The sequence below is a fragment of the Arthrobacter sp. 24S4-2 genome, from assembly GCF_005280255.1.
Taxonomy (GTDB): domain Bacteria; phylum Actinomycetota; class Actinomycetes; order Actinomycetales; family Micrococcaceae; genus Arthrobacter.
On the sequence record NZ_CP040018.1, the window covers coordinates 626,993 to 738,518 of the forward strand.

A 111,526-nucleotide genomic window follows, 5' to 3' on the forward strand; every position below is an offset into this window, starting at 1 on the left:
GGGAGGTCCCCAACGGACATTCCGGGCATCCATGGAACCGCAGGATGCCCGCAAGCACCTGAAAGGGACAGCCATGAGCAACAACTACGGTGCACCGCCACCGCCGCCCAGGGATAACCCGCCCACACAGGGCTACCCGCCCATACCCCGGCAGCCCTACGGTGCACCGCCACCGCCGTACCAGCCGCAGCCGCCGTACCAGCCGCAGCCGCCTCAGCAGCCGCCCAACAACAAGAACCTGATCATTGTGCTGGGCGCCGTCGCCGCTGCCGTGATCATTGCGTTGATCGCCGTGTTCGTTTGGGTCATTCCGGCGTTCAGCAAACCGCAGGCGCAGGACCACCCCGTGCCTGCGGCGCCCTCCTCGGGAGCCGCGTCGTCGGACGCCGCAGAGGAGAGCCCTGCCCCCGAGGCATCCGCTGAGCCCTCGGACGATCCCGCCGCGGACGACATGCCGGCCGGGGCCTTCCCGCTTCCCCAGGGGTGGGACGCACTGCAGGGTCCCGCCAACGTGCCGGGCGCTGACGATCCGCTGTTCACCCGGTTTGTCACCGGGGAATCCTCCTTCGCGTACCTGGCTTCCTGGAGCAGCGACACCACGTTCGGGATCACCAAAGACCCTGCCACCGGCGCCACCATGCAGCAAAAGGCGCAGGGCACTGAAGCGCGCGACGGGGACGGCATCTCCACGGCCTTCGCCTTCTTCGCCGAAGCAGAAGAGGGCAAGTACGGCAAGGAGCCGGCAAAAGTCCAGGCAGCCATCAAGGACATTGAGGCAAAGCTCAAGGCGATCCCCGCCGCTGAACTGCCGCAGCACCTCGTGGGCCACAAGTGCGTCACCAATTTTGAGTCGTCGACGCCGGAAATCCGCGAGTTCCGCCGCGCTGCGGCCGTCGTGGTCGGGTTCACGTGCACCAACGCCGGCGGTGACGCCATCCGGGCCGTCAACCTGTTTACGGTGACTCCGTGGGGCACGCCTCAGATGATGGGCGTCAGCGGACACGAGAGCTTCTGGAGCGCCAACCCGGAGGCACTGGAGAAGATCGCCAACTCCTACCGGGCCAACCGCTGGAAGCTGGACGGCTAGCCCGTCCGGTGCCGAACGGGTCCATCCCGGCAGGGACACCGTGCCGGATGGCCGGGACGGGTGCGGCTAGAGTTGAGGGGTGACTGACCACCCCCAGACCCCAGCCCTGCCCGTTCCCCCGCACGAGGAGGAACCGGAGCCCAAGGCGGAGGTCGGTGTCGGGCCCTGGGAAGGTGAGCTTCCCCAAGGTGAGCACTGGGACCCCGACCTCCTGGCCGACGGAGACCGCCGCAACGTGGTGGACAAGTACCGCTACTGGAAGCACGAGGCCATCGTGGCGGACCTGGATTCGAAGCGGCACGAGTTCCACATCGCGATCGAAAACTGGCAGCACGACATGAACATCGGCACTGTAGTGCGCTCCGCCAACGCGTTCCTCGCCAAGGAAGTGCACATCATCGGACGACGCCGGTGGAACCGCCGCGGGGCCATGGTCACCGACCGCTACCAGCACGTCCGCCACCACCCCACCGTGGAGGATTTTGTGGCGTGGGCGCAGGGGGAGGGGCTGGCGATCATCGGCATCGACATCTTCCCCGATTCCGTGCCGCTGGAAACCTACGACCTCCCGAAGAACTGCGTGCTGGTGTTCGGCCAGGAAGGCCCGGGCCTGACCCCGGAAGTGCACGCCGCCGCCGTGGACACCCTGTCGATTGAACAGTTCGGCTCCACCCGGTCCATTAACGCGGCCTCTGCGGCGGCCATCGCCATGCACGCCTGGATCCGGCGCCACGTTTTCAGCCAGCACGTCTAGCAGCTTGCCCGCACAGTTGCCTGCCCGCCCGCGCGAACTGCCATCCCGGCAGCCGTAGCGCAAAGTGTTACCCGGCCCCGTGACCCGAAACACTGCCCCCGCACAGAAATGGCTAGGATGGGTGCTAGCCGACGAGGTTCACTCCAGGGTCAACACAACCCGTAGACGAAATTCACTTTAGGAGTCAGCATGCCCATTGCAACCCCAGAGATCTACTCCGAGATGATCGACCGCGCAAAGGCGGGCGGCTTCGCATTCCCGGCCGTCAACGTCACGTCCTCACAGACGCTGAACGCTGCCCTGCGCGGCTTCGCCGAGGCAGAGTCCGACGGCATCGTCCAGGTTTCCACCGGCGGCGCTGCCTACTGGTCCGGCGCCTCCACGAAGGACATGGTTGCCGGCTCCCTGGGCTTCGCGGCCTTCGCCCGCGAAGTGGCCAAGAACTACGGCGTCAACATCGCGCTGCACACCGACCACTGCCCCAAGGACAAGCTGGACGGCTTTGTCCTGCCGCTGCTCGCAGCCTCCGAGGCCGAGGTCAAGGCCGGACGCAACCCGCTGTTCAACTCGCACATGTGGGACGGCTCCGCCGAGACGCTGCAGGAAAACCTGCGCATCGCCCGTGAACTCCTGGAGCGCACCGCTGCTGCCAAGATGATCCTCGAGGTCGAGATCGGCACCGTCGGCGGCGAGGAAGACGGCGTGGAGAACGCCATCAACGACAAGCTGTACACCACGGTGGAAGACGCCCTGGCAACCATTGAGGCACTTGGCGCCGGCGAGAACGGCCGCTACATCACCGCGCTGACCTTCGGCAACGTGCACGGCGTGTACAAGCCGGGCGGCGTGAAGCTGCGCCCGGAGATCCTGAAGGACATCCAGGCCCAGGTCGGTGCGAAGATCGGCAAGGATTCGCCGTTTGACCTCGTCTTCCACGGCGGCTCCGGCTCCTCGGACCAGGAAATTGCCGACGCCGTTTCCTACGGAACCATCAAGATGAACATCGACACTGACACCCAGTACGCCTACACGCGTCCCGTGGTGGACCACATGTTCAAGAACTACGACGGCGTGCTGAAGGTTGACGGCGAGGTCGGCAACAAGAAGCTGTACGACCCCCGCGTCTGGGGCGCTTCCGCCGAGGCCGGCCTCGCCGCCCGCGTGGTTGAAGCCACCAAGCAGCTCGGCTCGGCCGGAAAGACGTTCTAGTAATGTCCGACGAGTTCCGCAAGAATCTGATGGGCCCGGAACCCACGCTCCTGCCTGCCGAGACCGAGGTCTATGCGCAGCTGGACGCGGGCCAGGAAGCGCTGGATCTGGTGGAGAAGCACCCCACATCGTCACTGCTGTGGGCCGTGCTGGCAGAGGAAGCCTGGAAAGAAGGCCGCACCATCGATTCCTACGCCTACGCCCGGGTGGGCTACCACCGGGGCCTGGACTCGCTGCGGCGTAACGGCTGGCGGGGAGTGGGACCCATCCCGTGGGAACACGAACCCAACCAGGGCTTCCTGCGTGCGCTGTACTCCCTTGGCCGGGCATCGTCGGCCATCGGCGAGGCAGAGGAACCGGAACGCATTGAGAAGTTCCTCAATGACTCCGATCCCTCCGCCAAGGCGGCCATCGAAGGCAAGTAACTGAATTACGACGGCGGCCCCTCACCTTTCGGGTGAGGGGCCGCCGTCGTACGCGGTGCAGGCTGTTAGTTCGCCTTGGTGAGGCCTGTGCGGGCCATCGCGTCCAGGTACGCAACGTGCATTTCGTCGAGGTACTGCTGCTGGCGCGCTTCGGTTCCGGCGAAGGCACGGCCGCTGAGCGAGCGGACCTTGTAGGTCTTCAGGCCGCGGCGCCACAGCAGCGGGACTTCGGTCTTGAGGAGCAGCTGGGCCAGGCGGTTGGCTTCGGTGCCGTGTGCCACGATCACGGACGCGCGCGGCACCAGGGCGAGGAACTTCAGGAGCGGCTTGAGGCCTGCGGAGATCTGGTCCGGGGTGAACTTGCCGTTCGGCTCGCCCGGGGTGTGCCACGGGTGAACGTTCCAGGGCATCACATATTCCGGGCGGAGGCCAAGCTTCCACTGCACACCGAGCATGCGGGTGGCTGCTTCGCTGTCGCCGGCGGTGATGAATCCGGATTCATCGGCAGTGCCGATGTTGGAGTACAGGCTGATGATTCGGCACTCGTCGACGTCATGCATGGGGTCGACGTAGGGGACCACGGTGTCCGGCTTGACGCCCTGGAAGGTATCGCACAGCTCGTTGACAGCTGCGACGTTGGGTTCGTAACGGCGGCTCAGAAGCTGCTCGCGGAAAGATTCAGTAGCCAAGGCTGTCATGTATTGCTGTGTCTCCTGCGGGGATCGGTGACGCTGCCAGACCGGACGCGGGCATGCCAAATACCGGGCACGCCTAGGACGGTGTGGTTTGAAAATGTGGTGAATGGACCGATTCCTGATCGATCTACTCCAGTCTATCAAGCCCTGCGAAATGCCGGACCTGCCGGACCTTCGGAAGACCTTCGGCGCCCGTTCAAGGACTGGGTGGAGGTGCCCGTTGCCGCCGCTGACTGGCCCGGCTTGGCGGAAGCCGCGCTCGGGTTTGCCACCGCGCTGTAATTGGCCAAAGCGGTGCTTGTCACCCGGATCGGCTAAACTTGGGTGGTAAGAGCCCCGGAACTCTTGCGTTGTGACCGTCGGTCAACTGGCCGCACAGGCACGGCAGTGGAATTCGGGGCATTCTCATGAACGGCGCTGTCCCCTGGCGGGTCACCTTGGTGAACCGGCTGCGGTTCGGCCCGAACGAATGGGGGAGGATCCCATGCCAGCAATCGTGATCGTCGGAGCCCAATGGGGCGACGAAGGCAAAGGTAAAGCCACTGACCTGCTTGGTGGCCGCGTCGACTACGTGGTCAAGCCGAACGGTGGAAACAACGCCGGGCACACCGTCGTCGTGGGCGGTGAGAAGTATGAGCTCAAGCTCCTTCCTGCCGGCATCCTGAGCCCGAACGCGGTTCCGGTCATCGGCAACGGCTGCGTGGTGAACCTCGAAGCCCTGTTCCAGGAAATCGACGGCCTGGAAGCCCGCGGAGCGGACACCTCCAAGCTGCGCGTCTCCGCCAACGCCCACCTCGTGGCGCCGTATCACCAGGTGCTGGACAAGGTCACCGAGCGTTTCCTGGGCAGCCGCGCCATCGGCACCACCGGCCGCGGCATCGGCCCTGCGTACATGGACAAGGTGGCCCGCCTGGGCATCCGCGTCCAGGACGTCTTTGACGCGTCCATCCTGCGCCAGAAGGTTGAGGGGTCGCTCCGCCAGAAAAACGAGCTCCTGGTGAAGGTCTACAACCGCCGTGACATCGAGGTGGACGAGATCGTGGACTACTTCCTGTCTTTCGCCGAGCGACTGCGCCCGCTGGTCATTGACAGCACGCTGGTCCTGAACAAGGCCCTGGACGAGGGCAAGGTTGTTCTCATGGAAGGCGGCCAGGCCACGTTCCTGGACGTGGACCACGGCACCTACCCGTTCGTCACGTCCTCCAACCCGACGGCCGGCGGCGCGTCGGTGGGTTCGGGCATCGGCCCCACCCGCATCTCGCGCTCCATCGGCATCATCAAGGCGTACACCACCCGCGTGGGCGCCGGGCCGTTCCCCACGGAACTGTTCGACGAGATGGGCGTGTACCTGCAGAAGACCGGCGGCGAGTTCGGCGTCAACACCGGCCGTCCGCGCCGCTGCGGCTGGTACGACGCCGTGCTGGCACGCCACGCCTCCCGCGTGAACGGCTTCACGGACTACTTCGTCACCAAGCTGGACGTGCTCACCGGCATCGAGCAGATCCCGGTCTGCGTGGCCTATGACGTTGACGGCGTGCGGCACGACGAAATGCCCATGACCCAGACCGAGTTCCATCACGCCAAGCCGATCTTCGAGTACTTCGAGGGCTGGACCGAGGACATCACCGCAGCGCGGACCCTGGAAGACCTTCCGGAGAACGCCCGCAACTACGTGCTGGCCCTCGAGAAGCTGTCCGGCACGCGGTTCTCGGCCATCGGCGTCGGTCCGGACCGCGACCAGACCATCGTGGTCAACGACCTGATTCAGGACTGATCCTGGCGGACATCAACTGAAGTACGACGGCGGCGGGTCACCCGGAAAGGTGGCCCGCCGCCGTCGTCGTTAACCGTTTGTCAGGATTCGACCTGATCGCTATTCGCCTGGTTGCGCGCGCGTCTGGAGCAGGTGCTGCTGCAGTTTCGCTTCCGCCTCACGGCGGCGAATGGCCTGTTCCCGCATGGCGCGGGTCGCCGCGGACCCGGCACTGATTAGGCGTGTCACTTTTTTCGGCGCGGCTGCCGTACCAGCGGCAGGTGCGGCCATTACTTCCTCACTCATGCCCGTATCGTGACACTCCCGCCGCTGCGGGCGTAACCCCCGGCGCCGGAGCGTTACAGGATCGGAACCTCCCGGAGCGCCGGGCGCCGGCGGCCAGCCTATGGGGGCGGGGATGCGTAGCCGGAGTGCAATGCGGGTGGCCGCCTCTGCGATTACGGGTAACGGTCACTCGTGACCCGCGAGCCCGCTCTTCCTATGTTGGACTCACCGGCGCTTCGCGGGAAACGGGACCCCTCGAAGGACACTCACCGGACCGCCAGGAAAGGGGTGGACATCATGGGTCTCAGCTTGAAGTCAGACAAAGCGAAAACGGGGTCAGCACCAGAGTCTTCGGACCGGGACGCGGGCCCGCGGCGATACCGTACGCGCATCAACCGTGAACCGGTCCTTGACCGCCTGCGGGTGCAGGAGTTGGCCGGGGGAATCCATTCCCAGAGCCGGCTTCTCGAATTCCTGAACCTGTTCCTGGTCCTGCTCCCCTCCAGGGTCAACAACGTGGTCATCGCCCTGGACAGCGGAGACCATGAGGCGGCCAGCGCCGCAGCCCAAAGCCTCGCGTCGTCCGCCGCGATGGCGGGGGCCGCCCGGCTCGAACTGGTTGCCTTGCTCGTAGACGCCGATCTCCGCATCGGGCGGATGGACCGGGCACGCGAAACGGGACGACGCCTCGGCCCGGACGCTTCGGAACTGGCATCGGCGCTGTCCCGCCTACTGACGGGCCACTGACCCCAGGAAGCTGTCCCGCCCCGCTAACCGGCAGGAATCGAATGCCCCTGTCCAAGAAGCGTGTAGCAGGGCGGGCGATAATGGGACTCATGCAGCCGGAGTGGAGCCCCCGTATCAGTTGGGCAGATCTGCCCGGCCACGTGCAGGCAGGAGTCGAACAGATTCTGGGATCGCCTGTGGCCCACGCGACTGGCCAGCAGGGAGGTTTTTCCCCGGGCACGGCCGACAGGGTGCTCACTTCTTCGGGCGCGAGGGCCTTCGTCAAGGCGGTAAGTCCGCAGCTGAACGAGCACTCACCCGCCATCCACCGTAAAGAGGCAACGGTGACGGCGGCACTGCCCGACGGCGTTCCGGCGCCGTCGTTGATCGGCACCTTCGACGACGGGGAGTGGGTAGCCCTCATCCTGAGCGATGTGGAAGGCCGGAACCCGCACGTGCCCTGGCGTTCGGCGGAACTGACGGGTGTGCTCAACGCCCTGCTCAAACTTTCCCGCACGCCGGTCCCGCCTGCCCTGGCGCACCTGCCGGCGCTTGAGCACGAGCTTGCCGATGCATTCGGAGGCTGGACCCGTATCAGGGCCGATCCGCCCCAAGCCTGCGACCCCTGGATCATCAGGAATCTCGGGATCTTGGAGGACCTTGCAGAAACCGGGCTTGCGGATCTCAAGGGGCAGTCGCTTGTGCATACGGACGTGCGGGCGGACAACATTCTGATTACGCACGACAACGAGGCGGTCCTGGTGGACTGGCCCTGGGCATGTATCGGCTCGGCTTGGGTCGATGCACTCACAGTCCTGATCAACGTGCGCGTGTTCGATCCCGGGTTCGACGTTGAGTCCATCCTGCGGACCCATAAGGTCTTTGCCCCGGCCACGCCCGCGGGTGTCCACCGCGTTCTGTCGGGCCTGGGCGCCTACTTCACTGATGCCGCCAGGCAGCCGCCCCCACCGGGCCTGCCCACTGTCCGGGCGTTCCAACGGCATCAAGGTGAGGCAGTTGTCCACTGGCTCCGCCAGCGGATGGTGGGCCACTGACCAGGGTGCCGAAAACTTTTTGAGGTTTTTTTGGATTTCGCGTAACCCCCGGGCGTGCGGTGACGATTACCACTATGAAAGCGCCGGGTTCGAAGTTGTCCCCCATCAGGTTCGAACCTGGCGCTTGACTGCATAAAGAGAGCCGGGCTGGAACTGTCCCCCATCATGATTCCAGCCCGGCACCTCTATGTCCGAAGCCGGTTCAGCAGAAAGCCGGCGCAGGAGCGCGCGGTCTGCCGGCTCGGTTTCCTTGGTTACCCGGGGTAAAGTTGTGGCGCAGGAGACAAACCCGCCGCCATTTGATGGCCATACATTGATGTAGCCATCTCCCTTGAACGAAAGCCACACGTCCGTGACAGACGCACTGACCGACGATTCTCTGCGGGCCCTCAGGGGCCGCGACGGCGAGTTGTTCAGTCTGGTCTATCGGAGTTATGCGCCGCAGGTGCTGGGATACCTGACGGCCCGGGGTGTCGAGGATCCGGAGGCCACTATGCAGGACGTTTTTCTGGCGGTCCTCCCACGGATAGATGGCATCAGCGGCGGCGCGAGCGGGCTTCGGACCTTCCTGTTCTCCGTAGCCCATGCGCGGATGGTTGACGACCATCGCCGGCAAAGCCGTGCACCCGTGAAACAGCGCTTCGAACCTGAATTCGACCGGCGGGAATCCTCCTCCGCGGAAGCTGCGGCCATGCTGTTGGTTGCGCCCCGGGAAGTGCAGGAACTCCTTGAGGTGCTCGGCGAGGACCAAAAGGAAGTACTGACCCTGCGGATCATCGCAGACCTCACCGTGGAGCAAGCAGCCGAAATCATGGGGAAGAGCGCCGGAGCCGTCAAACAGCTTCAGCGGCGTGCGTTGGACAGACTTCGAGAACATTCGGCCGTAAAGGACTACGTGGCGCCATGACAACCAGGGAAGACATTTCTGCTGGGACCGTTGACCAGCTTTTGCTCGATGCTGGTCACTTGGACGTACCCGACCTCCGGGCCGCCCTCTTGTCCATAGCTTCCCTGGCGCAGATGGAGGCACCCGCGCCAGGGCCGGAGCTCGCCGCCATGCTGGCGGGACCGCGGGATGAACTGACCAGGCAACACTGGCTGCGCAAGAACCGTCCTGCCGTGGTGGGCCTTGCCGTCCTGGCCGGCATGGGCCTCGGAGTCAGCGGTGTCGCCGCCACCAGCCAGGTATCCGGCGGAAGCCTCGGGCCATGGTCCGTTCAGCAGCTGACGAGCGATTGGACGCCCGGCTGGACGCTTCCCCTGCCTCCGTCAGTTGCGGGCGACCGGCCGGCGGAATGGGCCTCACCGCTGTTCCTGCAGCTTGACCGGGCCGATCCTCCGTCTGCGAACGGAACCGGGAAACCGGCCACCCAAACTGCCGGGCCGGAGGACCCGGCCGTCGAGCCGGCGCCACCGGCGGCGTCCGATGACGATCAGGTCCAGTCGCCGGTCAACAAGGGCCGGGCTCATGGTGCCCCTTCCACGGGAAATCCCGGACATGGCAGCCCAGGGAAGGCCAACAGGGGCAAGGCCAACCGGGGCAAGGCCAGCCCGGGCAAGGCTGTGGCCGGTCAACCCTCGGCTTGGCGAGCCCCGGACCAAGCAGATGAGCAGGACGCCAACGTCACCCCGGATGCAGGGGAAACCAGCGCGGGGGAGACCGCCGTCGTAGTGCCGTCATCGGAGCGGAAGGGCGCCGGGAAGTCCGGTGTGAGGCTCGACTCCAGCGTGGAGTCAGCCGTCGACTCACTCCACGCTGGATCCCGCCCTTGACTCCGCCAGCAGCTGGCTGGGGAAGTTCCGGCGGTAGCCCTAACCCAACTAACTGGCAGTTAACGTGCCCAAAAGTAACGTGCCAAAAAGCGATTTTCGCGACGTTAACTTCGGGTTAGTTGGGCTCGCGCCATGCGTCCGCTGGTTTCATTCATTTATTCGAAGATCGCGCCCAAAGGCCGCAGGAGTAAGGTTGATGCATGGCCCACGTTAACGATCCGGCAGTCATTGAGCGCCTCATGCGAACCAAAGGCACGTGGGCGATCGTCGGCCTCACCACCAACGAATGGCGCTCGGCGTACGACGTCTCCCTGTTCATCCGGGACCGGATGGGCATGGAAATCATTCCGGTCAACCTCCCTGGCGACGACGTCCATGGGGAGAAGGGGTACCGTTCCCTGGCGGACATTCCCGCCGAAAAGCACCCGATCGCCGTCGTGGACTGCTTCGTCAACTCGCAGAAGGTGGGTGCCGTCATAGACCAGGCCATCGGTGTGGGCGCCAAGGCCGTCTGGCTGCAGCTTGGCGTCTTTGACGAGGCTGCCGTGCAGCGTGCTGAGGCCGCCGGACTGGACGTGGTGGTCAACTCTTGCCCCGCCCGCGAAGGGTGGCGGGTGGGCATTTAGCGGCGCAGTCAATGGCACCACCCCGGAAGGGCTGCGCAGCATCGGCGATGCCCGCACGATCGGGTAGGCCGCGGCGGGCGGGCGCGGCCTGCTGCCGGATAGGCTCGTGTCATGGACGTTGCCACCCTCCGCGAGATCTGCCTGAGCTTCCCCGGCGCCTTTGAGGATTTTCCCTTCGGCCCGGAGACATCCGTGTTCAAAGTGCGGGCTGCCGTGGCGGGCGGGGCGCGGCAGGACGCCAAGATGTTCGCGGCGTCCGCCATGGACCCGGGGGACTGGTCCGTGAGCCTCAAGTGCGAACCGGTGTTGGCCGAACAGCTTCGTGCCATCCATCCTGAGATCACCGGCGCCTGGCACATGAATAAGATGCACTGGAACGGCGTCCGGCTGGACGGAGCGCTGCCGGACGACATGATCCGCGACATGGTGGAGGATTCCTACGACCTCGTGGTGGCCTCGCTGAACCGGAAGCAGCGGGAACAGCTGGGTTGGGCCGGCCTCGCCCGGGGTGACGGCGCGTGAGACGGCGCAGTGGGGGCACGCGCCCTGGCGCCGGCAACACTGGCGCCGGACGCCTCGCCCCTGGCGGGCTGAACTATCCGGGGATCGGGTCCACCGAGCACGGGCCGCCTCCGGAAGGCTTCCCGTGCCTGGTGACGCAGGCTTACCTGGGCGAGGGCCTGGCACTCTACCGGCGGGTGGCCCAGGGGTCCTGACCTGGCAGCTGCAGAAACGGTCGGGCCTGCGTGTCCGCACCGACTCCGACGTCGTGGTGCCTGGGGCGCGCGTGGTGAGCGGATTCGGCGTCGGACCTTTCCGGATCAACGCACCCTGCGAGGTGGTTTGGGTGCGTGGGCCGGTCCCCGGCGACGGGCCGCAAAGCGCAGGTTTCGGCTATGGAAGCCTGCCGGGCCATCCCGTGCGGGGCGAGGAGGCCTTCGAAGTTGAAGTGGACGCCCAGGGACAGGTGTTCCTGAAGATCACTGCCTTCAGCAGGCCGTCCAACTGGTTCTACGCGGCCGGAAGCGCCCTCGCGGGACGCGCACAAAGGAACGTCACTTCCCGATACATTGGGAGTGCACACGAACTGGCCGCAGGTGAAAGCTGATCAGGAGCAGGTGGATGCTGGAACAGACAATCCTTGACCAATTGTGGAACTTCGATGATCCCGCCGGATCGGAAGCCCGTTTCCGGGCGGCTGTTGACGGCGGAAAATACGACGCCGACGAACAGGCCGAGCTCGCGACGCAGCTGGGGCGGGCCATCGGACTGCAGGGCCGCTACGAGGAAGCCGATGCGCTCCTGGATGCGGTCGATGCCGACGAGCCAACCGTGGCCGTCCGGGTACTGCTGGAACGCGGCCGCCTGCTGAACTCGAGCGGCCATGCTGCGATGGCCGTGCCGCTCTTTGAACAGGCAGCTGAGCTGGCCGACCACCTCAGCGAGGAATTCCTTGCTGTTGATGCGCTGCACATGCTGGCGATCGCGGACTCCGCACACGCCGAATCCTGGACCCGCAGCGCCCTCGAGTACGCCTCCACGGTGCACGATCCGCGGACAAAACGCTGGATGGTCTCGCTGCACAACAACCTAGGCTGGACGCTGCACCAGGCCGGACGTTTCACCGAGGCCCTGGTGGAGTTCCAGCTGGCCGAGCAGTGGGCGGAACGCGTCGGCACGCCCCAGCAGCAGGAATGGGCCCGGGAAGCAATCGACGAGTGCGAGCACTCGCTCGCTGCCGGGCTGACCGCACAAACACAACGAAAGGCATAGCCCCCGTGATTTTTATTGTCGTCAAATTCAAGGTCAAACCGGACTGGTCGGATAAGTGGCTGGGCCTGGTGGAGGACTTTACCCGGGCCACGCGGCAGGAACCCGGCAACCTGTGGTTCGACTGGTCCCGGAGCGTGGAGGACGCCAACGAGTTTGTGCTCGTCGAGGCCTTCAGGGACGACGCCGCCGGAGACCACGTCGACAGCGCCCACTTCCAGAAGGCCATGGCGGACATGCCGCAGGCGCTCGCCGAAACACCGCGCATCATCAGCCGACAGCTCGACGGTGACGGCTGGGACAGCATGGGCGAACTCACCATCTGAGCCCGTCGGTTACGGCGCAATCGATACCATTAATCCATGTGGATCGGATGGATTGAGTTCGACATCCTTCTGGGCGACGTTCATAGCCTCAAGGAGAAGCGTTCTGTGGTGCGGCCTCTGCTGGCGGAGCTGAAGCGGCGCTTCGAGGTGTCCGTGGCCGAAGTCGGTGACCACGAGCAGTATCGGCGGACGCAACTGGGCGCCGGCCTGGTGGCAGCCGACCGGGCCCACATCGTGGAGGTGCTCACCGCCGTCGAACGCTTCGTGGCCTACCGTCCCGAACTTGAGCTCCTCAGTGCCCGCCAACGGGAGCTCCGCAGCGACGACTGACCCCCCATCGACTGCTCCGTAACCGCCCTACTGAGTCCTCAAAACGGCAGTTACGGAGCAGTCGATGGGCCTTGTGGATAACTTCTGCGGGCTCAGGCGGCATTCTGCTCTCATGAACCCATGAAGACCGCACGTCCGCTGCCGGATGATTTACAGGATCGACCCTTCACCGTGGTGGACGCAGCGCGCGCCGGGGTGTCGCGCAAGCGGCTGCGGCACCGCAGCCTGCATCGCACGGGCAAGGGGATCCGATCGGCAAGCCCGACGGCGGAGCTCCCCTTGAGCATCAGGGTGCGGCCTTTCATTGAGGTCAACGAGCGATGCGCCGCATCGCACCTCACCGCGGCGGAACTCCTCGTGTTGCCGCGACGTCGGCAGAAGGGATCGCCGGATATGTTTCATGTCATCAGGCCTGAGGGCGAGGCCCACCTGAATCGGCCGCATGTCATCGTGCACCGGATGAAGCTGTTCAGCGACGAGGTCACCACAGTCAACGGGATCCCCGTAACCACTCCGGAGCGGACCTGGCTGGACATGGCGGAAATGCTGTCAGTCGACGAGCTTGTGGCCATCGGGGACAGCTGTGTTCGGATGCCGCGGGCGGCCTTCGAGGACAGGGGACATGCCGCTGTGCAGTCTGGATGATCTTCAGCGGATGATCGACAGGCATAAGGGGAAGCGCGGTCTGCGCAAGGCCAAGGCAGCGATCAAACTCATCCGGTTGGGCTCGGATTCGCCCCAGGAGACCCTCCTTCGCCTGGCGATGATCAGGGCCGGGCTGCCGGAACCGGAACTCAACGTCCCGATTATTTCAGAGGACGGTGCCAGGCATCACGAGCCGGACCTTTCCTACCGGAAGTACAAAGTCGGGATCGAGTACGAAGGTGAGCACCACGGGGATGAAGGCCAGGTTGTCCGGGACATCGCCCGTTCTGAGACGTACGGAGCCCTCGGCTGGACGGAAGTCCGCATCTCCAAACGCCACATGTTCAACGATGCGAAGCCCGCAGTGTCCAAAGTCCGTGCGGCCTTGGTCCAAGCCGGATGGCGGCCCCGACCTCAAAGAACGATTGCTCCGTAACTGCCGTTTTGAGGGTTCAAAAGGGCGATTACGGAGCAATCGATGGAGCAGGAGGCCTAGCCGAAGTACTTCGGCAGGGTGGCCTCGTGGGCTTCGCGGAGCGAATCAAGCGACAGGGTGTCCACGCCGTTGATCTCCAGCTGGCCGCTGGCCGCGTCCACCACACCGATCCGGACGTGTGCGAACCCGCGGGCGGTGCACATATCCGTAAAGCGGACTTCCTCGGAGCGCGGGACGCCCACGACGGCGCGGCCCTGCGACTCGGAGAACAGCGCCGTGAACAGGTCCACGCCGTCGCGGTCCATGACGTCCTGCAGGGCGATCCGGGCACCCACGCCGTAGCGCAGCGAGGACTCCACCAGGGCTGCCGCGAGGCCGCCTTCGGAGAGGTCGTGGGCCGAATCCACCATGCCGTCGCGGGAAGCGTTGATCAGGATTTCACCCAGGGCGCGTTCGGCGGCGAGGTCAACCTTAGGCGGAAGCCCGCCGAGGTGTCCGCGCATATTGGACCATTCCGAGCCGTCCAGTTCCGCGGCGGTGGTGCCCAGCAGGTAGATAGCCTGGCCGTCTTCGCGCCAGCCCGACGGCGTGCGGCGGGCGACGTCGTCGAGCTTGCCCAACACTGCCACCACGGGGGAGGGGTGGATGGGGGTGGTGCCGGTCTGGTTGTACAGCGAGACGTTGCCGCCGGTGACCGGGATGCCCAGTTCCATGCAGGCGTCCGACAGGCCGCGGATGGCTTCGGCGAGCTGCCACATGACATCCGGATCCTCGGGGGAACCGAAGTTCAGGCAGTCGCTGACGGCCATCGGCACGGCGCCGGAGGTGGCGACGTTGCGGTACGCCTCGGCCAGTGCCAGCTGTGCGCCGTGGTACGGGTCGAGGTACGTATAGCGGCCGTTGGCGTCGGTGGCCAGGGCAACACCCAGACCGGTTTCCTCGTCCACGCGGACCACGCCCGCATCGTCCGGGAACGCCAGTGCGGTGTTGCCGCCGACGTAGCGGTCGTACTGGTTGGTGATCCAGGACTTGCTGCACATGTTCGGCGAGGCAACGAGCTCGGTGACGGCAGCGGCCAGTTCCGCGGGGGCGGAGGGACGGCCGGCGTCCTGCACTGATCCAGTGAAGGAATCGGCCTGGAGGGCGTCCTGCCACTCGGGGCGGGCATACGGACGGTTGTAGACCGGACCGTCGTGGGCAACAGTGCGCGGGTCGACGTCGACGATGACTTCGCCTTCCCACGTGATGATCAGGCGGCCGGTGTCGGTCACCTCGCCCAGCCAGGAGTACTCCACGGCCCACTTGTCCATGACCGCTTCAAACGCGGCGATGTTCTCGGGGGTGACCACGGCCATCATCCGTTCCTGCGACTCGGACATCAGGATTTCGCCGGGGGTCAGGGTAGGGTCGCGGAGCAGGACGGAGGTCAGCTCGACCTCCATGCCGCCGTCGCCGTTGGAGGCGAGCTCGGACGTGGCGCAGGAAATGCCTGCCGCGCCCAGGTCCTGGATGCCTTCAACGAGGGAACCCTTGAACAGCTCCAGGCAGCACTCGATCAGGACCTTCTCGGCGAAGGGGTCGCCCACCTGGACGGCGGGGCGCTTGGACGGCTTGGTGTCGTCGAAGGACTCCGAGGCCAGCACGGAGGCGCCGCCGATGCCGTCGCCGCCGGTGCGTGCACCGAACAGCACCACCTTGTTGCCCTTGCCGGAGGCGTTGGCGAGGCGGATGTCCTCGTGGCGCATGACGCCGACAGCCAGCGCATTGACCAGCGGGTTGCCCTGGTACACGGAATCGAAGACCATTTCGCCGCCGATGTTGGGCAGGCCCAGGGAGTTTCCGTAGCCGCCAATGCCGGCAACGGCACCGTGCATGACGCGTGCGGTGTCCGGGTGGTCGATGGCGCCGAAGCGCAGCGGATCCATCACGGCTACCGGGCGGGCGCCCATGGAGATGATGTCGCGGACGATGCCGCCGATGCCGGTTGCGGCACCCTGGTAGGGCTCAACGAACGACGGCGAGTTGTGGGACTCGATCTTGAACGTCACGGCCCAGCCGTCGCCCAGGTTGGTGACGCCGGCGTTTTCGCCGATGCCCACCAGCATGTCCTTCTTCATCTCGTCGGTCACCTTTTCGCCGAACTGGCGCAGGTGGTTCTTCGAGGACTTGTAGGAGCAGTGCTCGCTCCACATCACGGAGTACATGGCGAGTTCGGCGCCGGTCGGGCGGCGGCCCAGGACCTTGACCACTTCATCAAACTCGTTCTGCTTCAGGCCCAGCTCGGCCCAGGGGAGTTCGGTGTCCGGGGTCTTGGCAGCGTTCTCGACCGTGTCGATGTTGAACTTCCGGCCGACGGTTTCAGCTGAGGTACTCACTTGGCGCCTCCCACAATCTTGTTCAGGACGGAGGTGAAGAATCCGAGGCCATCGGTGTCTGAGCCGCCGATTCCATCGAGGGATGCCGGGCCGAACCCGGGTTCCACAGCGTGCTCGGGGTGCGGCATGAGGCCTACGACGTTGCCCGCGGCGTTGGAGATGCCGGCGATGTCGCGGCGGGAGCCGTTCGGGTTGAAACCGACGTAGCGGAACACCACGCGGCCTTCCGCTTCGAGGGCGTCCAGGGTCTTTTCGTCGGCGATGTACTGGCCGTCCTGGTTCTTCAGCGGCACGGTGATTTCCTGGCCGGCAGCGTAGTCGCTGGTCCAGGCCGTGCTGTTGTTCTCCACGCGGAGGACCTGGTCGCGGCACATGAATTTCAGGTGGTCGTTCTTGATCATCGAGCCGGGCAGCAGGTGCGACTCGGTGAGGATCTGGAAGCCGTTGCAGATGCCCAGGACAGGCAGCCTGGCGTCCGAGTTGGCCGCATCGATGATTTTGGACATTAGCGGCGCGAAGCGCGCGATGGCGCCGGCGCGGAGGTAGTCCCCGTAGGAGAAACCGCCCGGGATCACGACGGCGTCGACGTCACTGAGGGTGGCGTCCGCGTGCCAGAGTGCCACGGGAGTGGCGCCTGCCAGGCGGACGGCGCGGGCGGCGTCGCGGTCGTCAAGGGTTCCTGGGAAGGTGACGACGCCGATGCGGGCGCCGGCTAAACGCGGGTTGGCCGCGACAGCGACCGCCTCGCCAATCAAGGGAAGTTCAGTCATCTCAGGCCTCGACGACCTCGACGTTGACGACGTCCTCGATCACGGGGTTGGACAGCAGGGTTTCGGCTGCTTCACGGGCCTGGGCCAGGATTGCATCGGTCACCTCGCCGTCAACGGTCAGTTCAAATCGCTTGCCCTGGCGGACAGAGCTGAAGCTGGTGAAACCCAAGCGGGGAAGTGCACCCACGATGGCCTTCCCCTGCGGGTCCAGAATCTCGGGCTTGGGCATGACGTCGACAACGATCCGGGGCATCCGGTAACTCCTGTGCGTGAGCGTTGGGTAAGGGCGCCGCGGAGTGGTGCCGTCTCACGCTTGTCTGCTGCTGCATTTACAGCCCTGCGGACTCCAAACATAAGACAGCGGAAAGAGCGCTCCGCGAGCTTGCATGCCCATTCTACCGGCCGCAGTGCGTCAAGCCGCATTCGCCGGTTGACTGTGAATTGGGGCACTCGCCGCGGAGGTGGAGCGCGACGCCGGCTCTGGTGGCATGCTGGTCCGCTGAGTAGGATTGCGGCATGGCTCAGAAACCGAAATCCGTGCTTCTACCGGTAATGGCCGCTGCAGTTTTTGCGGGCCTGGGCCGAATGGTGATGCAGAAGATCAAAGCCGACCGGGCGGCCCGGGCAACGAATGTGGCCGGCCCCATTGATGAGAAGACCCGCGCCTGGATCAGCGAAGTGGTCCGCACCCCGCGCCAGTAGCCGGCTCGGGTAACAACGCCGCACGTGCCCTAGCCGCACGTGCCGCCGGCGGGCAGGTCCCTTTATTCTGCGCCTAAGACCATGAGGGGCCCATGAGGTGACCCGGCGCAGGTGCTTAAGACCGGTCTAAAACCGAAATGGCGGGCTGGCGGGAAACCGCCTGCCCGCTCTTTTTGCGCCCGGCGGAGACAGGCCCAGGACAAAATCAATTCGATGTTTGTGTCCTATGTCATATTCACCTATCACTCTGTACTGTTTGACTCGGCTGGTCTCGCCGAATGACAGGATCTGTTACTTCGGCTGCCGTCTTCCCAGCTGACCGAGACCGGCCGCACACCGCCGGACCCGTACCTCATGAAAGGTTTCAGTCGCTCGTGAAATCAAAAGGAATAAGCCTTGTCCGGGCCGGGGGGCTCCGGAAGGCTGCAGCGTTGGCCGTGGGCCTCCCGCTGCTGCTCACCTCCGTTCCAGTAGGACCCGCTACCGCGGCGCCGGCTGGACCCAGCGCGGCAGTACAGGCCAAGAACGTCAACCCGTCCGACTACAAGGACGGCCGCTACATTGTGGTCCTGGCCGAGGAAGCGGCAGCCGCCTATGAAGGTGGAACCGGGGGCCTCGCGGCCACCAAACCGCAACAGGGGCGCAAACTTGACGCCGGTAGCCCGGAGTTCAAGGCCTACGACGCCCACCTGCGCCAGTCGCAGCGCGACGTCGCGGCCAAACATTCGGCAAAGCCCGCGAAGCAATACACCGCGGCACTCAACGGGTTCGTGGCCCAGCTCACCGCAAGCCAGGCCACCGAGCTGGCCAAGGACAGCAAAGTCCTGATGGTCGCACCGGACGTTGAAAACGCTCCGGACTACACCACCACCGACTTCCTTAAACTCACCGGGGCCAACGGTTCCTGGGCCACGCAGTTTGGCGGACAGGAAAATGCGGGCAAGGGCGCAGTGGTTGGGGTCATCGACTCCGGCTACGCCCCGGACAATCCCTTCCTGCAGGGCGATGCCGTGGCTCCGCTCAGCAACAACGGCAAGGGAAACGCCAAGGGCAAAGCCGAAATGGGCGTCCCGTACCGGACCAAGGACGGCAAGATCGCCATGCTCAAGTCGGACGGCACCACGTTCGAAGGCGAGTGCCAGCAGGGCATCGAATCCGGCGCGGCCTTTGACGGCAGCGCCTGCAACTCGAAGGTGATCAGCGCCAGGTACTTCGCCGACTCCTTCCTCCAGTACGTGGCCCCGGAGCACCGCGCCCCGGAGGAACTCATCTCCCCGGTGGACGTGGGAAGCCACGGCACCCACACCGCCACCACAGCCGCCGGCAACGCCAACGTGGAGCAGGTCATCGACGGCGCCAGCTTCGGCAAGAGCTCCGGCGTCGCCCCGGCCGCCAAGGTGGCCGTATACAAAGTGTGCTGGGAGGACGATGACCCCAACACCGGCGGCTGCTACTCCTCGGCTTCCGTGGAAGCGGTCGACGCCGCGATCAAAGACGGCGTGGACGTCCTGAACTACTCCATCTCGGGCAACACCAACAGCACCACCGACCCGGTTGCCCTGGCGTTCCTGAACGCCGCAGCGGCCGGCATTTTCGTCTCGGCGTCGGCCGGCAACTCCGGTCCCGCCGCCTCCACAGTGAACCACGCCTCGCCGTGGCTGACCACTGTGGCAGCCTCCACGTTCCCGAGCGATCTGCTGGGCACAGTGAAGGTCTCCGACGGCACTATGTTCCGCGGCGCCTCCATCATGAAAACCGAGGTCAAGGACGCTCCAGCGGTCATCGCAGCCGACGCTGCAGCGGCTGACGCTCCCACGGCTCCGAACCTCTGTGGCCCGGGAACCCTGGACGCCGCCAAGGTCAGCGGCAAGGTTGTTGTGTGCGACCGCGGCGTTGTGGACCGCACGGCGAAGAGCCTTGAAGTCCAGTCGAAGGGCGGACTGGGCATGATCCTGGTCAACCTGACGTCGAGTTCCGAAGACGCTGACAACCACGTGGTGCCCACCGTCCACGTCAATGCGCCCAAGAGCCTGGAGCTGAAGTCCAAGCTCGCAGCCAATCCTGCCCTCACTGTCAGCCTCGTCAAAGGCGACCTCACCGGTGGGCCTCTCGCGCCGGCACCCCAAGTGGCCGGTTTCTCCTCCCGCGGACCAAGCCTGGCCGCCGGGGGCGACCTCCTGAAGCCGGATATCTCCGCGCCCGGCGTCAACGTCCTGGCCGGTGTGTCCACGATCGGCAGCAACGGCGCGCAGTTCGGCTTTATGTCAGGCACGTCCATGGCTGCACCGCACATCGCAGGATTCGGTGCACTGGTGCTCAGCAAACAGCCCAAGTGGTCACCGGCCATGGTCAAGTCCGCCATGATGACCACCGCCTACCCGCTGGTCAACGTCGACGGAACGCCCAACCTGAACCCGTTCGAAGGAGGCGCCGGGCACATTGACTCCACCCGCGTGCTGGATCCGGGGCTGGTGTACAACTCGGACATCAAGCAATGGAATGCCTTCCTCAACGGGCAAGGCGTCGACACCGGAAACCGCAAGGCCGGCACCCTGGCGGCGCGCGACCTCAACGTCCCCTCCATTGCGCTTGGCAGCCTGGTTGGCGAGATCAAGGTCAAGCGGACGCTGACGGCCCTGGTTCCCGGGACGTACAAGGCCGAGGTCAACCTGCCTGGCTTTGACGTCCGCGTTGAACCGGCAGTCCTCGATTTCAAGAAGGCAGGCACGAGCCTCGACGTCACCATCACGGTCAAGAGCGTCGGCGCACCGACGGGCAAGTTCACCACCGGCACCCTGACATGGAAGGGCCCGCGCACTGTCAGCTCTCCGATGGCCGTGCGTCCGGTAGATGCCCAGATTGCGCCGTCCTTCTCCTTCAGCTCCGCCACCGGAACAGGCAGCGGGAGCCTGGACCTGGTCTCAGGCTCCGATTCGCCTCTCGCCGTGGGCATCGAGGGGCTCGCGCCCCTGTCCGAGACAGCCGTCACCAAGACGCCCGGCGCCTTTGCGGCCGCAAATGACGAGCACAACGCGGTGGTCAAGGTGACCGTGCCCTCGGGTGCCAAGTTTGCCCGGCTCGGAATCCAGGCGGCGTCCGAGGACGTCGACTGGGACATGGTGGTCTACGCGCCGGACGGCAGCGGGAATCTCGTGGCCACGCAGGTGGCGACGTCGTCGGCCAGCGAGTTCCTGGACCTGGAATCGCCGCGTGAGGGGACGTATTACCTCGTGGCCAATCTGTACTCCACCCCGGACAATGGGGCCGCCTCGGCGCGGATCCAGGCTGTTTCGTTCAACGGGGATGCAGGAAACCTGACCGTCAACCCGAATCCGATCGTCGCCCCGAACGGCACAGCCACCACGGCAACAGCCAACTGGCACGACCTGGACGAAGGTTCCTACCTGGGCCGGCTGAGCCTGGGCGGCAACGGCATCAAGACGTGGGCCAACGTCAAGGTGGGCACGGACGCGGCGGCTGCCCCGGCCGGAGCTCCCGCGGTCGCGCTTGTTGACGCGGTTCCGGGAAGTTAGCCGGCCCGCCGGCTGACGGGACCAGCAGCAAAGCTGGAACCGCAGTTAGCTGGAACTGCAGCCAGCCGGAAGCCGGTGCTCAGGTCTGGCCGCTGGAGCCGGGGGTGCCGCCGAAGAGCGGGGCCATTGCCCGCCACCGGGCAATCTCGCAGCCGTCGGTCAGGCTGAAACGGCTGTGGACCGCGCGGCCGTGGAACGTTCCCGTGACCACGGCTACCTGCGGACCCCCGTATTGCTGGGTGCACATCATGTCCGCCCGCCGCGGCGCGAAGAAGACTTCCTCGGCGAAGAGTTCGACGGCGGCCAGCGCCGCTGCGGGATCCGGCAGCGTGGACCCCTCCAGCGACGGCGATTTCGACAGGCCGCTGCTGCCGAGAACCAGGCGGAACTCGTATTCCGGGGCGCCCGGCGCCTCCGTCAGCCTGACGGTCAGATCCACGCCGGCTGCCTCGCCCGGCCGGCTGTCCCCGCCGGGCAAACTGTCCGCGGCCGTCATTCGCTGTCCCGGACCCCGTGGATCAGCGGGGCCAGTGCGTCGAGCAGGCGCCCGCGCAGCTCCTGGGCCTCGGCGGAGAAAGTGCGCTGATATTCGACGTACTGCGCCTTTCCGGCGGCGGTTTCGATGGGGATGGCCGGGTAGCCCCATTCCGCCAGGTCGTACGGGGAAGCCTGCATGTCCATGGCCCGCACGCGCCAGGACAATTCGAAGCAGTCCATGACCAGTTCGCTGGGCAGGGCGGGCGCGAGTTTGTACGCCCACTTATACAGGTCCATGTTGGCGTGCAGGCAGCCCGGCTGTTCCATGGCCCGCTGGTTGTCCCGGCTTGGCGTGAGTTCGTTCAGGGGAATCGCATCGGGCGTGTAGAAGCGGAAGGCATCGAAGTGCGAACACCGGATCCTGTTGTCCTCCACCACCCGGTCAGTGCCCGCGGCCCCGAGGCGCAGCTGCAGATACTCGTGGCGCAGCTCAAATTTGTCCTGGTGGTACACCATTGCCCACTCGTGCAGCCCGAAGCAGCCAAACTGGGCCGGGCGCATTGCTGTGCCGCGCAGGATCACCTCGGCAAACTGCAGGGCCTCCGTGCGCTCGGCCACGAAGGGGACGCGGTCAAAGGTGACGGCGGCGGTACCCGCCGGCAATCCGGCGGCGGCGAGGGCGCCGCCGTCGAGCATCCGGTAGTACTTCCAGCCGGCGCGCACTTTGGCCTCCGGCCCGGTGAGGACGACGCCGTTCCCAGGGTGCCAGCGCAGCAGCTGGCCCGGTTTCTGGGTGTAATAGGTGAACAGGAAATCCTCGACGGGATGTTTCTTGCCGGCCGAACGGCGGGCAAGATAGGGGTCGGCGTAGCGCCTGACCCTGGCCTGGTGCGCTGCCTCGTGTCGCAGCCAGACGTCGGCGGGCAGGACCGTTTCGTTCACGGTGTTCACGGCGTGCATGCTGGTCAGGACGCCCCGCCTGCGGATCCCAGGATGTCCTTGGCCGCATTCCAGAGGCTGATTTCGCAGCCGTCCCGGCGGGCAAAGGACGCATCCACCGGCGAATCATCCACAACTCCGGTGACGGTGGCCTGCTGCGGGCCGCCGTACTGCTGCGTGCACGCCTGGTCCGTGCTTCGGGGCGCGGGCGTGAGTGCGGCGGGGTTGTCCTTCAGGGCCTTGCATGCCGCGGCCGCCGAGGGATGGCTGCTTTCAGCAGCCGGTTCGCCGTCCTTGCAGACCAGCGTGTAATTTACGGCGGGCTCCGAGTCGGAGGGCTTGACCATGATGGCGAGCTCGGCGTTCCCCTTCCCGGGCCGGCCGTGGCGGCCGAGGACGGGGGAGGAGACGGGGCAGGGACAGTGGTTTCCGTGTCCGGTGACGGGGTGGCCGTTGCCGGCGCGCTGGTCGCAGCGGGGGCCGTGGGGGAGGGGGTTGCGGTGCCGCCTCCCGGGGAGCAGCCGGCGAGGCCGGCAGCGGAAAGCAGAACGAGTACGTGAATCCATACCCTGCGCATGACCGGTCCTCCTCATTTTGGTCCATTCTATCGCCGGAGCTTCGCGATGGACCCTGCCGTTCGGCCCCCAGCCCCGGCGGGCCCGGTCGCCGCAACGGACGGCGGTTAAAACTGTCCGGAACATCTCGATTCCGCGGCCGCACTCCGGTATGTTTCTCCCATCACTGGATGTTTGGCCTCACGCCCATGTTGCGCCGACATGGACGGAAACATCCGGTCCGTGGGACCGGCGACTCCAACCGGTCCGACAACCTAGGAGGCGTTCGTGATGACCTATCCGCATGTGGGCTCCCGCACTCAAAGCAGAAATCCGGCGAGACGCCTTGCCGCCGCCGTCGCTTTGGGTATCTCCCTGATGATCGGCCAGGGGCTTGCAGCGCCGGCATGGGCAGCGGCTGACCCGGTTGCCCCCGGTGCCCAGGCGGATTCACCCGGACAGGGAGACGGTGCGCCGGGCGGCAACGAACCGGAACTGGACTCGGGCCGCTACATTGTGATGCTGAAGGACCGGCCGCTGGCCGGCTACACGGGCGGGGTGGAAGGTATCCCGGCTACGGCCGTGTCCAACGGCAGGAAGCTCGACGCCGGCAGTGCGGACGCCCGGCGGTATGCGGCGCACCTGGAAACACAGCAGAACCGCCTGGCCACCGAGGAGGGCGTGGCCATCAGCGACAGCTATACCCTGGCCCTGAACGGCTTTAGTGCGGATCTGTCCGCGGCGCAGGCCAACGCGCTGGCGAAGGATGGAAGCGTCCTCGCTGTGGTGAAGGACAGCCTGTACAAGGTGGATTACTCCAGCACGGAGTTCCTGGGGCTGCCGGGTCCCAAGGGCGTGTGGGCCGAACAGTTCGGTGGCGCAGCCAACGCCGGCAAGGGGACCGTGGTGGGCGTCCTGGACACCGGTTACACACCGTCGAACCCGTTCTTTGCGGGTGAACAGGTGAAGCCGCTCTCCGGAGGCCCGCAGGTGGGCGAGCCATACCTGTCCGCAAGCAACCAGATCTCCATGCTGAAGTCGGACGGGAGCACCTTCGCCGGCGTCTGCCAGGCAGGCCTCCAGTTCACCGGAACGGAATGCAACAGCAAGGTAATCGGCGCCCGGTACTACGACGCAGCGTTCAAGGCAACCGTTCCGCCGGGCCTGCGGTCCCCAAAGGAATCGTATTCACCGCTCGACATCAATAACCACGGCTCGCACACCGCCAGCACCGCGGCGGGCAACAGCGACGTCAGCCAGACGGTTGGCGGCCGTGACTTCGGCAAGGGCTCGGGAGTTGCCCCTGCTGCCAAGCTCGCCATCTACAAGGTCTGCTGGGAGGGCGTCAGCCCGGCGACCACCGGCTGCTTCGGGTCCAGCAGCGTGGAAGCCATCGAAGACGCAATCCGCGACGGAGTCGACGTCCTGAGCTACTCCATCTCCGGCACCAACAACTCCACGGTGGACCCCGTTTCCATTGCTTTCCTGAATGCCGCGGCGGCAGGGGTGTTCGTGGCGGCCTCGGCCGGAAACTCGGGTCCGGTGGCCAGTACCGTCAACCATGCCGCCCCCTGGATGACCAGCGTCGCCGCCTCCACGCACAGCAGCAGCCTCCGCGGAACAGTTGAGCTGTCCAGCGGGGAGAAGTTTGCCGGGGCCAGCATCATGGCAACCGAGGTTACCGGCAAGCCCATAGCGCTCGCCGTCAACGTAAAAATCGCAGCTGTCCCTGATGCCAACGCGGCCCTTTGCGGGCCGGGAACCCTGGATCCGGCCAAGACCGCAGGCAAGATCGTGATCTGCGATCGTGGGGTGGTGGACCGGGTTGCGAAGAGCTCCGCCGTGGCGCAGGCAGGCGGCGTGGGCATGGTATTGGTCAATCTGACTCCGAACTCGCTGGACGTGGACCTGCACAGCGTTCCGACCGTGCACCTCGAGGATGCCGCCATCAAGGATGTGGTGGCGGCTGATGCAACGATGACGGCGAACCTGGTGTCCACCGACACGACAGGGACCGATCCGCCCCCGGTCCCGCAAATCGCCGGGTTCTCGTCACGGGGCCCCACGCTGGCAGCCAACGGCGACTTGCTGAAGCCGGACATCGCGGCCCCCGGCGTTGGCGTCCTGGCGGCGGTTTCGCCGGCCGGTTCCGATGGTGGGAACTTCGGGTTCCTGTCCGGTACGTCCATGGCCGCACCGCACATCGCGGGGGTTGGTGCGCTGGTGCTGGGCAAGAACCCGCTCTGGTCACCGGCCGCGGTGAAATCGGCCATGATGACCACGGCCTATGACCTGGTGGACGCCGACGGAACCCCCGTCCACGACGTCTTTGCCCAGGGTGCAGGGGAAATCGATCCGGCCAGGATCGCATCGCCCGGGCTGGTGTACGACGCCGGCCCCAGCGACTGGCTCGGTTTCCTGCAGGGCCTGGGCTATCAGCTGGGCGTTGCGCCGGTGGCCGCCAAGGACGTCAATCTGCCGTCCATTGCCATCGGCGGCCTCACGGGCACCCAAACTGTAACTCGCACGGTCACCGCCCTGACTGCGGGAAGCTACATTGCGGAAATCGATGTTCCGGGGATCGTAGCCGAAGTGAAGCCGGACGTGCTGACCCTGGCTGAAGGTGAGAAGGCCACCTTCACGGTGCAGTTCACCAACTCGGGTGCCGCCCTGGACGCTTTTGTTGGTGGTTCACTGACCTGGAGCTCGGATGCGGGCACTGTCCGCTCGCCGGTGGCCATCCGTTCGGTGACCGCCGTCGCGCCGGCCGCCGTGAACGCAACTTCTGCCGGCGGCAGCGGCAGCGTCAGCATTCCGGTGACATCCGGGAGTCCGGAACCGATTCAAATGACGGTGAACGGGCTCGCCAAAGCAAACCCGACGCCGATCAGCCTGGTTCCCGGGCCGTACACCGGAGTGAAGGACGCCGCCAATGATGTTCAGATCGTCAACGTCCCGGCTGGTTCTTCCCTGGCCAGGTTCGCGGTCTATTCCTCCAACCCGGCCGCCGACTTCGACCTGTATGTGGTCTCGCCCGCCGGTCTGCTGTATGCGGGGGCCACGCCTGCGGCCAGCGAAGCGGTCTCTATCCAGGATCCTGTGGCCGGTGACTGGAAAGTGACCACCAACCTGTTCGCCAGCCCGGGTAACGCGGCAATTGCGGCTACGGTCGAGGCCATGGTTCTTGCCGGCGACGCCGGGAACCTGACCCTCACTCCCAATCCGCTCGATATTGAAAACGGTGGCAGCGGGGAGCTTACGGCAAGCTGGACGGGCCTTCAGCCCGGCAACTGGGTGGGCCTCATCAAGTACGGAACGGGGCCCTCAACGCAGTTGAACGTCACGGTGACGGCACCTTGACGGCATAATGCGGAGGGCTCAGCCTGGGCCACGTACACCCCTGGGTCACCTGCACCTGGGAGCCCATGACCGCCGGGAGCTGATTACACCTAGGAAGCGGGAGCCGTCGGGTCGGCGGCGTCCCGCGTGGCTGCCGCCTTAGTGGCTGCGATGAGTTCCATCATGGCCTGGTGCAGCTGGCCAACCTGTTCCCGGGTCAGGCCCAGGCGCTCCATCATGGTCCCGGGAACCGCCGTCGCCTGTTGCCGGAGGGCTGCTCCGCTTGGAGTGAGCCTAACTGCCAGGGCACGTTCGTTTCCGGTCGCACGGCCCCGGGTGATGTAGCCGGCTGCTTCGAGCCGGCGCAACAGCGGCGAGATTGTGGCGGGTTCCTGGGCCAGGGCGTCGCTGATGTCGCGGACCGAGCGCGGGCTGGACTCCCACAGACAGAGCATCACGAGGTACTGCGGGTGGGTGAGTCCCAAGGTGTCCAGCACAGGTTTGTAGGCGCCCACGACGCTCCGGGATGCCACCGTGAGGGCGAAGCACAGCTGATGGTCGAGCAGGAGGTCTTCGTCAGCTCCCTCGATGGCTGCGGCCGAGCGCTGAGTCATCCGGGTTCTCCTCAATCGTTAGTGGGCTAATGATTAGCGTACACTGGTTTTACTCGAACATTCTGAAAGGGACCCCTGCTATGGCCAACAAGGAAAATCCGGCACAAAGGTTCATGCGCGCCACGGGCAGGCTCCGCGCCATCTTCGGCCCGGCCAACCGCAGTTCCCTGGGTCATGAGATGACTGATGAGAACAAGGCCCTCCTCATCCGCCGGCAGGCGGATGCGCAGCAATGGGAAACGGTCCGGCGGCCGGACGGCAGCACGTACGTGGTGCCCAGGAACCCTGACGACAAATCCCTTCGCTAGGCTGCTCCCGGACAGTCCCCGAGCAGCGGACCCGGGCCTTTCCCCCCGGGGCCTTTTTGCGTCCACGGGCGTAAAATATGGGCACATGGACCAACCGGCCAATGCATCGCTGCTTGACCCGACCAAGGGAAAGGGGGTGGGAATTGTGGCAAAGGCGATACAGCGCTTCATGAGCAAGACCGACAAGCTGCGGTTCTTCTTCGGACCCGCCACACGGGGTGATACTGCGGCGCCCGTTGTTCACAAGCACGACGACTTTGAGGCTGCTTCCGAAGAGGACCTGGCCCACTTCGAAGTGGAGACAGACTCGGAGGGACACCACTACGCGGTCCGCAAGGAAGACGTCACCTAGACCCTGTGCGGCAGCCCTTGTGCGGCAGCGGCCGCGGGCGGTTTGCCTTGGTACGAATTAACTGCACATGACAAAGAACGGCACAGCGGTCCTGCCGCCGTGCCGTTCCTTTTGTGCCTCGAGTGAGTGGTGCCTTAGCGGCCGGTGCCGCCGTAGACCGTTGCCTCGTCTTCGCTGTCCAGGTCGAACGCCTTGTGGATGGCCCGGACGGCGTCGTCCAGCAGGTCGGCGTGCGTCACCACGGAGATGCGGATTTCCGACGTCGAGATCATGTTGATGTTGATCCCGGCGTCGGACAGGGCCTTGAAGAACGTGGCCGAAACCCCCGGGTGGGAGCGCATTCCGGCGCCGATCAGCGAAAGCTTGCCGATCTGCTCGTTGTATTCGATGCTTTCGAAGCCGATCTCCGGCTGTGCCGCACGAAGGGCGGCCAGTGCGTCGGCACCTTCCACGATGGGCAGCGTGAAGGAAATGTCCGTCCGGCCCGTGCCGTGGGTGGACACGTTCTGGACGATCATGTCGATGTTGGAGTGCGCGTCCGCGATCACCTGGAAGATCGCGGCGGCCTTGCCCGGGATATCGGGAACTCCCACCACGGTGACCTTCGCTTCGGAGCGGTCGTGTGCAACGCCGGAGATGATTGGCTGCTCCAAGGCAACTCCCTTTTGAGTCGTGATCTTGTCGTCGGCTCCGGGCATGACCCAGGTGCCTTCGTTCTGGCTGAATGAAGAACGCACGTGCAGCGGCACGCCGAAGCGCCGCGCATATTCCACGCAGCGCAGGTGCAGGATCTTTGCGCCGGATGCGGCCAGTTCCAGCATTTCTTCGCTGGAGATGCGGTCGATCTTCTGGGCGGAGGGAACCACTCGCGGGTCCGCTGTGTAGATGCCGTCCACATCTGTGTAGATCTCGCATACATCGGCGTCCAGCGCTGCTGCCAGGGCCACGGCCGTGGTGTCGGAACCGCCGCGTCCCAGCGTGGTGATCTCGTTGGTGGTGCGGCTCATTCCCTGGAACCCGGCCACGATGGCTATATGCCCCTTGTCCAGGGCGGTACGGATCCGGTGGGGGTCGACGTCGATGATCCGCGCCTTGCCGTGGATGCCGTCGGTGATCATGCCGGCCTGCGATCCGGTGAAGGACTGGGCGGAGGCGCCGAGCTTGTTGATGGCCATCGCAACCAGCGCCATGGAGATGCGTTCGCCGGCGGACAGCAGCATGTCCATCTCACGCGCGGGGGCGGAATCGGTGACCTGCGCGGCAAGGTCCAGGAGCTCGTCAGTGGTGTCGCCCATCGCGGAAACCACCACAACAACTTCGTTGCCTGCAGTCTGGGCGTCCACCACGCGCTTGGCTACCCGCTTGATGCCGTCCGCGTCAGATACCGAGGAACCGCCGAACTTCTGCACAATGAGCTGTTTGGTGCGGGCAGTAGCGACAGGCAGCGCCTGCGGCTGATTTTCGGTCTTCACTTCGGTAGTGGGCATACTCATGCGCGCACCCTCACTGGATCAAATCGGGGTTCCGGGGCCAAGCAACCAAATGGCGCGACGGCGTAACTGATGTGCCCAGTTTATCGCCGGGAGCCGCCGGGCGTTGAATTGTGACCGTATGGTGGCCCCGCACTCCATGCTTTCTTGTCCAACCGGTAGCGCCACGACGGAAGGCCTTTGCCGTGGGTATCCTGGCCGGCCGTGTAGTAGCGGTCCCGGAGGAAGCCCAGGTTTTCGAGCAGCCGCTGAGAGGCGGCATTGGGTTCGTAGACGCCGGCATAGACAACGTCAGTGCCGCGCTCGGTGAAGAGCCAACGGACCAGCGCACCGGCGGCCTCGCGGCCGTAGCCATTCCCGTGATGGTCCGGGTGGAGCAGGTAGCCGAGGCTGGCAAAGCGGGCCGGGAGGCTGCCCGGCAGCGGCGGTTCAGCCGTATTCCAAGTGCGGCCGTCACCGATGACCGTCCCCGCCGACCGGAGCACGATGGCCCAGCCGAAGTGGAACCACTCAGCAGTGGACTGTTCCGCCCGGGCCTGGAGACCCGCGAGGAGCTGCCCGGTCTGCTCAGCGGTCAGGGCCCCATGAGACAAGTATCGGACGGCATCGGGGTGCCCCCGGAAAGTTTGGAGGGCCGCGGTGTCCAGGCTTGTGAGCGGGCGCAGCTCCAGGCGATCGGTGAGAATTGGCTGGATCGGTTCCATGGACTGCCGTCGCTAACCGGATCAGCTCAGGGCGTTGCGGCGGCCTTCAAAGGCCCGCCCCAGGGTGACTTCGTCCGCGTACTCCAGGTCGCCGCCCACGGGCAGGCCCGAGGCAAGCCTGGTGACGGTGATGCCGATCGATTTCAGCATCCTGGCGAGGTACGTGGCCGTGGCCTCACCCTCAAGGTTCGGGTCGGTGGCGATGATGACTTCCTGGATGGCGCCGTCGTTGAGCCGCGTGAGGAGCTCCCGGATGCGCAACTGTTCCGGGCCAATGCCCGCGATGGGATTAATGGCGCCGCCGAGTACGTGATAGCGGCCGCGGAAGGAGCGGGTGCGTTCAACCGCAAGGACGTCCTTGGATTCTTCCACCACGCAGATGACCGATGGGTCGCGCCGCGGGTCGCGGCAGATGTTGCACAGTTCCTGTTCCGTGACGTTGCCACAAACAGTGCAGAACTTCACGCGTTCCTTGACCGTGGTGATGGCTTCAACGAGGCGCTTCATGTCCTGCGGGTCCGCCTCGAGAATGTGGAAAGCCAGCCGCTGGGCGGACTTCGGCCCGACGCCGGGAAGGCGGCCAAGTTCGTCGATCAGCTCTTGAACTGCACCCTCGTACACAATGTCCTCGTTCGGTTGACTCGTCAGTTGGTCGGTTTTTGGCGCCGATGGTCCGGCTCTGATTCGGGATGTCGCCTAGAACCGGGGAGGCAACGGGCTGCCGTCCAGCGACCGTTCTTCCACCAGTTTTCCGCCCAGAATACGCTCGACGGCGGCGCGGCCAAAGACGCCGGATTCCTCAATGGTTTCGTCATCAGCGCTGGGGATGTCCTGGACGTACGTCTTGCTGGTTTCCGCCTGGCGCGCGGGCGCTTTTGCCCGGCCGGCTTCCGCTTCCGGGCTGTTGGACAGCCGCTGGTACAGGCTCTGCCGGACTGTTGCCCCGGGGGCAGCGGCGGGCGCGGCCGGGGCGGCCTGCGCCGGCTGGGACACCAGTGCCGCCGGTGCGAGGGCGGGGGCGACGCTGCGGAGATCTGCACCCCCCATGGCCGGTGCAGGGTCCGACTCAGGAGCAGAAGCGTACTGCGCGGACGGCGCCCAGCCCCCAGTGGAGGAGCTGCCCGCACCCGATAAGGCTCCGACGGGCTGCCGGCTTTCAACAGGGTGAGGGGCCCCGCCGTTTTCGATGGGGTGGCCATCCTGGGCGGGCTCTGCGGAACGGGGGACCTGGGCCGACGCAGGCTCGTAGTGGGGCGTCAGGGGCTCAGGCAAGTCAGGCTTGCCGGCGTCGTCCGGTGATCCCACCGACTTGCCTACGTTTGATTCGGCGCCCACGGTCCAGACGCCGGGCGCCTGTTCCATGGCGCGTGACCACGGATCGTTGTGCGTGCCGGCAGTTCCCGGGGAAGTGGAGCCGTCGCCGGAAGGCGTTGCGTCCTGGCCGCCCGGGACACGCGCCGGCGCAGGGCTGGGCTGGACAGCACTTGTCTGGACAGTACTTGTGCGGGCAGCGCCGGGCTGGCCCGTGCTGGCCTGGGCCGCAGTGGCCCCGACTTCATTGGCTTGGACTTCATTGGCTCGGGCGGGCCGGGACGGCACCGGTGCGGAGGGCGTCCAGTCCATGGGCGGTTCTTCGTCCAGCGGCGGCGCATCTTCGTCCAGGGGCGGGCCCCAGTCGTCGTCCGGGTAGCTGTACGATCCGGAGTTGTCCGCTGGAGGCTGTTGCGCAGGGGTGGGGGCCGGAGTCGGCGACGGTGCCTGTTGCGCGGGCACGGCCTGGACAGGGCCGGAATCAGCCGGTTTCGAAGCGGCGTCCATGCTGGCCGGAGTGGGCCTAACAGCCGCCTGCGGGTGGGCAGTGTTGGCCGATCCAGTCGATGGATCTGCGGCGTCTTCCGTGACCGGACGACCAGCGCTGTCTGCGGGCGCCACGGATGCGGCCGGAACGCCCGAGGCGGCAACCGTGCCGGAGGTATTAGGTGCCAGCCCCCAGGCAACATCCGCAGGCGTTGCCGGGGTTTCCGGGCTAGCGGGTACTTTTGGGTTTGGTTCAGAGCTCGCTGAGCTGCTGGCGCCGCCGGAGACTGCATTGATCTGGCAGTCGATGCCCACCGTCTTGTGGATTGCCTGGCGGAGATTCTCGGAGTGGTCTGCCCGTCCGAAGGCGCCGGCGAGTCCGGAGGTGGTGAAGGCCAAAGTGAGGACCTGGCCGTCGAACTGCCCCACCTGGGCATTGGGTTCCACCAAAGCCCAGGTGCTGCGCTTGATCTTGCTCAGCGTCTGCAGGATGTCAGGCCAGGCGCGGCGGAGGACCTCGACGTCGCCGCCGGAACCGCCGGCCGGAGCCGGCCCTGGCGAAGCCGGCGCAAGCGCGGCGGAGGGCGCAGGTGCCCGCTCGGCTGTAGCGGGTGCAGGCGGCTCGACGCGTGCGGGGGGCTGTGCGGGTGCGGACTGTGCGGGTGCGGACGGGGCAGGTGCAGACTGCGCCGGTGCTGGCTGGTTCTGCGGGGCCGCTGAACGGGAGGCAGGCTGGGCGGATGTACCCCTGCCTGGTGCCGCCTGCTCGTCCACCGGCCAGTCAGCAGTGGAGACCCGCGGCGGGGTCAGGGATTCGCGGATGGGCTCTTCGCTGCGGGGGACTCCGGGTGCCATGCCGTCGGTGGGCTCTTCGCTGCGGGGGACTGCAGGTGCGACGCCGTCAGTGGGGGAAGCCGCCGGAGCGGGCGCGGGCACAGCCGACCGTGTTGCAGCGGATGGTGCTCCAGCAACTGGAGCCGCGACCGGAGAAGAGGCCGGTGCAGCAGGCGCTGATGCTGCCTGGGCCGGTCTGGAAGGCACTGCCGCGGGTGCCGCGGATACCGCGGCGGCGGGAGCGCCGACGTCGTTCCCGCCGTAGTTAAGGCGGCGCTCCACGCGGTCGATCCGGGCGGCGATGCCGCGTTCGTTCTGCTCCGAGCTGGGGAGCAGGATGCGGGCACACAGCAGCTCAAGGTGCAGCCGGGGCGACGTGGCGCCGGTCATCTCCGTAAGCGCCGTGTTGGTGACGTCTGCAGCGCGGGACAGCTCGGCTGCGCCCAGGTTGTGGGCCTGGTTCTGCAGGCGGGCAATCTGGTCGGCGGGCATGCCGCGCAGGATTGACTGGGCGCTCTCCGGCATGGCCTGGACAATGATGAGATCGCGGAATCGCTCCAGGAGATCCTCCACGAAGCGGCGCGGATCGTGGCCGGTCTGGATGACGCGGTCCACCGCGCGGAAAACTGTGGCGGCATCGGAAGCTGCCACGGCCTCGACGACGTCGTCCAGCAGCGAGGCATGCGTGTAACCCAGGAGCGCCACGGCAAGTTCGTAGTCCAGCCCGTTGGCGCCTGCGCCGGCCATCAGCTGGTCCAGGACAGAGAGCGAGTCACGGACCGAACCGCCGCCGGCGCGGATGACCAGGGACAACACTCCGGGCGCCACCGGAACGTTTTCCTGGTTGCAGAGCAGCTCAAGGTACGCCATGAGGGGCTCCGGCGGAACCAGCCGGAAGGGGTAATGGTGCGTGCGCGATCGGATGGTGCCGATCACCTTGTCCGGTTCCGTGGTGGCGAAGATGAACTTGATGTGTTCCGGTGGCTCTTCGACGATCTTGAGCAAGGCGTTGAAGCCCGCCGAGGTGACCATGTGGGCTTCGTCGATGATGAAGATCTTGTAGCGGTCCCGGACGGGAGCGTAGGTGGCGCGTTCGCGCAGGTCCCGGGCGTCGTCGACGCCACCGTGGCTGGCGGCGTCAATCTCAATCACGTCAAGGGAGCCCGAACCGCCGCGGGCAAGTTCGACGCAGCTGGGGCACTTGCCGCAGGGCGTGTCAGTGGGCCCCTCGGCGCAGTTGAGGCAGCGGGCCAGGATGCGGGCGGAAGTGGTTTTTCCGCAGCCGCGCGGACCCGAAAAAAGGTAGGCGTGGTTGACGCGGTTCTTCCGCAGCGCCGTCATCAGGGGACCGGTGACATGTTCCTGCCCGATAACGTCCGCGAACGAATCGGGGCGGTATCTGCGGTAAAGAGCAGTAGTAACAGTCACAGGGAAAACCTACCTATAGGGACTGACATTAAATAAGAGACCCCTCATGCACCCGCCAGAGCCCATCTACCCTTGCTACCTTCCGGTCCTGGGGGAGTTCAACAGGATGACGCCACATGAGGGGCCGTCAATGAGTTTACCCGATGATTTCGTGTGCCCCGAATCGGCAGCGGGCCCGCTGCTTTCGGCCACTTTCGGCCCCTGCTTGCGGCCACACCGGGACCGTTTCAGGACCGCCCGCCGCTCAGGTGCGGTGCCCGTCCACTACCCAGCTCATCAGCGCGGGTTCCTCATAGGGGTGGGCGGACCGGAGGGCCAGTATCACCGGGCCGAGCAGTCCTGCTTCCACAAGGCATTCGATCCGGACCTCAGCAACCTCCTCGCCGGAGCCTTCGACGCCGATAAACGGCCGGGCCCCGGGAAGGGATGTAAACCGACCGGTGCCCGGCAGCGTGAAGGAGCAGTGCGAGTAGTTGCCGATCCGGCCGGCTCCGGCATCGCCGATCGCGGCGAGGACTGCCTCCGCGTAGTCCGTTGGAACGTAGATCACCAAGGCATGAAGCTGCGTCATTGGCCCATCCTCTCAGGAACTGCGGAACAGCCTGGTAGCACAAGTCTGTAACGGTCTCGGGATATTCAGGTAGGAACCCTTGCTTATCATCGCCACAAGGCGGACCATGGATATGTACACCGATTGGGGCAATCTCAGGTTTGTGAGCTGCAGGGCCTGGCGCGAGGGCCGGACCCGGCAGCTCAACGGTGTTCCGTAAGAGTGGGCGCATTGGGGGCGTCCATTTTGACGTTAACGGGCTCTTTGAAGCGCGAACTGCCGCGCAAATACCCCGGAGGATCACACGCTCCAACCGCCATGTGCACCCCGCGCCGTGCACCTCCGTAACGTCGCGGTAACGTCCCGCTGGGGGCCAATTGGGTGATGCTGAAAAGTTCAGGTATTCTAGTATCTGCTTTTGATTCAGAAGCAACTGGAGAATTCGCCTAGCGGCCTATGGCGCACGCCTGGAACGCGTGTTGGGTTAACGCCCTCGGGGGTTCAAATCCCCCATTCTCCGCGGTTGGCCCCGGTCCTCGGACCGGGGCCTTTTTGCGCTCCGGCCCCGTTCGTCCCGTCCCCGTTTCCCGTGCCGTCCGGCCGTGCGCACTTCCCCGTCAGCATCCCGGTACTTGCCCCGGACCGGAGCTGCGACTACGGCACCTATGCAGCGAATCCCAGCCGCCGGAGGCGGCGCCTGGCGGCCTGTTCGCTGGGACTCATCCAGCCGAGGGCAAGGCGGACGACGGCGAGAGTCGCCCGGGTGCCAAGCCGCACCGGAAGAGCAAACGGACCCAGCCGCGGCGACCGGAGGCCCAGCATGTCCCGGTACTTCGGTTCGATGCTGGACACGGCAGCAGCAAACAGCATCCGGTACCCGAGGCGGAGGGACGGATGGAGCGGCGGGTTGCGGAGGAAAGCCACAGTCTCGGCCACCCTTTCATTCGCGCGGAGATCACCGTCGTCGTACCAGTTGTCCAGCTGCTTCCGCATCTCCGCCTCAGTGACCGGCGGAGCGTCCACCCCCATCAGCAGTCCGGCGTGCGCCCATTCCCGGACGTAGGCATCCGGTCCGCCGGGAATGGGCCGGCCCCAGATCTTGTGGGTGGAGAGGAACGCGTCGGTAAAGGCGATGTGCACCCACCGCAGCAACTCGGGGTCGTTGGCTGCGTAGCTCCTCACCACGCCCCTCCCGTCCACATAGTCGCCCCGCACAGAGTTGTGCCTCCGCCGCACCCAGTCCGAGGCCTCCCGCGCCGCGGAGGTGGACCCATAGGAGACCGTGAAGATCCACCGGATGGTTCCGGCCAGCCGGCCCAGCGGGTCCTCGCGGAACCGGGAGTGGTCGTGCACTCCGGCGAGGGCGCCGGGATGGAGGGCCTGCATCAGGAGCGCACGGATCCCGGCCACGAGGGTGGTCATCGAGCCGTGCACCGCCCAGACTGCCGACCCCGGAAGGTGATACCCGGCGTCGTCACCCTTTTCAAGCAGGGGAACCCAGTCCGGAACAGCCTCCCGCGTCCCGGTCAACGTTTGTTTGAGCTCGGCCTGCCATTCCCTGAGGACATTGCGCATGGTCAATTCTCCCGCACACCCGCCGTGAAGGGAGGCGCACGGGCCTTCAGCGCCGCGCATACCTGAGAGCCACCTGAGAATTCAGGCCGGAAGCCGCGGAATCCCGCGGAACTTGGCGGGGAGGGCAAGGACCGGGGGTTCACAGAACAATGGCCCTGTGGTCCCATAGGAACGTAAGTCCGTCGAGATTGGGGTCTGGCGGGCCTATCGCAGGAGTCATTACGTGGGTAATCACTGGGGTTATGGACACGAAGAACGTCCCGGCAGGCCTTGTCTAACCGCTGCGCGGCTTCTCGGCGTGTGCGCCGTATCCACGTTGAGCGTGATTGCGTTCGGCCTCCAAGGACCGTCCGCGCCGCCGTCGCCGTCCGGGGCTCTGGCTGCCGGGCATGGCATGGCCTCAGCTGCCGCGACGGGCGGCCCCGGAAATGCCCCGTCCTTGCCGAGCGCCTTCCTGAAACCGCTGGGTATCCCGACTGTTGGTATTGCGGCGGACGCTCACGCCCTGCTTTCCTTCAGCCGCAGTGACATTCGGACCACTTCCAAGAGCGGCAAACACGAACTGAATGTGGCATCCGACGACCTCCGGCGCCCTCCGGCCGGCTCGCTGATGGCGCCCCTTGAAGTGCTGAACGAGACCTCAGGATTCGGCCTCCGGGTCAGCCCCCTGACCGGAACCGCCGGTGAGTTCCACTGGGGTCAGGATTTCGCTGCGGCATGCGGCACCCGCGTCTATGCTGCCGACGCCGGGGTGGTCAGGGCTGTTGGCTGGCACCCGTGGGGCGGCGGGAACCGGGTGGAGATCGACCACGGCAACGGACTCATCACCACGTACAACCACCTGGAAGGGATCGCCGTCAAGAAGGGGGAGTCCGTCCAGGTGGGCGAAGTCATCGCCAAGGTGGGCACCACGGGCTCGTCCACGGGCTGCCACCTGCACTTCGAAACCATCCTTAATGGCAAGCACGTCAATCCGCTCGACTGGAAGCTCCTGCCCATCAAGCAGGTGGACGAACTCGGGAACATTGACATGATCAGCTACCTCCCCGGCACAAATGCCCCGGCAGGCGACCCGACGTGGGCGATCCCGGTGTCGGATGACAACTCGCATACCGTCACGGGAGGTGAAACGGAAGCGCCGGTGCCGGGAACGCCGTCGGCCACGCCTTCCGCTACGTCCGCCCCGACGCCGTCGGCGCCCGCCACGGCGTCCGTGACAGGCACTCCGACGACGACCGCAACGCCGCCGCCCACCGCCGTACCAGCCACCGCCACACCAACGCCGCCGTCCACTGTTACGCCGTCGCCGACCGGCACGCCGCCGCCAACCCAGGCGCCCACGCCCACGCAGACTGAAGAGCCCACGGCGACCGCCACGCCGAGCCCGGCGCCCACACTCGCCCCAACGGCCACGGCAGCAGTGGAACCAACTGCGGAGCCGACAACCGAGCCGACAGGCGAGCCAACGCCGAAACCCACCGCCACTTCGACCACGGAATCCGCTGCGGCTCCTGAACCCAGCGACAGCCAGCCGGCCCCAACGCCCACGGCCTCAGCCACCCCGACCCCGTAGGGGGAAGTCCCGAACCAACTTTCAAGAGGGCACGAACCCGTGGGCTTGGCCGTTGTCACGGATAACAGCCATGACAACTTTCCTAAGGAAGCCCTCTGTGAAATCCCTCTACTCCATTCCGCTGACGCTCAACGACGGAACGGAAACCGACTTCGGCCGTTTCAAGGGAAGCGTGGTGATGGTGGTCAACGTGGCCTCCGAATGCGGCTTTACGCCACAGTATGCAGGGCTGGAACTGCTCTACGGGAAGTTCCGGGACCAGGGTTTCGATATCCTGGGTGTTCCCTGCAACCAGTTCGGCGGCCAGGAACCCGGAGATGACGCCGACATCGCCGAATTCTGCGAGCGCAACTTCGGTGTGACCTTCCCGCTGACTGCCAAGGCCAAGGTCCGCGGGAAAAACCAGCACCCGCTGTATGCCGAGCTCACCCGCTTCAAGAACGGCCCGCTGCCCGGCCTCGTGAAGTGGAACTTCGAGAAGTTCCTGGTAAACCGCGACGGCGTTGTGGTGGCCCGCTTCGCCCCCACCGTTGAACCCGACTCACCGGAGGTCCTGGCCGCCATTGAGGACGCGCTCGCCTGAGGCGACACGGACACCGAACCAGCAATTCACCAAAGCCCCGGCACCATGTGCCGGGGCTTTTTGCTGCCCGGCGGGGGACGGGAACTATCCGACTTGTTTATTAAGGCAATACAACCGTTGACTAGTGAGCAACTTCATAGTTAGAGTTGCGGCACCCCAACGGCCGCCGTACGGCCGACTTTGAGATCCACCGGCTATTCGGTGATGGAGGCCTGCGCGAACCGCGGCCGTCCATCCCCGCGACGCCGATCAGGGATCAAGACCCCGCACCACGCCTGCCAATGCGGCACGCCGTCCTTTGGCGTGCCCGTGATGGCCGGCGCCAATGAGAGGCAGTTCCGCCATGACAGAATTCCGTTCCCCGCTCCTTGACCGCAGGCAGCTCCTCAAAGCCGCGGCGCTCACGCCGTTGGCAGGCCTTGCGTTGTCCGGCTGCGGCTCCAAGCCGGCTGAAAGTGCGGCCGCGAACAAGACCGTCACAGTCACGTCCTACGGCGGCTCCTAAAACGACCAGCTGACCCAGACCATCCTGGATCCGTTCTCCAAGCAGTCGGGCATCCAGACCACGCTGCTGGCCAACACCAGCCTGGCCGCGCTCAAGGCGCAGGTCCAGTCCGGCGACGTGCAGTGGGACCTCGTTGAGATCACGGCCCCGGAGTACGAGACGGCGGTAGCCGAGGGGCTGCTGGAAGAGCTCGATTACGACATCATCAGCGACAAGGGCCTGCCCGGGTACGCCAAGGCGGAATACGGCATCAAGTACCTGAGCTTCCTGTTCGTCATGGCCTGGGACCAGAACGTCATCCCGGATGCCCAGGCGCCCAAGGACTGGGCGCAGTTCTTCGATCAGGACAAGTACAACACCAAGCGCTCCGTCTACAACCAGCTCTCGGACAGTTCAGTCCTCGAGGCGGCGCTGTTGGCGGACGGCGTCCCCTTCGACAAGATCTACCCGCTCGACGTGGACCGCGCACTGCGCGTCCTGGGCCACCACCCGGGCAAGGACCGCCTGCTGTACCACGCAGCCAACCAGGAGCCCATCCAGCAGCTCACCTCCGGCGAGGTCTCGCTCTCCACCAGCTTCAACAACCGGATTAACGCAGCGCGCACTGACGGCGCGAAGCTGAACTTCTCGGCCGAAAACGCGGTACTCGCAGGGGACTATTTCGTGGTGCCGAAGGGCGCGAAGAACAAGGAGGCTGCCTTCAAGCTGATGAACTTCATGTCCAACGACGCCGAGGCCGGCGCCGCCTTCGACAAGGTCACCAACCTGACCCTCGCCAACACGCCGGCGCTGTCCAAGCTGCCCAAGGAGATCGCCGACACCCTCCCCACGAGCCCCGGGCTAGCCGACAAGATCCTGGTCCGGGACGACAAATGGTGGTCCCAGAACCTCAAGAAGACCGAGCAGCAGTTCAAGCTGTGGCAGGCCAGCTGAGATGAGTACTGCAACCCTGCAACGGTCCCGGCCGGACGGCCGCGGTGCGCCTCCCTCCGCAGAACCAGCACCCCGACGGCGGCGCACCGGCTGGTGGCTGCTGCTGGCCCCGATCCTCGCCTTCGACGTCGTCCTGTTCCTGACTCCGCTTGGAAAACTCGTGGCGTCAAGCTTCGCCGACAATGCCTACCAGCGGGTGCTGGAGGACCCGCTCGTGGTGCGCTCGCTGGTGAACACGCTGACCATCAGCCTCGCATCCACACTGGTGACCGTGGCCCTGGGCTACGTCATTGCGGTGGTGCTCTGCAGCGCCGGCAACGTCATGCGCGTTGTTCTCTTCGCCGTCGTGCTCCTGCCCTTCTGGACCGGAATCCTGGTGAAGAACTTCGCCTGGGCGGTGCTGCTGCAGGACAACGGCATCGTCAACGCGTTCCTGCAGGGCATCGGCCTGACCGACGCGCCGGTGGAACTCCTGCACAACCGGTTCGCCGTCATCGTCGGAATGGTCCATTGCCTCCTCCCGTATGCGGTGTTCCCGATCTTCTCGTCGCTGACATCCATTGACGACAGGCTTGGCCTCGCGGCCCGCTCACTCGGGGCCTCCGAGGCCTCCGTGTTCCGCAGGATCACCTTGCCGCTCAGCGCCCCGGGCGTCTCCGCCGCAGGCCTCCTGGTCTTCATCATCAGCACGGGGTTCTTCATCACACCGGTGGTCATGGGAGGCCCCGGCGACATGATGATCGCGAACCAGATTGACTACTACGCACGCCAGCTGACGGACTTCTCCGGAGCCGCAGCCCTTGCTGTGGTCCTGACGGTCATGGTCAGCATCCTGGTGGCGGTATACCAGCGCGTACTCAAAGCAGGAGGACAGCATGAAGACAACTAGCCCGCAGCACCGCCTCGTTGCGTTGCTTTCCCTGCCGGTCTTCCTGTTCCTGGTGATCCCCACGGCGATCGTGGTGCCGGTGGCACTCAACGACAGCCGGTACATCACTTTTCCGCCCGAAGGGCTGTCTTTCGCAGCGGTGGCAGGTTTCTTTGCCGACAAGGCGTGGACCTCGGCCCTGACGGCCAGCCTGCAATCGGCCGGAATCGCCGTCGTCATCGGGGTCCTGCTTGGCGCCACCGCGGCCATTGGCATGCACGGGCGCAAATTCACCGGACAACCAGCGTTGGTGGGGCTGATCCTGGCGCCGATGATTGTCCCCACCGTGGTGCTGGCTCTGGCGTTCTACCAGTTCTTCATCGCGATCGGGATGGTTGGCAGCATCCTCCCCATCGGCCTGGCGCACGCCGTGATTGCCACGCCGTACGTCTACCTCACCACCCGTGCGAGCCTGGCCGGACTGAACCCGGCGCTGGTCCGGTCAGCACAAAGCCTCGGCGCCGGGCCGCTCTCCGTGCTGCGCCACGTGTATTTGCCGATCATCCTGCCCGGGCTGATCTCCGGAGCACTGTTCGCCTTCTCAGTGTCGATTGACGAGACCGTGATGTCCCTGTTCATGCAGTCGCCGGCCGCGACCACCCTGCCCGTGAAGATGTTCACGGACATCCAGTTCAACCTGACTCCCAAGATCGCGGTCTCATCCGCCCTCCTGGTCAGCGTGGCCACCTTCGGGCTCCTCCTCCAGGTCATGTTCGTCCTGAGGCGCCGCTCCACAACCCGGATGCTGCCGCTGGCCGCACCCGCCCACACGTAAAGGAATAAGCCGATGAGCACATCAATGATTTCCGCACAGCAAAAGCCCAGGGCCCACGCCGCCGCCCAGGGATCGATCGAACTCCGTCAGGTCCGCAAGAGCTACGGCGACGTCGTGGCCGTGGACCAGATGGACTTGACCGTCCAGCCCGGCGAGTTCGTCACCCTGCTCGGCCCCAGCGGGTCCGGCAAAACCACCACCATGATGATGGTGGCGGGCTTCGAGGACCACACGTCCGGGACTGTGCTGATCGACGGCAAACCCGTTGACACGCTTCCGCCGCGGGACCGGAACCTTGGCGTGGTGTTCCAAAACTATGCGCTGTTCCCGCATATGAGCGCCCTTGAAAACGTGGAATTTGCTCTCCGCATGCGCAAGGTGCCCCGCGCGGAACGGCGGCGGCGCGCCGAGGAAACCCTGGTCAGGGTGGGTCTGGGAAAAATGGGAGACCGGAAGCCGCGCCAGCTGTCGGGTGGGCAACAGCAGAGGGTGGCGCTGGCCCGGGCTCTGGTGTTCAACCCCGCTGCCCTCCTTCTGGATGAGCCCATGGCCGCCCTGGACAAGCGGCTCCGCGAGCAAATGCAGGAGGAAATCAAGACGCTGCAGAAGAGCCTCGGCATCTCGGTGCTGTTCGTCACCCATGACCAGGACGAAGCGATGGCGATGTCCGACCGGATCGTGGTGATGAAGGACGGCAAGATTGTCCAGTCCGGAGCGCCGGAAGACGTCTACAATCATCCCCTCACGGACTGGGTGGCCAGCTTCCTCGGCGACACGAACCTGATTCCGTGCACCATAGTGGAACGCAAGGGTGACGAAGCGGTGGTGGACCTTGGCGGACTGGGTCTCGCCCGCGTACGCGACCGCGGCGCGATTGGAAGGAATTATGCTGTCTCAATCCGTCCCGAGCACCTCAAATTCAGTTCCCCGGCTGCAGGTGGCAACGGCTGCGCCGCCAAGCTGGTCACCTCCACCAATCTGGGCGCAACGATGCGGCACCGGCTTACCGCCGGAGGCCATGAACTTCAGCTGCGCGAGCTGAGCTCCGATTCCACAGCCCGGTTCCTGCCGGACGACGAGCTGTGGGTGCACTGGGACGCTGACAAGGCCCAGCTTCTGGTGCTGGAAGGCTAAGCCAGGCCCCCCGGAGGCAAGACGCCGGGGTGATCCGTCGGGATCATTCCGCCGCCGGCGTCCCGGCCCGACACATAAGCGGGACCTTTGTCCCTGTTAGGCTCCCAACACTCCGGCCTAGACTGGCCGGATCCTCCATCCTCCCGCAACGCGGCCACGCGGCCTTCGCGGCCACAGGGAATTGAACAGCGCTGCAGCGCAGGGTGGTGAAGCAGGTTCCGGACCTGCCAGGGGAGGATGCATCAGTACTTCATGAATCACAGCTGGGCCCCCGTCTTGGGCGCCCGTGAAACCAGGAGGAATGGGATGACAGGGAACAAAGCCGTTGCCTATAAGGGGCCGGGCAAGGTCGAAGTGATCGACATTGACTACCCGAGCTTCGAACTGAAGGACGGGCCGGGCGTCAACCCGGCAAACGTGGGGCGCTCTGTTCCCCACGGAGCAATCCTCAAAACGGTCGCGACAAACATCTGCGGTTCGGACCAGCACATGGTCCGTGGCCGGACCACCGCGCCGTCGGACCTGGTGCTCGGCCACGAAATCACCGGTGAGGTGGTGGAAGTGGGCCCAGGCGTGGAATTCATCAAAGTAGGAGACTTCTGCTCCGTCCCCTTCAACATCGCGTGCGGGCGGTGCAGGAACTGCAAGGAACGCAAGACCGGCATCTGCCTCAACGTGAATCCGGACCGTCCGGGAAGCGCCTACGGCTATGTGGACATGGGCGGCTGGGTGGGCGGCCAGGCGAACTACGTCCTGGTGCCCTACGCCGACTGGAACCTGCTGAAGTTTCCGGACAAAGACCAGGCCCTGGAGAAGATCCTCGACCTGGCCATGCTTTCGGACATCTTCCCCACGGGATTCCACGGTGCGGTCACCGCGGGCGTCGGTGTGGGCTCCACCGTCTACATTGCGGGCGCGGGCCCTGTCGGCCTGGCTGCGGCCACCAGTGCGCACCTGCTCGGCGCCGCGGCAGTGATCGTCGGCGACCTCAATGAGCAGAGACTGGCACAAGCCCGTAGCTTCGGCTGTGAAACCGTTGACCTCACCAAGGGCGGACCCGCGGAACAGATCGAACAGATCCTCGGCGTCCCGGAAGTGGACTGCGGCGTTGACGCCGTCGGGTTCGAGGCGCGCGGACACGGCTCCGGAGCGCAGGAAGCCCCCGCCACGGTCCTGAATTCGCTGATGGAAATCACGGCTGCGGGCGGTGCGCTGGGAATCCCGGGGCTTTACGTCACCGGAGACCCTGGCGGTGTGGACGAGGCGGCCAAGAAGGGGTCGCTGTCGCTAAGCCTCGGCACCGGCTGGGCCAAGTCGCTGGGCTTCACCACAGGCCAGTGTCCTGTGATGAAGTACAACCGGCAGCTGATGATGGCCATCCTGCATGACAAGGTGCACATCGCCAAGAACGTCAACGCCAAGGCGATCGGACTGGATGATGCACCGAAGGGCTATGCCGAATTCGATGCCGGTGCGGCCACGAAGTATGTGCTGAATCCCAACGGCTACCTGAGCTAGCCGCCCGGTACCTGAGTAACCACCTGCCGGCGGACACACACCTGGGCGGGTGTGTGTCCGCCGGACTACTCGTTATTGCCGTTTTTTCAAACATGCCCACTGAAGTTTGCACATTGTTGGCCGAATGTCTGATTGGATAGACATTACTGAGAGGGACACTGGAGGCGCCGCTTCCAACCAACCACGAAGGCAGTAATGGAGCTCATCGAGGCCGAACACCCCCGGCCACGTCATTTTCTACTCCACCTGAGCGATCCCCACTTGTTGGGAGGTCCGGATCATCTTTATGGCGCAGTGGACAGCGAAGCCCGCCTGAAACAACTGTTTGAGGAAGTCAGAGCCTCAGGGGCCCGTCCGGAAGCCGTGATTTTCACCGGCGACCTGGCTGACCAGGGTGAACCCGAGGCCTACGTAAAACTTCGGGCCATTGTGGAACCCGCCTGCAAGGCAATGGGCGCCCAGGTCATCTGGGCCATGGGAAACCACGACGACCGTGAGAACTTCCGAACCGGGCTGCTCGACCAGACCGGAAACGACTCGCCGGTGGACCACAGCTACTTCATCAACGGCCTGCGGGTGATCACGCTGGACACCTCTGTGCCGGGCTTTCACCACGGTGAGCTCAGCGATGCGCAGTTGGCATGGCTCGCCGCGGAACTGGAGACGCCCGCGCCGGACGGCACCATCCTGGCACTGCACCATCCTCCGGTGCCCTCCGTGCTGGACCTGGCCGTCCTCGTGGAGCTACGTGGCCAGCCGGCCCTGGCCAGGGTCCTGCGTAACTCCGATGTCCGCACCATTCTGGCCGGCCACCTGCATTACTCCACCACTGCCAGCTTCGCAGGCATCCCCGTTTCGGTGGCCTCCGCCACCTGCTACACGCAGGACCTGAACGTACCGGTGGGCGGCACCCGGCCCCGTGACGGCGGCCAGGCTTTCAACCTTGTGCATGTGTACGAGCACACCATCGTGCATTCTGTTGTTCCCATCGGCAGTGCAGCGGCAGTGGGCGAGGTGGTGACTGCGGCGGAAACCCAGCGCCGGCTGGCGGCGGCCGGCATCCGGATTCCGCGGCAGGCAAGAACGCAGGGTAACCCGCCCACCCAGAGCATCCCCATGATCCGGCTGGGCAGCGGCGGCTGAGCAGCCCTACTTTTCCCAGGGCGCCTTGATGGGGTAGTACTTCTCCAGGAACGCCGTGACCAGCTCCGCACGTTCCTCGGCGGGCACCTCGGGGAAGCTGCCGTCGTTCAGGCAGAAGAAGTCCATATTGCGCTTGGACAGGAGTTTGGGCAGGTAGTTGAGGCCCGCCCGGGCGGTGGTGTCCACGTACTTGACCTTCGCAGCAGTCTGGGTCACCGCCCGTCCGGTCAGCAGGGCGTAGTAGTGGTAGAACGAATTCGTCACGGAAATGTTGTCCGCCGCGCGGAACCGGCTGGCCGCGGTCTTGGCGAACTCCGCCGGGAACTCCTCTTCCATGGTGGCTACAACGCTCCGCCGGAGGGGCGCCGCGGTGTGCTCCAGGTGGCGGGTGGTGATCCGGCCAAACCGGTCCCACAGCAGCTTCCGGTTCACCCTTGCCGCGTTCTCGAAGCCGCTTCGTTCCGCGTCATTGTCGCCCAGCCCGATCCGGGTTTCAGCTTCGATGAACTTCGTGATTCCGCCAGGCGTAAAGAACAGGTCCGGACCCACCGGGCGGCCGAAGAACATGTCGTCATTGGAATAGAGGAAGTGCTCTGACAGCCCCTCGATGTGGTGCAGCTGGCACTCGACAGCCTGCGAGTTGTGCGTCGGGAGCACAGACGGATCCGCGAAGAATTCCTCGCTGTTCACAATGGTCACCGTGGGGTGGTCGGCCAGCCAGGCCGGGGCAGGGGAGTCCGTGGCGATGAAAATCCGCCGCACCCACGGCGCGAACATGTACACCGAGCGCAGGGCGTACTTCAGTTCGTCGATCTGGCGGAAACGGGCCTCGTGGTCGTCGCCTTCTCCCACGACCACTCCGGCCATCCGGGCGCGCCGTGCCGCGATGTACTCCGGGGAACTGCCGTCCACCCAGGAAAACACCATGTCGATGTCGAAGCTGATGTCGCTGGCGTGGTCCGCGAACATGTTCTCGATGGTGGGCCAGGTGTGCCCGTAGCGTTCCACGGTGCCTCGGACGGCGTCGGTGCTCAGCATGGTCCGGCGGGTGAGGGAGTTTTCAATGGGCAGGATCAGCTGGTTGCCTTCGAAGCTCCAGAGTTCGATCTGCACGCCCGCAGAGGAACCGAACTCGAACCCGCCGTCGGGCTCCACCCGCGGCCGGTACAGCCGGAAGATCCGCGCATGGCGGTTGGGCGAGAGATCACCGTCGGCAACCAGGACCGAGGACTTCTTCTTGGCGTCCACTGTCATGGAGTAGACCGGCTCGTCGCGGCACGCCTCCACCAGCGCGGCCCGAAGCTTCTTCCGGTCCTTCCAGTCAAGAGCAATGACGGGCCGGTGGTTGTTGCCGCGGACCAGGAGATAGTCCAGGCCCGCCCCGGCAAGGACATTGCGGATGAACAGCAGGTCTTCCACCATTGCCTGGTACGGCGTGCGGTTGGAATTGATCAGCGCATATCGCCCACGGTGGCGAACTACATCGGCGCGGTGTTTCAGGCGTGCAACAGCGGCCGGCGACGTTATCTCGGGGTGGCTCCTGCCGTCGTCGGAAGCCTGACCGCCGTAGTAGATCTCATCCTGAACGAGTGCGTCTGTAATGGTGTTTCTCCGAGCTGTTTTCTATGGGGGCCTACCTGCATGATATCCCGCGTAAAAAAACTGCACGAATTCCCACGCGGGCTGCCGCGCCCGGCGCGCCGCCGGACTGAAAGCGCGGCCTAGCCGGCCACTGCGTCCCGCCAGCTGCGCAGGAACGCCCCTCCGGCGTCGTCGTGGATGACGTCCTCGGCGAGCCCCAGGTCCGCGGCAGTCAGCACCTGGTACGGCTTGATGGGAACCCCGTCCGCCGGGCGGACGTCCACATGCTTGACCTCGTGATCGTTGTGGTGCAGCCAGTCGGCCATGGCGTAATCGGTGCGTGAATCGCCCACCGTGCGCCAGGCCTGCGGCCGGATCCCCTGCGCCGCCAGCAGCTCGACGGCGCGGCTGGCACCCAGGTCCTTGCCCAGCCGCACGGACTCGATGTCCGTGGAGATGATGGTTGGATCCACGCGGTAGTCGATCTGGTCGTCGGAATCGGGGGCGTGGTGGTCCAGCCGGACCACCCCAAGGCCGTGGCGTGCCATCAGTTCCATGGCGTCGGCGTCGAACAGTTTCTGCTCGTCGAGGTAGTCCTGGCTGGGCACATCAATGTGTTGCTCCACGGACACCATGGCCCGCTTGGTTTCGTCGAAGAACATGTGCTTGTCGTAGTCCTCGGCCACCAGCCGGCGGACGTCGTCGCCGTAGGCGCGCGGAACGGCGAGTTCGTGGTCAACGTGCACGGGGCCGGGCCCTGCGGCCGTGTAGCTGAACCAGACGGCGCCCTTTTCGCAGATCGCGTGGATGACCGTTCCCGCGGGCATGCCCGCGGCGATCATCGGCTCCATGACCTGCTCGCGGATGAATGCGTCCGAGCGGCCCGTGTTGAAGACGACGGGAATTCCAGCCGCGGCCAGCGCCACCATGTCCGCAATGATCTCCGGCTTCACATTGCGGGTGACGGGACTGGCCACCGGGCCGTCGACGTCGAGCAGGAGGGCAAGCGGAGGAGCCGACGGCGACGCGGCAGCGGGGTTCTCGGGTGAAGTCATGGTTCCATTCTCGCAGTCCGGGCAGGCTCGACGCCGAATGTTGCCTCGATCGGCACTCGGACGGCAATGGTCACCGTTTGGCTACAACCTTGGGACCGCGCTGGGTCATTCGTTCCCTTGGCCGGGCAACTTCCATAGGCTTGCAGAGTGATATTCAAAGCTGTGGGCGAGGGACGCCCTTACCCCGACCATGGTTACAACACCCCAAGGAGTGGGCTGCGCTTCCGCCGCGTCCCGTCCGCCTCGATGAGCTGGTGACCACCAAGCGCACCCTTGACCTGGAGGCGCTCCTCGCCGAAGATTCCACGTTCTTTGGCGATCTGTTCCCCCATGTTGTGCAGTACCGGGGGATCCTCTACCTCGAGGATGGCCTGCACCGCGCCGTCCGGACCGCCCTGCACCAGCGCACCGCCATCCACGCCCGCGTGCTGGTGATAGATGGCTAGGAAGCCCAGGGACATTACGGTCCTGCACGGACACCGCGTAGTTTCCGGATCGGAGCTGCGGGCCACGTTCGTGGAGCCTGAGGACACCGGGGACAATCCCGTCCGGGTGCGCCTCAGGATCCTGCACGGAGCGGTGCTGGTGCTGCTGGTGGGGCTGATCGCCGCTGCGATCATTGTGGCGCTGGCCATCATGAACGGACAGATCAAGATCCCCACGGCGGAGCGGAGCCGGGCAGCGGTGTCGGCGTGCCCAACGGCCACGTTTGATTACACGCCCAATGACAAGGTCAGCCTCAACGTCTTCAACGCCACGAACCGTCCCGGCCTTGCACGTTCCGTGGCCGATGAATTCCTGGCCCGGAAATTCGCGGTGGCCGACGTGGGCAACACCCAGTCCGGCTACCGGGGCGTCGCCGCGGTAATTTCCGGGGCTGCGGGGCAGTCAGCCGCGTTCAGTGTCCAGCGCAACCTTCCCGAATCGGATTACTTCCAGGATGGCCGCCCGGACGGCAGCGTGGACGTGATCCTCACCGGTGAGTTCAAGGAACTGACGGCCCCTGGGCTGGTGGACCAGACACCGGGGAAGCTCAGCTGCCCGCGCGAGAGCCGCCGCATAGTGGACAGCTCCAAATGGCCGGTGATCCCCAAAGCGGGGTGAAGCTAAAGGGGGCCGAGGCGGACGGGCTGGCCGCCGTCGTCGAACCTGGCTCCGGCACCCAACTGGATGAACCGCACCGTGCGCAGCACGGCGTCAGGGGTACCGTCGCCCCGGGCCGCGCTGGAGGACAGCGTGCCGTGGATGAGCTGCGCCAGCTGCACAATGTCCGCGGCCGGGAGGTAGCCCTGCGCCATCGCGTCGCTGAGGATGTCCTGCAAAAGCAGGCTGAGTTCACCCACATGGTCCGCGAGCTTGGAGAAGGACGCCGGCGAGAGCACCGCCGCCATCGCCGGGCCGGGCGGCAGGTGGCGGCGGCTCAGGTCCTCCACCTGGGCGCGGACATAGAGTGCCAGCCGCTCAACGGGGTTCTCCAGGGATTGCAGCGACTCGCGCAGGCCCACGAGGAAGCGCTCGGTCTCGTCCAGGGCGTAGGCGATCAGGAGCTCTTCGATGTCCGCGTAGTAGTTGTACACGGCAGTGCGTCCGATGCCGGCATGACGGGCCACATCCGTCATGGTCAGTCCGGGCAGGCCGTGGGTGAAGAGGAGTTCGCCAAAGCCCGTCAGGATGCGGCGTTGGGTCTCGGCTCGTTGGGCAGCATTCGTGGCGGCCGAAATCCTAGGCATACAGACACTTTACAGCGATCTGTCAGCAAACCTCGGCAGGCGGGCCTGTGGCTCAGATCGCGCAGCCGTCCGGGCCGCACGCTTCGGCGCTGGTTTCGGTGCCCGGGGCCGCGGCGCCGGCCATCACCAGCGGCTGCTTCTCCTGCCACGCCTGGGTGAGTGCCTGGCTGAACATTGCCGACGGCTGGGCCCCGGACAGCCCGTACTTGCGGTCGATCACGAAGAACGGTACGCCGCTGATCCCGAGGGCCCGGCCTTCCTCGAAATCGTGCCGGACGTCGTCGGCGTACCTGTCGGTGGTGAACAGCTCGTCCAGCTCACCGGCGCCGATCCCAAGGTCGAGTCCCAGCGCCGTGAGGTATTCCCGGCTGCCAATGTCCTTGCCATGCTCAAAGTGGTCGCTCAGCAGGCGCTCCTTGGCGGCATCCTGCTTCCCGTGGGCAGCGGCCAAATGAATCAGCCGGTGGGCCGTGAAGCTGTTGGCAACCACGACGGCGTCGAACCGGTAGTTCAGGCCCTCGCCCTTCGCCTGTTCCGCCACGTGTTCGAACATCTGCGAGACCTGCGCCGGGGCCATGCCCTTGCGGGTGCTGAGGTACTCAAGCTCGGTGCCGTCATAGTGCTCGGGCAGCGTGGGGTCCAGCTGGTAGCTGCGCCACTGCACCTCCACGGAATCGCGGTGCGGGAACTCAGCCAGGGCAGCTTCGAAACGGCGCTTGCCGATGTAGCACCAGGGGCACGCGACGTCGGACCAGATCTCAATCTTCATGCTCGCCACAACCCGCTGCCGGCCGGATCCATTCCTCGGCAGGCATGTCAGCTTCGTCACTGTTGGAGCGCGAACCGGCAGCAGATGCCCTCACAGCGGGGATTTGAGGGCATCAGCTGCCAGTTCGCGCTGGGGAGTGGGGAGTGCGCGCTCCATCACGAAGTCGTGCTCCACCGTGCTGCCCAGGGTGAAGGACTTGGTGCCGACTTTCCGGAACCCCGACTTCTCGTAGAAGCGGATGGCCTTGGCGTTCTGGCTGTTGACGCCCAGCCAGATCCCGTTGGCCCCGGCGGCTGAAGCTTCGCTGATGCTGGCCTGCATCAGCTCAGCCGCAGCGCCCAGACCGTGATGGTCGGGGTGGACGTAGCATTTGCTGAGCTCGGTGGCCGGAAGGGCCGTCAGCACGGCCGCGACCTCCGGATCCCCTGGGGGACGGTCCACCAGCATGCTGTAGCCACGGAGTTCGCCGTCGGAATCGATTACCAACACCGTGATCCCGGGGTCCGCCAGGTAGTTTTGGAAGTTTGCTTCGCTGAGCGTTGCCGCCAGGTGTGCGGCGATATCGGCGGGTGTGGACTCCGGCGGGCAGGCGAGCGGAAAGGTGACGGCGGCAAGCGCGGCCAGCCGGCCGGCGTCGTCCGCGGTTGCTTTCCGGATGGTGTGCGTCATGCCTAGAACTCTAGTCCGCGGCTTCCTTGAGGTATGTCCCGATGCTGCGGTTGGCGATCAGCGAGCCGAGCCGCCAGGCGTCGTGGTGGTCAAAGCTGGGGAAGACCAGTTCTTCCTCGTGCCCGCGCAGTTCGGCGATCCGCGGGGAGACGGCGTCAGTCATTGCTGTTCCCTTCGGGTGTGGAATCAGCGTCGTAGCTAAGGCCGATCTGACGGCGGATCTCGTCCATGGCGGCCATGACGGCCAGGCTCCCGCCCGGGGGAAGAACCCTGCCCGCTGTCGCGCCGGCCCGGACCAGCCGCTCCATCTCGGCGGCCTGGAACTGCATCCCCCGGCTGTTCACGGGCTGATGGAACTTCTCCTGAACGTTTCCCTGGGAGTCGAACCGGGTGAAAGGAGTGGGGTTGTACCAAGTGGACTCGATGTCGATCCACCCTTCGGTCCCGATGACCACTGCCCGGTTGGGGCCGGCGGCATCCAGCTCACAGTCCAGGAGGGCCTGCTGTCCCTGTGCGTATTCGAAGATCGCCGCGGTCTGACGGTCCACGCCCGTGGCCGTCATGGAGGCGCTGGCCCGGATGTTCTCCGGAGTGCCGAAGATGTCAATGGCGAAGGAAACAGGGTAGACGCCGAGGTCCAGCAGCGCCCCGCCTCCCAGGGCAGGATCGTTCAGCCGGTGGGCAGGGTCCTTGGGGAGGTTCTGGTTGTGGCTGGCGATGATCTTTCGGACCTCGCCGAGCGTGCCGTCCTGGATGATCTCGCGGAGCCGGATCATATGCGGGAGGAAGCGGCTCCACATGGCCTCCAGCGCCACAAGGCCTTTGGCCTCAGCCAGCGCAAAGATTTCCTGCGCTTCCCGGGCGTTGATGGTGAACGGCTTCTCCACCAGCACGTGCTTTCCGGCATTCAATGCGAGCAGGGCGTGGGCATGGTGGTATGTGTGCGGCGTGGCAACGTACACAACGTCGACGTCCGGGTCCGCGACCAGTGCTTCGTAGCTCTCGTGGGCAGTCGGAATGCTGAACTTTTCACTGAACTGCCGGCTCGATTCCGCGTTGCGGGAACCTACGGCCTGCACGGTAAAACCGTTCTCGATCAGGTCCTGCGTTTGCAGGCCCGCGATGAATCCGGTGCCGAGGATTCCCCAGCGGACTTGTCCGTCGGAAGTGCCATTGGGGTGGTTGGTCACGTTAGTCCTTTGTTGTATCGGTGGTGGCGAGTGGGTACGCAACGTACGCGAACCGGGTGGAATCGGGGGACCAGCTGTTGACATTGAGCGTCCCCTGGCCGCCGAAGAGATGCCTGGTCTGCAGCGGTGTGGTCCAGTCGCCGGCAGGGACAAGCACGACGTCGACCGGCAGGTCCGCGGGGTGGCCCACCGTGCCGCCCGGGAAGCGGATGTAGCTGGCCAACTGTCCGTCGGGGGAGAGATGGGGAAACCAGTCGACGGTTTCACTCTCCATCAGTTGTTCCGGCGCGCCGCCGCTGGAGTTTCCGTCCGGTGCCGGGATCCTGGCCAGCTGGGCATGCCCGGGTTGGTCCGTGAACGCTTCGGTGTTGAAGTACAGCCATTCGCCGTCCGGAGAGTACTCGGGACCGTCGCAGTGCCCGTCGACGTTCAGCGGGGTGGTGGCCCCGCCGCTGACCGGGACTGTCATGAGCCTGCCCGGCTGGGTGAAGTCGCCGGCTTCGATGCCCACATAGGCCAGCTCCCGCCCATCCGGGCTCACTCCATGGAGGAAATGAAAGGACCCGTCGTCCACGGTGATCATCCGGGCCGCACCGCCGTCGAGTTCCGCGCGGTAGATGTGGCCGTCATTCCCCGAGAGGAAGATGCCGGTGCCGTCGGGCGCCAGGACGTGATCGTTGTTAAGGTCCGGGATACCGGTTAGGGGCACCTGCGCGACTTTACGGCTCTCCACATCGAACGTCCAGAGCTTTCCGTCCCCGTTAAGGACGAGTGCCGTGCCGTCGAGGGTCCAGTTGGGCGCCTCCAGGAGGACGTCGTCCGCCGCGTACACCAACTCGCGCTCGCCGGTGACCGACGCGATCCAGACCTCGCGGCGCTGGCCGGGCTGGAGGGTCCGGATCACTGGACTTCCCCGGGTTCCGCCCCCTGCACGACATCAGAGAGCTCCATCAGCCCTAGTCCTTGCTGCTGAAGGCGGCGTCGAAGCTTGTCTGGGAGGCGGGGAAGTCGAACTTCTTCAGCGCTGCGAGGGCTTCGGGGGCGCCGTGGAGGCGGTCCATGCCGGCGTCTTCCCACTCGATGGAGATGGGCCGTGGTAGCCGATCGCGGTCAGCGCCCGGAAGGAGGATTCCCAGGGGACGTCGCCGCGTCCGGCCGAGACGAAGTCCCAGCCGCGGCGTGGGTCGCCCCAGGGCAGGTGCGAGCCCATCACGGTGTTGCGGCCGGTGGGGCGGAGCTTGGTGTCCTTGCAGTCCACGTGGTAGATCCGGTCCTTGAAGTCCCAGATGAAGGAGACGGGGTCGATGCCCTGCCACATGAAGTGGGACGGGTCCCAGTTCAGCCCGAACGCCGGGCGGTGCCCGATTGCTTCGAGGGTGCGGACGGTGGTCCAGTAGTCGTAGGCGATTTCGGAGGGGTGGACCTCGTGGGCGAAGCGGACCCCGCATTCGTCGAAGACGTCCAGGATGGGGTTCCAGCGGTCCGCGAAGTCCTGATAGCCGGCCTCGATGACCTTCTCCGGGACCGGCGGGAACATCGCGACGTATTGCCAGATGGAGGAGCCGGTGAATCCGACGACGGTGTCGACGCCGAGGGCTTTGGCGAGCCGGGCGGTGTGCTTCATTTCCTCCGCGGCGCGCTGGCGGACGCCTTCGGGGTCGCCGTCGCCCCAGACCCGGGACCCGACGATGGCTTCGTGCCGGAAGTCGATGGGGTCATCGCAGACGGCCTGGCCCTTGAGGTGGTTGGAGATGGCCCAGACCTTCAGGTTGTACTTCTCCAGCACGGCGAGTTTGGACTCGACGTAGCCGGGCTCGTCCCAGCGCCAGGCGTCCAGGTGGTCCCCGGAGACGGCGATTTCGAGGCCCTCGTAGCCCCAGCCGGAGGCGAGGCGCGCGACTTCCTCGAAGGGCAGGTCGGCCCACTGGCCGGTGAACAGGGTATACGGGCGGGACATGTCAGGATCCTTCGGTGGCGGGGACGGTGGCGGGGGTGGTGAGCTGGATGAGGGAGGACTTGGCGTTGGCGGATTCTTCGATGGCGGACAGCACCCGCTGCACGGCCAGTCCCTCTTCGAACGACGGCGACGGGGCGGTGCCGCCGCTGATCGCGGTGAGGAAGTCCCGGATTTCGTGCGTGAAGGTGTGTTCCCAGCCGATCACGTGGCCCTGCGGCCACCAGGCATCCATGAACGGGTGCTCGGGTTCGTTGACCAGGATCCGCCGGAAGCCCTGTTCCCGGACCGGGACGGTGGCGTCCATGAAGCCCAGCTCGTTGATGGCTTCCAGGTCAAAGAGCAGGGATCCCTTGTCCCCGTAGATCTCGAGTTTCAGGCTGTTCTTCTGGCCGGTGGCCATGCGCGAGACCTCCACGGAGGCGATGGTCCCGGAGTCCAGGGTCAGCGTGGCCCAGGCGGCGTCGTCGACCGTCACCTCTTCCAGGCCGTCCGCCCCGGGGCGGTGGGACACGAAGGTGTGCAGCCGGCCGGAAACCTCGGTGACCGTGCCGCCCAGCAGGAACAGCACCTGGTCGATCGCGTGGGAGGCGATGTCGCCCAGGGCCCCGGACCCGGCGGTTTCCTTGTTCAGCCGCCAGGTCATGGGGGAGTCCTCGTCCACCAGCCAGTCCTGCAGGTACGCGGCGCGGACGTGCCGGACCGTGCCCAGCCGGCCTTCCGCGATGAGCTCCCTGGCCAGGGCCAGGGCAGGGACGCGGCGGTAGTTGAACCCGATCATCGACTGCACGCCGCGTTCCCGGGCCGCCGCGGCGGCGTCAGTCATCGCTTCGGCCTCGGCGAGGGTGTTCGCCAGCGGCTTCTCGACCAGGACGTGCTTGCCCGCCTCGAGCGCCGCGATGGCGATCTCGGCATGCATCCAGCCCGGGGCGCAGATGTCCACGATGTGGATGTCGTCCCTGGCGATGACGGAACGCCAGTCTGTCGCGGATTCCGCCCAGCCGTACTTGGCCGCGGCTGCGGCGACTTGTCCGGCGCCCCGGCCCACGAGCACCTTCTGCTCGAAGGCCGGGACGTCGAAGTAGGATGCAACATTCCGCCACGCGTTCGAGTGGGCCTTGCCCATGAACGCGTAGCCGATCATCGCCACGCCCAGGGTCCTGCTGCCCGGGTTGGTGCCGTCCTTGCTGTCTGGGGAGTTCATTGCCTGATTCCTAGAGTGTGGAAGCGCTGGGGTCCCAGTCCTCGGGGAGGGCCTGGGATGCGGGAGCGGAGCTTTCGACGTTGACAAAGGTGCCGGATTCGACGGACTCGGAGATCGAGACCATGGTGTCGAGCACGTGGTAGGCGAGGTTGCCCGTGGCGCGGTGCGGGACACCGGCACGGATGGAACGGGCCATGTCCAGCACACCCATGCCGCGGCCGTTGGACGGGCCGGTGGCGGGGATGACGGTCCAGTCTTCGTCGCCCGCGCGCCAGAGCCGCACGTCGCCGTCGAAATAGTTGGGATCCGGGAGGGAAATGGTGGCTTCCGTGCCGGTGATCTCCACGAAACCCATCCGTTGCCGCGGCGACTCGAACGAAAAGACGCTGTGCGAGGACTGGCCGCCCTCGAACTGGGCCATCGCGGACACGTGGGTGGGCACTTCGACCGTGAACTCCTCACCAAGCTTGGGGCCGGAGCCGATGACCCGGACTTCCTTGGCCTTGGACCCGAGGGCTGCAACGCGGCGCACGGAGCCGAACGTCTGGACCAGCGCGGTGAGGTAGTACGGACCCATGTCGAAAAGGGGCCCGGCGCCGTACTGGAAGAGGAACGCCGGATTCGGGTGCCAGGACTCCGGGCCGGGGGTCTGGAATGTGGTCATGGCGGTCAACGGCGTGCCGATGTCGCCGCGCTCAATCAGCCGCCGGGCGGTCTGCAGCCCTGCGCCCAGGAACGTGTCCGGCGCGCAGCCGAGCCGGAGCCCCGCGGCGTCCGCTGCCTTCAGCAACCCCAGCCCCGAGTCGCGGTCCAGCGAGAATGGCTTCTCGGTCCACACATGCTTGCCGGCGTTGACGGCGGCGGTGGCCACCTCCACGTGCGCGGCCGGGATGGTGAGGTTGACGATGATTTCGACGTCGGGATGGTTCAGGGCCGCGTCCACGCCGCCGGACTCGGCGATCCCGTATTCCTTCGCCCGGGCGGCGGCGGAGTCCTCGAAGAGATCGGCGATGACGTGGACCAACAGGTCCGGGAAGACCGTGAGGTTATCCAGGTACTGCTTGCTGATGTTGCCGGCGCCGATGACGGCGACTCCCACCGGCCCCCGGCGGGATGAAGCGCCGCTCATGCCCGGGCTCCTTGGCTTGCATCGGCGTTCAGGAAGGCCAGGCTCTGGGTGATGCCGTCGAAGATCTCGCCGGAGTAATCGTCGAACTCCACGACGCCCACTTCCAGGGACTTCGCGGCGCCGATGACGTCCCACACGGCGATCTTGCCCTGCCCGGCGGGCTGCTGTGCCTTGGTGTCGGTGTTCAGCGGGCCGTCCTTGATGTGGATGAACTTCACCCGGTCACCGAGTTTTGTCAGGATGTCGACGGGGTCCTGGCCGCCGACGGCAACCCAGTAGGTGTCCACTTCCAGCACCAGCTCCGGGTCCAGGAGGTCGGCGAAGTACTCCAGCGCCGTGCGGCCCTCGATGGTGGACTCCAGTTCCCAGGCGTGGTTGTGATATCCGACGCGGATGCCGTATTCGGCGCCCTTTTTGGCTGCTTCGTTGAGCTTCGCGGCGGTGGCCTGGATATCCTCGGCCTTCTGCCAGTGCTCGGCCGGCAGGAACGGGTCGATGACGGTGCTGATGCCCAGTTCCTTGGCGGCGGCGAAGATCTCATCCTGGTCCTGGCTGAGCAGGGGTGCGTGGCCGGACGGGGCGGTGAGGCCGTTCTCCTTCAGGGCGGCACCGAGTTCCTTGGCCGTGGCCACGAAGTTGTAGGGCTCGACCTGCGTGAAGCCGATCTCCGCGACCTTCCTGATAGTGCCGGGCAGGTCTTCCTGGATGGCGTGGCGCAGGGTGTAGAGCTGGAGTGAGTAGGACATGTTGTTCCTTTGCGGGAGTTTGTTCGAAATAGGGATCAGGGCCTAGCGGCCGGCGAGGGAGCCGCCGATGCCGCCGACGCTGAAGTACTTGTTCAAGGTGGCGAAGACGATGATGGGCGGGAGCATCATCACCACGGCCAGTGCCATGACTGAGGTCCAGTCCGTGGCGTTCTGCTGGAAGAAGGACTGCACACCCATGGGGAGGGTGAAGATCTCGTTGGAGCGCAGGAACACGATGGCTACGAGGTAGTCGTTCCAGGCCAGCAGGAAGGCGAAGATCGCGGTGGAGAGGATGCCGGGAAGTGAGTTTCGGAGCACCACTTTGGTGAACGATCCGAAGACGGAGCAGCCATCGATCCATGACGCTTCTTCGAGGCTGATCGGGATGGAGTCGAAGTAAGCGGCCATCATCCACGTCGCGACGGTCATGGTCGAGCCGACATAGATGATGGTGATGCCCAGCAGGTTGTCCACCAGGCCCATGCCTGCGAACAGGATGAAGAGCGGGACCACGGAGGTGATGATGGGCAGTGACTGCATGACGAACAGCAGCAGGGAGTACCCGGAGACGGCCTTGCTGCGCCCGCGGGAGAGGACGTAGCCGGCCGGTGCGGCCACCGCGACGGACACCACCACGGTGGAGAGGGTGGTGATCAGGCTGTTCTGCAGCCAGGTGGCCGCCAGCGTGCCGGAGAACACGTTGGCGAGGTTCTCGAATGTCAGGCCGGTAGCGGTGCTGGTGGGCCCGGGGGTGAAGGCGAGCACCACCGTGACCATGATCGGCACCAGGACTATCGCGGTGATGAGCAGGATGGCGGTGAACCGCCACCAGCGGCCGCGATCGCCCGCTTCGGAGAGGACGCGCTTGTTCTTGGCCGGTCCGGCGACGCCGAGGACTGGCCCGGACTGGGGATGGGCGTGGACTGCTGCGCTCATTATTCGACGCTCGACTTTCGGATCTGGCGGTACAGAAGAACGGAGATAACCACCAGGGTCATGGTCATCAGGAACGCGATGGCCACGCCGGGTCCGGTGGCGAAGTCCTGGAAGACCGTGCGGTAGGCCAGGACCACCAGGGAAGTGGTGGCGTTGACCGGGCCGCCGCCTGTCAGCAGGTAGATGGTGGGGAAGTCATTGACGCAGAAGATCGTCATCAAAATCCAGGAGATGTAAGTGGACCGGGCAATCAGGGGCAGGGTGATCTGGCTGAACTGCTGCCAGCGCGTGGCGCCGTCCATGCTGGCCGCTTCGTAGACGGTGGTGTCCACGGAGGCGAGGGCCGCCGAGATCATCATCATCATGAACGGGAAGCTGACCCAGACCTTGAACACCATCACGGTGATGGCGGCGAGATTGGGATCGGCCAGGAACAGCGGAGTGCCCAAACCGAAGTTGCGGAAGAGGGAAGGAATGAGGCTGTCCGGAGTGGCCACCAACCAGTTCCAGGCGGTCGAGGACACCACAATGGGGACGACCCAGGGCAGCAGGAGGAGGACCTTGAAGGTGCCGCCGGCGGGGATTCTGGTGCGGAGTAACAACGCCAGGCCCAGGCCGACCAGCCAGGAGCCGAACACGCCGACGATGGTGAACATCAGGGTGAACTGCGCCGCCTTCCAGAAGGCCGGGGAGGACAGGACAGCGGCAAAGTTGTCGCCGGCGACGAAGTTTCCAGTTTGCAGCAGGTCTCCGTCGTGCGTGGCCTGGACTGCCGCGTAGATAAGGGGATAACCGTGGATCAGGACCAGCAGGACCACGGACGGGATCAGGAGCCAGATGAACGTCCTGGTGGTTTGAGCGGACAGCTTGCTCTTGCGGTTGCCGCTCCCGCTCCCGCCCCCGCCGGGAGCGATTCCCTTGCGGGCCCGGCTAAGTCCGGACTGCGCTGTAGTGGTTGTCATGGACTGGCCGCTCTACTTTTTCAGAACCGATTCGAGGGCGGACTGGAAGGTCTGCAGTGCGGTCTTGGCATCGGACTTGCCAGTAATGATGGTCTGGCTGAACTGGTTCAGTGCCTGGCCGCCATCGAGGGCCGCGAGGTTCGCGTTCAGCGTGTTGCCCTGGGAAGCGAAGGTCTTGGCGATGGGCTGCCACTCCTTGACGATCTTGACGTTATTGGGGTCGGACGCAAACTCGGGGATCTCGGTGATGGACTTGAAGACCGGCAGGGCGGACATCAGCTTTTGGCGCCACAGTTCCTTGAGCTGGCCCAGGTAGTAGACCAGGAATTCCTCGGATGCCTCCTGGGACGGAGTGTTGGTGTACATCATGATGTTGTTGGGGAAAACGATGGTTGCCTTGTCCCCGTGCGGGCCCTTGATGGGGTCCGCCACGAGCAGGTCGCCGGAGGTGTCGCCAACGCGCTGCGGGACATTGACCTGGAACAGGCCGTAGCCGGCTTTGCCGTCCTTCCACTGGGCGGACATGTTGTCGGTGGTGTAGCTGACGGCGGCGGGATCGACGATTCCGTTGGACACCAGTTCCAGGACGAATTCCATGGCTTCGACGTTGCGGTCGTTCATCAGGTCAAGTTCGCCGTCCTTGGTGAAGACACCGCCGCCGTTGTTGACCATCATCATGATCATGGAGTGGTTGGCGTAGTTGTTGCCTGACCCGGCACCGGTGGTGAAGCCGAACGCGCCGACCTTTTTGAGTGCCTTGCCGGCTTCGAGGAGGGACGGCCAGTCGGTCGGAAGTGCCACGTTGGCCTTCTCGAACAGCGACTTGCGGTACCAGAACACGCGCATGTCCAGCTGCCACGGGACAGCTACGTACCCCTTGTCAGTCTTGAACGGGTCCAGCACGCCCGGCAGGAAGTCGTCGAACTGGCCGTTGCTCTTGAGCTTCTCGATCACCTTGTCTGCGTACGCGATCTGGCCCTGCTTCTCGAACTGGAAGGCTTGGAAACCGCCGCCGGTGGAGACTGCCGGACCGGTCTTGGACGCGATCGCCGAGGAGAACGTCTGGTAGAAGTTGTTCCACTGGATGATCTGGTAGCTGGCCTTGCTGTTGGCCCCGGAGAAGCCTTCAGCGATCTTCTTGGCGGCGTCGTTGTACGCCGGGGTGGCCCACGGCATGTCCCAGAACTTGATGGTTCCGCCCGCGCTTCCACCGCCGCCCTGCGAAGCGGAGCCGCCGCCGCAGGCGGCCAGGAGGGGAACTGAGGCCGCTGCGGCAGCGAAGCCCAGGAACCCCCGCCGGGAGAAGGCGGAAGATGCGATGGAGGGTTTGGTAGACACGATGGTTTCCTTTCAGGGCCCGGAGTGACTGAATGCCCGGGCCCTTCTCGACAATGAGTGGATGTTGACTTGAGGAACTGGAACTGGAACTGCTGGTGGTTCGGTAGGGCTGTCTAACTGGTGAGTTGGCGGAGAAGTGACATAACGGAGGTTAACTGCGCCAGGTCGTTGGCCGGGATCCCGGAAGAGATATGCGAGTGGACTCGCGACCAGCTGGTCCGGTGGGAGGATTCGTACAGTGTGGGAAGCGTCGTCGCTCCTTCGGTGGTTACCGCGCGGACCGCCGCCGGCCACGCCGCCGCAGGGTCCGGGAGGACGACGTCGGCACGCCCGGTTGAGGTGAGAATCGAGAGACTGGCGGTGGCCGGCAGCACGGACGTCATGATGCCCTGCAAAGCGACGGGCGCCCCGCCGGCCAGGACGCCGGCAACCGTGTAGCCGTTTGCGAGGCGCTGGACCATCCGCACGTTCTGCACTTCGATCCCGCACTGCACCAGGACGGCCAGCTGGTCCGTCAGCAGGTGCAGGGGATCGGTCCCGGGGCCGGCCACGGCAACCGAGTCAAGCAGGACGGCGTCGCTGAGGGCCGCGGCGATCACGCCGTGCACGTTTTCGCTGGTAGGAGCCAGGGCCGCGTTGCCAGCCCACTTCTGGTCCAGCACCACCACCGCAGCCGCGGCACCGGCGACGCCGGTGAGTTCGGCGGGGTCTTCGGCCACCGGGCCGGAAACCACAACACCCTTGGCGCCATTTCGGATCGCGGCGGCGGCCCGTTCGGTCCAGCCTGCATGGCCGGCGACGCCGGTGACGTCCGGCGCGGACGCCGGAGCGGGAGCAAACGACAGCGGAAGGGAAGCGACGACGGCGGGTACGGCACCGGCCGCTTCGGCCTGGGGATCTGCGTATACGGACAGCTGCGTGGTCATGCGTTGACCTCCATGTCAACCCGCCCTGCGGCTGCCTCGGCGATTGAAAGCGCGAACTCAAGGTCATGGATCAGGGTTTCCGCGGACGGCGGCTGGCCTGTCCCTCTGGCCAGTTCCGCCAGTTTGCGCCACTCGCCCTCGTAGCCGTTGTGGCTGAAGGGGCCCAGGACGGTGGCCTGTCCGGCCTTCCGGATCCGGGCGGTAGCCGAACCGGCGTGGACGTAGGACGGCGTGAAGTCGATTTTCAGGGCAGCGTCGTTGCCGATTGCCTCGAACACCCAGGATGGTTCCCAAGTCCCGTTCATCGCGGCGCGGAGCTCGATGGTCACGTTTCCGGCCCGCAGCGAGATGACGTAACCGAAGGGACGGACGATTTCAGCGTGGAGGACCTCCACCGCCGCAAAGTCAGGGGTGAAGCGGCGGACCAGGGGAAGATCGTGGATGGCCAGACCCATCACTCCGCCGGTGAGCATGGCCTTGATGGCCTCCGGATCCGTGGAGTCGCGGCCAGGCATGGGAACACGGCCCACGATCTCGGTGGCGAAATCCTCGAAGCGGGGGTTCGGCGGAAGGACGATGGAGGAGCGGACGGTGTGGACCTGTTCGGGCAGGTCGCCCCAGGCTTCCTCGGCCGCGAGCCAGCCCGGATCGAACGTGTGCATGGCGCCCACGATGATGGGAACGCCGGTTTCGGCGGAGACGGCTGAGATGCCGGCCGCCTCCTGACCGGTCATGGCGAAGGGCTTTTCGCAAAGCACAGCCTTCTTGCCGGCGTGGCAGGCGGCGATGACCTGGGCTGCGTGGAACTGGTGCGGGCTGCAGATGGCCACGATGTCCACTGCAGGGTCCGCGAGGAGTTCTTCCATACTGGTGCTGAAGTTAGCCCCGACCCGGCCGGCAACGGCTTCCGCCACCGCGGGGTCAACGTCCATGATGTGGCGGGCTTCGAGAATGTTTCCCAGCCGGGCAAGGGACGGCAGGTGGATTGCCTGGGTTACCGGCCCTGCGCCCAGGATGCCGACGCCGAGGGGGGCCGGTGCTGCCTGTGGTTGGCTCGACAAGGTTCTTACCTCTTTGTAATAGCTGGAGCGTGGATGCCCGGTGCCTGACTTCAGGTGACACCGCTCACACATCAAGCTAGGGCTACTTTTGTCGATCGTCAAGCAAAAGTTGAAAAGTAATCGACAACCTTTCGGTGGCGTGACATGCATAAGGGCTTCGTGCTATCACTGACTCATGAGTCCAACGTCTGGAAAAGAGCCCGGCACCGACCCCGGAGCCGACACTGCTGCCGATGCTACCGGGAGTCTTTCCCGGGCCGGTGATCTCTTCCAGCTGCTCCGCGACGGCAAGGCCCGCACCCGGGCCGAACTGGCCCTGACCACCGGCCTCGCGCGGTCCACAGTTGCAGCACGCATTGACGCGCTGATCTCCTCCGGGCTCGTGGGCCCGGCGGGTGAGGCAAGCTCCAGCGGCGGGCGGCCGCCGTCGCGCTTTGCCTTCAACCCGGCCGCGCGCTCGGTCCTGGCGGTCGACGTCGGGGCCACCCACGTGATCATCGCGGTCACCGACCTCGGCGGCAAGGTCCTCTCCGAACGGCGTCTCGTCCAGGATGTTGCCGACGGCCCGGAAACAGTCCTTGGCCGGGTGGTCGAGGAAGGCAAGACGCTGCTCAGCGAGGCCGGCCGGACTCCCGCGGACCTCGCCGGAATCGGGATTGGGCTGCCGGGTCCGGTGGAGCACGCCACCGGGATGCCGGTGAAGCCGCCCATCATGCCCGGCTGGGACGGATTCGACGTGGTCCGCTACGTCCAGCGCTCGCTGCCGGTCCCGGTGCTTGTGGACAACGACGTCAACATCATGGCCCTCGGCGAACGCACGGCCTACTGGCCGGAACACGACAACTTCCTGTTCATCAAGGTGGCCACCGGCATCGGTGCGGGAATTATCAGCAGCGGGGAGCTGCAGCGCGGCGCCAACGGGACCGCCGGCGACCTGGGCCACGTGCGGGTTCCCCGGGGCGACGAAACCCTCTGCCGCTGCGGCAATTACGGCTGCCTCGAAGCCCTGGCCTCGGGTCCCGCCGTGGCGCGCGAACTGGCCCGCCAGGGCCTGGCCGCCGAGAAGGGCGGCGATGTCCTTCGGCTTGTCGCCGGGGGCAACCTCCAGGCGATCCAGGCACTGCGCCAGGCCGGCCGGGATGTGGGGGACGTGCTGGCCACAGTGGTCAACCTGCTGAACCCGTCCGTGATCGTGATCGGCGGCAGCCTGGGCCAGGCCGGCGAGCACCTGATGGCAGGGGTGCGGGAAGTGGTTTACCGGCGGTCCCTGCCGCTGGCCACTTCACACTTGCGCATAGCGCTTTCGATGGCCGAGGACCAGGCTGCGATCCTTGGTGCCAGCCAGATGGTCACCCAGCATGTGCTGTCTCCTGCCGTGATAGAGGCCACCCTGCAGGCAACGGGATAACGCCCGTCATGTCGGCGCGGGCATGATAGCAATGAACTGATGACACCGATTTCCAGCTCCTGCACCACACCGCAGCCCGCCTCATGACGGCGAACATTCTCGCCAGGGTGCCGCGCGGCTGGGTCCTGCTGGCGAGCATCGGACTCATCGCGCTGAACATGCGCGGCCCATTCGTGGCTGTTGCCCCCGTAGTGGGCCAGATGCGGCAGGACCTTGGGTTCTCGCCGGTGGAACTGGGGCTGCTGACCGGCATTCCGGTGCTGTGCTTTTCGCTGGCTGCGCCGCTTGCCTCGTTTGCGGGCCGGAAATTCGGCGCCGAATTCGCCATCATGCTCACGCTGCTGGGTGTGCTGGCCGGAGTCATTGTCCGTTCGGCCGGAAACGGCGCCCTGGTGCTGTTTGGAACCGTCATCATCGGCGTGGCCATCACCATCGGGAATATCGCCGTCCCACTGATCATCCGGCGTGACTTTTCGCCGCGGCGCCAGGGGACGGCCATGGGCATCTACACCGCTGCCTTGAACATCGGGTCCTTCCTCACCTCGGTGGTTACCGCGCCGCTGGCCGAGCTTGCCGGGTGGCGGCTGTCGCTCGCGGCCAGCGGGCTCTTCGCCGTTACTGCCACCGTTTTCTGGGTGATGTCGGTGGGCCGGGAGGCCTTCGTTCCGGCGGCCGTCGAAGGTTCCGGTCCCCGCCCGGCCGGCGGGCGGCCGGCATCCCGCTGGATCACGGCCGGGCTCACAGCCGGCTTTGCCGGGCAGGCCTTCTCCTACTACGGCGTCACGGCGTGGCTGCCCACGTTCCTGATGGACGAACTGGGCATGGCGCCCTCCGCCGCCGGGGCCGGGTCCTCCCTCTTCCAGATCCTCGCCATTGTGGGCGGCCTCGGGGTGCCGATGGTGGCCAGGTTTGCCAGTACGACGGCGGTGGCCGTCACCTTGGGCCTGATGTGGCTGACGGTGCCCCTGGGCCTGCTGTTGGCCCCGGAACTGTGGTGGCTCTGGTCCGCGTTTGGCGGTGTTGCCCAGGGCGGCGGCATCACGCTGATCTTCATCGCCATCATCAAGCTGGCCCGCGACCAGGCGTCCGCCGGGCGCATGTCCGCGATCGTCCAGGGCGTGGGCTACTCGGTGGGTGCTGCCGCCCCGACCCTCCTCGGGTACGTCCACGGGCTTTCGGGTTCCTGGACCAACCCGATGCTGCTGATCCTGGGTTCGGTGACTGCTTTCATCCTGGGCACGACGCTTTCTGTGCGGAAGGTGCCGAAGACGCGCTGATGCGTCCCGCCGTCGTCGTACTGCCCCCACAACAAAGCGCGAACTGGCGCCACAAGAAGCGCGAACGGACACTTGAGCCCCTCAAACGAGGGCCTCAAGTGTCCGTTCGCGCTTAGTGATGGTTCCGTTGCCGGGCCGCCGCCCCGGATTTCGGGGTGCCTGTTGCGGAGGGCGTGGCCGCCCGGCAAACGGAAACTCTTGCGATTCCTAGGCGGCGACGAGCTCTGCGTCCTCGACCGGTCCGTCGGAACCGTCGCGGGCTTCGTGCAGGAAGCGGGCGTAGGCGGGGAGGGTCAGGAAGGTGGGGAACGCGTCGGCCAGGGTGACTTCTTCGAAGATGTCCCGGGCGTCGGCGAAGCGGTCGCCTTCGAAGCGTTCGAGTTTCGTGAATTCCTGGTCAAGCATGTCCTCCACCCACTCGTGCGTGATGATTTCGCCGTGGTCGGTGATGGCGTGGGAGTAGATCCACTGCCAGATCTGCGAGCGGGAGATCTCCGCGGTGGCGGCGTCCTCCATCAGGTTGTGGATGGCCACCGCACCGTTGCCGCGCAGCCAGGATTCGATGTAGCGGATGCCCACCTCGATGTTGTTCCGGATGCCCTTTTCGGTGATGGTGCCGGTGGTGGCAGCGATGTTCAGCAGCGCACGGTCGTCCGGCGTGACGTCCTCGCGGAGGCGGTCCAGCTGGTTCGGCCGGTCGCCGAGCACGCCGTCGAACACCTCGCGGCACACCGGAACCAGGTCCGGGTGGGCCACCCAGGAACCGTCAAAGCCGTCGCCGGCCTCGCGGGTCTTGTCGGCGCGGACCTTTTCGAAGGCGATGGCATTGGCTGCCTCGTCCTTGCGGTTGGGGACGGCCGCGGCCATTCCACCGATGGCCATGGCGCCGCGCTTGTGGCAGGCCCGGACCAGCTGCTCGGTGTAGGCGCGCATGAACGGGGCCGTCATGGTCACCTGCACGCGGTCCGGGAGGACGAAGCGGGGGCCGCGGGTGCGGAAGTTCTTGATCATCGAGAAGATGTAGTCCCAGCGGCCGGCGTTCAGGCCCGCGGCGTGGTCGCGGAGTTCGTACAGGATCTCTTCCATCTCGAACGATGCCGTGATGGTCTCGATCAGCACCGTGGCGCGGATGGTGCCCTGCGGGATGCCCATGAGGTCCTGGGCGAGGATGAAGATGTCGTTCCACAGGCGTGCTTCGAGGTGGTTTTCGATCTTGGGCAGGTAGAAGTACGGGCCTTTGCCCTGGGCGAGCAGGCGGCGGGCGTTGTGGTAGAAGTACAGGCCGAAGTCCACGATGCCGCCGGCGATCGGCTCGCCGTCGATGAGCATGTGCTTTTCCGGCAGGTGCCAGCCACGGGGTCGGACCACGATCGTAGGCAGCTCACCGGCGGGGCGCAGCTTGTATTCCTTGCTGCGTCCGTCGGCGGTTGAGGTGAAGTCGATCCGGCGTTCCAGCGCGTCCGTGAGGTTCAACTGGCCCTGGATGACGTTGCGCCACGACGGTGTGGAGGAGTCTTCCATGTCTGCCAGCCACACCTTGGCGCCGGAGTTCAGCGCGTTGATGGTCATCTTCTTGTCCACCGGTCCAGTGATCTCCACGCGGCGGTCCTCCAGACCCGGAGCCGGGGGAGCGACGCGCCAGTTCGGATCGTTGCGGACGGACTCGGTCTCGCGGAGGAACCGCGGGTCCTGGCCCTTGGCGATCTCGGCGCGCCGGTTCCGGCGGCCCTGGAGCAGCTCCTGCCGCCGTGCCGTGGTGGCCCGGTGCAGCTTGGCAACAAACGCCAAAGCGTCCGGAGTAAGCACCTCGCCCTGCCGGCAAATCGGCTGCGCGGTCAAAGTTATGCCATTGATAGTGAAGTTGTCAGTGAAGCTGTTCATTGGAGTTCTCCTGGTGCATGGCCCAACTGAGTCGCAGTAGGTGTCGTTTTGAGCGTTCAAAACGACACCTACTGCTATGTAGTTGGGGAAGTGTTAGTGGAACTGGCCTTCTTCGGTGGATCCCACCAGGGCCAGCGTGGATGCGTTCGGGTTGAGCGCAGTGGCGATGTCGTCGAAGTAGCCGGTGCCGACTTCGCGCTGGTGCTTGGTCGCGGTGTAGCCGCGGGACTCGGAGGCGAATTCCTTTTCCTGGAGTTCGACGTAGGCGCTCATGCCTTCACGGGCGTAACCGTGGGCGAGGTCGAACATCGAGTAGTTCAGGGCGTGGAAGCCGGCCAGGGTGATGAACTGGAACGTGAAGCCCATGGCGCCGAGTTCACGCTGGAACTTGGCGATGGTGGCGTCGTCCAGGTGCTTGCGCCAGTTGAATGACGGCGAGCAGTTGTAGGAAAGCATCTGGTCCGGGAACTCGGCCTTGACGGCCTCGGCGAACTTGCGGGCCAGCTCCAGGTCCGGGGTGCCCGTTTCCATCCAGATGAGGTCGGAGTACGGGGCGTAGGCCTTGGCACGGGCAATGCAGGGTTCGATGCCGTTACGGACCTTGTAGAAGCCTTCGGGGGTGCGGACCGGCTGTCCGCCTTCGCGGAGGATGAATTCCTGGTCGCGCTCGTCGACGTCGGAGGTGATCAGGGTTGCTGCCTCGGCGTCGGTGCGGGCGATAACCACCGAAGGCGTGCCGGCGACGTCGGCGGCCAGGCGGGCCGCGTTCAGGGTGCGGACGTGCTGCTGGGTGGGGATCAGCACCTTGCCACCGAGGTGGCCGCACTTCTTCTCCGAAGCGAGCTGGTCCTCCCAGTGAACGCCCGAGGCGCCGGCCTGGATCATGGACTTCATCAGCTCGTAGGCGTTGAGCGGTCCGCCGAAGCCTGCCTCGGCGTCGGCGATGATCGGCACCATCCAGTCCTCAACGGTCTGGATGCCCTCGGAGAACTCGATCTGGTCGGCGCGGAGCAGGGCGTTGTTGATGCGGCGGACCACAGTGGGAACCGAGTTCGCCGGGTAGAGCGACTGGTCCGGGTACGTGTGGCCGGAGTTGTTGGCGTCGGCGGCAACCTGCCAGCCGGACAGGTAGATGGCGCGGAGGCCGGCCTTGACCTGCTGCACGGCCTGGTTGCCGGTGAGGGCGCCGAGGGCGTTGGTGTACTTGCCTTCCTTGTGCTCTTCGGTCAGCTGCTTCCAGAGCTTTTCGGAGCCGCGGCGGGCGAGGGTGTGTTCTTCGGAGACGCGTCCGCGGAGGCGGACGACGTCAGAAGCCTTGTAATCACGGGTCACACCTTCCCAGCGGGGGTTGGCGGCCCACTCGAGCTCCAGTGCGGCGGCCTGTTCTTTGGGCGTCTGCTGGGTGGGCTCAAATGCTGCAGTCATCTTTGTCTCCTTGTTTGTGCTCCGGATGTCCAGGACCGGCCCCGTCCTGCGCCTTTGCAGTGGGGGCCGGTCCCGGACCGGTGCGGTGTTTCTTTCCGTGAGTACTACTTTTCTTCACTTTCAAGAGGGTTACTAGATGAAAACCATGGAAAGAAATGCGTTTCTTCGCGTATGCTCAATAAATGTCGCCTACAAGCTGGAACCGCAAAGCCGCCATCCCGCCGTCGTCCCCTGCCGCCCCGGAACTGGATGTCATCAGCCTGGGGCGCCGCGTCCGCCACCTGCGCAAAGCGGCGGGCATGACACTCGATGACCTGAGCGTCGCCGTCGGGACCGCACCAAGCCAGCTGAGCCTGATCGAGAACGGGAAGCGGGAGCCCAAACTGGGGCTGCTGCAGCAGCTGGCGGCCGCCCTGAGTGTCAGCATCGACCAGCTTCTCGGGGCCGAGCCACCAAACCGCCGTGCGGCGCTGGAGATCGAGCTGGAACGGTACCAACGCAGTCCCATCTACGAGTCCCTGAACCTGCCGAAAATCCGCATCAGTTCGCGGCTCCCGATGGATGTGCTGGAGTCCATGGTGGGCCTGCAGCACGAGCTGGAGCGCAAACTCAATGAGCAGGTGGCCACGCCCGAAGAAGCCCGTCGCGCCAACGCTGAACTGCGGGCCATGATGCGCGAGCGCAACAACTACTTCCCGGAGTACGAGGCCGAGGCGCAGAAGGTCCTGGCCTCGGTGGGACACACCAGCGGTCCGCTGTCCCATCACGTCATCGCGGACATCGCGGCGCATCTCGGGTTCAGCCTTCACCATGTGGGTGACCTGCCGCATTCCACCCGTTCGGTGACCGATCTAAAGAATCACCGAATTTACCTGACGCAGAACCAGCGCTCGGATCATGACCCGCGGTCAGTGCTCCTGCAGGCCCTGGGCCACTACGTCCTGGGCCACCAGACCCCCAACAATTACGGTGACTTCCTGATGCAGCGTGTTGCCACCAATTACTTCGCGGCCGCGCTGATGCTGCCCGAGCAGGCCACCGTGGAGTTCCTGCAGAAGGCCAAGCACGCGAAGGAGATCGCCGTGGAGGACATCAGGGACGCCTTCGCCGTGTCTTATGAGACCGCCGCCCACCGATTCACGAACCTGGCCACCCAGCATCTGGACATCCGTACGCACTTCCAGAAAACCCACAAGAGCGGCATTATCTACAAGGCCTACGAGAACGACGGCGTGACGTTCCCTCAGGATCACACCGGCGCCATTGAGGGGCAGCCGTCGTGCAAGAACTGGACGTCGCGGGTGGTGTTTGACGTGCCGGACAAGTTCAGCGCCTACAACCAGTACACGGACACCCCGGCCGGGACCTACTGGTGCACGGCCCGGACCGAGCGGTCCGCAAATGGCGAGTTTTCGCTGTCCGTGGGAGTCCCGTATGCGCAGGTGAAGTGGTTCCGCGGACGCGACACCACCGAGCGGTCCAAGTCCACCTGTCCGGACGAGAACTGCTGCCGCCGCCCACCGGCATCGCTGACCTCGGAGTGGGCCGGCAATGCCTGGCCGTCCGCGCGGGCGCACTCACACCTGCTGGCCGCCATGCCACCGGGCGCTTTCCCGGGCGTCGACGAGACCGAGGTGTACAGCTTTCTGCAGGCGCATTCGGGGAGCTGAGCAAACCCTCAGGAAGCGTACGGGCGTTACCCGTGCAGTTCCCGGTAGGCGGCAGCGGCTGCGGCGTGTAACGGCACACCTGCCGTGTTGATCAGCGATTCCGGGCTCAGGAACTGGACTCCCAGGCTGGAACGGGGGATCAGTTCCTCGGCATGGTCCACCAGCAGTTCGACGGTCCTCTTCACTGTCCGCTCATCCAGGTCATTGCGGCACAGGAGCAGATTCGCTACGCCCACCGCCCAGACAGCCGGAATTCCCTCGTAGGCGCCTTCCGGGATCAGTACCCGGTCGTAGAACGCGCCGTACTTGGCCCGCAGCGCCGGAAGCAGCGGGGAGAGGTCCAGGAATCCGAGCCGGACGTCATTGTTGGTGGCGGCAATGGCGGCTGTCGGCACACCGCCGGACCAGAACAACGCATCCACTGACCCGTTCTGCAGCGCCGCAAGCCCAGCATTGAGTCCGAGGTTCAGTACCATGACCGAGTTTCCGACGCCGGCGGCGGGGGTCGCGCCCACAGCCACGGAAGCCAGCCCGGCGGCCTCAAGCAGGCGCGGGGTGGTAAGTGACGTCCCTGAACCGGGCTCGCCGACAGCCACCGTCCTGCCAGCCAGTTCCGTGAGGTCGCGGATGCCACCGGCCTTCCGGACGACGCAGTGGACGTAGTTTTCGTACACCCTCCCGAGGGCCGCGATTCCCACGTTCGGGGTGCTGCCCGCCGGCACCTTCTGGGCAGCGGCATCTGCCAGTGCGACAGCCAACGTGGCCCGCCCGGTCAGAAGCTGCTCCAGGTTATCCAGGCTGCCGCCGGTCGTCAGCGCTGAAGCGCTGCCAGCCACACCATGGCGCTTGATGGACTCCGCCAGCAGCGTTGCGAATTCAAGATAGAAGCCCCCCGGCTCGCCCCCGGCAACGGTCACAGTGGCTGGCTTATCCTCAGCGGTGCAGGCGTTGAGGGCCGGGATAAACAGTCCGGCCAGCCCGGCGGCCAGCCCGGCCTTGAGGGCGGCCCTCCGCGGCGGAAGGGCTCCCGTCAGCTCAGTTGGTCCAGTCATTCAAGGGCTTCCTTCCGCTGGGTCACGGCACGCGGAAACTCGATGCGCGCGATCAGGCCGTGCGGCGAGGCCTCCGCCAGCAGCAGGCGCCCCCCGTTGGCTCCGGCCAGTTTGTCCACAATGGTCATGCCCAGGCCGTTGCCGCGGATCTCCCGGTGCTGAGGGGAGCGCCAAAACCGGCTAGTGGCAGCAGCCCGTTCCTCAGTGGAAAGCCCGGGACCGTCATCGGAGACTTCCACGGCGACCGCGTCCGGGCGGACGCGGACTGCCACGGATATCCGGGCGCCGTCGGCGTATTTGATGGCGTTGTTGATCAGTTCCCCTACCATCTGGGCCAGTTCTGCGGCATTGCAGGCGATGTGCACCGCCGGGTCCGGCGGATCCGCCAGCAGGATCGATGAGCTGCTGCGCCGTGCTGCAGGTCCTGCCCTTTCGGTTTCTTCCTGCAGGACAGGGTAGGGATCAATGACGGCCGGCTGCCCGCGCAACCGGGTCCCCAGCGGGCCTCCGGCAGAGTCTTCGAAGGCCCTGTGCTCGGCCGTCGCCAGCTTCAATACCCCGTCCAGGATCCCTTCCACACGTTCCAGTTCCGCCAGTACCCCAGCCGCCGCCTGGTGTTCCCGGGCTGTTTGCAGTTCAAGCACCAGCAGGTCGATCCTCAAACGCAGGGCGCCCACAGGATTGCGCAACTGATGGGAGGTGTCGGCAATCAGCTGGCGCTGGGAGTCGATGCTGTCGCTGACCGTCCGGGCCATCCTGGTGAAGGAGCGGCTCAGTTCCCGCAGTTCCGGTGGCCCGTCCTCCGGAAGCTGGCCAGTCCGGCCTGTTGCCTCAAGCTCCGTTACCGCCGAATTCAGGCGGAGTACCGGACGCAGTACCCAGCGTGTCACACGGGCGGCACCGAGCAGGAGCACCGCAGCGAGGGCGGCCGCCGCCACCCCGACGAGGAGCCACCGTTCCCGCAGTTTCTGCCGGGCCGCATCCAGATTGACCTCCAGGACCGCCTCGCCAAGAACCTGGCTTGCGCTGCCAAAGGAGCGTGACATCACCTCGGAACCGGTCCCGAAGGGCTGCAGCGGACTGAGTGTGGTGTCGCTGAGGTTCAGCTTTGCCCGGGCAACAGCGTCGCGGACGTCTGCCCTGTCCTCGCTCAGGCCGCCTGAGCGCAGGGTGCCCTGCGGGAGGCCGATCAGCACACCCTCACCGTACAGCCCCGAGTATCTGTCCATCTCTGTCTGCAACTGGGTGGATTCTCCGTCTGTTGCGGCGTCGAACGCCACCTGCGCGAGCCTGTTGAGGGCAGCCGCCCGGTTGATCTGGAGTTCCTGGGTGAGCTCCCGGCTGGCCGAGGTCAGGATGGCGGTGGAGGCGAAGATGACGATGAGGACGGACAGCACACTCAGGATTCCGAGGACACGCAGCTTCACGCAGGATCCGCCTCGACCCGATAGCCCACACCGCGCACGTTGATGATGAAACCGGGCAGTTGGAGCTTTGCCCGGAGACCCGTCAGATGCACGTCAAGGGACCGTGAGGACGCCAGGAAGGCGTCCCCCCACAGCGCGTCCAGGATTTGTTCCCGGGTGACCACCGAACCTGCATGCTTGGCCAGAAGAGCGAGCAGGTCGAACTCGGTGGCCGTCAAGGGCAGGACCTTGGGGCCGATGGCGGCCACGCGCCGTTCAAGGTCCACCTCGAGTTCGCCCAGGACGATGCTCTGCTGCCTGCTGTCCTTTGCGCGGCCTGAACGCCTCGTCACAGCTTCGATGCGGGCAAGCAGTTCAACCAGTTTCACCGGCTTGACGAGGTAGTCATCGGCGCCCGAGCGCAGGCCTAGGACCACGCTGCGCTCGTCATCACGGGCGGTCAGTATCAGGATCGGGACCGGTGTTACCTGGCGGAGCTTCCGCAGCACATCGAGGCCGTCCATGTCCGGAAGCCCCAGGTCCAGCAGGATGACCTCGAACCGGCGGTGTTCCAGGAGCGCGTCAGCCCCGCGGGCAACCCGGGAGGCCGTGTGTCCGGCGGAGACCACTGCCGCGTCGAGGGCGGACGCCATGGCGTCGTCGTCCTCGACGATGAGCACATCCATTGCCTGGTCCTGTCCGTTGACGGGGCAACTGCAGTCTGCCCGCTTTGGAGATTACCCCTTCTCCCGGCGAAACCTAAGGAAGTGTTAGGAATTCCCTCTCCACGTTGGTTGTGGGGTGTATCACGAATAGCTTGGATGGGTCCTCGGCTTTCGGAGGACCGTCAATGTCGAGGAGGAACCATGAGCAATGTTGCCATGGACAGCACGAAAGTACGCCCGGAACGGTTGCCGGGAGCACAGCCCAGCGAGGTTCAGCGATGAGCACCCAGCAAGCCGAAATCCAGAGTGAGTCAGCCCAGACCCGCAGGGCCGTGAGCAATATTCTCAAAGGCTCGGCCGGCAACCTGGTGGAGTGGTACGACCTCTACGTCTACACAGTCTTTGCCGCCTACTTCCAGTCCCACTTCTTCAACTCCAAGGACGAGCTGCAAGCCGGCCTTGAGGCGATGGCGGTCTTCTCGACGTCGTTCCTGATGCGCCCCATCGGGGCATGGTTCTTCGGCCGATACGCCGACCGCAAGGGCCGCAAGGCAGCGCTGACGCTCAGCGTGACGCTGATGTCCGCGGGATCCTTCGCCATCGCGCTCCTGCCCACCACACAGCAGGTCGGCGTCTGGGCGCTGTTGCTGCTGATCCTGGTGCGCCTGATCCAGGGCTTCTCCGTGGGCGGCGAATACGGCACCAGCGCCACCTACATGTCCGAAGCCGCCACGTCCAAGCGCCGCGGCTTCTTCTCCAGCTTCCAGTACGTCACCCTGATCGGCGGCCAGATGATGGCCCTGCTGGTCCTGGTCATCCTGCAGAACTTCATGCCCAAGGGCGACCTCACCGAGTGGGGCTGGCGTATTCCGTTCGCCATCGGCGGCGTGGCTGCGCTGGTGGTCCTGTGGCTGCGCCGCTCGATGGAGGAAACCGTAACAGCGGAGCAGGTCGAGGCCGCCAAGATCCCAGCCGTTGCGGGCGTGGCACAGCCTGGCACCATGAAGCTGCTGTTCACTGCGTACTGGAAACCGCTGCTGGTCTGCATCGGCGTCACCCTCGGCGGCACCGTGGCGTTCTACACGTACACCAACTTCATCCTGAAGTTCATGAACGATACGTCCGGCATCGCCAAGACCGACACCTCGGTGATCAACTTCTGGGCCCTCTTCATCTTCATGCTGCTCCAGCCGGTCTACGGCCTGATTTCGGACAAGGTGGGCCGCAAGCCGCTGCTGCTGTGGTTCGGCATCACCGGCGTCCTCTTCACCTGGCCGCTGCTGTCCACGCTGTCCAATACCAAGGACCCGTTCACCGCGTTCCTGCTCATGATGGGTGGCCTGCTGATCGTGGGCGGCTACACCTCCATCAACGCCCTCGTGAAGGCCGAGCTGTTCCCCGCTTCCATCCGCGCCCTCGGCGTCGGGCTGGGTTATGCGATCGCCAACTCGCTCTTCGGCGGAACAGTCCCCCTGATCGGCGCCGCGTTCCAGAAGGCCGAGCGGGTGGACCTGTTCTTCACGTACGTCACTGTGGCCATCGCCATCTCGCTGGTGGTCTACGTCTTCGCACTCAGGAACAAGAAGGCCACACACCTGGATCGCGAACAGGGCCACGCCTGGTCACAGGCCCGCAAGGACGACGACAAGGACACAGACCTCCTCAAGGTCTAGCTCTGTAAACGAACGACGGCGGGTGGCAGCCAGCGTCCCACCCCCGGACGCTCTCTCAGGTTCTGCGGCAAAAACCCGGACGCTCTCTCACTTTCTTGTGGAAAGTGAGAGAGCGTCTCGGGTTTTCTTGCATTAAGTGAGAGAGCGTCCCGCTGGGAGGGTCCCGGGCCGGCGGGCCGCCGTCGTTGTCGAAGAACCTGGGAACCTCCCCAAGGTGCGCGGACTATATTGGCCCTGTCAGCTCGTCAACCTGATCGCGGGAGTGTGCACTCATGGCCAAGGAACTCGCCACCCAGCTCATCGAACAACTCCAGGCTGCCGGCGTGCAGCGAATTTACGGGATCGTGGGCGACAGCCTGAATCCGATCGTCGACGCAGTCCGCAAGACGGGCGGCTCCCAGCAGGGCGGCATCGACTGGATCCACGTCCGGCATGAAGAGGCCGCCGCGTTCGCTGCCGCAGCGGAAGCCCAGCTGACCGGAAAGCTTGCCGTCTGTGCCGGCTCGTGCGGCCCCGGCAACCTGCACCTGATCAACGGCCTGTACGACGCCAACCGCTCGGGCGCGCCGGTGCTGGCCATCGCCTCGCACATTCCGAGCAAGCAGATCGGCAGCAGCTACTTTCAGGAAACCCATCCGGACCGGCTCTTCAACGAATGCTCGGTGTATTCGGAGCTGGTCAGCACGGCAGAGCAGGCGCCCCGCGTCATGCACAGCGCGATCCAGCACGCCATCGGGCTCGGGGGAGCCGCCGTCGTCACTCTTCCGGGCGACATTGCCAGTCTGGACGCAACCGGCGAGACGCCGCTGCCCGCGACGTTCAGGCGCGCAACCCTCCTCCCGGACGCGGCTAGCGTCCGCGAGCTCGCCGATGCCGTCAACGCGGCGGACAAGGTCGCCATCTTTGCCGGCGCAGGGACGCAGGGTGCCCATGACGAAGTGGTCGCCCTCGCAGAAGTCATCGGCGCCCCGATCGGCCACTCGCTGCGGGGCAAGGACTTCATGCAGTACGACAATCCGTACGACATCGGCATGACCGGGCTGCTGGGATACGGCGCCGCGGCCGAAGGCATCGAAGACGCGGACCTGCTGATACTGCTCGGCACGGATTTTCCCTACGACCAGTTCCTCCCCGGCACCCGCACCGCCCAGGTGGACCGTGCCGCCCACAAGCTGGGCCGCCGGACCGACGTCGACATCGCCGTCCACGGCGACGTGCTACCGACGCTCACCGCGCTGGCTCCCTTGCTGACTCGGAAGAAGAACCGCCGGTTCCTCAACCAGATGCTCAAGAAGCACGACAGGCTCATGAACAAGGCCGTGGGCGCCTACACCCGCAAGGTGGAAAAGAAGCAGCCGATCCACCCGGAATACGCGGCTTCGCTGCTGGATCAGGTGGCGGCGGAGGATGCCATTTTCACTGCGGACACCGGCATGTGCAACGTCTGGACCGCCCGCTACATCAACCCGCTGGGGACGCGCCGCCTGATCGGCTCGTACCTGCACGGCTCCATGGCGAATGCCCTTCCGCACGCAATCGGCGCGCAACTGGCGTACCCCGGGCGGCAGGTCATTTCGGTCTCGGGCGACGGCGGGCTGTCCATGCTGCTCGGCGAGCTCATCACGGCCGCTGCGCACCGGCTGCCGGTGAACGTGGTGGTCTTCAACAACTCCACCCTGGGCATGGTCAAACTCGAGATGCTCGTGGACGGGCTGCCCGATTTTGGCGTGGACGTGCCCGACGCCGACTACGCCGCCGTAGCCCGCGCGCTCGGCTTCCACTCCGTCCGCGTCACCGATCCGGCCCGGATCGAGGAGGCCTACCGGGAAGCCTTCGCCCATCCCGGACCGTCGCTGGTGGAACTCATCACGGATCCCAAGGCGCTCTCGATTCCGCCGAAGATCACAGGTTCGCAGGTCCTTGGGTTCGCAACCGCCATGTCGAAGGTCGTCCTGAACCGGGGCGCCGGCGAAGCCGTGAGCATGGCCCGGAGCAACTTGCGCAACATCCCGCGGCGGTAGGTTCCGGAACGCACGGACGGAGGACGGCGACGACGGCGCTGCCGCCCGCCGTCGCCCGCTGCCGCCCGCCGTCGCCCGCTGCCTGGCGACGACGGACGACGACGGCGCTGCCGCCCGCCGTCGCCCGAACGGTCACCGCCCGCGGCGCTGGGCCGCAAGCAGTGCCGCCGTCTTTTCGATGAGCCCGTACGGTACCGGTTTGTCCAACGGGAACTTCAGCGTTCCCTTAGCTGACCGGTACGGCGCGATCTCAGCTTGGAAGGCCTCGTCTCCGGCCGGCACGGGATACACCGAAATATGGTGTGCCCACCCCGCGAAATACACCACGTACTTGCCGTCCAGGGTGACGGTGGGGATGCCGTAGCTGATCGTCTCGCCGAACTCCGGCACCGCCGCGTGGCACCGGAGCCGTACCTCCCGGAGGATGCCCTGCACTTCGGCAGGGAAGGACGCGATGTACTCGTCGATGCTGCCGTAATGCTGTGCCATTTAGTGCTCCTCCGACATGTCACGAGGATACGCCCGTGAAGGAAGTGCGGGAGCGTTGGCGAAAACGTTGCGAAAAGTGAGAGAGCATCGGAGGGGTGAGACCAAAACGACCGCAAACCGTGACCCTACGGGCATCGTCCTGCCGCGGGCAGGCTGGTTGACTGAAGGGAGACGGGCGGATTCCCGCCAAGTGCCGGCAAGGCAGGTCCAAGGGGGAAAAAATGAAGACGTTCCGCGTTGCCAGAATTGCGGCCGCGGGCGCCATCGTGGCGCTGACGGGCTGTGCTGCTTCGTCGCCGGAGCTGCTGAAGGCCGACGGCGTGGAGCGGGTTTCGGTGGACCGTGCCGCTTATGCCGCTGAACTGCGCTCCTTCCGGGCTTCCGCCTTGGGCCTCGGCGGGGCCTTGCTGGCCGACGGCGGCGACGGCTCCAACGGGAACGTGGTGTCTTCTCCGGGGAGCCTGCTGATTGCGCTGGCGATGCTTCGCTCCGGCGCATCCGGTGAGACCGCGGCGGAGATGGACAGCGTCCTTCGACTTCCCGCGGAAAACCGTGATGAGGCCATGAACGCGGTCCTCAGCTCCCTCGAGAAATTCGACGGCGACCCCGGCGCCGTGGACGAGGACAACCCGCCGCGGAGACCGGTCATGCACCCCGCCAACGGGCTGTTCGTGGACAAGGGTGTTCCCACCGGTGAGTCGTTCCTGGACACGCTCGCCCGTCAATACGGAACCGGTGTGTATCCCGTGGACTTCAGCGATGAGGGCACAACGAAGCCCGCCATCGATGCCTGGGTTAACCGGAACACGGGCGGCCGGATCAAGGAAGCTCCCGCCAAGTACGACCCCCACAACACGTTCAGCCTGCTCAATTCCCTGTACTTCGCGTCCGCCTGGAGCACGCCATTTGACCCGAATGACACCTCGGACCTGCCCTTCACCACGGCCGCCGGCGAGGAAATCGACGCGCCCGCAATGCATAACGAGCTGAAGATGAAGTACGCGGAAGGGGCTGGCTGGCAGGGCGTGGACCTTCCCTACGCCGACGGTTTCGTCATGCGGCTGGTCCTCCCGGATGCCGGAGCCGACGCCGGGTCCCGCCCCGCCTCGGCGGCCTTCGACGCGGCCAAGCTCACGGAAATCGCGGACACCTTCGACACGGCAACGCTCGAGACAGTGCAGATCCAGCTGCCCCGTTGGGACCACAAGTGCAGTTTTGACCTTCGGAAGGTGTTTGAGTCGCTCGGCCTGCAGAAGACCCTCGACACCACCGAGGACTTCAACAACATCCAGCCCAAGATGGCGATCACCCAGGCCGCCCAGGCTGCCAACATCACGGTCGCGGAAAAGGGCACCATCGCTGCCGCTGTCACGCAGATCAACGGAGATGTGACCAGTGCTCCGCCGCAGCCCGAGCGGACCATCGCGTTCGACCGGCCGTTCCACTATCAGATCGTGCACGTGGAAACTGGGCTTCCGCTTTTCATGGGTACGGTGGCCGACCCCCGTTCCTAACCGGACCCTCTCTCAGATCCTGCCGCGAAAACACGCTCGTTCTCTCATCTGGTGAGAGAGCGTCCGGCCTTTTCGTGCGAGAGGTGAGAGCGCGTCCGGCCTTTTCGTGCGAGAAGTGAGAGAGCGTCCCGATAGGCGGGGAGGGGAGGGCTTAGCGCGGGCCGCCCTGCCAGAGGGCGTCGAACGGGGCGCCTGAGGCCACCCGGTTGCGGATGCCGGCGGTCACGAACGCCTTCGCGGTCCGGGCAGCCTCGAGCGGAGACGCGCCCTTGGCCAGTTCGGCCGTGACGGCGGCCGCCAGCGAGCAGCCGGCGCCGGAGACAGCCACTTCGCCCACCTTCGGGGCGGCGAGGACTTCCAGGGTGTCGCCGTCGTAAAAGACGTCGACGGCGTCGGGCCCGGCCAGGCGCACGCCGCCCTTGGCCAGCACGGCGGCGCCGCTCAGCTCATGAATGCGGATGGCCGCGGCCTTGAGGGACTCGACGTCGGTGATCTCCAGGCCGGACAGCGACTCCGCCTCGAAGTGGTTGGGCGTGACAAACGTGGCCAGCGGCAGGATCTGCGCCTTGAGTGCCTGGTCCGTATCCAGTGCGTGGCCCGGCTCCTGGCCCTTGCAGATGAGCACCGGGTCCAGCACGACGTTGGCGAATCCGCCGGCGGCCAGCGCGGACGCGACTGTCGAAATGGTGGCCGGGCTGCCCAGCATGCCGATCTTCACGGTGTCCAGGACAGACGGTGCGCCCGAAGCGGCACCGTATGCCGCCGTCGTCGCCTCCAACTGGTCCGCGATGACCTGCTGGTCCACCGGCATAAAGCGGTGGTTCCAGTTGTCGTTCGGGTTGAAGGACACGATGCACGTAAGGTTGGCGATGCCGAAGACGCCCAGTTCCTGGAAGGTCTTCAGGTCGGCCTGCGCTCCGGCACCGCCGGTCGCCTCGGACCCGGCAATGGTGAGGGCGACGGAAGGGTACGTCTCAACAGCGGCAGAAGTCATCCACCCATCCTGCCACCGCGCCCAAACAGGCCGCATTGTGCGTACGACCAATATGAACAAACCCGGTGGTCCACCCACCCGGACCACGAGCAGGGCCCGCCCGGGAGTCCACCGATACCGGCCGCAGGGACGATGACAAGGACCTCGTCAAAGGCTAGCGCTTCAGGCTGCATTTCTGCCGGCTCAGCGGCCGCATCAACAGACCCGCCGGCATGGCCAGGCTCCATCCAATGACTACCGCGGGAATGGCTCCAAACATCAGTGCCACGACGGCGAACCAGGCGCCGGATGTCGAACCGCATTTGCGCAGGTAGACGCTGGCACCGAGCGGCAGGCAGAACGCCACATGCGTCACGAGGATGCCGAGCCACACCGCGCCCGCTCCCAGCACCACGCGGGGCGGGCGGCTCATGCCTTCCGCCCCGTGATGTCCTGAAGGGCGCTCCCCAGCTCGGGATGTGTGAAGGCAAAGCCGGCATTGAGGAGCTTCTGTGGCTGGACCCAGCGGCTCTTGAGGACCAGCTCGGTCTCGGTGCGGGTCAGCACGGCACCCAGCTCCAGCAGCCAGGCCGGGGTCGGCAGGCCAATCGGCACGCCATAGGCCCGCCGGATCAGCTGCATCAGTTCCCTGTTGTCCACGACGTCCGGCGAGGCCACGTTCACAGGTCCCGTGATGTCCGTCCGCTGATGCACGAACAGCACGCCGCGGTACAGATCCTCCACATGGACCCAGCTGAACTTCTGCCTGCCGCTGCCCATGTGCCCGCCCAGCCCAAGCCTCGCCAGATTGGCCAGGGGGCGCATGACGCCGCCGCCCGGACCGAGGACAATGGAGATCCGCAGCGGGACCTTGCGGGTGAGCGGCGTTTCGGCGCGGGCCAGGGCGGACTCCCAGGCCCTTGCGACGTCCACTGAAAACCCATCGCCCGGTTCGCCGTCGTGCTCCGACTGCTGCGCGTCTTCTGCGTGGCGGTAGATGGTGCCCGTACTGGCGTTGAGCCAGGTTGCCGGGGGAGCGGAGCAGTGCCCCACCGCCCGGCCAAGCTCCGCCGTCGTGGATACTCTCGACGTCAGGATTTCCGCCCTGTTCCTTTGGCTGTAGCGGCAGTTCACGGAACGTCCGGCCAGGTTCACCAGTAAGTCGGCACCGTCCAGCACCCGGGTAAGCCCGGCGTCGTCGCCCCAGCAGACGGTGTCAGCTCCGGTGCCTGTGCGGGTGCGGCCGATAGTGCGGACCTCCCAGCCGTCCTGCCCGAAGCGCGTCCGGAAGTACCCGCCGATGAAGCCGGACGCTCCGGCCAGGACCACGGTCTTTCTGGTGTACATTCTTCCCCCAATGATTGCTGCTGCTTGACGTTTAGCTGTGGGCCTTTCGGTGCGGGGACCCTGACTATTCGCGGACGCTGCGGCTCAGGCTGAAGACATCGTCCAGGACCTTGCTGACCCCGGGAATCCTTGCCAGGGACAGCCCGCGCGCGATCAGCGGTGCCACGCCGTCGATCAGTTTCCGGGTGCGGCGCCGGTCCTCCGACGTGTCGTAGACCCAAAAGAGCGCCACTCCCATGTAGCCGAGCCACAACAGTTCGGGCAGGTCGGCGCGGAGCTTCTTCGGAACGGCGGGGCTGGCGCCGTCCACGATGTTCCGGAAGATGGCGAGCGAGGCGTCGCGGGCGGCCGCCGACTCGCCGGAGAACGGGTTGGCGGGCGACGTCGGCCGGATGGCGGTGGCGACGAATTCCGCACCGAAGCGGTGGTACGGCTCCATGACGTCCAGGCCCGCATGCAATGTGGCCTTGAGCCTGCCGCTGAGGTCCTTGACGCCCTCGACCGCTTCGGCCGCTTTGATGGCATGCTCAGCCTGGACCTGGACATAGAGCTCCTGGACCAGCTCGTCCTTGGAAGCGAAGTAATAGTAGGCGTTGCCCACGGATACCCCGGCTTCCGTGGCGATGGCCCGCATGGTGGTCTTTTCGAAACCGATTTCACGGAACATCCGCAGCGCCACATCCGCGACGAGTTGCCTGGTCTGTTCGCTTTTGCCTGCCATGGTTTCCGCCTCATCTTTTGAACGTGTTCAAGAAGTGTTGCACAGAAACTGAACGCGTTCAAATAGTTGTGTGACACCGTCCGGGTGCCTTGCCGTAGCCGGTGGTGCGAGAATGGAACACGGTTCCGGCGGCAGCACATCGCGGGAACCATCCCAGTGCTAATACAGCCGGCCGTTGCAGCGATCTCCTCCGCGATTTTCCGGGCAGCCGAGCGAACCACTCCGAATGGATCAGCCATGTCTACCGCCAAGACTTTCCCCGCCTCCGCGGCGCCGAAATTCGCCTCGATCGGTTCCCCGTACTTCGGCATCATGCTGGCCTTTATGGCCGTGGTGCTGATCCTGTCCAACATTGGCGCGTCCAAGGGCGTGGCGATTGGGCCCATCATCACGGACGGCGGCTTTTTCCTGTTCCCGCTCGCCTACATCCTGGGGGATGTCATCAGCGAGGTGTACGGGTTCAGGATGGCCCGCAAAGCCATCTTCACCACCTTCGCCCTGTCCGTCTTCGCCTCTGTCTGCTACTGGGTGATCATCGCCCTTCCCGGCTTCGATGACGATTACGGTACGTCCAAGCAGGCAGCCCTTGAAGCTGCCCTGGGCCCCGTACCGCAGATCGTGCTGGCCTCGCTGCTGGCGTTCCTGGCGGGCCAGACCATCAACTCCTGGATCCTGGTGAAGATGAAGGCCCGCACCGGGGAGAAGTCCCTGTGGGCACGCCTGATGGGGTCCTCCGGCGCGGGCGAATTCGTGGACACCCTGATCTTCTGCAGCATCGCCGCCTCCGTCATCGGCATCACCGACTTCGGCATGTTCGTGAACTACGTGGTGGTTGGCTTTGTCTATAAGACCCTCGTGGAGTTCCTGTTCGTCCCGGTGACGTCCTTGGTGATCGGCTGGATCAAGAAGCGTGAACCGAGCTACGGCATTTAGGTCCGGGCCGCGGGAAGTCCGGTAGGTTCAGAGAATGAAGTCCGGCAGTGCCGTAGTGACGGCAGCGAATCTTGTTGCGGGTTACGGCGACCATGCAGTGTGTGGGCCGCTCGACGTCGAGGTCCTCTCCGGAGAGGTGCTCGGCATGGTCGGCGAGAACGGCGCCGGCAAGTCCACTATGCTCCGCACGATGATCGGCGCGCAGGCGCCCCTTAGCGGCGATGCCCACGTCCTTGGCTTGATGCCGGACGACCGCTCGGCGCTGTTCCGCAGCAAGGTCTCGGTGCTGCTGGACGAGGATGCTTACTTCGATTCACTCACCGTGCGCGAGCACCTTTCGCTGGTGGCCCGCGGGCACGGTATCGCCAACCCCGACGCGGCGGTGGAGGGTGAGGTCGGTTTTTTTGAACTTCATGCGGTGGCGGATGCCTTTCCCGATCAGCTTTCCTCAGGACAACGCCGCAAACTGCTCCTGGCTTCGGCGTTCATCCGGCCCTTCGAGTTGCTTGTCCTGGACGAACCCGAGCAGCGGCTCGATACACGCATGCGGGGATTGCTGGCGCAAAGGATTGCCCGGACTGCCAAGCAAGCTGCAGCCGTCGTCATGGTCACGCATGATGCTGAAGTCGCCCAAGCGGCGTGCACACGGGCGGTGATCGTCGACGACGGTGGCGCTCGCGTGGTTGGTACGGACGAGGCCGTGGCCAGGATCCGCCGATGAGCATGTCCACGGCTGCCGCGGCGCCACCGGTGTCCGTGGACTTCGACCCGGAGCGTGCAACACGGAAGGTCATTCGCCCGCGCGGGGAGTCCTTGCTTTCCAGGCTTAACGAACTGTACGTCCAGCTCCTGACGCTCGGCGTCGGCCTGATTTACGCGATTGGCGCCCTCAACGGGCTCACCGATGCAGCGAAGCACGGCTTTGGCGGCCATCTGCTTTCGGACAACTTCAGCCTGGTCCCTGTTGAGTACGGACTTGTTACAGGTTTCGGGCTTTTGGGAGTTGCTGCGTACTGGCTGGCCGGACGGCTCGGGCCACTGGCAATCGCGGCGAATCAGCGGCACTGGTGGTACTCGCTCGCCATCAACCGCGAACCGCTTCTGGCCCGTGGCTTGCGCCGCGCAGTCTGGGCCGCCGCAGTCGTTGGTGCCCTCGCTACGGTCCCGGTAGCGATCGTCAGCGGCTCGAGCGCGCCGGTGTTCGCCGGGCGGATCCTGGCGGGGGCGCTGACCGGCGCGGCGATCCTCGTTGTGGCTGCCTTCGCACAGACGCGCCTGGCGGCGGCCGGAGACCGGAACCCTGCCATGCGTCAGAGCCGGGCGACCTGGTGGATGTTGGCTGGCGTTCCGGCAGTTCTCGGCATCATGCTGTTCGGAACCCTGCAGGGCAGCTGGTTCTTCGCGATCGCCCCTGCCGTCGTCCTGGCTGCCACCGCACTTGGCTTGCGCAACAGGCTGTCCAGCGTCCGTACTGTATCGCTCTTGAAGGCGGGATCCGCGCGGGGACATGTTCAGGCGGCGCTCACGTTAATGGACACCGGGGAGCTCAGCGCCTCGCTCTCCAGCGGGGGGAAACGCAGCCGGGTCAGGCTCCCCGGCACGCCCCGGACGGCGGCAGGCGCACTCCTGCATGCGGAGGCTACGGTGCTCGCGCGGCAACCGGCCCGGCTGTGGCGCTGGGGACTGGGGCTCACCGTCGTTCCCTTGACCGGCCTGATCCAGACCTTTGATTCACCCGTCATCCTGCTTCCCGTGCTGCTTGCCGCAGCGATATTCTCATCCACAGCGGCAGCCGGGCCCCTCTGGCAACTGCGCATGGCGCCGAGTCTGGACGCATTGCTCCCCATCTCCAAGCAGGCCTCGCGCTGGATCCACGTCGCGCTGCCGGTGCTGCTGATGTCGGTGTGGACGACGGCGGCTGCCGGGTTCTTCGTATTGGCCGGCGGTTTTCGGCCAGAGTTGCTCATTGTGGGAGCGGCGGCCGGCGGCGGTTTGGGGGCGGGCATGCTGCGGCGAGCCTTCCGCCAGCCTGAAGACCTGACCAAACTGGTGTACCTCATGCAGCTCGGACGCAGCGGTCCGGCCATGCTGGGAACGCGAATCCGGGGCTACGTGCTGAGCCTCTTCGCACTGGCGCCCTTGGCCTTGGGCATGCTGTTCAACGCGCCCGAGCTCCTGGTGACGCCCGCCGTCGTGCTTAATGTGGTGCTCCTGGTGATCGGCGTGACGACGGCGGACCGGCCCTAACGCGCCTACCGGGCCGCGGCTGTGATTCAAACTGGGGCCACTCCGGGGTCAGTGGGTCAGCCCTTGAGCGTCCCGTCGAGGAGCGCGCGGAGCTCCCTGAAGTGGCGCTCCGTGGCCTCCGGGTGGAACGCGGCGGTGTCTGCCATTGAGTAGCCGTGGGGCGCCCCCACATAGATCTCGTTGGAAGCCTCGAGGCTGGCTGCGTTGAGGGCCTCGCCGAGGCGCGCGACGGCGTGGGGATCCATGCTCTGATCGTGGTCGGCGTGGCCGAACACGAACCGGGCCTTGGCTTTGCCGAGCCCAAGATGGGGGCTGTCCGGGGCATCGCTCGCGAGGCCGCCGCCGTGGAAGCCGCCACATGCTGCCACCGCTTCCGGGTGGGCAGTGGCCGTGCGCACCGCGAGCCGGGCGCCCATGCAGTAGCCGACGGTGCCGATCGGTCCGGTCGCCACGCCGTCGAGCGTACGCAGCGCCTTGACCCACGCGTCAATGTCCGGCATCGCCTTATCCGTAGTGAGGCGCCCGACCCGCGGGAACGCGGCCTTGCCGGCGGCCGCGCGGCCCTCCGGAGTGGTCATCTCCGTCTGCGGCGCGAGCTCCGCGGCCGTTCCATCACGGTAGAAGACGTTTGGGGCCAGGACCACATAGCCCCAGTCGGCGATGCGCTGCGCCATCTCCTGGATGCGGGGGCGCAGGCCGAAGGCGTCCATGTAGAGGATGACGCCCGGGAACGGGCCCTCACCGGCGGATGGGCGGGCCACCCAGGCCTCGGCAATGCCTTCTGCGGCGGGGAATTCGATGAGCATTTGGTCAGGATATCGGAGGACGGCGCGGTGCGCCCCGGGCGGGGCGCGCCCCGAGGTGACCGGCCCTCAGGAGTAGTAGCGCCCCAGGGTCTCGGCCTTGAAGCCGAAGAAGCTGCCGGCTTCGATGGCCAGCCGGGCGTCGTCCACCATCTTCACCACGAAGCGCTCGTTGTGGATGGAGATCAGCGTGGCCGAGACCATCTCCTTGGCCTTGAACAGGTGGTGGATGTACGCCCGCGAATAGTTGGCACAGGCGTAGCAGTCGCAGCCGTCCTGCAGCGGCCCGAAGTCGCGCTTGTACTTGGCGCCGGACAGGTTGAACCGCCCGTCCGGGGTGTAGAACGCCGAGTTGCGGGCCACCCGGGTGGGGGAGACACAGTCGAAGGTGTCCGCCCCGTTCTCGATGGCGGTGAAGATGTCGTCCGGTTCGGAAATGCCCAGCAGGTGCCGCGGCTTGTTCTCGGGCAGTTCCTCGTTGCACCAGCGCACGATGGTGCCCAGGTTCTCCTTCTCCAGCGCCCCGCCGATGCCGAAGCCGTCGAAGTTCATGGCGCCCAGGTCGCGGCAGGCCTTGCGGCGCAGGTCCTCGTACTGCGCGCCCTGGATCACGCCGAACAGCGCCTGGTAGGGCTTGCCCACCCGCTCGGAAGTCAGCCGGAAATGCTCGGTGAGGCAGCGTTCGGCCCAGCGCCGGGTGCGTTCCAGAGACTCCTCCTGGTAGCCGCGGGAGTTCTGCAGTGTGGTCAGCTCGTCGAAGGCGAACATGATGTCGGCGCCGATCCGGTGCTGGACGTTCATGGAGATCTCGGGGCTGAAGCGGTGCCGGTCGCCGTTGAGGTGGCTCTTGAACCACACGCCTTCCTCGTCCACGTGGGCCAGCCGCTCCTTGCCCGGCGCCACGGCATCGTCCGGGCCGGACGAATCAACCGACTTCATGTCGATGACCTTCTTGAAGCCGGAGCCCAGGCTCATCACCTGGAAGCCGCCCGAGTCCGTGAAGGTGGGCCCGGACCAGTTCATGAAGGCGCCCAGCCCCCGGCTTCGTCCAGGATGTCCGCACCCGGTTGCAGGTACAGGTGGTAGGCGTTGGCCAGCACCGCCTGTGCACCTAGATCGGCGATGGATTCCGGGAGCACGGATTTCACCGTGGCCTTGGTGCCGACGGCGATGAAAGCGGGGGTCTGGATCTCGCCGTGCGGGGTGGTGATGGTGCCGGTGCGGCCCAGGAACTCCCCGCCGTTGGCGGCCTCCTGCTCCGGCGTCGGCGAGCCCGTCTCACTCAGGCGCTTGCCCACGGCGAAGGAGAACTCGGACTGTTGGGCTGCGGCGCCCGGTTCGAGCGAGAGTGACGGTTCGGTATTGGCTGGCACGGTTCAAGTGTGCCAGCTTGCGGTGCGGAAACTTAGCCGGCGTGCACGGGGTCCGATGTGGGGTAGTTCTCAGCCCGCCAGCTGTCCCAGCTGCCGCGGAGTTCCTCCAGTCTGTGGGCTCCCAGATCGTAAGTGGACACGATCACCATGGACCCGCCGTCCGGCCTGACCTCGGCGATGGGCGGCTGGTCGGCCACGATCAGCAGGCCATCGCCGTGTTCGGCGTAGCTGTGCACGGTGAGTCCCACCTGATGGTTGGTCCGATACCAGACCCTGCCCGAGATTTCCTCGCCGGTCGCGAGGGTCAGCGAATACGGCTCGCCCGGTGCGGGGATGTCCCGGAGACCGAGCTTGTCGATGGCCGAGCCGTCCCCGCCGGGCACCGAAAAGAAGGCAGTGCGCCGTTTGCCGTGCGGGTGGTGTTCCAGGGCGAAACGGAGCTGCTGGAGGAACGTCAGCCAACTTTGGGTGATGTCCTCATCCCAGGCGGCCCATTCGGAATTGTGGTCCAGGGCGGCCCGCGTCACGCTCACCCGGGTGCCGGTGGGCACTGGCTTCAGGGAGAACTCGTCCCCGCCGTCCACGGTGAGGCTGGTGTGGTCCGGGCCTTCGACAACAGTGTCCTTGAAGTAGATTTCGTTGATTTCTGCGGCAAGGTCGTCGGCCTCCCAGCCGTGCCACTGGCCGACCTTGGCGGGTTCACGCAGCATGGTCCAAACTTGCTGCGCATCGGAATTGATCACAACGCTCAGATTGTTCGTCATGGGGTGAATCTACAACTCCCCGCGCCGCCAGGGTAGGGCCAAACGCCTTAAGCCCGGACGGACTCCAGCTCGTTGCCGATCCGGCGGTCCAGCTCCTTGAGGCCGATGGTTTCCGAGCCGCCGTGCGCCCGGAGGAACATCAGGGCTTCAAGCCGCAGCAGCCGCCATTCGCGCTCGGCGTCCGGGTTCGAGTTGTCGATGGCCCGGAAGATTTCCTTGTCGTACAGGTTGGGTTCGTTCAGGGAACGCTGGCGGACCTTGGCGTTGATCCTGGCCTTGAACGGGTCAGTTTCCATCGCATCGGGGGCGCGGAGGAGCTTTTCGTACACCTCGGCGCGGTCCTGCTGCCCGGTCTGGCGGCAGATGTAGCTGGACAGTGCCAGGGCCGCCTCGACGGACGTCCACCGGCCCGGGTTGCCGTCGAAGGGCAGGACGTTGAGCAGGTCCGCGACAGCAAGGGCGCCGTCGGCATCCTTGAGGACGACGAACAGTTCGTTTGCCAGGTCGCTGAGGTCCTTGAGGCAGCTGCCGGACTTGGTGTTGATGCCCTTGGCCAGCCGGTCGCTCAGCAGCATCACGCCCAGCGCGTCGGGGTGCGCCGCTGCCGCGGCCCCCACCACCGACTCCGGTGTCCCCGCGGGCGCCGGGATCAGGGCCAGTTCCTCCTCGCTCGGACCGGTGACCGCGGCGGCCGGCGTTGTGGCTGGCAGGGGAGGCACGACGACGGCGGGAGCCGCCGGGGCGGTGGCATCCTCGTCGGCGCCGGGGTGCCCAACGAGCTGAATCGGACTGGCAGCGTGGGGCTCTTCGAGGACGGTGTCCGCCCCGGAACTGGAGTCACCGGAGCCTGCTGCGGGGGAGTCCGTGCCCGGCGTCGCCACGAGGACCGTTGACCCGGCGGCGATCCGGAGGATTCCGCCGCCGGTGAGGGTTGCGAGGACCACAGCTGCGGTGCCGAAATCGTCGTTCTCCACGAGCACGCCCTGGATTTCGGCGGACCGTTCGCCGTCGGGCAGGAGCAGGAGGTGGCCGGTCTGCAAAGAGCCAGCCTTGAGCTCGCTGTAGTGCTGGGCGGCTGGGGGTGGGTCATCGGGAGTCCTTAAGTTCTCTTGCGGTCCGCCCTACAGTCTACAAAGGAGCCTGCCTGAAGTCGGGGACGCCCGGGTTCCTTCGAGCGTCCCCGCGACGTGTGCCCTGCTAGCTGCCGACCCCCGCGAACGCCAGCGCCTGCCGGACCAGCGAGCCACGGCCACCGCTGAATTCCAGCTGAACGTCCGGGCTGAGGACCTCCTCGGGGGTCATCCAAGTCAGCTCAAGGGCGTCCTGGCGCGGTTCGCATTCGCCGGTGACCGGGATGATGTAGGCCAGGGAAACCGCATGCTGCCGGTCGTCGGTGAAGCCCGTGTGGGACGGGGCCGGGAAGTATTCGGCCACCGTGAACGGCACCGGGCTGATGGGCAGCTGGGGAAACGCCAGCGGGCCGAGGTCCTTCTCCATGTGACGGAGCAGGGCGGCCCGGATGGTCTCGCGGTAGAGCACCCGGCCGGACACCAGGGAACGGACCATGGTGCCGTCCGCGTCGGCCTGAAGCAGCGTGCCAACTTCGTTCACGAACCCCAGCGGATCAAGGCGGACGGGCACCGCTTCCACGTAAACCATGGGAAGCCGGCCCCGGGCTTCGAAGAGGTCCTCGTCGGAAAGCCAGCCGGGATTCGGGTCAGGAGTGCGCACGTTCATGGTTAAGTTCTACCCCATCCCTGCCCGAACCCCGTGCCGGACGTCCACACGGCCGGGATGGTTTCGGGCGGTTCACCTGCCGCGGTCCCCGCCAGCAGTGCCCGTCAGTGCCGGGCTGAGACCCAGAGGGCCGGGGCGTCCGTGCCTGCGCCGTCGGGGTTGGCCACGTGCAAAGTCCGCCCGAAAGCCTCTTCCGTCATGCTGACCTGGTGGCCGGCGGCGGCCAGCCGGTCCCGCAGGGCCAAGAGGTCGCCGGTGTACTCAAAGCCCAGGCCGGCCCGGGCGGCGCCGCTACCCGGACGCACCATCAGCACGCCGCCGTTCTTCGCGGTGAAATCCGCGGTTTCGTCGTCATCCGGGACCGGCCGGAGCCGGGCGCCCATGTTCCGCAGAGTTTGGGCGGCGGCCGCGGCATCCGGGGAGAACCAGACTTCGGCGACGGCCAGCGCCGGATCGGCGTCCGCGCACTGCGCGCCGTGGGCGGCCTTGTCCGCGAAGAAGCTGAAGCCGTCCTCGCCCGTGATCCGGCAGGTGTCGCCGTGATCCGCTTGGGTCAGCGCGGCCGGCGACGTTCCGCCCTCCGCCCCGGCTTCGTTGGTGCGCCGGGCGAACTCGGCGAGGTCGCCCACTTCGACGCCGAACGCCGTCGTCCCGTCCTCTGCGGAGCCGGCCTCGGCGGCGTGCAGCGCGAGCCGGCCGGCACCGGCGTCGTACTCTTTCCAGGGTCCGTCATCGACGGTGCTGATCATTCCCAGGTCCGTGAGGAGCCGCTCCCACTTGTCCAGGCGCGAAGTGAAATGGATGGGGCGCACACGCAGCATGGGATCTCCCGGGGTGAAGTCTGACGAAGAATTGTTGGTGACATGGCCATGATGCCACGCCTTGAATACGGAGTCCCGTGAAGCAGAATGGTGCCATGGCGATTGAACTCGAAGAACTGCTGGTGAAGGATGCCGACGAATGGCGCGCCTGGCTGGAACAGCACCATGCCACCAGCCCCGGGGTGTGGCTGGTGCTGCACAAGAAAGGCGGGAACGCCACAGAGCTGGACTATGAGGCCGCCCTGCAGGACGCGTTGTGCTTCGGCTGGATCGACGGCCAGAGCAAGCGGCGCGACGATGAGAGCTCCTTCCAGCGGATGACGCGCCGGGGGCCCAAGAGCGTCTGGTCGGCTCGCAACGTGGACCGGATCGAAAAGCTCGAGGCTGCCGGCAGGATGACTGCGGCGGGCCGTGCCGCCGCCGAAGCCGCCAAGGCGGACGGCCGCTGGGAGGCTGCATATTCCGGACAGGCATCCGCGGAACTGCCGGAGGACCTGGCAGCAGCCATCGCGGCCGAACCGCGGGCGCAGGCCATGTTCGACGTGCTGACGTCAGTGAACCGCTACGCCCTGATCTACCGCACCAATTCCGTCAAGCAGGCCGCCACCCGGGAGCGCAAAATCAAGGGGTTCGTGGAAATGCTGGCCCGCGGCGAAACGCCGTACCCGCAGAAGAAGCGGCCAACCGGGGACCAATAGCGGGCAAGGCCCCAGGCTCACTCGCCGGAGGGGTCCAGCGGGAAGGCCACGGCCTCGCCCACCACGCGCAGGCAGAGCTCCATGCCCGGCCGCGCAATGGAGGCGTTCCAGTGCCGGATGGTGATCACTTCGCCGCCGCCCGGAAAACGGTGGTCCGGGGTGGCGCCTGCTGCCAGTTCCGGCGGAACGGCCAGTTTAAGGCGCACCGTGGTCTCGGGGCCGAAGTAGTCCGTATCCACCACCACACCTCGGATGGGGCCGTCCTCGGCGATGCGGATCTGCTCGGGACGCAGCATGAGCTGTACGCGGCCCTGGGCCGGCGGCCTGCGCACCGGAATGCCGCCCAGCGAACAGGTGGCCAGCGAGCCCTCCATCCAGGCGTCCAGGATGACGGCGTCGCCCAGGAATTCCGCGGTGGCGCGGTCGGCCGGGCGAGTGTAGACCACGAACGGGTTGCCGATCTGGGCCAGCCTGCCGCCGCGCATCACGGCCACCTGGTCCGCGAAGGAGAGGGCCTCGGCCTGGTCGTGCGTGACCAGGATGGTGGTCACGCCGGCTTCGTTGAGGACCTTGGCCACCGCGCGGCGGGTGGCCACGCGCAGGCCTGCATCCAGCGCTGAGAACGGCTCGTCCAGCAGCATGAGCTCCGGCTCGCGGGCCAGGGCGCGGGCCAGCGCCACGCGCTGCTGCTGCCCGCCGGAGAGCTGGTGCGGCCGGCGCTTGGCCATCGACGGATCGAGGGACACCATTTCCAGGAGTCCGTTGACCCGGGCGGCAACCTCCCGCCTCCCGCCGGACAACTTGCCGGCACTGAGGCCGAAAGAGATGTTCTGGCCCACGGTGAGGTGGGGGAAGAGGGCGCCATCCTGCGCCACGTATCCCACCTGGCGTTTGTGCGCCGGCACCCACGAACCGTCACCTGCCACCCTGGTGCCGTTGAGGGAGATGCTGCCGGTGTCGGGATGCTCGAAGCCGGCAATCAGGCGCAGCAAGGTGGTCTTGCCGGAGCCCGACGGGCCCACGATCGCCGTGGTTCCGCCCTTGGCCACGGACAGGTTGACGCCCTTGAGGACCGCCTGCGAACCGAAGTTCTTGGTGACCGCCTCGATCTCCAGGTGGCTGTTGGTGCTGGGCGCCACGGACGGTGCTATCCGTGGTTCCGGAAGCCTGGAGGGACATCACGCGAAGTGTAGGAATCGGTCACTGTCCGGCCACTTTCTTGGACTGCTGGAAGAGAAGGTAGGTCATGGGGGCTGAGATCAGGATCATCAGGAGTGCATAGGGTGCGGCGCCGGCGTAGTCGATCTCGCTGCTCTTGCTCCAGAACTCGGTGGCCAAAGTGCGCGTGCCGTTAGGTGAGAGCAGCAGCGTTGCCGTGAGTTCGTTGACGATGGCGAGGAATACCAGGGCAGCCCCGCCCGCCGCTGCCGGAGCGCTGAGGCGCAGCGTCACCCGGATGAAGGCCAGCAGCGGCGGCTTCCCCAGCGCCTGCGCGGCTTCGTCGAGTTCCTTGGGTGCCTGCGCCAGTCCGGCGCGGAGATTGACCAGCGCCCGGGGCAGGAACAGCAGCACGTAGGCGGCGATGAGCAGCACGGTTGTCTGGTAGAAGCCCGGGGCCACCCTGATGCTCACGGTAACGAAGGCCAGGCCCACCACAATGCCCGGCATGGAACTGGTGACGTAGTTGGACAGTTCCAGGGCCTTGCTGAACCAGCTGGGGTGCCGGACGGCAAGGTACGCCATGGGGAAAGCGACGACGGTGGTGGCCAGGGCACCGGTCAGGCCGTAGCCGAGGGTCTGCAGCAGCGCGGGAAGGAATTCGTCCGTAGACCAGATTTCGGCGCCGCCGGCGAAGACCCAGCGGAGCACGAACGTCAGCGGAAGGCCGAAGGCCAGAGCCGTGAGTCCAGCCAGGAAGAGCTGGGCCGGAACCTGATAGGCATGCAGGGGCAGGCGAAGCGCCCTGGCCTGTGCACCGGATCCAACCCGGGCGTAGCGGGCGGTGCCCCTGCCGCGCACCTCAACCACCAGCAGGATCAGGCAGAAGAACACTAGCACGCTGGCCAGCATGTTCCCGGCTGTGCCGTTGAACGTGGACTGGTACTGCACCATGATCGCGGTGGTGAAGGTGTCGAAGCGGATCATCGCGAACGCGCCGTATTCGGCCAGCAGGTGCAGCGAGACCAGGAGCGCCCCGCCGGTCATGGCGATGCGGAGCTGGGGGAGGACCACGCGGAAGAAGGTGCGCCAGGCACCCAGGCCCAGCGACGCCGCGGACTGCTCGATAGCGGGGTCAAGCCGGCTGAGGGTGGCGGCGGCCGGGATGTACACCAGCGGAAAGTAGGACAGCGTGGCGATCAGGACGCCGGACCACAGGCCGCCCATCGAGGGCACCGCGGAGACCCAGGCATAGCTGTTGACGAATGCGGGGATGGCCAGCGGGGCTGCCAATAAAACGGCCCACCACGTGTGCCCGCGCAGCCCCGTCCGTTCCACCAGCCACGCGCCACCCACGCCCAGGACCACGCACAGCGGCACGGTGACCGCCATCAGCAGCAGCGTGTTGAGGAGCAGCTCGCCAACCCGCTCGCGGAAGATGAGTCCGACGGCGGTCTCCCACCCAGTGGCGGCCGTCATCACGATGACGTAGCCCAGCGGGATCAGGGAAAACAGGGCAATGAGAACCGCAATGATGGCTACTGCGGAAACGCCGAAAGGCGGGCGGGGGCGCTTGCCCCGGCCCGCCGTCGTCGTGCTTCCGGAGGTTTCCGGCGCCGCTAGGTCGATTGGCACAGTGTTTCCATTTGGCACTGAGTTACAGGAGTCCTGCCTTGGTCATCAGCTCGGAGACTTTCTGGGAATTCAGCTTGGCCGGATCCACGGTGGGGGCCTGCAGTTCCTTGATGGGGACGAGCTTGTCGTTGGACGGGACGTCGGAAGCGACCGCGTATTCGAAGGAGGTGCCCTTCTGGAGGACTTCCTGGCCCTTCTTGCCGGTTATGAACTTCAGGAACGCCTGGGCAGCCGCCGCGTTCTTGGAGGACTTCAGCACGCCGCCGCCCGAGACGGACACGAACGCGCCCGGATCCTGGTTCTTGAAGTAGTACGGCGTGACGTTCTTGGAGTTCTCGCCGGTCTTGGCCTGGTCGCCGTAGTAGTAGTAGTGGTAGATGAGGGCGGCGTCCACTTCGCCTGCGTTCACGGCCTTCATGGCCGTACTGTTGCCCTTGTAGGCCTTGAAGTTCTCCTTCATGCCCTTGAGCCATTCCTCGGCAGCGGCTTCGCCCTTGAGCTCCAGCAGTGCGGAAACGATCGCCTGGAAGTCTGCACCGGACGGTGAAGCGGCCCACTTGCCCTTCCACTCGGGCTTGGCCAGGTCCAGCATCGACTTGGGCAGCTTGTCTTCGCTCAGCTTGGCCTTGTCGTAGACCAGGACAGTGGAGCGGGCGGCAATGCCGGTCCACTTGCCGGTGGAGGGACGGAACTCGGTGGGCACCTGGTCAATGGTGGCCTTGTCCACGTCCGCGAACAGTCCGGCGTTTTCAACCTGCGCCATTGCGGGTGAGTTTTCCGTCAGGAACACGTCGGCGGGGGAGGCTGCGCCTTCCTGGACAATCTGGTTGGACATCTCGGTGTCGTCGCCCTGGCGGACGGTTACCTTGACTCCGGTTTCTGCAGTGAAAGCGTCAATCCATTCCTTGGTGAGGCTTTCGTGCTGGGCGTTGTAGACCGTGATCTCGCCGGAAGCCTTGCCGTCAGCCGCGGCGGTGCTCGCAGCGGGGGTGGAGCTTCCGGAGCCGCAGGCGGCCAGGCCGAGGGCTGCGGTTGCGGCGAGTGCGATTCCAGCCAGCGCGTTGGTGCGGATCTTCATTGAGGGCTTCTTTCTGGAAAAAAGTCTGGTGGACCGGAGTCCGCGTGAGGGGAAGTTAGGGCATGCTCACTGCCAAAAACTGTAGGTTAGCCAAACCTAAGGGACCAAGCCGAAACGGGCTTAAGTGAGTAGGATCACATCAATTACGGAACTTTTACGTGACTTAATTAGCGGGGTTCGGCTGGAGGGCGGGGCCGCTAACCACTGCAGCGGCCTCCAGCACCATCCAGGCCTGCAGCTGGGTGGACAGTTCGACGGTGGCACCCGGCGGATATGTGCCGTCCGCCGGCGTCTCCGGGAACACGGAAAACACCAGTTGCGCCCCCTGGTGCGCCCCTTTGCGTTCCAGGGACTCGCCGGCTCGCACCGGACGGCGGCCGTCCCAGAAGGCCTGTGCTGTTTCGATGACGAGGGCTGCTGCTGTGGCCCGGGTCGGCCCGGGCAGCCGTTGGTCGTTGGCCGCCAGCGCAAGGTACCGCGCCAGGATTCCGGTGAACAGCCCGCCGTCGCCTGTTCCGTCGCAGCGGAGCACCGCGGCGGTTCGCCCGGCCGCCTGAACAGCCGGCCTGGTGAGGTGGCGTGCCACGGCATCCACCAGGGCGGCAGCCCGCTCCAGATTTGCCGGGCCGCCGAGTTCCAGCAGTGCGCCCAGTACCGGCCCCTGGTTGTAGGTGTAGATGGCGGCTTCCAGGAGCACCCCGCCGTCGCTGTTGATCCGCAGGCCGTCCTGGTACATGCCCTGGGCGGGGTCGAAGAGCTTGGCGTGGAGCCAGTCCACCAGCATCTGTGCCCTGGCCGAATTCCCGGTGCGGGCATAGTAGAGCGCCACCGGGGCTGTGGCCGGGGTGTTCTTGAAGTTGCGCTTCTTGCTCCAGAAGGTGCCGCCGCCCAGATCGTCGGTGGATGCAGAATCGAACTGGAGCGTCAGGCTCCGCCGGACCCGGGCGTTGCGGCGGCGTCCCCGCATGCGCGTCTCGTCGGCGAGCTTCTCGAGCCGCAGCGTGGAGAGGGCGAGCCAGGCCATGTCGTCGTAATAGTTGTTGACGAAGGTCAGGAAATTACGCAGCCGGATGCCTGTGACGAGCTGCGAGGCCAGCCGTCCGGCGCTGGGCCGGTTGCCGTCGTCGAACCTTGCTCCCCGCGCCAGCTCGCGGCGGCCGGCGTCCACCAGGCAGTCCACGTAGTGGGCCTGCCACCAGTAGTGCCACGGACGGGCCAGGTTCTTCAGCCGGCTGGATGGGCGTTCGATCGCCGCGATGTGCGTTCCGGGGAGGAAAAACAGTCGCTGCCCGAACATCCTGGTCACCGAGCGGGCGGCTTCGTCGGCGCGGGCGGACCAGTCCGCAGGGGCGGAAGCGGCGTTTGGGGCGGTCATGATGCCAGCCTAGCTTTGCTGCTGCGGGGTGCACGCCTGAATTCCTGGTTCCGAAGGTGCGGTTTGGCGGCATTCCAGTTAACATGCATTAACTAGCGATATGCGGGTTCGGTTCACATCAAGGAGGATGGATGGACATCAAGGGCACTGTTGCGCTCATTACGGGCGGGGCCTCCGGGCTGGGTGCCGCCACCGCCAAACGGCTGTCCGATGCCGGCGCGTCCGTGGTCCTGGTGGACCTGCCGTCGTCGCAGGGGGAGTCCTACGCGGCGGAGTTGAATGAGGCGGTCTTGAACGCGCGGGGCGCTGCGCTGAACGTGCCGGGCGCCGCGGGCGCTGTCTTCGTCCCTGCCGACGTGACCAGCGAGGAACAGGTCCAGGCCGCCGTTGACGCCGCCGTGGCCCTCGGCCCGCTGCGCATCGTGGTCAACTGCGCCGGGATCGCCACCCCCGGGAAGGTCCTGGGCCGGGACGGGGTGCTGCCGCTGGACGCCTTCAACCGCGTCATCCAGATCAACCTCGTGGGCACCTTCAACGTGATCCGCCTCGCCGCCGCCGCCATGGCCGCCACGGAGCCGGCCCTGACCGAACTCGGTGGACCGGAGCGCGGCGTCATCATCAACACCGCATCCGTGGCCGCGTTCGACGGTCAGATCGGCCAGCCTGCCTACGCCGCGTCCAAGGGTGCCGTGGCCGCCATGACCCTGCCGATCGCCCGCGAACTGGCCCGGTCACTGATCCGCGTGGTCACAATCGCGCCGGGCATCTTCGAGACCCCCATGATGGCCGGGTTGCCCCAGGAAGCCCAGGATTCGCTGGGCAGCCAGGTCCCGCACCCGTCCCGCCTGGGCCGGCCGGCCGAATACGCCAACCTGGCGGCGCACATCGTGGAAAACGCCATGCTCAACGGCGAAACCATCCGCCTCGACGGGGCTATCCGGATGGGGCCGAAGTGACGTCCGGTCAGCCGGCCCCCGCCGCGGACGCTGTGGATGCACTGCCCACGGCCGATTTCTTCGGGTTCGAATCGCTGCTCAGCCAACAGGAACAGCGGAAGCTCGGGGAGCTGCGGGAGTTCCTGGCTGCCGAAATCGCGCCGTACGCCACGGAGTGGTGGAACAACGCCGAATTTCCCGCCCACATCCTGCCCAAGCTGGCTGCCCTGGAACTCAGCGCCCCGGCCCAGCGCGGTTACAGCCACCTGTTCGCAGGCCTGGTCATTGCCGAAATGACGCGGGTGGACACCTCCATCGCCACGTTCTTCCTGGTCCACCACGACCTCTTCGTCGAGTCGCTCTACGGGTTCGGCTCCGAGGAGCAAAAGACCCGCCTGCTCGACGACGCCGCGAACCTCCGCACCACCGGCGCCTTCGCGCTGACCGAACCCGAGCATGGCTCCGACGTTGCCGGGGGCATGGAAACGCGGGCCCGCCGGGTTTCGGGAGCTGCCGGCGACTACTGGGTCCTTAACGGTGCCAAGCGCTGGATCGGCAACGGGACGTTCTGCGACTACATGCTCGTGTGGGCGCGGGACGAAGCCGACGGTGCCATCCGGGGCTTCATCGTGGACGCTGCCCTTCCGGGTGTTAAGCGGAGCCGGATCGAACACAAGATCGCCCTCCGCACGGTGCAGAACGCGGACATAGTCTTCCGGGATGTGCGGGTGGCAGAGGCGGACCGTTTTGCCGGCATCGGCAGCTTCGAGGACACCAACGAACTGCTCCGCGGCTCCCGGATCATGGTGGCATGGCAGGCCGTAGGCCAGCAACTGGCGGCATTCGACGTCGCCCGGCAGCACGCCGTCGAACGCCAGCAGTTCGGCCGTCCGCTGGCCAAATTCCAGCTGATCCAGCAGCAGCTGGTCACCATGCTGGGCAACGCCGTGGCAAGCATGGGGATGATGGTCCGGATAGCCCAGCTGCAGCAGGACGGTTCGGCGGACATGGCGCAGGTGGCGCTCGCGAAGTCGTACACGAGTGCCCGCATGCGCGAAACCGTGGCCATGGGGCGGTCCCTGCTGGGCGGCAACGGGATCGTCACGGACTACCGGATGGCCAAGATCTTCGCCGACGCCGAGGCCATCTACACCTATGAGGGGTCCTTCGAGATCAACACGCTGATCGTGGGCCGTGCCGTCACCGGGGTGTCCGCGATCGTCTGAGTGGCTTCCGTCCGCAGCCCGGCCCCGGCACGAACTGGCAGCTAATGACGCCAAAACGGGAATCTGAGGGGATTAGCTGCCTGTTCGCGCTTAGGGGCGGGCGCTTAGTCGGCGAGCCCAGGCTGCCTTTCTCCCGCCTCGATCCGGTAATCCAGGCTGTTGTTCCTCACCGGCATGGGGCAGGTGCCGTAGGGGGTGAAGGCGCTCGGGTAGTTGATGGCACGGTTGAAGTCCAGCACCACCGACGCCTTACCGGATGAGTCCACCCGGGGCCGCGCCATGGACACTTTGCGCCATTCGTCCGTGGAGTCGCCGTTGGTCTCATCGTGGAACGTGACCGTGAGGGCGCCCAGCTTCTCCTCCTCGGCCTGCAAGTGGCATTCATGGTCCTTGCCGGGCAGCCGGAACACGAGCTCTCCCACGGAGCGGTGCACGCCGTCCACCAGGGGATTCGCGGTGCCGATAGGGACGTCCACCGGCGCCGGGTACGGGCGGAACTCGGCCTCGATCACCAGGTCCGGGCGGTACGCAAAGGTGGGCACGCCGTCGAACTCGGTGAACACCGGCGACCGCGAATCCCTGGTCCGGATGGCGTATTTGCCTGCCCGCATGGCCAGTTCCACCAGCACCTGCTTCCCGTCGCCGCCGCCGAACTGGACCCACATCAGCGACTCCTCGTCCGCAAGCGCGGCCGAAATGGTGCCGTCCACCGGCTCGCCGGTTTCCGCCAGCGTGAGCCCGTCCGCCGCCCCGGCGGTGAGGAACGCCGTCGTGCCGTCCGTTGACCAGCGCCCCGGGACGAGGTCGACGGCGGCGGGCTGGCTTTCCAGCCACTGGAACGACGTGAGCGTCAGCCAGCCATACTCGCTGGCCAGCGCCTTGTTGCGGTTGGCGCGGAAGCGGTTCCAGCGGTCCAGTTGGGCGTCAGGGGCAGTGTTCATGGTTCCTCCAGGCGGTGGCTTACGGCCCACGGTACAACCGCATGGGTGCCTGCAGCATTCCGCCCAGTTCCCGATCGCGTCCGCGTACTCCGGTTCCATTGCCGCCCGTCAGCCCAGCTGGTAGCGTCAAAAACACGTTCCAGGCGAACGCTCGAGACGGAGTTGTCTACCCGACGGACTACGGATGTGAACGCCATGAAAATAGCTGTCCTTGGCACCGGATTTGCCGGCCGCACTGTTGCAGCGGGGTTGGCGAAACTCGGGCACGAAGTGGTGATCGGTACCCGCGACCCGCACGCCACGCTGGCGCGAACGGAACCCGGCGCCATGGGAACTCCGCCGTTTGCCCAATGGCGCGCCCAGCACGTCGACGTGGCGCTCGCCGCCTATCCCGAAGCCGCGTCCGCCGCGGAAATCATCGTCAACCTCACTAACGGACAGGGCTCCATCGATGCCCTGACTGCAGCGGGCGCGGAAAACCTCGCCGGCAAGATCCTTATAGACATCGCGAACCCGTTGGACCTTTCACAGGGTTTCCCGCCGTCGCTGAAGCCGGTCAACACGGACAGCCTGGGCGAGCAAATCCAGCGGGCCTTCCCGGAAGCCAGGGTCGTCAAGACGCTCAACAACATGCAGTCCGGCCTGATAGCTGATCCGGGGCGGGTGGCGGGAGGAGAACACTCTGTCTTCGTTTCGGGGAACGACGCTGCCGCCAAGAGCGCAGTGACCTCCCTGCTGCAAAGCCTTGGCCACCGGGACGTCATTGACCTGGGCGACATCACTACAGCCCGGGGACCGGAAATGATGATGCCCGTCTGGCTGCGGATCTTTACCGCCCTGGGCACGCCCGACTTCAATTTCAAGATTGTCCGCTGAGGTGGCGCTATGGTCCTGGACGTAGCGCTCACCGTTCTGGCCTGTCTTGCGCTCATTGCCGGGTTCACCCTTGCCGGGATGTCCGTGCTGAAGCGCGGGGGACTCCCGGGGGCAACCGGCACGCTGGGGAGTGTGCTCGGCATGATTGACCCCGCAACCGGGGCGCCGACGCGTGAAGAATCTGCTGCGGCCCGGGAAGAGCTGAAGCAGCGGCGGCATGAGGCGGCCCAGTCCGGGAAAGGGCCGGACCATAACGAGCCGTACTCCGGTAAGATCACCATCCGGGTGGCCGGCCACGTGGCTGCAGCGCCCGGAAAGCCCGGTGGGACTCCCGGATTTCCGGCCGGGGCGCCTACTGAACCAGGGCCCTCCGCGGACGTCAAGGCTGCGGACACTATCTGAGACAAATTCCCACGCTGCAACGCGTCCGGGTAACATCCAATAGGAACAAGTAACCCGGCTCACAGTATCCAGCGCAGTGTACGAGCCAAGTCCGAACCCTCGAAAGATAGTTTCCATGGCTGACACTGCAATAAATCCAGGCACCCATCTCGCAGGGGCCAACCTCTCCAGCGCCGATCTCGCCGCCGAACTCCGGGCGGACGTCCGGCGGGTTTCGACACTGCTCGGCGAATCGCTGGTCCGCCAGCACGGCCCCGAGCTCCTTGACCTCGTGGAGCAGGTCCGCCTCCTCACCAAGGAATCCAAGGAAGCCGCCCGCGGCGGGGCGGATGCCACCGGCCCCTGGAGCTCGCACGACGTCGTTGCCCAGGTCCGCGAACTGCTCGGCTCCCTGCCTCTTGACCAGGCCACCGACCTGGTCCGTGCCTTTGCGTTCTACTTCCATCTGGCCAACGCCGCCGAGCAGGTCCACCGGGTCCGCGGACTGCGGACCCGCCAGGAAAAGGACGGCTGGCTGGCCAAGGCAGTGGAGGAGATTTCCGGCCAGGCCGGGCCGGCAGTTCTCCAGCAAGTGGTCAACGAACTCGATGTCCGGCCCATTTTTACCGCGCACCCCACGGAGGCCTCCCGACGCTCGGTGCTGGACAAGATCCGCCGGCTGTCTGATGTGCTGGCAGTCTCCACCGAGGAAGGCACCTCGGCCCGCCGCCGCCAGGACCGCCAGCTCGCCGAGGTGATCGACCAGATGTGGCAGACCGACGAGCTCCGCCAGGTCCGCCCCACCCCGGTGGACGAGGCCCGCAACGCCATCTACTACCTGAACAGCATCCTCACCGACGCCATGCCCGAAATGCTGTCGGACCTGTCCGAACTGCTGGGCGAACACGGCGTCACGCTGCCGTCGCAGAAGGCCCCCATCCGCTTCGGTTCCTGGATCGGCGGCGACCGCGACGGCAACCCGAACGTCACTGCAGCCGTCACCCGCGAAATCCTGCAGATCCAGAACCAGCACGCCGTCCGGATCAGCATCGCGATGATCGACGAACTCATCTCCATCCTCTCCAACTCCACGGCGCTGGCCGGGGCGGACCAGGAACTGCTGGACTCGATCGACACGGACCTCAAGAACCTTCCGGGCCTTGACCGCCGGGTGCTGGAACTCAACGCCCAGGAGCCCTACCGCCTCAAGCTCACCTGCATCAAGGCCAAGCTCCTCAATACGGCCAAGCGCGTGGCGGCAGGCTCGTCCCACCAGCAGGGCCGCGACTACACGTCCACTGCCGGTCTCCTCGCCGAGCTCGGCCTGCTGGGGACGTCCCTGCGCAACCACCACGCCGGACTTGCCGCTGACGGCGCCCTGGCCCGCGTCCGCCGCGCCATCGCCTCCTTCGGCCTGCACCTCGCCACGCTGGACATCCGCGAACACGCCGACCACCACCACGACGCCGTCGGGCAGCTCATGGACCGCCTCGGCGGCCCCGGCGTGCAGTATTCCGAACTCAGCCGCGCCGAGCGCCTCGAGGTGCTGGGAGCCGAGCTGGGCTCCCGCCGTCCGCTGTCCGGCCACCCGATTAAGCTCGACGGCGTCGCTGACGGTACGTACGACGTCTTCCGTGAGATCCGCCGGGCCCTGAAGACCTACGGCCCCGACGTCATCGAGACGTACATCATTTCCATGACCCGCGGTGCCGACGACGTCCTGGCCGCGGCCGTGCTTGCCCGCGAGGCAGGCCTCATCAGCCTCTTCGGCGAAGCACCGTACGCCAAGATCGGCTTTGCGCCGCTGCTGGAAACGGTGGAGGAGCTGCGGGCCTCGGCCGAGATCGTGGACCAGCTGCTGTCCGATCCTTCCTACCGGGAACTGGTCCGGCTCCGCGGCGATGTGCAGGAAATTATGCTCGGTTACTCGGACTCCAACAAGGAATCCGGCGTGATGACCAGCCAGTGGGAGATCCACAAGACCCAGCGCAAGCTGCGGGACATCGCAGCCAAGCACGGGGTTCGCGTGCGCCTCTTCCACGGCCGCGGGGGTTCCGTGGGCCGCGGCGGCGGGCCCACCTACGATGCCATCATGGCCCAGCCCAACGGCGTCCTCGAAGGCGAAATCAAGTTCACCGAGCAGGGCGAAGTCATCTCGGACAAGTACTCGCTGCCGGAACTGGCACGCGAAAACCTCGAGCTGTCGCTCGCGGCCGTGATGCAGGGTTCGGCCCTGCACCGCACCCCGCGCACCTCCGAGGACGAGCGCGAGCGGTACGGCCACGTCATGGAGACCATCTCCGACGCCGCCTTCGCCCGGTACCGCTCACTGATCGACGACCCCGACCTGCCGGCCTACTTCCTGGCGTCCACACCGGTGGAACAGCTGGGATCGCTGAACATCGGCTCACGTCCGTCCAAGCGCCCCGACTCGGGCGCAGGGCTGGGCGGCCTGCGCGCCATTCCCTGGGTCTTCGGCTGGACCCAGTCGCGGCAGATCGTGCCGGGCTGGTTCGGCGTCGGCTCGGGCCTGAAGGCCGCGCGGGAAGCCGGCAACACGGCACAGCTCGTGGAAATGATGGACCGCTGGCACTTCTTCCGCTCGGTGGTGTCCAACGTGGAGATGACGCTGGCCAAGACCGACATGGATATTGCCGGCTACTACGTCTCCACCCTGGTCCCGGAAGAGCTGCACCACCTGTTCCGTGCCATCCGTGAGGAATACGATCTCACCGTCGCGGAAATCCAGAACCTCACCGGAGAGCACGTGCTCCTGGATGCGCAGCCCACCCTGAAACGCTCGCTTGAAATCCGCGACCAGTACCTGGATCCCATCAGCTACCTGCAGGTGGAACTGATGCGCCGCATCCGCGCCGAGGGTTCCGGAGACGGCATCTCCAACGCTGAGATCAACGACCGCCTACAGCGGGCCATGCTCATCACCGTCAACGGTGTGGCGGCCGGCCTCCGCAACACGGGATAGCCTCCGGCGTCCAACCGCCGACGCTCTCTCACTTCCTGCGGTCTTTTCCCGAACGCTCTCTCACTGCTGTGAGAGAGCGTTCGGTTTTGGTTGCGAAAGGTGAGAAAGCGTTTCGGTTTTGGTTGCGAAAGGTGAGAGAGCGTCAGGCCTGTTCCTCCCTGGCCGCTCCGTAGGGAACCACAACGGTCCGGCGGGGAGTGCCGCCGTCGGAATAGGGGAGCGTCCGGACCGAAACCCCGTACAGGGCCGTCAGCGCGGCGTCGGTGAGCAGCTCCGCGGCGTCCCCGGTCCGGGCTCCGCTGCGGCCCAGGAGAACGGCATGGTCGGCGAGGTACAGGGCGTGGTCCGGATGGTGGGTGCTCAGGAGCAGGGCCATGCCGTCGGTCATCAGTTCGCGCAGGAGCGACAGGACGCGGACCTGGTTCTTGAGGTCCAGGCCTGTGGCGGGCTCGTCCAGCACCAGTACGGGGCAGCCGGCCGCGATGGCCCGGGCAATCAGGACCAGCTGCTGCTCGCCGCCGCTGAGGGTGGGGAAGCGGCGGTCGCGCAGCCCGGCCACGCCGACCTTCTCCATGGCCTCCAGCGCGGCGGCCCGGTCCGCGGCTCCGGGCGTCCGGAAGATCCCCACCTGCCGGGCCCTCCCCATCAGCACCATGTCCAGGGCGGTGTAGCCAAACGCGCTGCCGCGGGCCTGCGGAACGTACCCGGCGCCGTCGTCCCGGCGTACTGTTCCTTCCGCAGGATCCAGCAGCCCTGCGGCGCACCGGACCAGAGTGGTTTTGCCGCTGCCGTTGGGTCCCAGCACCGCCGTCGCCGTGCCGGCCGGCACGCGGAAGCTGACGTCGCGGAAGACCCAGTCCTGCCGGCTGTAGCCGAAGCCAACACCGTCCAGCTCAAGCACTTTCCCAGATCCTCTCCCGGTTCCGGCGCAGGAGCAGGAAGAACACGGGCGCGCCGATGAGGGCTGTGAGGACTCCCAGCGGGATTTCTCCTGCGGTGGCCGTGCGGGCCACGGTGTCCACCAGCACGATGTAGGCGCCGCCCAGGAGGAAGGACACCGGCAGGAGCACCCGGTGGTCCGGGCCAACCCACATCCGCGCCAGGTGCGGCACCACCAGGCCCACCCAGCTGACCGCGCCGCTGACTGCCACCGCACCGGCCACGATGAGCGCCACGGCAACCAGCACCACCCAGCGCAGCGGTCGGGGTCTGAGGCCCAGCGCCGCGGCATCCTCGTCGCCGAGGGACAGCACGTTGATCCGCCAGCGCAGCAGGAGAAGCACGACGGCGCCGCCCACCACGGGCAGCGCGGCAACGGCGACCTTCGCGAAGGTTGCGGAGGACACACTCCCGAGCAGCCAGAAGACGATGGCCGGCAGGGTGGTGTTCGGATCCGCGATGTAGGTCACCAGTGCCACCAAAGCCGAGAAGAACGACCCCGTGACCACGCCGCCGAGCACGATCATGAGCATCGGCGTTCCGCCGCGGCCGGACGTGATCAGGAACAGCAGTCCGAGCGCCACCAGGCCGAAGGCAAAAGAGCCGGCCACCAGCAGGAAGGATCCCAGCCCGAGCAGCAGGGCCAGGGCTCCGCCGAGGGATGCGCCGGCGGATACGCCGATGATCTCCGGGCTGACCAGCGGGTTGCGGAAGATGGCCTGGAGGGCCGCACCTCCGATCGCCAGCCCGCCTCCCACCAGCACGGCCAGCAGGATCCGAGGCAGCCGGACCAGCAGGACCACGTTCTGTTCGGTCTGGCTCGCCTCGACCGGAAATGGCACAACCTGGGCGGCGAGGATCTGGACAACGTGGCCGAGTGGCACGTTGAACCGGCCCAGGGCCAGCGCCAGAAGCCCGACGGCGGTCACCAGCACGGCGGCGACCACAACGGGTCCAAGGACGGCCGCCCTGCCCACCCGCTTTCGATGGCCCGGCAGCCCACCTTCCCCGGGAGCCTGCAGGCGGACACGGTTCAGTTTCGCTGAGCTGGCTTCATCCAGCATTGAATTGTTGGTAGTCGGCGGAGTCGCTGTTTCCAGCGGTCCAGAGGATCTTGTCCAGCTCGCCGGAGGTGGGCTCATGGTTGTAGAGGAACTGGAAGTATTCGGTGACTTTGCTGCGCAGTCCGGACCGGGCCTGGGGGAATGCGATGTCGGAAAGCCAGTGCCACATGAGGGGCGATTCCTGGCCCGGGGGATCCCACCGGTAGCCTCCGAGCGGCACCTTGTAGACGCGGCGCGAGCGCACCGCGGCGACGTTCTGCCAGACCGGGTCCGAGTAGATGTCCTTCGGCATGGCCACATCGAAGTTGCCCAGCAGGATGACCTCGGGGTCCCATCTGAGGACCTGCTCCACGTCCAGGCCAACCATGCCGGCGCCCGGCAACGGGTCCTTGTCGGTGGCGGGATTGGTGCCGCCCACCAGCTTGATGTAGAAGTCGTTGTAGGTGTTGGCCGCGGCGGCTTTGAGTCCTCCGGTGAACCTGTTGAAGTAGAGAATGCTGGGCCCTGCGGAGCCTCGGCCGGCCGCCACGGATTTGATTTCAGCCAGCTCCTTGTCGCTGTGTTCCTTGATTTCGGTGGCCCGTTCCGGTTTGCCCAGCATGGCAGCGAACATGGTGATCCAGGCGTCCACGTCCTCCTGCGTACCTGTGTTTTTCAGTCCGATCACGGTCAGTCCGGCATTTTCCAGGGGTTCGACCAGCTGGGAGTCGGACCACTGGATCACAACATCGGGGTTCAGCGCCCGCACGCTCTCCACGTTGGGGGTGAAGTCCTGGGCCGCGATTTCGTGCGGGAGTTTCAGGGCGCTGGGGAACATGGTTCCCATGATCCCGTCCCGCATCGCCGCCCATGATGCGTTGTGCATGGCGCTGAGGTGGTCGGCACTCCGGTCGACGGCGACCAGCAGTGACGCGGCCGGCATGGGGATGGTCACCACCGTGGTGACCGGTTTGGCGAAGGTGATTTTCTTGCCGCGCTGGTCCGTGATGCTGATGCTTTCGGAACCTGCTGAAGCGGTTCCGGAACCGCTGGGGGAGGCTGCCGTTGGCGGGCCGGAGGCTCCGCATCCGGCGAGGAGGGCTGCCGAGCCGCCCGCCACAAACACCTGAAGCACGGCGCGGCGGTTTAGATCGTCGATCCGCATGGATTGACCCCCTGTGCGTAGGTTCTTCACAGGATCCGCCCGAAGGTCGGTGCTGTCAACGGCAACCGGACTCCCGCCCCTTGTCGGTGCCCGGAGCCGGTGCTACGTTCAAAGAACCTTTTGCAGAAGGTGGCCAAATGATGGTTGTCGACGGTGCCCAGTTGTTTGTCCGTTACGCCTACCCGCCCAATTCCCGGGGCAGCTGCGGGCCCCCGGACAGTGACGCCCTCCTGCACTACGGCCAGTCCGGCGTGACGGACCAGGGGCTCCGCGAGCTGGCCAAGGGCTTCGCCGGCGCGTGGCCATATCTGGAGCTGATCGCGGGGTCCAACGGCATAACAGACCCTCTCGATGCCCGCGTGGTGGAGGCCTACTGGGTGGGCAACAGCCTGCTGGACTCCGTGGGTATCACCAATATCGGCAACTCCATGGAGGACCGGTTCCGGGCCCGCACCGGGCACCAGTTCCCGCATCTGGCCGAAGGCGTCCTGGCCGGCGGCGTTCCGCATCACAGCTTCCATGTTTTTGAGATCTACCCCTGGCTGGGCCTGCTGCACGACGACCGGCGCCACGCCACCGCCCTGAACGTGCTGGACCGCTGCCGGATCCGGTGGGGCGAGATAGTGGCGATCACCGGCGACGACGCCGTGGTGCGGTCCCGGCCGCTGGTGTGGGACGGTGCGTCTCTTGGCGTGGGCGAACCCGTAGTGGAGACAGCGAAGTATGCCGTGAACGGAACAGGTTTTGTGGCAGGGCTGGCGGCCGGCGATGTGGTGTCGCTGCACTGGGACTGGGTGTGTGACAGGCTCTCCCGGCCCCAGCTGCAGCGGCTGAAGCACTTCACGGTGCGCCATCTGCGTATTGCCAACAGCGGCGTCGAACACCGCGGGGCAGCGATCGCCCTGGAACGCCACGGCTGACGCGCCCGGCTGACGTGCAGGGCTGCCCCCACCCGCGACTCCCGCACGTGACGCTAGCCGGACTCGCCGTCTGAATCCCGGGGACGGCCCATCAGCTCCAGTCCGTCCATGGCCCGGTCGGCGCCCGCGGAGTCGACGCGTTCCAAGGCGAATCCCATGTGGATGAGCACCCACGTTCCGGGCTCCAGCGGCCCCTCGTCCAGCAGGCCGATGTTGATCTTCCGCTGCACGCCGGCCACATCCACCAGGGCGAGCTGGTTGCCGTAGCCCTCCAGCAGCTCGATGACCTGGCCGGGTATTCCTAGGCACATGGTGGGCCCTCGCTATCAGGTTCGGGGACTGGGTCAGGTTCGGGGACAGGGTGGTGTTTGGAGACAAGGCCGACGACGGCGGCAATCGCCTGCGGTACCGCCGCCGCCACGGCGGCGCTCAGGCCGATCCCTTCCGTCAGGTCCGCAGGCACGCAGCCCACCACGTAGGTCAGGGGCAGCTCACCGCCAAGCGAGCGAAGACGCCCCAGCACGGCCACCGGATCCATGCCGTGAGGGTCGAGGGCTGAGGCGCCGTCGAGGTGCTCCGGGCGCACCCGGAGCACCCTGATGCTGCCGGGCGCCCCGGCACCTTCCCCGTCGGCATTGCCGCTGTCGGACCCTTCGCCGTCCGGCAGCGCCGCGCCCGGAGGCACTGTGTCCACCAGCACCAGGACGTCCACGCCGGCCAGCAGGTCGTAGGCCAGGTGCATGCCCCGGATTCCGTAGTCCACGGCGAGCATGCCCGGAACGGCGCGGTCAGCCTCGACAGCCAGCCGGCGGGCCACTTCCGGGCCGAAGCCGTCGTCGCGCAGGAACATGTTGCCCACTCCTGCCACCAGGATGCGGGGTCCGGGCGCCGCCGTCTCGACCGCCGTCTCGCCGTCGCCGCGCGGGGCGGTGCCGGGCCGGACCTCCAGGGTCACATCCGCCGCGCATTCAGGTAGCGCTGGATGTCCGGGACCGAACGGATCCCCACATAGACGGCGCCGAGCGCCAGCGCCACCAGCAGTCCGACTGTGGCCCTTCCAATTGTCCTCATTGCGGATTTCCCCTTCCATCGTCGAGCGGTTCAAGTTCCTCGGGAGCGTAATAGAAGGACCTGCCGTAGCCCTCGTGAAGGTCCGCAGCGGGGTCCTGTTCGAGCACCAGGCCAACGTGGGTGCTGCCGTCGACGTCGAAATGCACGCTGGTGACACGCCCGGTCTGCCCGGCGAAGAAGAGGTCCTGGGCGTCGGCCCGGCGGCTCGGGTTCACCCGCACCCTGCTGCCGCGGGCCACCGGAACACCGTTGATCAGAACAGCATCCAGGTGCGGCTGGACCAGGGCCTCCGATTCCGGCGTCCACCAGGCGGCCGGGTCCCCTTCGGCGCCGGTGATGCCCCCGGGAGGTTCCGGGAATTCGACGGCATGGGGGTTGCGCAGGATGCCGTGCAGCTGCTGGAGCTCCTCCGGCGACATCGCCTCGCACTGGTCGATGATCGCCGCCGCCCGCGGATCCGTTGCCCGGGCTTCGGCCTTCTCCTCGTCAGTCAGCGTCAGAACGCGCAAGGTGAGGATCTCGTCAATTTCCGTGGAGTCGAAGAGGGCCACCGAGCTTTCCGGGGCCACCGCAGGGTGGTCGTAGAGAATAATCGGGGACAGCAGCAGCACGTCCGTCTGCCCCTCGGGGCCGGCCAGCACAGGCCAGCACCGGTGCTGTGTACAGGAAGCGGCGGCAGCCCGGGCACGGTCCGGCGGGTCCAGCAGCGACAGGAAGTCCGCACCCTTCAGGTCCAGGAGGATGTGGGCGCCGATGAAGGACCTCGCAATGGCGTCCTGCCGGTCCGGAGGCTCCGCTGCCGGTCCTGCGGTGTTCGCCACCGAAACGCGCAACCGCACCAGCCCGCCGTCGGCTGCCGTGGCGCTGAGCGTCACCTCGCCGTGCAGAGCCCGACGGCGGCGCACCAGCCGCCCGGCGGCCCGGCCGGCGTCGTCGTTGAGTTGCTCAACATCCTCTCCTGCGGGGATGTCCACGGGCAGCACAAGCGGTTCGTCGCCGTTCAGCAGGTGAACCAGCGGAAACGGTCCCAGGACGGTTTCCTGCTCCACGGCCTCATCCCAGCTCAGCCAGCGGGCGGAGCCGATGGTGAGTTCTTCCACCGGCCTGAAGATGCCGGCGTCGTCCGCTTTTTCCGCAGTGCGCGACTGCAGCTGCAGGAAACGGAGGTGGAGTGTCAGTCCGCCGTCCGACCCCGGACCCAGCAGGCAGTCGGCGAACATTCCGGCGTCCTCGCCGGTGCCGGTTTCCATGGCACCGGGCGGTCCCAGGATGCCGAACTGCCAGCGGGACTGGTTCTTCTGGGAGGACGCGCGGTAGGGGTAGAGGAGGTAGCCCTCGTAGAGAACGGCGTCCGCCACCGCCCGGGCCAGGCTCATGTTCACGTTCATGGGAGCCTCTCCCCGACCACTCCGGAGGCTGCAGCGGCCAGAAGGGATTCGACGGTGGCCTCCCACGACGTCAGGCCGCGGACCGACTTGTACCGGGACAGGGCCGCCAGGACGTCGCGGTCCAGGCGGATCCAGCCCGCATTCGGGAAATACAGATCCATCAGCCGCTGCCAGACGGACACGGGAAGCCGGTACGAGGCCTCGAGGTCCCACGGCACCTGTTCCACGCCGAAGCCCGTCTGGCCCTTGGTGAAGACGGTTCCGGAGAACAGGAACTCCAGGGGGATCTCGCCGTCGCGCAGGGCGTTGAGGTACTTCGCGGCCGCAACATCGAAATCAAAGGTGCACGGCAGCGGGAGGTCAACCTCGGTGCTGCCGGAGAAGCCCTGCACCATGGTGCTGCACTGCATCCAGAGGAACGACTTGAGCGTGTTGGGCCAGCGCCCGCGTGCGCCGAAAAGATCCAGCAGCCCCGGTTCCTCTTCGGCCGCGTAGCCGCGGCGCTGCGGGAGGATGCGCACCTGGCAGCGGAGCGCGATGGCGTGGATGGCGGTGCCCGTGGCTTCGGTCAGGCGCAGCCGGGCGGTCAGCTGCGGCGCCGCGGCGTACGGCTCCGGCTGGACGTCGACGACGGTGAACGCCAGCCCGGTCATTGCGGCCCACCCGCCGGTCCGTCCGCGAAAGATCCGCGGAATTCCGCGCGCGCCGGTTTGCTGCGGCGGCTGACGCTTTCAAAGAAGGCGGCGAGCTGGTCGCGGGCCTCCTGTCCGCCGTCGAACCCGCGCCAGACGCGGCGAAGCTGCCCCACGAGTTCATAGCAGGCGTCCACCGGCACCAGGTGGCAGTCGGCCTGCGGGCGGTCCGGGCCGGGGCCGCGGATCAGTAGCGCCTCGGTGTCAGGGGCGGCCACTGCCAGCGCCGGGTTGCGTGCCAGCA

At 66.0% G+C, this 111,526-nt stretch carries 107 protein-coding genes, 1 tRNA gene, 1 other RNA gene and 3 pseudogenes (1 of these 112 only partly in view); 51 read left to right on the top strand and 61 right to left on the bottom strand.

What is annotated here, in order from left to right:
* Positions 1-73: 73 nt before the first annotated feature.
* From FCN77_RS03005 to FCN77_RS03020, 4 genes are all read left to right on the top strand, one after another.
* The gene (locus tag FCN77_RS03005) at positions 74-1,087 is read left to right on the top strand and encodes a hypothetical protein (protein WP_254678825.1); all 1,014 of its coding nucleotides are present in this window, start codon (positions 74-76) and stop codon (positions 1,085-1,087) included.
* A gap of 106 nt (positions 1,088-1,193) precedes the next feature.
* A complete protein-coding gene (locus FCN77_RS03010; RefSeq protein WP_137324615.1) occupies positions 1,194-1,841 on the top strand; it encodes a TrmH family RNA methyltransferase in 648 nt (215 codons plus the stop codon).
* A 189-nt stretch (positions 1,842-2,030) separates the two neighbouring features.
* Positions 2,031-3,050, top strand: coding sequence for a class II fructose-bisphosphate aldolase (fbaA, locus tag FCN77_RS03015; RefSeq protein WP_137321061.1), 1,020 nt, complete (start codon positions 2,031-2,033; stop codon positions 3,048-3,050).
* Positions 3,051-3,052: 2 nt separating this feature from the next.
* Entirely contained in the window at positions 3,053-3,475 is a 423-nt protein-coding gene (locus FCN77_RS03020; RefSeq protein WP_137321062.1) for a DUF3151 domain-containing protein, read from the top strand.
* A 65-nt stretch (positions 3,476-3,540) separates the two neighbouring features.
* Here FCN77_RS03020 and FCN77_RS03025 read toward each other — a convergent pair whose 3' ends face one another.
* Positions 3,541-4,173: a uracil-DNA glycosylase gene (locus FCN77_RS03025; protein WP_137321063.1), complete on the bottom strand. Its 633-nt coding sequence runs from the start codon at positions 4,171-4,173 to the stop codon at positions 3,541-3,543.
* Between the two features lie 481 nt (positions 4,174-4,654).
* On the opposite strand from FCN77_RS03025, the gene FCN77_RS03030 reads away from it, so the two are divergent.
* The 14 genes from FCN77_RS03030 to FCN77_RS03090 all read left to right on the top strand — a co-directional run bounded on the left by FCN77_RS03030 (position 4,655) and on the right by FCN77_RS03090 (position 13,895).
* On the top strand, positions 4,655-5,944 hold the full coding sequence (locus FCN77_RS03030) for an adenylosuccinate synthase (protein WP_137321064.1): 1,290 nt from the start codon (positions 4,655-4,657) through the stop codon (positions 5,942-5,944).
* A 561-nt stretch (positions 5,945-6,505) separates the two neighbouring features.
* The gene (locus FCN77_RS03040) at positions 6,506-6,955 is read left to right on the top strand and encodes an Hpt domain-containing protein (RefSeq protein WP_137321066.1); all 450 of its coding nucleotides are present in this window, start codon (positions 6,506-6,508) and stop codon (positions 6,953-6,955) included.
* A gap of 80 nt (positions 6,956-7,035) precedes the next feature.
* The gene (locus FCN77_RS03045) at positions 7,036-7,989 is read left to right on the top strand and encodes a phosphotransferase (protein WP_217496224.1); all 954 of its coding nucleotides are present in this window, start codon (positions 7,036-7,038) and stop codon (positions 7,987-7,989) included.
* 352 nt (positions 7,990-8,341) lie between these two features.
* Positions 8,342-8,896: an RNA polymerase sigma factor gene (locus FCN77_RS03050; RefSeq protein WP_137324617.1), complete on the top strand. Its 555-nt coding sequence runs from the start codon at positions 8,342-8,344 to the stop codon at positions 8,894-8,896.
* Positions 8,893-9,762, top strand: a complete 870-nt coding sequence (locus tag FCN77_RS03055; protein WP_217496225.1) for a hypothetical protein — start codon at positions 8,893-8,895, stop codon at positions 9,760-9,762. The genes FCN77_RS03050 and FCN77_RS03055 overlap by 4 nt, the downstream gene beginning before the upstream one ends.
* A gap of 200 nt (positions 9,763-9,962) precedes the next feature.
* A complete protein-coding gene (locus FCN77_RS03060) occupies positions 9,963-10,388 on the top strand; it encodes a CoA-binding protein (RefSeq protein WP_137321068.1) in 426 nt (141 codons plus the stop codon).
* A 111-nt stretch (positions 10,389-10,499) separates the two neighbouring features.
* Complete coding sequence (locus FCN77_RS03065; protein ID WP_137321069.1) at positions 10,500-10,910, top strand: MmcQ/YjbR family DNA-binding protein; 411 nt, start codon at positions 10,500-10,502, stop codon at positions 10,908-10,910.
* The gene (locus FCN77_RS27525) at positions 10,907-11,104 is read left to right on the top strand and encodes a hypothetical protein (RefSeq protein ID WP_368074355.1); all 198 of its coding nucleotides are present in this window, start codon (positions 10,907-10,909) and stop codon (positions 11,102-11,104) included. The genes FCN77_RS03065 and FCN77_RS27525 overlap by 4 nt, the downstream gene beginning before the upstream one ends.
* Positions 11,035-11,496 carry a DUF1990 family protein gene (locus tag FCN77_RS03070; RefSeq protein ID WP_368074309.1) on the top strand — a complete coding sequence of 154 codons (462 nt, stop codon included), beginning with the start codon at positions 11,035-11,037 and terminating at the stop codon, positions 11,494-11,496. The genes FCN77_RS27525 and FCN77_RS03070 overlap by 70 nt, the downstream gene beginning before the upstream one ends.
* A 14-nt stretch (positions 11,497-11,510) precedes the next feature.
* Positions 11,511-12,161, top strand: a complete 651-nt coding sequence (locus FCN77_RS03075) for a hypothetical protein (RefSeq protein ID WP_137321070.1) — start codon at positions 11,511-11,513, stop codon at positions 12,159-12,161.
* A 5-nt stretch (positions 12,162-12,166) separates the two neighbouring features.
* Positions 12,167-12,484: a putative quinol monooxygenase gene (locus FCN77_RS03080; protein WP_137321071.1), complete on the top strand. Its 318-nt coding sequence runs from the start codon at positions 12,167-12,169 to the stop codon at positions 12,482-12,484.
* 36 nt (positions 12,485-12,520) lie between these two features.
* Positions 12,521-12,814: a DUF503 domain-containing protein gene (locus tag FCN77_RS03085; protein WP_137321072.1), complete on the top strand. Its 294-nt coding sequence runs from the start codon at positions 12,521-12,523 to the stop codon at positions 12,812-12,814.
* Positions 12,815-12,934: 120 nt separating this feature from the next.
* The gene (locus FCN77_RS26595) at positions 12,935-13,459 is read left to right on the top strand and encodes a hypothetical protein (RefSeq protein ID WP_254678826.1); all 525 of its coding nucleotides are present in this window, start codon (positions 12,935-12,937) and stop codon (positions 13,457-13,459) included.
* A complete protein-coding gene (locus FCN77_RS03090) occupies positions 13,437-13,895 on the top strand; it encodes a hypothetical protein (protein WP_254678827.1) in 459 nt (152 codons plus the stop codon). The genes FCN77_RS26595 and FCN77_RS03090 overlap by 23 nt, the downstream gene beginning before the upstream one ends.
* A 56-nt stretch (positions 13,896-13,951) precedes the next feature.
* On the opposite strand, the gene purL is transcribed toward FCN77_RS03090, so the two are convergent.
* From purL to purS, 3 genes are read right to left on the bottom strand one after another with little or no spacing between them, the layout of a single operon-like run.
* Positions 13,952-16,270, bottom strand: a complete 2,319-nt coding sequence (purL, locus tag FCN77_RS03095; protein WP_137321073.1) for a phosphoribosylformylglycinamidine synthase subunit PurL — start codon at positions 16,268-16,270, stop codon at positions 13,952-13,954.
* Positions 16,267-17,040, bottom strand: a complete 774-nt coding sequence (gene purQ / locus FCN77_RS03100; RefSeq protein WP_137321074.1) for a phosphoribosylformylglycinamidine synthase subunit PurQ — start codon at positions 17,038-17,040, stop codon at positions 16,267-16,269. Before purQ ends, purL begins: the two co-directional genes overlap by 4 nt.
* Before the next feature lies 1 nt (position 17,041).
* Positions 17,042-17,293 (bottom strand): phosphoribosylformylglycinamidine synthase subunit PurS, encoded by a 252-nt coding sequence (purS, locus tag FCN77_RS03105; RefSeq protein ID WP_056631212.1) that lies wholly within the window; start codon positions 17,291-17,293, stop codon positions 17,042-17,044.
* 263 nt (positions 17,294-17,556) lie between these two features.
* Here purS and FCN77_RS03110 point away from each other — a divergent pair, with 263 nt between their 5' ends.
* Entirely contained in the window at positions 17,557-17,742 is a 186-nt protein-coding gene (locus FCN77_RS03110; RefSeq protein WP_137321075.1) for a hypothetical protein, read from the top strand.
* Positions 17,743-18,116: 374 nt separating this feature from the next.
* Positions 18,117-21,275, top strand: coding sequence for a S8 family serine peptidase (locus FCN77_RS03115; RefSeq protein ID WP_137321076.1), 3,159 nt, complete (start codon positions 18,117-18,119; stop codon positions 21,273-21,275).
* Positions 21,276-21,354: 79 nt separating this feature from the next.
* Here FCN77_RS03115 and FCN77_RS03120 read toward each other — a convergent pair whose 3' ends face one another.
* The 3 genes from FCN77_RS03120 to FCN77_RS03130 are packed head-to-tail and all read right to left on the bottom strand — an operon-like array spanning position 21,355 to position 23,257.
* Complete coding sequence (locus tag FCN77_RS03120) at positions 21,355-21,771, bottom strand: serine protease inhibitor (protein ID WP_137321077.1); 417 nt, start codon at positions 21,769-21,771, stop codon at positions 21,355-21,357.
* Positions 21,768-22,694 (bottom strand): 3-methyladenine DNA glycosylase, encoded by a 927-nt coding sequence (locus tag FCN77_RS03125; protein WP_254679084.1) that lies wholly within the window; start codon positions 22,692-22,694, stop codon positions 21,768-21,770. The genes FCN77_RS03120 and FCN77_RS03125 overlap by 4 nt, the downstream gene beginning before the upstream one ends.
* 23 nt (positions 22,695-22,717) lie before the next feature.
* Entirely contained in the window at positions 22,718-23,257 is a 540-nt protein-coding gene (locus FCN77_RS03130; RefSeq protein ID WP_368074310.1) for an SSI family serine proteinase inhibitor, read from the bottom strand.
* Positions 23,258-23,536: 279 nt separating this feature from the next.
* Here FCN77_RS03130 and FCN77_RS03135 point away from each other — a divergent pair, with 279 nt between their 5' ends.
* Positions 23,537-26,605 carry a S8 family serine peptidase gene (locus FCN77_RS03135; RefSeq protein ID WP_137321079.1) on the top strand — a complete coding sequence of 1,023 codons (3,069 nt, stop codon included), beginning with the start codon at positions 23,537-23,539 and terminating at the stop codon, positions 26,603-26,605.
* Positions 26,606-26,694: 89 nt separating this feature from the next.
* Here the strand turns inward: FCN77_RS03135 and FCN77_RS03140 are convergent, their stop codons facing one another.
* Positions 26,695-27,198 (bottom strand): MarR family winged helix-turn-helix transcriptional regulator, encoded by a 504-nt coding sequence (locus FCN77_RS03140; RefSeq protein WP_137321080.1) that lies wholly within the window; start codon positions 27,196-27,198, stop codon positions 26,695-26,697.
* A gap of 80 nt (positions 27,199-27,278) precedes the next feature.
* Between FCN77_RS03140 and FCN77_RS03145 the strand changes: the two genes are divergently transcribed.
* Complete coding sequence (locus FCN77_RS03145; protein ID WP_137321081.1) at positions 27,279-27,506, top strand: hypothetical protein; 228 nt, start codon at positions 27,279-27,281, stop codon at positions 27,504-27,506.
* 169 nt (positions 27,507-27,675) lie between these two features.
* Positions 27,676-27,858 carry a hypothetical protein gene (locus FCN77_RS03150; RefSeq protein ID WP_137321082.1) on the top strand — a complete coding sequence of 61 codons (183 nt, stop codon included), beginning with the start codon at positions 27,676-27,678 and terminating at the stop codon, positions 27,856-27,858.
* Between the two features lie 134 nt (positions 27,859-27,992).
* On the opposite strand, the gene FCN77_RS03155 is transcribed toward FCN77_RS03150, so the two are convergent.
* The 6 genes from FCN77_RS03155 to FCN77_RS03180 form a co-directional block, all read right to left on the bottom strand.
* Positions 27,993-29,351 (bottom strand): aspartate kinase, encoded by a 1,359-nt coding sequence (locus tag FCN77_RS03155; RefSeq protein WP_137321083.1) that lies wholly within the window; start codon positions 29,349-29,351, stop codon positions 27,993-27,995.
* 80 nt (positions 29,352-29,431) lie between these two features.
* Positions 29,432-30,052: a GNAT family N-acetyltransferase gene (locus FCN77_RS03160; protein WP_137321084.1), complete on the bottom strand. Its 621-nt coding sequence runs from the start codon at positions 30,050-30,052 to the stop codon at positions 29,432-29,434.
* Positions 30,053-30,073: 21 nt separating this feature from the next.
* Positions 30,074-30,673, bottom strand: a complete 600-nt coding sequence (gene recR, locus FCN77_RS03165) for a recombination mediator RecR (protein WP_137321085.1) — start codon at positions 30,671-30,673, stop codon at positions 30,074-30,076.
* A 75-nt stretch (positions 30,674-30,748) separates the two neighbouring features.
* A complete protein-coding gene (locus FCN77_RS03170; RefSeq protein ID WP_137321086.1) occupies positions 30,749-34,111 on the bottom strand; it encodes a DNA polymerase III subunit gamma and tau in 3,363 nt (1,120 codons plus the stop codon).
* 32 nt (positions 34,112-34,143) lie between these two features.
* Positions 34,144-34,240: signal recognition particle sRNA small type (gene ffs / locus FCN77_RS03175), an RNA gene on the bottom strand.
* A gap of 115 nt (positions 34,241-34,355) precedes the next feature.
* The gene (locus FCN77_RS03180; protein WP_137321087.1) at positions 34,356-34,682 is read right to left on the bottom strand and encodes a hypothetical protein; all 327 of its coding nucleotides are present in this window, start codon (positions 34,680-34,682) and stop codon (positions 34,356-34,358) included.
* 414 nt (positions 34,683-35,096) lie between these two features.
* Here FCN77_RS03180 and FCN77_RS03185 point away from each other — a divergent pair.
* Positions 35,097-35,181, top strand: a tRNA-Ser gene (locus FCN77_RS03185).
* A 143-nt stretch (positions 35,182-35,324) separates the two neighbouring features.
* On the opposite strand, the gene FCN77_RS03190 is transcribed toward FCN77_RS03185, so the two are convergent.
* Complete coding sequence (locus FCN77_RS03190; RefSeq protein WP_137321088.1) at positions 35,325-36,236, bottom strand: oxygenase MpaB family protein; 912 nt, start codon at positions 36,234-36,236, stop codon at positions 35,325-35,327.
* 298 nt (positions 36,237-36,534) lie between these two features.
* Here FCN77_RS03190 and FCN77_RS03195 point away from each other — a divergent pair, with 298 nt between their 5' ends.
* The 9 genes from FCN77_RS03195 (at position 36,535) to FCN77_RS03235 (ending at position 45,328) form a co-directional block, all read left to right on the top strand.
* Positions 36,535-37,809 carry a M23 family metallopeptidase gene (locus FCN77_RS03195; RefSeq protein ID WP_137321089.1) on the top strand — a complete coding sequence of 425 codons (1,275 nt, stop codon included), beginning with the start codon at positions 36,535-36,537 and terminating at the stop codon, positions 37,807-37,809.
* Between the two features lie 97 nt (positions 37,810-37,906).
* Positions 37,907-38,392: a glutathione peroxidase gene (locus FCN77_RS03200; protein ID WP_137321090.1), complete on the top strand. Its 486-nt coding sequence runs from the start codon at positions 37,907-37,909 to the stop codon at positions 38,390-38,392.
* A gap of 343 nt (positions 38,393-38,735) precedes the next feature.
* Positions 38,736-38,897, top strand: coding sequence for a twin-arginine translocation signal domain-containing protein (locus FCN77_RS03205; RefSeq protein WP_175417123.1), 162 nt, complete (start codon positions 38,736-38,738; stop codon positions 38,895-38,897).
* An 81-nt stretch (positions 38,898-38,978) separates the two neighbouring features.
* Positions 38,979-39,830 (top strand): extracellular solute-binding protein, encoded by an 852-nt coding sequence (locus FCN77_RS03210; protein WP_254678985.1) that lies wholly within the window; start codon positions 38,979-38,981, stop codon positions 39,828-39,830.
* 1 nt (position 39,831) lies between these two features.
* Positions 39,832-40,719 (top strand): ABC transporter permease, encoded by an 888-nt coding sequence (locus FCN77_RS03215; RefSeq protein WP_137321093.1) that lies wholly within the window; start codon positions 39,832-39,834, stop codon positions 40,717-40,719.
* Positions 40,706-41,533, top strand: coding sequence for an ABC transporter permease (locus FCN77_RS03220; protein ID WP_137321094.1), 828 nt, complete (start codon positions 40,706-40,708; stop codon positions 41,531-41,533). The genes FCN77_RS03215 and FCN77_RS03220 overlap by 14 nt, the downstream gene beginning before the upstream one ends.
* A gap of 12 nt (positions 41,534-41,545) precedes the next feature.
* A complete protein-coding gene (locus FCN77_RS03225; protein ID WP_137321095.1) occupies positions 41,546-42,667 on the top strand; it encodes an ABC transporter ATP-binding protein in 1,122 nt (373 codons plus the stop codon).
* A gap of 306 nt (positions 42,668-42,973) precedes the next feature.
* Positions 42,974-44,185, top strand: a complete 1,212-nt coding sequence (gene fdhA / locus FCN77_RS03230) for a formaldehyde dehydrogenase, glutathione-independent (RefSeq protein ID WP_137321096.1) — start codon at positions 42,974-42,976, stop codon at positions 44,183-44,185.
* A 195-nt stretch (positions 44,186-44,380) separates the two neighbouring features.
* On the top strand, positions 44,381-45,328 hold the full coding sequence (locus FCN77_RS03235) for a phosphodiesterase (RefSeq protein WP_137321097.1): 948 nt from the start codon (positions 44,381-44,383) through the stop codon (positions 45,326-45,328).
* Positions 45,329-45,334: 6 nt separating this feature from the next.
* Here the strand turns inward: FCN77_RS03235 and FCN77_RS03240 are convergent, their stop codons facing one another.
* Both FCN77_RS03240 and FCN77_RS03245 read right to left on the bottom strand, forming a co-directional pair.
* Positions 45,335-46,750, bottom strand: coding sequence for a stealth family protein (locus FCN77_RS03240; RefSeq protein ID WP_137321098.1), 1,416 nt, complete (start codon positions 46,748-46,750; stop codon positions 45,335-45,337).
* A 299-nt stretch (positions 46,751-47,049) separates the two neighbouring features.
* The gene (locus FCN77_RS03245) at positions 47,050-47,964 is read right to left on the bottom strand and encodes a hypothetical protein (protein WP_137321099.1); all 915 of its coding nucleotides are present in this window, start codon (positions 47,962-47,964) and stop codon (positions 47,050-47,052) included.
* A gap of 147 nt (positions 47,965-48,111) precedes the next feature.
* Here FCN77_RS03245 and FCN77_RS03250 point away from each other — a divergent pair.
* Together FCN77_RS03250 and FCN77_RS03255 are read left to right on the top strand one after the other, a co-directional pair.
* Positions 48,112-48,410 (top strand): annotated as a pseudogene (locus FCN77_RS03250) (type II toxin-antitoxin system VapB family antitoxin).
* Entirely contained in the window at positions 48,403-49,068 is a 666-nt protein-coding gene (locus tag FCN77_RS03255; RefSeq protein ID WP_137321100.1) for a LytR C-terminal domain-containing protein, read from the top strand. Before FCN77_RS03250 ends, FCN77_RS03255 begins: the two are co-directional and overlap by 8 nt.
* 2 nt (positions 49,069-49,070) lie before the next feature.
* Here the strand turns inward: FCN77_RS03255 and FCN77_RS03260 are convergent, their stop codons facing one another.
* The 15 genes and pseudogenes from FCN77_RS03260 to FCN77_RS03325 all read right to left on the bottom strand — a co-directional run bounded on the left by FCN77_RS03260 (position 49,071) and on the right by FCN77_RS03325 (position 62,578).
* Entirely contained in the window at positions 49,071-49,694 is a 624-nt protein-coding gene (locus tag FCN77_RS03260; RefSeq protein ID WP_137321101.1) for a TetR/AcrR family transcriptional regulator, read from the bottom strand.
* A 52-nt stretch (positions 49,695-49,746) separates the two neighbouring features.
* Positions 49,747-50,463 (bottom strand): DsbA family oxidoreductase, encoded by a 717-nt coding sequence (locus FCN77_RS03265; protein WP_137321102.1) that lies wholly within the window; start codon positions 50,461-50,463, stop codon positions 49,747-49,749.
* 90 nt (positions 50,464-50,553) lie between these two features.
* A complete protein-coding gene (locus tag FCN77_RS03270) occupies positions 50,554-51,132 on the bottom strand; it encodes a GNAT family N-acetyltransferase (RefSeq protein WP_137321103.1) in 579 nt (192 codons plus the stop codon).
* 10 nt (positions 51,133-51,142) lie between these two features.
* Complete coding sequence (locus FCN77_RS25785; RefSeq protein WP_175417083.1) at positions 51,143-51,295, bottom strand: hypothetical protein; 153 nt, start codon at positions 51,293-51,295, stop codon at positions 51,143-51,145.
* Complete coding sequence (locus tag FCN77_RS03275) at positions 51,288-52,322, bottom strand: Gfo/Idh/MocA family protein (protein ID WP_254678828.1); 1,035 nt, start codon at positions 52,320-52,322, stop codon at positions 51,288-51,290. The genes FCN77_RS25785 and FCN77_RS03275 overlap by 8 nt, the downstream gene beginning before the upstream one ends.
* Before the next feature lies 1 nt (position 52,323).
* Positions 52,324-53,226, bottom strand: a complete 903-nt coding sequence (locus FCN77_RS03280; RefSeq protein ID WP_137321105.1) for a PD40 domain-containing protein — start codon at positions 53,224-53,226, stop codon at positions 52,324-52,326.
* A gap of 52 nt (positions 53,227-53,278) precedes the next feature.
* Positions 53,279-54,279, bottom strand: a pseudogene (locus FCN77_RS03285) (sugar phosphate isomerase/epimerase family protein).
* 1 nt (position 54,280) lies between these two features.
* Entirely contained in the window at positions 54,281-55,480 is a 1,200-nt protein-coding gene (locus tag FCN77_RS03290) for a Gfo/Idh/MocA family protein (protein ID WP_137321106.1), read from the bottom strand.
* Positions 55,481-55,490: 10 nt separating this feature from the next.
* A complete protein-coding gene (locus tag FCN77_RS03295; protein ID WP_137321107.1) occupies positions 55,491-56,609 on the bottom strand; it encodes a Gfo/Idh/MocA family protein in 1,119 nt (372 codons plus the stop codon).
* Positions 56,606-57,355, bottom strand: coding sequence for a sugar phosphate isomerase/epimerase (locus FCN77_RS03300; protein WP_137321108.1), 750 nt, complete (start codon positions 57,353-57,355; stop codon positions 56,606-56,608). Before FCN77_RS03300 ends, FCN77_RS03295 begins: the two co-directional genes overlap by 4 nt.
* Positions 57,356-57,397: 42 nt before the next feature.
* Entirely contained in the window at positions 57,398-58,291 is an 894-nt protein-coding gene (locus tag FCN77_RS03305) for a carbohydrate ABC transporter permease (RefSeq protein WP_137321109.1), read from the bottom strand.
* On the bottom strand, positions 58,291-59,253 hold the full coding sequence (locus FCN77_RS03310; RefSeq protein ID WP_137321110.1) for a carbohydrate ABC transporter permease: 963 nt from the start codon (positions 59,251-59,253) through the stop codon (positions 58,291-58,293). Before FCN77_RS03310 ends, FCN77_RS03305 begins: the two co-directional genes overlap by 1 nt.
* A 12-nt stretch (positions 59,254-59,265) precedes the next feature.
* Positions 59,266-60,591, bottom strand: a complete 1,326-nt coding sequence (locus FCN77_RS03315) for an ABC transporter substrate-binding protein (RefSeq protein WP_175417124.1) — start codon at positions 60,589-60,591, stop codon at positions 59,266-59,268.
* 113 nt (positions 60,592-60,704) lie between these two features.
* The gene (locus tag FCN77_RS03320; RefSeq protein ID WP_137321111.1) at positions 60,705-61,517 is read right to left on the bottom strand and encodes a hypothetical protein; all 813 of its coding nucleotides are present in this window, start codon (positions 61,515-61,517) and stop codon (positions 60,705-60,707) included.
* On the bottom strand, positions 61,514-62,578 hold the full coding sequence (locus tag FCN77_RS03325; protein ID WP_137321112.1) for a Gfo/Idh/MocA family protein: 1,065 nt from the start codon (positions 62,576-62,578) through the stop codon (positions 61,514-61,516). Before FCN77_RS03325 ends, FCN77_RS03320 begins: the two co-directional genes overlap by 4 nt.
* A 175-nt stretch (positions 62,579-62,753) precedes the next feature.
* Between FCN77_RS03325 and FCN77_RS03330 the strand changes: the two genes are divergently transcribed.
* Together FCN77_RS03330 and FCN77_RS03335 are read left to right on the top strand one after the other, a co-directional pair.
* Entirely contained in the window at positions 62,754-63,986 is a 1,233-nt protein-coding gene (locus FCN77_RS03330) for an ROK family transcriptional regulator (RefSeq protein ID WP_137321113.1), read from the top strand.
* Between the two features lie 83 nt (positions 63,987-64,069).
* Complete coding sequence (locus tag FCN77_RS03335) at positions 64,070-65,263, top strand: CynX/NimT family MFS transporter (RefSeq protein ID WP_137321114.1); 1,194 nt, start codon at positions 64,070-64,072, stop codon at positions 65,261-65,263.
* Positions 65,264-65,470: 207 nt separating this feature from the next.
* Here FCN77_RS03335 and aceB read toward each other — a convergent pair whose 3' ends face one another.
* Positions 65,471-67,144, bottom strand: coding sequence for a malate synthase A (gene aceB / locus FCN77_RS03340; protein ID WP_137321115.1), 1,674 nt, complete (start codon positions 67,142-67,144; stop codon positions 65,471-65,473).
* Between the two features lie 93 nt (positions 67,145-67,237).
* Positions 67,238-68,569 (bottom strand): isocitrate lyase, encoded by a 1,332-nt coding sequence (aceA, locus tag FCN77_RS03345; RefSeq protein WP_137321116.1) that lies wholly within the window; start codon positions 68,567-68,569, stop codon positions 67,238-67,240.
* Between the two features lie 182 nt (positions 68,570-68,751).
* Between aceA and FCN77_RS03350 the strand changes: the two genes are divergently transcribed.
* Entirely contained in the window at positions 68,752-70,239 is a 1,488-nt protein-coding gene (locus FCN77_RS03350) for a helix-turn-helix transcriptional regulator (protein ID WP_137321117.1), read from the top strand.
* A 26-nt stretch (positions 70,240-70,265) separates the two neighbouring features.
* Here the strand turns inward: FCN77_RS03350 and FCN77_RS03355 are convergent, their stop codons facing one another.
* Genes FCN77_RS03355 through FCN77_RS03365 form a run of 3 tightly spaced genes read right to left on the bottom strand, consistent with a single transcriptional unit; the run spans position 70,266 to position 73,383 of the window.
* Positions 70,266-71,291 carry a TAXI family TRAP transporter solute-binding subunit gene (locus FCN77_RS03355; RefSeq protein WP_137321118.1) on the bottom strand — a complete coding sequence of 342 codons (1,026 nt, stop codon included), beginning with the start codon at positions 71,289-71,291 and terminating at the stop codon, positions 70,266-70,268.
* On the bottom strand, positions 71,288-72,718 hold the full coding sequence (locus FCN77_RS03360; RefSeq protein ID WP_137321119.1) for a HAMP domain-containing sensor histidine kinase: 1,431 nt from the start codon (positions 72,716-72,718) through the stop codon (positions 71,288-71,290). Before FCN77_RS03360 ends, FCN77_RS03355 begins: the two co-directional genes overlap by 4 nt.
* The gene (locus FCN77_RS03365) at positions 72,715-73,383 is read right to left on the bottom strand and encodes a response regulator transcription factor (RefSeq protein WP_137321120.1); all 669 of its coding nucleotides are present in this window, start codon (positions 73,381-73,383) and stop codon (positions 72,715-72,717) included. The genes FCN77_RS03360 and FCN77_RS03365 overlap by 4 nt, the downstream gene beginning before the upstream one ends.
* A 257-nt stretch (positions 73,384-73,640) precedes the next feature.
* Between FCN77_RS03365 and FCN77_RS03370 the strand changes: the two genes are divergently transcribed.
* Together FCN77_RS03370 and FCN77_RS03375 are read left to right on the top strand one after the other, a co-directional pair.
* Positions 73,641-75,035, top strand: coding sequence for an MFS transporter (locus tag FCN77_RS03370; protein WP_137321121.1), 1,395 nt, complete (start codon positions 73,641-73,643; stop codon positions 75,033-75,035).
* 272 nt (positions 75,036-75,307) lie between these two features.
* Positions 75,308-77,056 (top strand): pyruvate dehydrogenase, encoded by a 1,749-nt coding sequence (locus FCN77_RS03375; RefSeq protein WP_137321122.1) that lies wholly within the window; start codon positions 75,308-75,310, stop codon positions 77,054-77,056.
* A gap of 132 nt (positions 77,057-77,188) precedes the next feature.
* Here the strand turns inward: FCN77_RS03375 and FCN77_RS03380 are convergent, their stop codons facing one another.
* Positions 77,189-77,545 carry an iron chaperone gene (locus tag FCN77_RS03380; RefSeq protein WP_137321123.1) on the bottom strand — a complete coding sequence of 119 codons (357 nt, stop codon included), beginning with the start codon at positions 77,543-77,545 and terminating at the stop codon, positions 77,189-77,191.
* A gap of 221 nt (positions 77,546-77,766) precedes the next feature.
* On the opposite strand from FCN77_RS03380, the gene FCN77_RS03385 reads away from it, so the two are divergent.
* Positions 77,767-79,059, top strand: a complete 1,293-nt coding sequence (locus FCN77_RS03385; protein ID WP_137321124.1) for a serpin family protein — start codon at positions 77,767-77,769, stop codon at positions 79,057-79,059.
* 151 nt (positions 79,060-79,210) lie between these two features.
* On the opposite strand, the gene FCN77_RS03390 is transcribed toward FCN77_RS03385, so the two are convergent.
* From FCN77_RS03390 to FCN77_RS03405, 4 genes are all read right to left on the bottom strand, one after another.
* Positions 79,211-80,053 carry a hydroxymethylpyrimidine/phosphomethylpyrimidine kinase gene (locus FCN77_RS03390; protein ID WP_137321125.1) on the bottom strand — a complete coding sequence of 281 codons (843 nt, stop codon included), beginning with the start codon at positions 80,051-80,053 and terminating at the stop codon, positions 79,211-79,213.
* A 154-nt stretch (positions 80,054-80,207) separates the two neighbouring features.
* Positions 80,208-80,465, bottom strand: a complete 258-nt coding sequence (locus FCN77_RS03395; RefSeq protein ID WP_137321126.1) for a hypothetical protein — start codon at positions 80,463-80,465, stop codon at positions 80,208-80,210.
* Positions 80,462-81,379 (bottom strand): TIGR01777 family oxidoreductase, encoded by a 918-nt coding sequence (locus FCN77_RS03400; protein WP_137321127.1) that lies wholly within the window; start codon positions 81,377-81,379, stop codon positions 80,462-80,464. The genes FCN77_RS03395 and FCN77_RS03400 overlap by 4 nt, the downstream gene beginning before the upstream one ends.
* A 64-nt stretch (positions 81,380-81,443) precedes the next feature.
* The gene (locus tag FCN77_RS03405; RefSeq protein WP_137321128.1) at positions 81,444-82,100 is read right to left on the bottom strand and encodes a TetR/AcrR family transcriptional regulator; all 657 of its coding nucleotides are present in this window, start codon (positions 82,098-82,100) and stop codon (positions 81,444-81,446) included.
* Positions 82,101-82,337: 237 nt separating this feature from the next.
* On the opposite strand from FCN77_RS03405, the gene FCN77_RS03410 reads away from it, so the two are divergent.
* From FCN77_RS03410 to FCN77_RS03420, 3 genes are read left to right on the top strand one after another with little or no spacing between them, the layout of a single operon-like run.
* Positions 82,338-83,033, top strand: coding sequence for a queuosine precursor transporter (locus tag FCN77_RS03410; protein WP_137321129.1), 696 nt, complete (start codon positions 82,338-82,340; stop codon positions 83,031-83,033).
* 34 nt (positions 83,034-83,067) lie between these two features.
* Positions 83,068-83,754, top strand: a complete 687-nt coding sequence (locus FCN77_RS03415; protein WP_137321130.1) for an ABC transporter ATP-binding protein — start codon at positions 83,068-83,070, stop codon at positions 83,752-83,754.
* Entirely contained in the window at positions 83,751-85,280 is a 1,530-nt protein-coding gene (locus tag FCN77_RS03420; RefSeq protein ID WP_137321131.1) for a DUF6297 family protein, read from the top strand. Before FCN77_RS03415 ends, FCN77_RS03420 begins: the two co-directional genes overlap by 4 nt.
* Positions 85,281-85,336: 56 nt before the next feature.
* On the opposite strand, the gene FCN77_RS03425 is transcribed toward FCN77_RS03420, so the two are convergent.
* The 6 genes and pseudogenes from FCN77_RS03425 to FCN77_RS03450 form a co-directional block, all read right to left on the bottom strand.
* Positions 85,337-86,086: a dienelactone hydrolase family protein gene (locus FCN77_RS03425; RefSeq protein WP_137321132.1), complete on the bottom strand. Its 750-nt coding sequence runs from the start codon at positions 86,084-86,086 to the stop codon at positions 85,337-85,339.
* 66 nt (positions 86,087-86,152) lie between these two features.
* Positions 86,153-87,456, bottom strand: a pseudogene (gene tgt, locus FCN77_RS03430) (tRNA guanosine(34) transglycosylase Tgt).
* 32 nt (positions 87,457-87,488) lie between these two features.
* Complete coding sequence (locus FCN77_RS03435; RefSeq protein ID WP_137321133.1) at positions 87,489-88,220, bottom strand: SRPBCC domain-containing protein; 732 nt, start codon at positions 88,218-88,220, stop codon at positions 87,489-87,491.
* Positions 88,221-88,267: 47 nt separating this feature from the next.
* Positions 88,268-89,260, bottom strand: a complete 993-nt coding sequence (locus tag FCN77_RS03440; protein ID WP_137321134.1) for a DUF6707 family protein — start codon at positions 89,258-89,260, stop codon at positions 88,268-88,270.
* A 157-nt stretch (positions 89,261-89,417) separates the two neighbouring features.
* Entirely contained in the window at positions 89,418-89,957 is a 540-nt protein-coding gene (locus tag FCN77_RS03445; protein ID WP_137321135.1) for an NUDIX hydrolase family protein, read from the bottom strand.
* A 104-nt stretch (positions 89,958-90,061) separates the two neighbouring features.
* Positions 90,062-90,778, bottom strand: coding sequence for a VOC family protein (locus FCN77_RS03450; RefSeq protein ID WP_137321136.1), 717 nt, complete (start codon positions 90,776-90,778; stop codon positions 90,062-90,064).
* Between the two features lie 95 nt (positions 90,779-90,873).
* Between FCN77_RS03450 and FCN77_RS03455 the strand changes: the two genes are divergently transcribed.
* A complete protein-coding gene (locus FCN77_RS03455; RefSeq protein ID WP_137321137.1) occupies positions 90,874-91,476 on the top strand; it encodes a YdeI family protein in 603 nt (200 codons plus the stop codon).
* Between the two features lie 17 nt (positions 91,477-91,493).
* On the opposite strand, the gene FCN77_RS03460 is transcribed toward FCN77_RS03455, so the two are convergent.
* From FCN77_RS03460 to FCN77_RS03475, 4 genes are all read right to left on the bottom strand, one after another.
* Positions 91,494-92,615, bottom strand: a complete 1,122-nt coding sequence (locus FCN77_RS03460) for an ABC transporter ATP-binding protein (protein WP_137321138.1) — start codon at positions 92,613-92,615, stop codon at positions 91,494-91,496.
* Positions 92,616-92,676: 61 nt separating this feature from the next.
* On the bottom strand, positions 92,677-94,269 hold the full coding sequence (locus tag FCN77_RS03465; RefSeq protein WP_137321139.1) for an iron ABC transporter permease: 1,593 nt from the start codon (positions 94,267-94,269) through the stop codon (positions 92,677-92,679).
* A gap of 22 nt (positions 94,270-94,291) precedes the next feature.
* Positions 94,292-95,347: an iron ABC transporter substrate-binding protein gene (locus tag FCN77_RS03470; protein WP_137321140.1), complete on the bottom strand. Its 1,056-nt coding sequence runs from the start codon at positions 95,345-95,347 to the stop codon at positions 94,292-94,294.
* Positions 95,348-95,510: 163 nt separating this feature from the next.
* Positions 95,511-96,722, bottom strand: a complete 1,212-nt coding sequence (locus FCN77_RS03475; RefSeq protein ID WP_137321141.1) for a glycoside hydrolase family 76 protein — start codon at positions 96,720-96,722, stop codon at positions 95,511-95,513.
* A 131-nt stretch (positions 96,723-96,853) separates the two neighbouring features.
* On the opposite strand from FCN77_RS03475, the gene FCN77_RS03480 reads away from it, so the two are divergent.
* Both FCN77_RS03480 and FCN77_RS03485 read left to right on the top strand, forming a co-directional pair.
* Positions 96,854-97,678 (top strand): SDR family NAD(P)-dependent oxidoreductase, encoded by an 825-nt coding sequence (locus FCN77_RS03480; RefSeq protein ID WP_137321142.1) that lies wholly within the window; start codon positions 96,854-96,856, stop codon positions 97,676-97,678.
* Entirely contained in the window at positions 97,675-98,883 is a 1,209-nt protein-coding gene (locus tag FCN77_RS03485; RefSeq protein WP_254678829.1) for an acyl-CoA dehydrogenase family protein, read from the top strand. The genes FCN77_RS03480 and FCN77_RS03485 overlap by 4 nt, the downstream gene beginning before the upstream one ends.
* A gap of 104 nt (positions 98,884-98,987) precedes the next feature.
* On the opposite strand, the gene FCN77_RS03490 is transcribed toward FCN77_RS03485, so the two are convergent.
* Positions 98,988-99,824: a DUF1684 domain-containing protein gene (locus FCN77_RS03490; RefSeq protein WP_137321143.1), complete on the bottom strand. Its 837-nt coding sequence runs from the start codon at positions 99,822-99,824 to the stop codon at positions 98,988-98,990.
* A 195-nt stretch (positions 99,825-100,019) separates the two neighbouring features.
* Here FCN77_RS03490 and FCN77_RS03495 point away from each other — a divergent pair, with 195 nt between their 5' ends.
* The 3 genes from FCN77_RS03495 (at position 100,020) to ppc (ending at position 104,064) form a co-directional block, all read left to right on the top strand.
* Positions 100,020-100,700 (top strand): NADPH-dependent F420 reductase, encoded by a 681-nt coding sequence (locus FCN77_RS03495; RefSeq protein WP_137321144.1) that lies wholly within the window; start codon positions 100,020-100,022, stop codon positions 100,698-100,700.
* A 9-nt stretch (positions 100,701-100,709) separates the two neighbouring features.
* On the top strand, positions 100,710-101,102 hold the full coding sequence (locus FCN77_RS03500) for a hypothetical protein (protein WP_137321145.1): 393 nt from the start codon (positions 100,710-100,712) through the stop codon (positions 101,100-101,102).
* 115 nt (positions 101,103-101,217) lie between these two features.
* On the top strand, positions 101,218-104,064 hold the full coding sequence (gene ppc, locus FCN77_RS03505) for a phosphoenolpyruvate carboxylase (protein ID WP_137321146.1): 2,847 nt from the start codon (positions 101,218-101,220) through the stop codon (positions 104,062-104,064).
* A 142-nt stretch (positions 104,065-104,206) separates the two neighbouring features.
* Here the strand turns inward: ppc and FCN77_RS03510 are convergent, their stop codons facing one another.
* From FCN77_RS03510 to FCN77_RS03520, 3 genes are read right to left on the bottom strand one after another with little or no spacing between them, the layout of a single operon-like run.
* Positions 104,207-104,965 (bottom strand): ABC transporter ATP-binding protein, encoded by a 759-nt coding sequence (locus FCN77_RS03510; RefSeq protein ID WP_137321147.1) that lies wholly within the window; start codon positions 104,963-104,965, stop codon positions 104,207-104,209.
* On the bottom strand, positions 104,958-106,067 hold the full coding sequence (locus tag FCN77_RS03515) for an iron ABC transporter permease (protein WP_137321148.1): 1,110 nt from the start codon (positions 106,065-106,067) through the stop codon (positions 104,958-104,960). The genes FCN77_RS03510 and FCN77_RS03515 overlap by 8 nt, the downstream gene beginning before the upstream one ends.
* Complete coding sequence (locus tag FCN77_RS03520) at positions 106,057-107,211, bottom strand: ABC transporter substrate-binding protein (RefSeq protein ID WP_137321149.1); 1,155 nt, start codon at positions 107,209-107,211, stop codon at positions 106,057-106,059. The genes FCN77_RS03515 and FCN77_RS03520 overlap by 11 nt, the downstream gene beginning before the upstream one ends.
* 137 nt (positions 107,212-107,348) lie before the next feature.
* On the opposite strand from FCN77_RS03520, the gene FCN77_RS03525 reads away from it, so the two are divergent.
* Positions 107,349-108,131, top strand: coding sequence for a DUF6390 family protein (locus tag FCN77_RS03525; protein ID WP_254678830.1), 783 nt, complete (start codon positions 107,349-107,351; stop codon positions 108,129-108,131).
* A 53-nt stretch (positions 108,132-108,184) separates the two neighbouring features.
* Here the strand turns inward: FCN77_RS03525 and FCN77_RS03530 are convergent, their stop codons facing one another.
* From FCN77_RS03530 to FCN77_RS03550, 5 genes are all read right to left on the bottom strand, one after another.
* Positions 108,185-108,442 carry a HypC/HybG/HupF family hydrogenase formation chaperone gene (locus FCN77_RS03530; protein WP_137321150.1) on the bottom strand — a complete coding sequence of 86 codons (258 nt, stop codon included), beginning with the start codon at positions 108,440-108,442 and terminating at the stop codon, positions 108,185-108,187.
* Entirely contained in the window at positions 108,433-109,086 is a 654-nt protein-coding gene (locus FCN77_RS03535) for a hydrogenase maturation protease (protein WP_254678831.1), read from the bottom strand. Before FCN77_RS03535 ends, FCN77_RS03530 begins: the two co-directional genes overlap by 10 nt.
* Before the next feature lie 112 nt (positions 109,087-109,198).
* The gene (locus tag FCN77_RS03540) at positions 109,199-110,590 is read right to left on the bottom strand and encodes a hypothetical protein (protein WP_137321151.1); all 1,392 of its coding nucleotides are present in this window, start codon (positions 110,588-110,590) and stop codon (positions 109,199-109,201) included.
* Complete coding sequence (locus tag FCN77_RS03545) at positions 110,587-111,243, bottom strand: DUF6084 family protein (RefSeq protein WP_137321152.1); 657 nt, start codon at positions 111,241-111,243, stop codon at positions 110,587-110,589. The genes FCN77_RS03540 and FCN77_RS03545 overlap by 4 nt, the downstream gene beginning before the upstream one ends.
* Positions 111,240-111,526, bottom strand: partial view of a DUF5947 family protein gene (locus FCN77_RS03550; protein WP_137321153.1) — the final stretch only. It continues 406 nt past the right edge of the window; 287 of the gene's 693 nt are visible here — the last part of the coding sequence; its start codon lies off the right edge, out of view; its stop codon occupies positions 111,240-111,242. Before FCN77_RS03550 ends, FCN77_RS03545 begins: the two co-directional genes overlap by 4 nt.

Excerpts from the sequence above, each read along its gene's own strand:
- FCN77_RS03310 (WP_137321110.1), bottom strand. The coding sequence starts at position 59,253 with ATGACAACCACTACAGCGCAGTCCGGACTTAGCCGGGCCCGCAAGGGA.
- FCN77_RS03160 (WP_137321084.1), bottom strand. The coding sequence starts at position 30,052 with ATGGAACCGATCCAGCCAATTCTCACCGATCGCCTGGAGCTGCGCCCG.
- FCN77_RS03490 (WP_137321143.1), bottom strand. The coding sequence starts at position 99,824 with ATGAACACTGCCCCTGACGCCCAACTGGACCGCTGGAACCGCTTCCGC.
- FCN77_RS03545 (WP_137321152.1), bottom strand. The coding sequence starts at position 111,243 with ATGACCGGGCTGGCGTTCACCGTCGTCGACGTCCAGCCGGAGCCGTAC.
- FCN77_RS03320 (WP_137321111.1), bottom strand. The coding sequence starts at position 61,517 with ATGACCACGCAGCTGTCCGTATACGCAGATCCCCAGGCCGAAGCGGCC.
- FCN77_RS03450 (WP_137321136.1), bottom strand. The coding sequence starts at position 90,778 with ATGCTGCGTGTGCGCCCCATCCATTTCACTTCGCGCCTGGACAAGTGG.
- FCN77_RS03140 (WP_137321080.1), bottom strand. The coding sequence starts at position 27,198 with ATGACTCAGCGCTCGGCCGCAGCCATCGAGGGAGCTGACGAAGACCTC.
- aceA (WP_137321116.1), bottom strand. The coding sequence starts at position 68,569 with ATGACTGCAGCATTTGAGCCCACCCAGCAGACGCCCAAAGAACAGGCC.
- FCN77_RS03520 (WP_137321149.1), bottom strand. The coding sequence starts at position 107,211 with ATGCGGATCGACGATCTAAACCGCCGCGCCGTGCTTCAGGTGTTTGTG.
- fdhA (WP_137321096.1), top strand. The coding sequence starts at position 42,974 with ATGACAGGGAACAAAGCCGTTGCCTATAAGGGGCCGGGCAAGGTCGAA.
- FCN77_RS03045 (WP_217496224.1), top strand. The coding sequence starts at position 7,036 with ATGGGACTCATGCAGCCGGAGTGGAGCCCCCGTATCAGTTGGGCAGAT.
- FCN77_RS03455 (WP_137321137.1), top strand. The coding sequence starts at position 90,874 with ATGGCGATTGAACTCGAAGAACTGCTGGTGAAGGATGCCGACGAATGG.
- FCN77_RS03350 (WP_137321117.1), top strand. The coding sequence starts at position 68,752 with ATGTCGCCTACAAGCTGGAACCGCAAAGCCGCCATCCCGCCGTCGTCC.
- FCN77_RS03065 (WP_137321069.1), top strand. The coding sequence starts at position 10,500 with ATGGACGTTGCCACCCTCCGCGAGATCTGCCTGAGCTTCCCCGGCGCC.
- FCN77_RS03525 (WP_254678830.1), top strand. The coding sequence starts at position 107,349 with ATGATGGTTGTCGACGGTGCCCAGTTGTTTGTCCGTTACGCCTACCCG.
- FCN77_RS03370 (WP_137321121.1), top strand. The coding sequence starts at position 73,641 with ATGAGCACCCAGCAAGCCGAAATCCAGAGTGAGTCAGCCCAGACCCGC.
- FCN77_RS26595 (WP_254678826.1), top strand. The coding sequence starts at position 12,935 with ATGAAGACCGCACGTCCGCTGCCGGATGATTTACAGGATCGACCCTTC.
- FCN77_RS03055 (WP_217496225.1), top strand. The coding sequence starts at position 8,893 with ATGACAACCAGGGAAGACATTTCTGCTGGGACCGTTGACCAGCTTTTG.
- FCN77_RS03040 (WP_137321066.1), top strand. The coding sequence starts at position 6,506 with ATGGGTCTCAGCTTGAAGTCAGACAAAGCGAAAACGGGGTCAGCACCA.
- FCN77_RS03495 (WP_137321144.1), top strand. The coding sequence starts at position 100,020 with ATGAAAATAGCTGTCCTTGGCACCGGATTTGCCGGCCGCACTGTTGCA.
- FCN77_RS03025 (WP_137321063.1), bottom strand. The coding sequence starts at position 4,173 with ATGACAGCCTTGGCTACTGAATCTTTCCGCGAGCAGCTTCTGAGCCGC.
- FCN77_RS03530 (WP_137321150.1), bottom strand. The coding sequence starts at position 108,442 with ATGTGCCTAGGAATACCCGGCCAGGTCATCGAGCTGCTGGAGGGCTAC.
- FCN77_RS03255 (WP_137321100.1), top strand. The coding sequence starts at position 48,403 with ATGGCTAGGAAGCCCAGGGACATTACGGTCCTGCACGGACACCGCGTA.
- FCN77_RS03415 (WP_137321130.1), top strand. The coding sequence starts at position 83,068 with ATGAAGTCCGGCAGTGCCGTAGTGACGGCAGCGAATCTTGTTGCGGGT.
- FCN77_RS03270 (WP_137321103.1), bottom strand. The coding sequence starts at position 51,132 with ATGACGCACACCATCCGGAAAGCAACCGCGGACGACGCCGGCCGGCTG.
- FCN77_RS03405 (WP_137321128.1), bottom strand. The coding sequence starts at position 82,100 with ATGGCAGGCAAAAGCGAACAGACCAGGCAACTCGTCGCGGATGTGGCG.
- FCN77_RS03245 (WP_137321099.1), bottom strand. The coding sequence starts at position 47,964 with ATGACTTCACCCGAGAACCCCGCTGCCGCGTCGCCGTCGGCTCCTCCG.
- FCN77_RS03300 (WP_137321108.1), bottom strand. The coding sequence starts at position 57,355 with ATGTCCTACTCACTCCAGCTCTACACCCTGCGCCACGCCATCCAGGAA.
- FCN77_RS03085 (WP_137321072.1), top strand. The coding sequence starts at position 12,521 with ATGTGGATCGGATGGATTGAGTTCGACATCCTTCTGGGCGACGTTCAT.
- FCN77_RS03135 (WP_137321079.1), top strand. The coding sequence starts at position 23,537 with ATGACCTATCCGCATGTGGGCTCCCGCACTCAAAGCAGAAATCCGGCG.
- aceB (WP_137321115.1), bottom strand. The coding sequence starts at position 67,144 with ATGAACAGCTTCACTGACAACTTCACTATCAATGGCATAACTTTGACC.
- FCN77_RS03385 (WP_137321124.1), top strand. The coding sequence starts at position 77,767 with ATGAAGACGTTCCGCGTTGCCAGAATTGCGGCCGCGGGCGCCATCGTG.
- FCN77_RS03365 (WP_137321120.1), bottom strand. The coding sequence starts at position 73,383 with ATGGATGTGCTCATCGTCGAGGACGACGACGCCATGGCGTCCGCCCTC.
- FCN77_RS03425 (WP_137321132.1), bottom strand. The coding sequence starts at position 86,086 with ATGCTCATCGAATTCCCCGCCGCAGAAGGCATTGCCGAGGCCTGGGTG.
- FCN77_RS03190 (WP_137321088.1), bottom strand. The coding sequence starts at position 36,236 with ATGCGCAATGTCCTCAGGGAATGGCAGGCCGAGCTCAAACAAACGTTG.
- FCN77_RS03020 (WP_137321062.1), top strand. The coding sequence starts at position 3,053 with ATGTCCGACGAGTTCCGCAAGAATCTGATGGGCCCGGAACCCACGCTC.
- fbaA (WP_137321061.1), top strand. The coding sequence starts at position 2,031 with ATGCCCATTGCAACCCCAGAGATCTACTCCGAGATGATCGACCGCGCA.
- FCN77_RS03515 (WP_137321148.1), bottom strand. The coding sequence starts at position 106,067 with ATGCTGGATGAAGCCAGCTCAGCGAAACTGAACCGTGTCCGCCTGCAG.
- FCN77_RS03390 (WP_137321125.1), bottom strand. The coding sequence starts at position 80,053 with ATGACTTCTGCCGCTGTTGAGACGTACCCTTCCGTCGCCCTCACCATT.
- FCN77_RS03145 (WP_137321081.1), top strand. The coding sequence starts at position 27,279 with ATGGCCAACAAGGAAAATCCGGCACAAAGGTTCATGCGCGCCACGGGC.
- FCN77_RS03435 (WP_137321133.1), bottom strand. The coding sequence starts at position 88,220 with ATGACGAACAATCTGAGCGTTGTGATCAATTCCGATGCGCAGCAAGTT.
- FCN77_RS03500 (WP_137321145.1), top strand. The coding sequence starts at position 100,710 with ATGGTCCTGGACGTAGCGCTCACCGTTCTGGCCTGTCTTGCGCTCATT.
- purQ (WP_137321074.1), bottom strand. The coding sequence starts at position 17,040 with ATGACTGAACTTCCCTTGATTGGCGAGGCGGTCGCTGTCGCGGCCAAC.
- FCN77_RS03475 (WP_137321141.1), bottom strand. The coding sequence starts at position 96,722 with ATGACCGCCCCAAACGCCGCTTCCGCCCCTGCGGACTGGTCCGCCCGC.
- FCN77_RS03205 (WP_175417123.1), top strand. The coding sequence starts at position 38,736 with ATGACAGAATTCCGTTCCCCGCTCCTTGACCGCAGGCAGCTCCTCAAA.
- FCN77_RS03260 (WP_137321101.1), bottom strand. The coding sequence starts at position 49,694 with ATGCCTAGGATTTCGGCCGCCACGAATGCTGCCCAACGAGCCGAGACC.
- FCN77_RS03090 (WP_254678827.1), top strand. The coding sequence starts at position 13,437 with ATGCCGCTGTGCAGTCTGGATGATCTTCAGCGGATGATCGACAGGCAT.
- FCN77_RS03470 (WP_137321140.1), bottom strand. The coding sequence starts at position 95,347 with ATGAAGATCCGCACCAACGCGCTGGCTGGAATCGCACTCGCCGCAACC.
- ppc (WP_137321146.1), top strand. The coding sequence starts at position 101,218 with ATGGCTGACACTGCAATAAATCCAGGCACCCATCTCGCAGGGGCCAAC.
- purS (WP_056631212.1), bottom strand. The coding sequence starts at position 17,293 with ATGCCCCGGATCGTTGTCGACGTCATGCCCAAGCCCGAGATTCTGGAC.
- FCN77_RS03155 (WP_137321083.1), bottom strand. The coding sequence starts at position 29,351 with ATGAGTATGCCCACTACCGAAGTGAAGACCGAAAATCAGCCGCAGGCG.
- FCN77_RS03120 (WP_137321077.1), bottom strand. The coding sequence starts at position 21,771 with ATGACGGCCGCGGACAGTTTGCCCGGCGGGGACAGCCGGCCGGGCGAG.
- FCN77_RS03420 (WP_137321131.1), top strand. The coding sequence starts at position 83,751 with ATGAGCATGTCCACGGCTGCCGCGGCGCCACCGGTGTCCGTGGACTTC.
- FCN77_RS03330 (WP_137321113.1), top strand. The coding sequence starts at position 62,754 with ATGAGTCCAACGTCTGGAAAAGAGCCCGGCACCGACCCCGGAGCCGAC.
- FCN77_RS03355 (WP_137321118.1), bottom strand. The coding sequence starts at position 71,291 with ATGACTGGACCAACTGAGCTGACGGGAGCCCTTCCGCCGCGGAGGGCC.
- FCN77_RS03130 (WP_368074310.1), bottom strand. The coding sequence starts at position 23,257 with ATGGATTCACGTACTCGTTCTGCTTTCCGCTGCCGGCCTCGCCGGCTG.
- FCN77_RS03075 (WP_137321070.1), top strand. The coding sequence starts at position 11,511 with ATGCTGGAACAGACAATCCTTGACCAATTGTGGAACTTCGATGATCCC.
- FCN77_RS03305 (WP_137321109.1), bottom strand. The coding sequence starts at position 58,291 with ATGAGCGCAGCAGTCCACGCCCATCCCCAGTCCGGGCCAGTCCTCGGC.
- FCN77_RS03410 (WP_137321129.1), top strand. The coding sequence starts at position 82,338 with ATGTCTACCGCCAAGACTTTCCCCGCCTCCGCGGCGCCGAAATTCGCC.
- FCN77_RS03335 (WP_137321114.1), top strand. The coding sequence starts at position 64,070 with ATGACGGCGAACATTCTCGCCAGGGTGCCGCGCGGCTGGGTCCTGCTG.
- FCN77_RS03005 (WP_254678825.1), top strand. The coding sequence starts at position 74 with ATGAGCAACAACTACGGTGCACCGCCACCGCCGCCCAGGGATAACCCG.
- FCN77_RS03395 (WP_137321126.1), bottom strand. The coding sequence starts at position 80,465 with ATGAGCCGCCCGCCCCGCGTGGTGCTGGGAGCGGGCGCGGTGTGGCTC.
- FCN77_RS03400 (WP_137321127.1), bottom strand. The coding sequence starts at position 81,379 with ATGTACACCAGAAAGACCGTGGTCCTGGCCGGAGCGTCCGGCTTCATC.
- FCN77_RS03215 (WP_137321093.1), top strand. The coding sequence starts at position 39,832 with ATGAGTACTGCAACCCTGCAACGGTCCCGGCCGGACGGCCGCGGTGCG.
- FCN77_RS03540 (WP_137321151.1), bottom strand. The coding sequence starts at position 110,590 with ATGAACGTGAACATGAGCCTGGCCCGGGCGGTGGCGGACGCCGTTCTC.
- FCN77_RS03235 (WP_137321097.1), top strand. The coding sequence starts at position 44,381 with ATGGAGCTCATCGAGGCCGAACACCCCCGGCCACGTCATTTTCTACTC.
- FCN77_RS03180 (WP_137321087.1), bottom strand. The coding sequence starts at position 34,682 with ATGACGCAGCTTCATGCCTTGGTGATCTACGTTCCAACGGACTACGCG.
- FCN77_RS03110 (WP_137321075.1), top strand. The coding sequence starts at position 17,557 with ATGGCTCAGAAACCGAAATCCGTGCTTCTACCGGTAATGGCCGCTGCA.
- FCN77_RS03240 (WP_137321098.1), bottom strand. The coding sequence starts at position 46,750 with ATGGTGGAAGACCTGCTGTTCATCCGCAATGTCCTTGCCGGGGCGGGC.
- FCN77_RS03220 (WP_137321094.1), top strand. The coding sequence starts at position 40,706 with ATGAAGACAACTAGCCCGCAGCACCGCCTCGTTGCGTTGCTTTCCCTG.
- FCN77_RS03480 (WP_137321142.1), top strand. The coding sequence starts at position 96,854 with ATGGACATCAAGGGCACTGTTGCGCTCATTACGGGCGGGGCCTCCGGG.
- FCN77_RS03265 (WP_137321102.1), bottom strand. The coding sequence starts at position 50,463 with ATGAAGATTGAGATCTGGTCCGACGTCGCGTGCCCCTGGTGCTACATC.
- FCN77_RS03150 (WP_137321082.1), top strand. The coding sequence starts at position 27,676 with ATGAGCAAGACCGACAAGCTGCGGTTCTTCTTCGGACCCGCCACACGG.
- FCN77_RS03290 (WP_137321106.1), bottom strand. The coding sequence starts at position 55,480 with ATGAACTCCCCAGACAGCAAGGACGGCACCAACCCGGGCAGCAGGACC.
- FCN77_RS03295 (WP_137321107.1), bottom strand. The coding sequence starts at position 56,609 with ATGAGCGGCGCTTCATCCCGCCGGGGGCCGGTGGGAGTCGCCGTCATC.
- FCN77_RS03445 (WP_137321135.1), bottom strand. The coding sequence starts at position 89,957 with ATGAACGTGCGCACTCCTGACCCGAATCCCGGCTGGCTTTCCGACGAG.
- FCN77_RS03060 (WP_137321068.1), top strand. The coding sequence starts at position 9,963 with ATGGCCCACGTTAACGATCCGGCAGTCATTGAGCGCCTCATGCGAACC.
- FCN77_RS25785 (WP_175417083.1), bottom strand. The coding sequence starts at position 51,295 with ATGACTGACGCCGTCTCCCCGCGGATCGCCGAACTGCGCGGGCACGAG.
- FCN77_RS03030 (WP_137321064.1), top strand. The coding sequence starts at position 4,655 with ATGCCAGCAATCGTGATCGTCGGAGCCCAATGGGGCGACGAAGGCAAA.
- FCN77_RS03380 (WP_137321123.1), bottom strand. The coding sequence starts at position 77,545 with ATGGCACAGCATTACGGCAGCATCGACGAGTACATCGCGTCCTTCCCT.
- FCN77_RS03375 (WP_137321122.1), top strand. The coding sequence starts at position 75,308 with ATGGCCAAGGAACTCGCCACCCAGCTCATCGAACAACTCCAGGCTGCC.
- FCN77_RS03225 (WP_137321095.1), top strand. The coding sequence starts at position 41,546 with ATGAGCACATCAATGATTTCCGCACAGCAAAAGCCCAGGGCCCACGCC.